This is a genomic window from Butyrivibrio sp. TB, assembly GCF_900110805.1.
GTDB lineage: Bacteria > Bacillota > Clostridia > Lachnospirales > Lachnospiraceae > Butyrivibrio > Butyrivibrio fibrisolvens_C.
In genome coordinates this window covers 1-109,727 of sequence record NZ_FOER01000017.1, presented here as the reverse complement: position 1 = coordinate 109,727, position 109,727 = coordinate 1, and the positions used below count along the sequence as shown (strand labels likewise).

The following is a 109,727-nucleotide window of genomic DNA, read 5'->3' as shown; positions in this document are numbered from 1 at the left end:
CGCAATAACGCGCATATATTCATTTTAGTTAGATCAAGATAGTGGCTCAATGACACCGGTAGAGCGGCTCACACCAAAACGGAATGGTGGCTCATCTTCACCGGACAGGCGGCTCAAATAGCCCCAGATTATTCATATCGTTTGCTAAACCTATCACCATACCTATTACACCACCGATGGTATTAGTAAGAATATCATAGAATTCGTAGACACCTGCACGCAGAAATATTGTTCAGCGTCAGCATGTTCTTCAGGACAAAGTCGATGCCTATTTTTAGTGGGTAAAACTCAAGTACAGTCAGGTTACCCATAATAGTACCATCGGTAAAGCTCTGGCTTACAGCATAAATCAGGAAGAATATCTTCGCAAATTTCTGACCGATGGAAGAATCCCTATGGACAATAACTACGCAGAACAGGCTATCCGCCCCTTCACCATCGCCAGAAAGAATTTTGTGCTAATGGAATCTGATAACGGAGCAAAAGCAAGTGCCATGATATTCAGCATTGCTGAAACAGCTAAAGTTAATGCCATAAACACCTACGAATACTTCAACCTCTTACTATCAGAGATTCCAAAACATCAGGATAATAATAAAGATACTAAGTACCTAGATGCCCTTCTTCCCTGGTCAAAAAATGTCCAAGACAAATGCCCAAGCAGATTTAAAAAGTCTTAAATTTCCAATGTGCATATATATGTATCCAAATCCCTACAGCAATGCGGGGATTTTTGATATCAGGCACTCATGGATGAGGACTTACCCATATTCAAAGGATAAAGATGTGTACTGGGGTCTCCAGCAAGTATAATGCCTTTAGTATTATTCAAATTCTTTCTTATAATTTTACTTAAGACATTTTTTTCTTAAATATGTATAACCTATTCTCTATATAATTTTCCCAAATTATTTTTTAGCAATTTTTTATAAAATACTATAGTAATACTAATATATAATACCGAATAAAATAATGCAGCGCATAAACCGCTATTAAATGCAAAATTACTAAAATAAAATAGACCTGTAATTAACAATATATAAATAAAATTCCTTTTCCATTTTATTTTATATTCTTTTATAAATATATACTGCAAAGCTAGATACCAAATAAACAATGTAACAATAGATGCTCCAGAAATCGCCTCAGGGATTCTCCATATATAATATGCAATAACATTAAGAAAAGCAGATAATCCAAGTATGATCAACGATATAAAGCAATAAATATGATTCTTATTTAGTACTTTATAATAATTAAATATAATAACAGAAATGCAGCAAGTTATAGCAATACTAGGGAAAATAATTCTTAAATACATTAATGAATTTATATATTCTGGTAATAATTTTTTTATAAAGATCATAAGTGGATAATATCCAATATGTGCAGCAAAAACAGAAATTGCAATCATTGCAATATTATCAGACATTGAATACATAATTCTTTCACCTGCGACTTTTGATTTTCTTTTTAAATTAGGGAACAATACAACAGAAACAGCATTAATAACGGTAGTTACCATAGATAATAATCTATATGCAAAAGCATAAATCCCATATTCATCTGCATTAAAAAGAATAGAAACAAATTGTCTATCAAGACTAAATACAAGATTAGCAATTTCATATGCTAAAGTAAGTGTTATCCCTGCTTTAAAATATACAAATATTCTAGTGCTATCAAACTTATAACACGTTCCAAAAGTAATATCGCTATATGTCCACATATACCATATTAAAAGGGCTATATCTATAATTAAAATGCATAATAAATATAATTCTGCTGATATATAGCTTATGTTACCTGTAAAATAAAGTGAAGCTAGCACACATGTTACAATTATCTTTAAGCTTGATTGAATTATTTTTCTAGATGACCACTCTTTAAAACGCATAGTGCTTTGGGATATATACTGATAATATGATGTCATATTAGTAGTAAAGGTTTCTATCCCAAGAGAGATACCTATAAAACGATAAATACCCTTAAAAATAATAAATGAAAATATGATGAAAACAGATGATAAAAATAATTCAAGTAACGCAAAACTTCTTGTATTAGACCGAAATAAAAGTTTATCTAGTTCATCAAATTTTTCACCAGCATGTCTAAGTAATACTCCATCTACAAAACCAAAATGTAATAAAGCAACATAAGTCAAGTATAATGTGTATATTTGATAGTATCCATAATTAGTAACACCCATTATTTTAGGTACTACTAATCCTGTTAAAATACTACTGATAAGTACAAAAACGTTTCCTATAACAACACAGGACAAATCTTTAGCAAATTTATTAGACATAAAACTCCATAAAACAGAATAATAATTATTTTTTTCCTACCAAATTAGTTCAATAAAAACTATTATGTTACTTAAATAATTTGATATTACCTTTTTGTATATTATTACTATTAAAGTAGTTAATTGTAAGATATACAATTATCCAAAAAAACGTTCTACCTGCTCCAAGAAAATGATTAAAAATCATATCTGTAAATAAATAGATCATTAACAATAAAGAGAAAAATGATCTCCTTGTAATCTTGAAATTGCAATAAGTAAAAAATACAGAACCTATAAAGGTACATTCTATATATATACGCAAAATATCATTATGAAGATTCCTGCTTATATCATTATTCATAACATTAGATAAATAAACTGTAGTAGTTCCCAATCCATATTGAATATCATTATTGAGACAAAGCTTAATTCTATCAATCCTGCCTAAAGTCAATTCATTTAGACTTATATTGGTAACTTTATAAATCAATTCTAACATCTGGTCAGAGACAAGAACTGAAATAAGCACAGGACACATTACAAATATAGTAGAAATTACAAGTATGGTTTTATTACTCGGCCGACCTGTGTATAACATATTAGGCTTAATAATATTAACCAATACAAATAACAAACAAAATAACAAAGCTAACCGCTTAAGTGAAATAAATGTCATGAAAACAGATAATAACATTTTTACCTTTTCATCTTTATATGAATAGAAAGCAGTAAAAACCACACCGTAAAAAGCCAAATCACTTTCAAGTGGAGAATACGACGAAATAAAATCAATCTGTTGTAACATTTTCAACGAAAACAATGACACTAGTTCAGATAAAAATACTATATACTGTATTATAAACGCTATATCAACATACTTATTAACACTTGTTTTTGAACAATTTAATAATAAGAATACAAATAAAATTGGAACAACTAAAAAAACAATTTCTAATATGCTATATGAGAAAAAACCATTTCTCATTTGTTGTAACAAAGTAATAAAACTTAAAACAGCTATATATATAGCTATATACTGTGTTTCTGTTTTAAAAAGAATCCTATGATGATTCTTTCTAAAGTAAATCAATATAAGCCAAAGAATTGCAGCAACAATAATTATATACTTTAGCTTTACAGATTCAATTAACAGAGAAACTCTTCCAAATATTTTATTACTGTCAGTTACTCTCTCTGATAATATAAATGACAAATAAACTAAAATAAATAATAACTTTTCAGAAAAATAACGAGGCATACAATTACCATTTACCCTTTTGTTATAAAATACTAATTACATGATTTTTTCTAATTTCAATTTATAAAAACAATACTGACAATCCATTTCTTATTTCTTAAACTTCTTGAATAGCTTGTTAATCATTGAAGATAGTTTTAACTTAACGAGTATTTCTTTTATCATTTCTATACAATAATCTAAGAATGATATAGGAAAATATTCAAAAACTGTATTCTCCAAACCCATTTCATTAATCTTTTTATAAAAGTCTTTTCTCGTTTCTGGCATTTTAACAGAATTAGTAGCCATACTACCATCTACATTAATTGCCTCATCCAAACTTGTATCGTATATTTCTAAGAGTTCTGAACAATTCTTTAATAATTGTACTCCCTTCTCACTTTGCAAAATCACATTAGTATAGCCCTTATCATCATCCACTATTTCACTTGAAAGCTCTTCTGCATGCCAACAATCATATACTGTCAAATCACTACAACGATCTATAGTCTTAAATTTACAGTTATAACATGAATATCTGTCAGCAACATTCTTAAAAAAGCACTTTAACATCATATTTGTTCTCGCGCTGGCAAATATCTTTATACCATCATCAAATTTACATTCCATAGATGCCATATGATACCCGAAATGCTTACTCCTAAAATTAGCTTTAATTATTTTATGTTTCTTTCCATTACAATATTCTAAATACTTTCGCCAAAGTAATGGAGATGGTACACCATGACATACAAGATCAACGATTATAACATTACTTCGAAAATCTCCTAAGAAATTAGATAATCCAGCTGCTTGACAAGGTGTTCCACAAAACATTACAATTTTCCCATCCTTGACGTCTTGTTTAACGTTTTTAAAAACACCAGTAATATCACTTTGAACATACTTTGATCCAGATATCCTTTTTAAGTCTTCTTTTTTATCAATTCGTATGTGACAAACATTCAAATCATCATCATATACAGCAGAATATACAACACCAAACTTGTTTAAAATATATTCCGCAAAAGTAGTAACAGCACCACCTGAAGCACACTCTGCCAGAATATTACTATTCTTGCTACGTACAATTAAAGCCTTACGTTTATTCATTTCAATTGAAGGAGGATTTATTATAGGACATGTTTTCTTGCATAATCCGCAATTAATACATTTTTTATCATCTATATATGGATATTTAAAGCCTTCTTCATTTTCTTTGAGAACAATACAATTTCGGGGACAAATGCTTTCACACGCAGAACATCCTGTACAGTCTTCTATATCACAAATAATATTCATCTAAAATCCTTTTTCCAACTATTTTATTTAATACATATAATTAGAATAAAAATATACATATCTTCTATATATTATCTTTAACCGCTATTATCTTTGGGATTAATGCTTCCATACAAAGCAAGCATATATTTTTGAAATCCATGAATAATCCATATCTCAAAATACATTTAAAACAATTAATCCTAATATTAACTATTTCATTATTATATTTTTCAATTGATTTATTCTTTTTTTTCATACTATAATATTTTCTTATTATTCTTGCTCCAATTATATTTTTCCTAATCTCTGATAGTCTAATAATTCTACTTGAGACATTGTTTTCTTTCAACAAAATAGTTGCTTTTCCAGATAATATATAACTATCAAAAGAATGATTATCAAATTTTTTAATATGCACTGCTGATGTGGATCTTAATAAATAATTATATTTTTCTGAAGGAATATAATATAAATAATTAGCATCAATTATGCATTTTAAACAGTAATAAAAATCCTCTCCTAATGTCTTACCAACATCGAAGCGATGTTTTTTGGCAATATCAGCTCTTATAATTTTATCCCAAGGAGACCAAAACAAATACCTTTTTTGTGGATGAATATATGAAAACAATAATTCATCTCCCAAAAGTACTTTTTCTTTTGTAGGAATATCATGTGATGCTAGATGTTTTACCACTTCTCCTGACTCAGTTATCGATCTAACCCCACAACAAATTATATCTACACCTTTGTGGCAAATCTTACTCATTAATGTTTCGTAAAAATCGCTATCCAAATAGTCATCACTGTCTACAAAACCTATCCATTCACCATTTGCCATGTTTAATCCTTTATTTCTTGCAGCAGCAACTCCTAAGTTTTCTTGAGATACAAGTACAATTCTTTTGTCTTTCATTGCATATTTCTTGCATATTTCGAAACTACAGTCTGTCGAACCATCATTTATTATTATTAATTCAAATTGAGTATATGTTTGATTAATAATACTTTCTATACATCTTCCTACATATTTTTCTACGTTGTAGACTGGGACAATTATACTTAATAATTTCTTCATAACAATTCCATTATTATTAGATAGTTTTACTAGCAATATGATTCAATTTATTATTTTAAAGCCTCTTTAATAAAATCGTTGGTCTCTTTTCGCAATTCTAATAATTTTAAATCAACTTTTACATAATCAATATCATCATCTATTTGGCTAGAAATTGGATTTCCACAATATCTCCTACTTTCTAAATCAAGTATAGAAAACAAACTATCTATTCTAGAATTTCTAGTTTGCTTATCATCATTTCTTGTTCTATTAAAAGTAATAAACTTTTTATGATTTAAAATTGAAAAAACTGTTCCATGAAATGAATCTGTACATACATATTCAGCATTTCTTATCAAATTCAAAAAATCTGTGGGATCAACGTCATATAATTGTCTATCGCCAAAATCCAGATCTCTCTTATTAAAGCAATCCATAAATGGACATGTAACAATTACTAAATGCTTTTTCTTAGCGAATTTTTCTACTTCATCGCGATAGTTATCATTCTCACCTAAAAAATATGCAAAAATATAGGGTTCGTCTATCGTTTTTTTTCTTCTAAAAAAAACATTCCAACTTTCTGAGTCATACATCAATGTCGGGTCTAATGCAACCAAAGCATTTCTTCCTATTAGTTCTTTTATTATTCTTCTTCCATTCAGTTCTCTTGTACTCAAGAATTCAATCCTATCAAGATATTTTGCAGTAGTCTTTCTTTGATAAAATGGAATATCTTTAACTCCAAAACTTGTAGCTAATGATATTTTACGTACATTATCAGAAACAAATAGAAGATTATAAAACTTGCTCTTAATGCCTGCGGGTGTCCACAGCTGATCACTTCCCACCATAATTGCGTCATACTTTTTTGATGCATTTTGTATATTTTTATAACCTCTATAAAATGGCGAATACGGTCCGATATTACTAATTCTATAATCATTAATCCTTTTTATTCTATGGTTGCATTTTTTTTCAATATCCGAATACTTCTTTAAAAGTAATTTTTTCTTAACTGCACCCACTTTACCCTTTACGAAATACGGATTAAAAACCCTTGTAAGATTTTGAAAATAGAATAATATAGTTTTCTTATCGTATCTAATTATTTCATAGTCCCAATGATGATCTTTTATTAATTGTTGTGTAGCAAAGATCTGCAACATACTCCCATAATTATTACAATCATATCTTACACATAAACCAAGTTTTTTCATTTTGATCCTCTATTTTATAATATATTTGTAAAAAGTATGCTCCTTGTCTAATTCTGACTTAGCAAATTTGTAGCTAAGCTTATGAAAAGGAGTCTGTTCTTCAATTGCATTCATAATCGAAGCATCATAATTATCAAAAAGTCGTAACAATAATTCGTGCGGAGTTGCATTGTCTCTAGGAACAATCTTCCCCCAATCCTCTGAATAATACTCTAGTGCTATAGACATAAAATCGTGCAGAAGAAAATAATCAATCATATAATTATGAGTTTTCCAATACTCATAACACAGATATCTCGTCATCATGAGAATTCTATTATTTGTCTTGGCGCTTATCAACCAGCTTGACATATATTTACTGTGTCCATCTCTTCCTGGTTTCAAACACTGGAAAAAAAACAGATCCGAATTAAAAAAATAATCCGGAATATCATCTTCTTTTGAAGTACATAGTACTGTTGCATCAATCCATGTACCACCATACTTTATTAGTAGTTCAAGCCTTAATAAATCCGTCATATGTGTATTGGTTATAACACCTTTTTTCCATTTATCAATAATTATTTGCGGAAATCTCACATAATCCATCATATTTTCAGATGTTATTACTATAACCTCTTTGTTATATAAATTCCTTTTTACAGAATCAATACATGTTCTGACAACTTGAGGTGCATTTTCCAATCCTTGAAACCAGCATATCCATACTTTATTACTAATTCTATGATCAGAATCATCACTGATTTTTCCAGCATAAATTTCTAGCTTTTTTCTGTATTTTTTCTTAAGATTTTCTTTTGTTTTGAAATCAGCTGCCAATCGAAGTATTTCTAATGCTGTACGACTTTTGCCTAATAATATAAATTCAGCAAAAGCCGTAAATAAAGCTCCACTTTTATAGTATTTATGCAGCAGATCAAATCCACCTTGTTTTGTAAAAATGCTTTTAATATCCATATTCACCTATCATAATTCATTTCGATTCAACTATTTTACCGTTATCTGTCCATTTTCGAGTTATCCACTCAGCACCATCACGAACATTATATTGATACTTACTATCTTTTAATATAATTCTTGGCTTCTCAAGTACTATTGTAGAGTTATCTGGTACATCGCAAAATACAACACAATTTGCACCAATACGAAATATTACCTATTTTAATTTTCCCGAATATCTTGGCTCCAGGCCCAATATAAACATTATCGCCAATAGTCGGTGATCCACCATTACTTGCTCCTATTGTTACCTGTTGAGATATAAACACGTTATGTCCAATGATAGCGTCAGAACTCATAATAATACCCATAATTCCATGTCCCAAGATTGGAGGTGTAAGAAAATTATCATGATCAGACCAGTTATGGGTAATACTAGCTCCAAATTTCATATTAGTTTTTTATATATCGATTATATATAATCTTCTTTAACTTACTTACCTTTGGATTGAATAATGCATGACGCCGTGTCCAATATTTATTATAATTATAGTCACCGCGTATCAACTCTTTTATAGAATCCTTATTCATACTTCTTCTCCGATAAATTACCAAGTATCGTAATAATGATAATATTTTTTTATAGCCCAAAATCAAATCCATTATTTCTTATTTGATCATGAATTTCATTAATCCTTGTTTCCTTTACAGGAGTCATAAAATTACTCCCATATGAAGATGTTAATAATTCTGTATAATACTTTGTAACTCTTAAATTAGTTGACTCAAATGGAATATCAATAAATTCATTCATCCACTTAGTAGGCATAACAATCTTTCTTCCGACAAATTGGTCATTTGTTCTAATTTGAAAATTGTTTTGTCCTTTAAATCCTTTTTTAGACAATAAAATATACCAAGACTGCTTCCAACTATTCTTAAATAGTTTACCGAAATAATAAATACAATAAAAAATTATCTGCTTTATTTTAGAATAATTATCTGTATTACTGTATTTAATACTATTTTTATCTCTTAACATAATATCAAGCACTGTAAGCAAGAGAATTTTCACCTTTTGTAGTATTTTATTGCCAGTAATGTAATCACATACAAATATGTCTATCCATACATCAGCGTTGTTATTATCGCAAAATTGACTCTTTATTGTTCCTCTAATATAATACTGTGAATTATTGCGCTTTAAACAACTTTTAAGTTTCTCGAACTCTTCTCTGGTCATTGAGATATCCGCGTCATCATCCCATGGAATAAATCCTTTTTCTCGTATTGCACCTAATAGTGTTCCACCATGCAATGTATACTCAATATTATTCTGTTTACATAATCTATCAAAGTCTGATAATAACTGTAGTAATCGCGAATGTATAACTGTTATATCCATCTTATCTCCAATTTAATCATTATCATCTTTAAGCGCTCTTTATTGAACTAAGACTTACTTCATTATTTGTGTAGGTCGCAATTGCACCTTCAACTGCAGTAAATACTTCTTCATACTTGTCACTGATAAACTTCCAACTATAAGCATCTAAAATTCTTTTTTTCGCTTTTCTTCCAAGTAAAGCTATTTCTTCTTGAGTAAGTTTATCGGCTTCGTTAAATAACATAGAAAGATTCCCTTCTTCTTTAGTCCAATAAAGAGCTCCATTTTCTGCGCATTCTCTGTTAAAGCCAACATCAAACAAAAGATTCAAATCAGTTGATCCTAGCGCTTCCAACAAGCTTGGGTTTGTACCTCCAACAGAATGTCCATGTATATATCCATAAGCATTTTCACGTATTTTTTTCAGAAGTTCCTGATTGTATACAGTCCCAACAAATTTAATTCTTGGATCCTGTCTGAAATGAAGTCTTTCGTCTAGTTCATTTAAAAACGAATCATTTTGAGTAGTAATAATAGCAAGGTCTTTCTTACTATCACTCATCATAAATTCACGAATAATAGTCTCAAAATTATTCTCAGGCACAAACCTTCCGACAATTAGATAATATTCCTTTTTTCTTAAATCATGTTCGTCGTACCAATTTATAATTTCCTGCGATTCATCGCTTAAGCTACTCGATTTTGTCTCCGCCCCATAAGCTATATAAGTTGTAAGTGGATTATATTTTTTATATGTTTCCTGAATATATTTTTCGATATTTATAGAATCACAAATAATGAGATCTGCATGTTTTATCATCAGTTTTTCTGATATCTTCCAATATTCTCGAACCGGTTTACTCCACTTAGCTCTCATCCATTCATGTCCATCAGGATTGACGAAAACTTTACCACCAAGCTTATGAATCTCTGATACATAATGGGCAAAAAATGGCCCAATACGACAAGCAAGAACATATACAATTGCGTTTTTTATTTCATGTCTTCTAATATGCTTTACGCAATAATCTAAAGCCATACAGTCATAATAAATGGCCTGCGCGGCTCCAACTTCCGGAACATGAATCTTAAAACAGTCAGCATTATGATATTTAAATCGATCTGGCATAGACCTGAGTTCTGGTGATACCCCATCACCATTAGCTTTACATGCCACATGATATTGTATATTTCTGTTATTCTGATGATACTCTGTTAATTTATCAAGAAAAGTTTCATATCCGCCATAAGATCCCGGTAAACCTTTGCTTCCTATAACATATACATGTTGCATATCACATTCTCCTTAGTTTCTAGGAATTTTTTAGTAACATATATTATTAATATTACTTAATCATTCCCATACCCATATTCTTTGCCGTACTTATAATACCCATAACTATTTTTGCTCTTATCTACCTTATTAAGAGCAACTCCAAGTACCTTACAGCCTGAAGCTTCGAACTTCTCAATAGCCTTCTGTACAGATTTATAGTTCACTTTACCGGCCTCTACGATGAATACAGCGCCATCTGTATGTGGTGCTATGATTGCTGCATCTATTACGGTTCCAACGGGCGGAGTATCGATTATAACCATGTCATAATCTTTTCTAAGATCATCTAGTAGTTTTCCAAGTTTTTCTGTTGACAGAAGCTCTGTAGGAGCCTTTGTTGCAGGTCCTGTAGGTACTATGTACATATTCTCGAAGCCTTCTGCAGTATTATGATAGATGATGTCATCTACTTCACACTGTCCAGACAGATAATGAGTCAGACCGTATTTCATTTTACCAGATACAATCTTCATCTTAAGGATTGACTTTCGAAGGTCGGTATCTACAAGCACTACTTTCTTACCAAGCTCTGCAAATGACTTTGCAGCTTCGATGGTGATGGTACTCTTTCCTTCATTGGTCATAGTACTTGTGAAGAGAACTGATTTAATGCCATCTCCTGCAAATGCTATACTGGTTCTAAGATTCTTAACTTCTTCTGTCATTCCAAAGGGTAGGTTCTTGGTTTCTAATTCAATATCTATCATGGCGACTCCGATTTTCTGCCTATTTTAGGCCGACTTTAATTAAACACTAGCCATTTATTCATCAAAAAAGCCTAGTGCATACATTCTTTAGATGGTCGAGTCCCGAACTGTAATAGTTCTTTAGGACTCGACCATCTAAAATTAGGTAATGATCAGTTATTAGTTCTTTTTCTCTTTTCTAATGGAGATAAATGTTCCAGATACGCATGCTACTGCGATCACTGCGAAGATTACTACGAACAGGATCTGGTTATCACCTGTTCTTGGTGATGTCTTGCTTCCAGTTCCTTTATTAGATGTATTAGCAGCTGCGCTAAGAGATGTCTTCTCTGCTACAATTGCTACTGGTGAAAGGCTTGTAAATTCACCTACTACATATCCGTTACCTACTTCTGAAGCAACTTCTTCCCATGCACCGATTGCTGTATTGTAGTGCATTACATGAATCTTAGTCTCAGTTGTAATTCCGGGTACTGTAAATGTGATATATACAGGGTTCTCAGCGCTAACCACTGTTCCTTCAGGTACTGTAACATCTACAGATACAAGAACTTCAAGATCTGCAGCTGTAACTGTTTTTACTTCTTCGTTATTACCATTTGTATTATTAGCCTTATTTGCAGCTTCTATAACTGTATTAATAGCTTCTGCAAGAATTGTCTTATCTTCAATATCAGCAAGAACCTTAGCATCTGTAATTTCTTTAGTTGCAACTTCAACAGAATTCTGCTTCCTATCAGCTCCGAGTACTGCAGCTTCACCTGCATCTTCTCTTGATCTTGTAGCACCGAGAACTTCTGCTGTATCTGTTCTACTTGCTGCAAGTGCGCTCATGCTTCCAAGTGCCAATGTCAATGTTGCTACTACCATTGCTGCTGTTGTTAAAATCCTCTTTTTCATCACTCATCCCTCATCTTTTCTTAAAATATTTTTAATTCTATGAAGAGTTAGTTCTCTACATAGAAGAGTTGTATTATCAATTTGGTGAGTTCTTCATTGTCTACATAGAACTCATCATGAAGCACTCCTTCGACATTGTCACCGGGGAGCATATAGACTGTATCAGCTACAGCGTATTTTGCGAAGCAGTCTGCAATATCAGCACTCATATCTTCATAGAGATAGTCGCTTGCAGCTTCTTCCATAACGTTTATTACTCCGGTTCCTTTCTGTCTTGCAGTCTGAGACAGTGCCAGCATGAACTGGGTCTGTCTGGACATTCGGTCCATGTTACTGCCTCTTGTCTCCACGTCTCTTGTGTGGACGAAGTCGAATGCCTCTTTACCATTTAAAGTAATAACTGCACCTTCGGTATACATGGGATCAAGATCAGTCTCATCTGACTGGAGCTTCAATGTCACGCCGCCTATTGCATCAACAGATGGCTCGATACCATCCATTGTGAGAGATACCACGTTATTGATACGGGTTCTCATAAGCAGGTCGGCTACTTTCTGCTTGGTCAGGTTGCAGGCTTCTCTGGCTGAGCGTCCATAAGAATACTGCATCGTGATCTGCTCTTGTCCTGTGTAGAGGAATTCTCCATCGTTATTATATATATCAACGCCTACCATGGTATCTCTGTTGATCTCAAGGGGAGTTATAAGCTCCTTGTCCTTATCGATTATGAACAGAATCATGGTATCGGAACGTCCGCCTTCATCGATTCCGGCTCCCTGCCTGGTCTGGTCAGAATCATCTATACCCAGGAACAGAACTGTCTCGATCGATGTATTTGGTTTGTACTTAACTCCGTTATAAGTTATGGTTCCATCGAAGTTATCGATTATGGCCGTAGTCACTGTTGATGATGCTACCTTATTCGGATCGTTTATTGATGATCCGTTTGCAGCTGCGTCCATAGTGCTCTGTGCTTCTGCGCTTCTTCGTACTGTCTTTTCATCTGCACGTATCGCACTTTTATATCCATAGGTGCCTGCTCCGAGTACTATTACTACTGCAGCTATCATCAATATGAGTAATGTCTTTCGTTCCTCGCGGCCAAATCTTTTATGTTTTCTATGTCTATGCTTATGACTCATATCAACCTCATGTTGCAACTTTTCATCCCTGTTATTACGAGAAAAGCTTATTAGTTGAAAAAATGCTTTTTACATCACTTTATAAGATCAGTTACTATCTATATTTCTTCCATCTACTTGTGTCATCACCGCTACTACCAAAAAGCGGTTATCTCTAAGCTTCCTGTCGCAAGTTGACAGTGTTACGATCTTACTGTCCGATGTTACATCCATGTCTTCATAATATATGCTGCGATCTTCTACAATGTCTGTTTGAAGAGACTCTAAAAAAGCATTCCTGTCTTCTTCGTAATCATCATCGTAATAATATGGTATATGTGCATCACTGTACATAACCGCAGCAAAAACTGTATAAGTATATGTATGGTCTTTGGTATAAATATAAATAGTCCTGTGATCCTTGAAGAAATCTTCATCTTCATAGTCATGAAGGGCTCCGAACATAGAACCGTCATTCATATTGTGACCATATATAACTGTGTTGAACTCAATGAACTTATTGCTGTCGCATAGTTCTGTATATGGGCATCCGTATTCTGAGTAGATTCCATCTGCCCCGTGGTTTAGATAATATGAATCATCTGTTGGATGCTGGGCTATTGGATAGTCAACCTTGGTATCCGGTATTGATATCCATGCGTATATGTCTTCGTTAGAAGCCTGAAGACTTTCAAAATCTATTGGGGAGCTAAACGATGCTGAAGTGCCTGAACCTGATGTCGTGTCGTCTGTTACCGATACATTTGATGTATCTGCTGTCTTATCTGAAGTATTGTCTGTATCAGAAGCTGTATCGCCTATATGAGCTGATTCCTGAACGCCTTGTACTAGCTGCTCATTGTGAATCTTATCCGATATCCTGTATCCCAGCACTGCTGATATTATTCCAAAGAGTATTATTAATAGTATACATGCTATGAGTTTTTTCTTACTCATGATTAACCTCATGTCGCGAGTGAAACGAGTGACTAATGGTTCAAATTGATGGAGCTCGCGTCATCAATTTGGGTTTGAAAGTGGAACACTTTCAAACTTTAAGCTTCCTCTTCTTATTAATAATTCCCTTATCCTTTGCAATTGATTCTTCAAGTGGGAAGGAAGCAAATGTTCCAAGTCCTAAATACTTCCTAACGTCATCTTCGTCCTTGATGGTATTATCAGAATAGTATCTGACAAGTACGAAGCCTGCTGCAAGGAGAAGACCTGCCATGAAGCCCAACGCTGTGTTCTTCTTGGTAGATGGCTTACTTGGAAGCTTAGCCGGTACAGCATCTTCTACTGATGAAGGCTTATCTGTATCTATAACCTGCGCAACTCTGTCTGCAAGTACGTCTGCGATCTCATTGGCTATGTCTGCTGCAAGTTCAGGATCGGGATTCTCAACAGTGATCTTGATGATACGTGAATCCTTAGGATTCTCTATATCTACTATATGTAGTAGATCTTCATAAGTAGTATCAAGCCCCAGGTTCATGATAACCTTCTCAAGAACCGGTCTGCTGGTACCAAGGATCTCAAAATCGACTGTAAGCTGTGATCCAAGCTGAAGGTCTGCCGCTGTTGTTATACTTGTTGTTTTTGAGAAAATGTAGATCATCGAAGATGATGTATATATCGGCGTCATAAAATTAATAGTATAAGCAAATGCTGCCGTAGCGCCGATGATCGCACATAATGCGATTGCAATGATGTTTTTCTTTAAGACAAAGAAGAGCTCAGCGAAATCAATTTCATCATCTTCTTCAAGCTGAATAAAATCCGTGTTATTCATATCTCACCATCCCTATTTACTTATAAATCATCATATCCACAGCCCCCTCATTGGCTATGAACTGACAGTGCCAAAAGCCCGCACTAAGCCCGCGCAATGAACCTACCCACTTTCATTGCCCGACAAATTACGTATTACTATTTATACATTCGTGTGACTTAGTATGATTTATACCGAAGAAGATTATATATGATTAACTATCACTTAAACAATCATATTTTTATTTATTTTTTATCATTTTTTATTAATTTTGCCACTTCTATCATAATTTATAGTTTTTTATCTAAATATCACATATTTGCTGGTGTTAATTGGATTCATTTTCCCTATAACCAGCTATAGTTTTTATGTTTTAAATGATTTTCTAGTGATTTTATTGTGATTATCTAGATGATCATAAATGATCATTTTGAAGTAATATTTTGTGGGGATATGATAAAGGGAGAAACTTTTTATAATTGCATATTTATAAATACCTTTATACAAGGCTTATATGGAAACTCTCACTTTTATTACGTAATTATGTGATTGTGTTTCTTCTATTAAGCTATTACATTAAGGCTCTTGAATAATTGCAGCAATATTATATAATCATTGTGTTGTAAAAAGATTTGTTCAAAGAAGAACAGCGGATTCACGTCCTGCTGTTCTTCTTTTATTAAAATCGAGTTATAGTATTACATTAGTTACTCGCTATGCTCGCGACATGAGGTTAAAAAATGGTTCAGACATCCAAACACAACAATTCAGCTCCAACAGGTAAGGAGCTAAGGCTTGCAATTATTCATATCCTGATTTCAGCTCTGTGCTTTGCTTTCATGACTTTCTTTGTAAGGATTTCGGGAGACCTTCCCACCATGGAGAAAGCCTTTTTCCGTAACTTTGTTGCTCTTTTTATAGCTGTATATGCTCTTGTCAAAAAAAGAACGGGTTTCAGAGTAGTTGAGAAGGCAAAAGCCTCTATGTTTCTAAGATGCCTTTTTGGAACAACAGGTCTTATAGCTAATTTCTGGGCTATAGATCATCTGGGAATAGCAGATGCCAATATGCTCAATAAACTTTCACCGTTTTTTGCCATCATCATGTCTTATTTTATAATGAAAGAGATTCCCAATAAGATTGACTGGCTGTGTGTTATTCTCGCTTTTTCCGGGGCTTTATTCATAATAAAACCAGGGCTTGGATTTGCATCTCTACCTGCTTTAGTAGGATTATACGGCGGCTTTGGCGCAGGCACTGCATATGCATATGTTCATAAGATGGGTAAGCTCGGACAGCCGGGGCCTACTATCGTCTTCTACTTCTCACTGTTCTCATGCCTTCTTGCTCTTCCATTCATGATAGCGCAGTGGAAGCCTCTGACTTTATGGCAGCTTGGATGCCTTATTATGGCAGGAATATCAGCCGCTATAGCTCAGTTCAATATAACTGCCGCATATCAGCTTGCACCTGCCAAGTCAATTTCTGTATTCGATTATACTCAGGTAATATTTGCAGCAATACTTGGATTCTTGTTCCTAAGTGAGATCCCTGATATTTTCAGTTTCATTGGATATGCTGTAATTATATTTGCCGCTATATTCAAATGGGAATATGGCAGAAGAACATCTGAACAATAAATAAAATGAATTTATGGCCCGCTAAACATGAACAATGTAGCACGTAGTGCGGATTTACGAATGTTTGAGTGTTGTGAGATTTTCGAAGAAATGGAACAATCCGGTTGTCATATGGTTTCAAAAGGAACTTTTGACACCTACCTCATAATATAAAGGCCACCGTGGCCCTGTTACGTATGAGTTACTTTCTTCCTTTATGGATCACGCCTTCACCAAATCTTTTTTCTATATCTTTAGTCATCTGGCGAAGTTTCCTCTGCTTCTCGGCTCTATCTGCATCAGTCGTATTATTTGTACTTCCTTGCCCTGCAAGATCGAACAGACTCATCTGTCTGTATTCTCCCTTATCAAGGTCAGATGCTCCAACGCCAACAAGTCTGATACTAAAGCCCTGAGCGAATATGCCATTTTCACCAAGAACAAGTTCATCCATGAGTCTTAGAGACGTTTTTAATAAAACTTCCCGGTCATTGGTAGAATCTCCAAGTCCCACCTGTTTTGATCGCCTCTGGAAGGAATCTGTTTTAATACTGACAGATACTGTCGATGCGAATACGCCGTCTCTTTGAAGACGCCTTGATACGCTCTCTGAGAGCCACTTAAGGATACCAGGCATTTCTTTTTCATAATTGGAAAAATTAATATCAGATCTCGTCGTTGTCTCATTAGAATAGCTCTTGGCATCCTCTTCATAAGGATTTATATGGCTACTTCCATATCCATTACAACTTCTATAAATGTATTCTCCTTGCTTTATACCAAGTAAGTCTTTAAGCAGTCCTTGATCCGTCTTCGCAACATCCCCTATGGTCTTCATCCCAAGTTCAGAGAGCCTTGCAGATGTCTGCTTGCCGCATCCATACAGATCGCCTATAGGAAGCGGCCACATCTTGGTTTGAACCTCATCTGGAAAAAGAGTATGGATCTTGTCAGGCTTTTCAAAATCAGAAGCCATCTTGGCCAGAAGCTTATTACAAGATATGCCTACATTGACTGTAAATCCTTGCGTATCCCGGATCTCATCTTTGATCCTTCCTGCAATGATAAGTGCAAATTGTCTGTAACTTTCTTCTGTATCGGCGTCTATATCACCGGCAGAATTGTACATCTGGCTTACCTGGTCTGTCATATCAATGAAAGCTTCATCTATGGAGACCTGCTCTATAATTGGCGAGTATGTTTTTAGTATTCTTATAAACTTACCTGAGTATTCGCGATAGGTCTTAAAGTCACTGTGTACCATCACAAGATTTGGGCATTTCTGCATAGCTTTGACTACAGGTTCACCTGTTACTATTCCGTACTTTTTGGCAGGTATAGACTTGGCCGTAATGATACCATGCCTGCTTTCTACATCGCCGCCCACTGCTGAAGGGATTGTCCTTAGGTCTATGGCATCAGGATCGTCTTTTAACAATTTTACAGCGCTCCAGGACAGGAACGCACTATTAACATCTACATGAAATATTATTTTTGAATTATCCATAGTAATAATCTCCCCATATATGATAACATGGCATAAGGGTTATTTGTTTATTAAATATATAGGAGAAATCACTATGGGACGCATTAAATGGTACTATGCACTTATAATTTTGGCAGCGCTTTTTGCAGCAGGATTATTACTTTCATTACTTAATAGTTTATTTTGAATTGCTCTATCTCCCGCTTGAACCATGCAATATAACTAAGAAAAAATGTTTGATAAAATAAAAAACAAGCTGACCCGTGGTATATATCCAACCTTTGGTCAGCTTGTTTTTTGGCTATTCTTGTATCCCTGATCATACTTTTAATATCAAGGCTATCAAAAATAAGCTCTATATAAGCAGTGGAGTGTATATGGAATGAACGCTACAATTCCTATCAGGCTTGATACAAACAGTGTAATAGGAAAAAATACAACCAGCAGCACTTTAACATTCTCGGATCTTCTGTTAAACCATGGAAGCACGAATACAGCAGCCGTGTATATGATAAGAAAAGATAATCCAAACATAAGAGAGCTAACTACATATCCGTTACTATGTCTAAAGTTCATATTCGACACAAGCACTGAAATATCCCATCTTTCGGCTACACAGTAGATCATGCCAACAGTCATTCCTATAACAAAAGCTCTCATCTGATAATAGAACTTATTCCAATATTCATCTTTGATATATGTGCTTGTCTGATTCATCTTACGCTCCTTCTCATAACTTAATAATATGTATAATTGTTTTCTGATTTTTAAAGACTTTTAGGGATGTGTCTTGAACAAGTGCTATATTATCACCTCAAAATCTCTTTGTGTCATTTTTCCGACGAAATGCACATTTTATTAGACGAACGGTAAATGCTGCAGACTTCCTACTTGGTCGGGGTGCATGTCCGAGAAAACCTCGCCAAGACAGGCGGAATATAAATCTTTAACACGTTTTTAATTGTTTTATAAAATTCATGAGCTTGATAGATGGAGATTTTTATTCTGCCAGGGGTCCACCTGTCTGAGCGAAGCGAGTTTGGACCCCAGAATAAAAAGCTCCAGATATCATGCCATGAATTATAAAACAATTAACAACGTGGCAAAGATTTATATTCCGCCTGCCTTGGCGAGGTTTTCTCGAACATGACCCCGACCATGTGTTTTGAGTTAATAAGTTGTAGAAGTATTGTTATTTCTCTTATATAATGGATACGGTGTTTGTTAAATACTAAGAATACAAATAAACCACTTAAGCTTGCCACTTTGAGATCTCTGTACCGTCCAAGTGGTAATTTCACGAAAAGACTAGCTAGAAAGGAGTAATATTTTGAAACTTGCAGTTATATTCCCGGGGATTGGTTATACAAACCAAAAGCCTTTACTATACTATAGCCAGAAGCTTGCCAAGACTCATGGCTTTGATGTTATAGCACTTGATTATACAGATTTCCCTTCTAATGTCAGAGGGGATGAAGATAAAATGAAGGAATGCTTCGATATAGCCTGGAAGCAGACCTGTGAGCAGCTTTCTAAAGTTGATTTTGATAAGTACACAGGAGAGGATGACTGTATATTCTTCTTCTCTAAGAGTATAGGTACCATCATGGCTGCAAAATATGCTCTTGAGAATAACATACTTGCAGGTCAGATCTACTATACTCCTCTCAAAGAAACCTTTGATTACGTTCAGGATGGTTATGGTCTCGCCTTCCATGGAACCAAAGATCCATGGGCAGATAATGAAACGATTGAAAATCTATGTGCTCAAAAGCACATAGAGCTTGTAGAAATACCTGAAGTTAATCATTCACTTGAGATGACTGATTCAGTCGTTGATGATATAGATTTTGTTGCAGATGTTATTGAAACTGTTGAAAGTTATGTATCTGATTATGAATGATATATCGTCACACTACGTTTTCTATTATGTATAGCGTTTGTTTTGCTACGTTTGTTGTATTCAACTAAATCACAATGTTTCCGGCCGCTTATTTATCTAAAATGTGGCCGGATTTTTTATGCTTTCTTATTGGCATTGCGTCGTTATATAATCACATCTGCTATTCTATTTGGCGGTTTTTTATTTTTAAATCCCTTTTCCTTGATTTCTATTCTGAATCGCACTATGTTTGTGCCATTTAAAAAATCAGCTGCTTGCATTGCTGTAAGCAGCTGATTTCAAGGCTTTCATCACAATCCTATGTTATTGGCTATAACAATTGCTATGATTCAGATTTTTAAGAGTTTTCCGCCAAATATTCTTTTTGCAAGGTTATAAGCTCTTTCATAGACGCTATGACTTTCAATCAGTACTCCGCTATCATCAAATACATATATATTCCACCATAGCTCAATGCATCCTTTGACCATGACTCCGTTATCTCCAAAGTAGTACTGCTTGCCGTCTATATTCTGCCAGTATCTGACCATAAGGCCATCATCTCCGAAGTAGTATGTATTACCATTAGCTGTTATAAATTCATTGGTAACCATAATACCGTCGCTGCCAAAATAATATGTATTCCAGATCCATCTTGTAACAAAGCCTGTAGCCATATGACCATGATCATCAAAGAAGTATGTAGCTATGCTTCCGTCATCTTTTGTAATATTAACAAAGGCATCTTTTACAATGCGTCCATCTTCTCCGGCATAGTATGTAACTCCTGATACTTCAAAGAATCCGTCATCTTCCATTACATAGTTTTCATCAAAGTAATAGGTATTCCAGATCCACTGTGTCATAAAGCCTTTGACTGCATGTCCATTGCCATCAAAGTAGTAGGTCTTATCAGAAACTGTAATAAAGCTGCTATATGCCATTACTCCGCTATCAAAGAAGAAATACAGCTGACCATCAATCATATGAAGGCCTGTAAGGTATGTTCCGTCTGAAAGCTGATAATAAACGTTCCACCACTTTCTTACAAATCGTCCACCAAGTTCCTCAGAAGTCTCATTTTCAATTGGTTTATTTTCACCAGCTTCTTTTACACCATTTTCTTCTTCCCTGGTTACTTCTACACTGGCAGATGCTTCTCCTTCTACATTAGCTCCTGTATCAGTCATGGCGGTATCTGAAAGAACCAGGAATCCGTTCATATTGATAGTTCCGTCTTCATTACGTGTTATACCACTGATAAGGTCTGTAGCATTAGAAGTCATAGATGATCCGATAGCTGCATCAGCGTCAACAGATTCAAACCATGTATCATCAACAAGTGTGCCTTCCGTATTGGTTGATACTCCGTTTATCATATAATAGTTCGATGTACCATATACTAATGTTTCATCTTGCGTGCCTTTTAGCTTGAGCTGATCATCTTGAACGCCATCATTTCTGTATGAGATAACTCCATTTGCTTTAAATGCTGTATTCGCAGCATCATTGGTATAGAATGCAACATTGTATGATCCGTTATTAAAAGATGTACTGTTTGTAACCTGTATATCAGGACAGCTGTTAGAATCGATACCTTTTGCCTTATTGCAGAATGCAACGCTGTTTATAAGTTTGTGACCTCCTGTGATAGAAGATCCTCCCATCTTAAATCCGTTACCATTACCTGCATCTACAAGGTTACCTTCTTCATCAAGTACATATCCGTTCATGTAAGCTACGCTGTTTTGGATAGTTACAGTTCCGATTGCACCTGTTTCAACTTTGGCAAAAAGATCCCAGCCATCATCTGCATTATATGCAGCAATACATCCATCAAAGACATTGCCATCTCCAACTGTAAGCTTAGCTGCAAATCCGTCCGCATCTTCATATCCTGCATCAGCATTAAGGAATGATGTACAGTTAAGAATGGTATTGTATGAAGGCCAGTCTTCATATGTATCTGTACTCTTATAACGACTTACCTGAATTCCTGTATTACCGTTCTTATAAGCATGGATATCGTCAAGTGTATTATGAGAACCTGATAACTGAAGTCCTTTCTGCGCATTCTGTGATCTGGTTACATCAAATCCCTGGAAGTACCAGTAGTCGCCTGCAAGTATCATACCTGCGCAAGTGCCTCCAAAGTCAAATACAGGTCTTTGAGAAGCTTTAGGATCAGCAATCATATATATGAACTTATCTTCTGTTCCGCTTATGCCTCTTTCTACAACTATTGTACTTGTAAGATTGTAGGTGCCTCCTGATAAAAGAATCTTATCTCCCGGTTCTACAACCTTGACTGCTGTATAGATATCCATCGGTTCTTCTTTTGATCCTATGGCATCTGCACTTCCATCAGGGCTAACATAATAAACGTATCTGCTTCCTTTGTCATAGTTGACCGAGATGGTAAATGTTACGGTATCGTATGATGTTAATACTTCATAAGTATCGAATCTAAAATCCGAATCAGGTATAAATGTTCCAATGTAAGTATTAGAGCCATCCTTTAAGGTAACATTTGTTTTTATTTTAGCATTTGCAGTAACGTCTGTTTCTTCAAGAACTACATTTCCATCTTCGTCTGCAATAGAAAGCTTTCCATCAGCATTGCCATAATATACAAGTTCATATGAAGCCTTATTAGCAAAATCTGCTGATTCAAATCCAGCTACAAGATCTGTATATGTAAGAGGGTGATCTTCTTTGGCATCATCATCTGAAGGTGCAACTGTAGTAAGATTTGCATTAGTAACCTTGATAGTTGCATTTCTAGCAGCAAAGAAACCTACATATATATGATCTGAATCTATCATTGTAAGGTTATCGCCTTCATCAGGATGATAGAAGAGCTGTGATCCTATTACATTGCCTTGAAGGTCAGAGTATGTTAATACATAACCTGTGTTATTCCTTCTGATGGACATATGGAACGTTGTTGTAAGATTTGCTACATCTGTCATTCCGGATGTATTGGTATAATTGCCGCACATATTATAAGTGCCTGCTTCAAGCCCCTGATCAGCAGCGCTTGTTTCAAGTGTGTACATGGTACTTGAGAACGCGCTTACATCTCCGCCTTTTATTGTCTCAAGGTTATCAGCTGTAACACCTTTCTTTTCCTGAGCTCCTACACCTATTTTCATAGTATATGCATTACCATTGTCCCCTGTATATGAAACCTTGGTTACAGCAAGCATATAAGAGTTATTCCAGAATGTTGATGTATCGCCGTTTACACCGACAGCATCAGCTGCCATAATACCAAAACCTTCCTGTCCATTGGAAAGCTTCCAGCTGTCCACTGTGATATCAGCTTCTAATGTAAAGTTCTCACTATCTGCATCTATTGTCGTATAGTAGAAAGCAAGGCCGTCTGTTGAAGCAGGTACGAGCTTACCTTTACCATTGGTTGATGCTACTGTGATAGTTCCATCAGCAGCAACGCTTGCAGTATTATAGTCTGTAGAAACTGAAGATCCATATGTGGAGAATTCCCATGAATGCTCTGTTTCTTCTGATTTATTTTTTCTAAAAGCATCAAGTGTTATCTTGGTACCATCTGTAAGATAAGGGCTTGTAAGAACGCTGTCAGAAGTGGTCCAAGATGTCCATGATGGAATTCTGTCTGCAGAATACGAAACACCACAAGCTTCTATTGTTTCATACTCATACATCATTCCTTCTCCGCCAAGTGAGTTAAGCCATCCTGCCGGCTGGATAAGGGATTCACTGTTATATGTAGATGCAAGTGCACTGTCACATGCATCAATTGTAGTGTTATAGAATACTACTTCACTGCTTCCTGCCTGCCATGGTCTTCCAAAGTATCCGGGTTTACTTGTAGTATAGCTATAATACCTTTCGTCAACATCAACGCCGGCTTCTACACTTGTAATATGGCACTCATACATCAGATATCCTCTGCCTGAAGTCTGCTGGGCAGCTGTTATATAGCCGACATCATTTTTATCATCAGTTGTATTAAACACAAGATCGCACTGATAAAAGATTGCTGTCATACCGCCATATATATAGTCTACAGCGCCGTATATACTACAGTTATTGAACTCTGCGTATGTATTCTTGCCACCATATAGAGTATCCTGACGTCCTACAACCTTACAATTTGTAAGCACTATATCAGAAAGACTATTACCAAGTGCAAGAGCTGCAGCTCTTTCTACATACGCTTTCTGCTGTACTACAGTACTTCCCTGTTCCAGAGTATCTCTGCTTCCATCAGATCCTTCCTTAGCTCCTTCCTGTGCTACGATAGTATCTGCAGCAGCAAGCTCTGATACATACTGGTTGAATGAGTTTTCAAATATGATTCCGTCTGCTTCAAATCCATCAGCATTAACATACACTGTAGCATTCCACATTGTTGCTGTTCCAGAACCAGGATTAGTTACAGTAGGATATCCATTTTCTTGGTTAACTTTAAGTACTTCTTCGTTATATCTATAATCCTTGTCCATGGAATAATAAGTATATCCATGGCCATAATAAGATGTGATCCTGACTGCATTGTCAGTAATAGATACTCCGGAATCTGCAAGTTCTATACTTGCATTATCACCACTGGAGTTGATAAGTGATACATTATCAACATCTATTACAAGCATCTCCTGATAATCACCTGGATCTATCTCTATAGTCACTCTCTGAGTGCTTGCATCTCTGTCCATGTTTCGAACAGCATCCAGAGCTTCATTGATAGTCTTATAGTCTTTATCAGTACCGACTGTTATCTTTTCCGAATAGGCTATCGCATTATTATCAGAGACTTTATTCATTACAATCTCTTTTGTTGTATCTTCGCTTGCAACCTTTAGATCAGAAGTAAGCGACATCTCATATCCTGTAAGCGTAGCTTCTATGTGATACTGACCATCGCGAAGAGCTATATTACCGTCGATTACATCCTGACCTGTAAAGCTATATATGTAATTGCCCAGTTCTCCTGTTATAGGAGTTTTCAGTATAGTAAATGTAAGCTTAAGATCTTCAAGCTCTTCCTGAGACGGTCCTGTCACAATAACATCTACAAGATGCATATCCTTAGCTTTAAATACTATATCCATCTCACCGTCTTCATCTGCAGTTATAGATGTCGTTACAAGTTCATAATCGTCAACACCCTGTGCTTCAAGATCGTAAATCTGCCCCTTTTCAAGTTCAAGCGTAAACTCATTGGTGTCAGCTGTTTTGGCAAGAACCGGTGTATATGGTCTGTCTTTGTCATGATTTGTAATTATAAGTTCCAGGTTCAGAGCATCTTCTACAGACAGATTCATAAACTGACCGGTTAATGTAATTATATCTACTTTTGTAACAGCAAGATCGACTGTTATTTTATCATCAGATACATTATCTATTGATATTACTCCATCTGTTAACTTTGTAGAGTCTATTACATAACCATTTGCTCCTTTAAGCTCTACTGAGTAGTCATACATCTTATTAAGTACAATGCTATATGAATATGAGCCATCCTTGCATTCTACATCTGTTGTCATAGATGTAAGTTCATCACCTGAAGGTGTCTTCTGTGTAAAAACAAGTGTTGCCGTGTCAACGTCGAAAGATGCCGGCACATCAATATCGCCTGTTACTGTAACATCCCCTGCATGTTCTACATATACTCTTGCCACAACAAGTTTCTCATCCAAGCACCAAAGAAAATAATCGCCGTCTGCACTTGCATAGAATACAAGCTCTTCAAGACCGGCAGCTTTTGTATAGCTTGCTGTCTGAAGTGGGTCTTCTTCTATATCCTGTCCCCAGGCGTATGTTGCAGCATTGCTATTAGAACCGGCAAGTACATAAACTATATCTCCTTTTTTTAGAGATGATATTTTAAGACCTGTAGCATTTGTACTACTGCTATTAGAATAGATATATCCTCGATATGTGTTTCCTTCTGCATCTGTCTTACTCTTGTCATCATATCTTGAGATATTCTCATTGGTAGATCTTAATCTATTGTTAGTTTTGGCACTGTAAAAAGATAATCCGGTACCGGTATCAAAGCTTCCAAGCGTAACTCCTGTAGAGCCTTCTGTAACAGATTCATCATAGAAGCCATTAATTATATCTTCAGTTAGCAGATTGTTATAAGTTATCACTTCTGTATCTTCAAGATAATCCCCTGCAAAGTCCCATACGTCATATTCGTGCTGATAGCCGTCATTGGAATCTGACGGCTTACCTTGACCAAGATACTCTACTTCATTTTTAATGTCCTGCTCATCATCTGAACTAGCACTATCTGTAATAGATTCAGCTTCTTCAACATCAGATTTCTCAACGTCATCCGAATCTTCACTATTTGTATCTTCTGCATCGCTTATATCAGAAGCATTATTTATATCATCACTTGTCATGTCTTCATCATTTTGGCTAGAATCAGTAACTTCCACAGCACACTGTGCTATGTATCCGCCATCTTTGGTTGTTACTGTTATAGTTGCATTCCCTTTTGCTATGCCCGTTACTTCCCCATCATCAACACTTGCTATAGCTTCATCAGATGATGACCATTCAAGATCACTATTAGTAGCTTCGGCAGGATATACTGTTGCTGACAACGATGCCTTTTGCCCCACTTCAATTTCAAGACTATCCTTGTCAAGCGCTACGGACGAAACTGCTACTGCCTGATATGATTCCTCTGCATGTGAAGCAAAAGATGCACCAGGCAATAAAGCAGTAGTTGCCATAGTGGTCACTAATGGTATGACCATTACAGCAGCAAGAAATCTTGCTTTACTGATTTTCTTCATAATCAACCTCCCATATTAAATTGTTATTTGGATTGTAAACGTTTACAAAGAACTTGTAAGACTATTATTAGCATATTTTAGTTATTATTTACAGCTTTTTGAGAGCAATTTATTATTTTCTGTAACTTCTTACAAACTGATCGACTATTATTTGTCAATTTTTCTCTAATTTTACTTTCATACAGCTGTGAAACTGTTTACAATTGTATCTTTTTTCTATAACACCATATCAGATATATCAGATGTTATGATTCCGGGTATTTATCAGAATGTAATCTTGCCGGAGTGACGAAGCGTAAAATATAAAAAAACGTAATAATAACTATGCAGCCATATGAATTTAGTATAAAATGAACTTTGTTCCAAAATTAATTTTCATGTCTAATGTTTAAATATCATAGTATATATTTTTTTATATACTTTATTTTATACTGATAATGTATATAATTTAAAATTGTGACCCAGATTACAATTAATCGGGCTTATATATAATTAGTTTTTATAACTAACGAAGGGATATAAAATGTTCTTCAAAAGAAAGAAAAAGACACTTGTCCTCTATTATTCACAGAGTATGGGCAATACTAAAAAGATTGCAGAAAAAATCGCAGAAGCAAAATCATATGATATCGAGCCTATTCTAACTATCAAGAAGTATACAGGTTCATATGACGATATTATGACACAGGGCAAAGAGGAAGTTGAAAATGGATACAGACCTGAACTTCAGCCTCTATCACACGACCTTTCTAAATATGACAGAATAATAATAGGTTCTCCTACATGGTGGTATACAATATCTCCTGCAGTTTCTGCTTTCCTTGAAAATAACAGTCTTGCAAGCAAGACTGTTATCCCATTTGTTACTTTTGGAGGCTATGAAGGACATTCGCTTTCAGATTTAGAAAAGGCCTGCGGTTCAGCTAAGATTATAAATCCTAAGTCTATTCAATTCGACGCTGAGAATCTTAACAAGATGGTTATTTCTGATAAAGAACTTGATGCCTGGATTCAGTCCTTATAAATCTCATACATTTTTGATAAAACAATATCAGACATTTGTATCAAACCGATCAGATTATTTTTTCTTACTAAAAAAACCGGAACCACATATAGCGATTCCGGTTTTTATTCGCTTGAACACACGATCTAATTTCATTAGATCTATTCCCATATACTATATTAAAACAATATATTAGGGATATGATTATTTAGCTACAGCTTCTAATGTCTTTTTTTCTTCAGCTTTTTTGGAAGTAGTAGCTTTCTTTGCTGTTTCAGCCTTAGGAGCAGCTGCCTTTTTGGTAGTTGTTTTCTTTGCTGCTGTTTTCTTTGCTGCAGGCTTCTTCGCTGTAGTCTTTTTAGCTACAGTTTTCTTAGGCGCTTCTTCCTTTGCCTTGAGCTGTTCAAAAGCATACAGGATCTTATCAAGATCTCCCCAAACCTTTGCAGTCTCATCATTATAAGCGTCCTTAAGACTAACTTTCTTGGATGACAAGCTAATAGCTACATCTGCACTTGTAGTAACAACTGCATCTCTGTCATAATACTCAAAAGGTTCAACATCTACATTACTGTCTGCAATCTCTACATAGAAAGCGCCTTCAGCTTCACCTTCGATATTGAACTGAACTGCTACATGCTCTTTAATGTTGCTGGCATCTAGCGCACCATAATTCTTCTTTACCTCTTTTACCAATTCTTCATAAGTCATTTTCTCATAACTCCTTTTTTACTTGGTTGTAGATATTCTGAATTTCTTAGTTCGCATTACATGTACCATTATCTCATATTTCGAATAATTTTCAATACTTTACCGCATTAAAATGCAGCAAAAAATAGCATCAGATGGCTTTTCCAACAAACTGACTCATATAAAGGTCATAATAGAAGCCTTTTCTTTCCATCAGCTCTTTGTGATTTCCCATCTCTACAACGTTACCGCTCTTCATAACAAGAATAATGTCTGCATTTCTGATAGTACTAAGTCTATGAGCGACAACAAAGCTGGTCCTGCCTTCCATCATCGCATTGAAAGCTTCCTGTATCTTCATTTCAGTTCTGGTATCAATTGATGATGTAGCTTCATCTAATATCATCATAGAAGGCTTCCCCATCATAACCCTGGCAATACATAGAAGCTGTCTCTGTCCATGTGAGAATTCTTCGCCATTTTCTGAAATAATAGTATCGTACTTTTTAGGAAGTTTCTGGATAAAAGAATCTATATGGCATACTTTAGCAATTTTTCTCATATCTTCATCTGATATATCAGGATTTCCCATAGTTATATTTTCTCTTATTGTACCTGACTTAAGCCATGTTTCCTGAAGGACCATTCCGTATCCATTTCGAAGTGCTCCTCTCTTAATATCCCTTATATCAGTTCCGTCGACAAGAATAGCACCTTTACTAATATCATAGAATCTCATCAATAGATTTATAAGTGTTGTCTTGCCGCACCCTGTTGGGCCGACTATAGCTACGTTTTGTCCCGGTTTTACTTCAAGATTGAAATCTTCTATCAGTTTCTGACCTTCTACATAAGAAAAGCTGACCCCTTCTATCTTAACTTCACCATCAAAGTGATCTCTTGCTATAGCATCTTCTGAATCAGGTGTCTGACTCTTTTCTTCGATAAAACTGAATATGCTGGCAGCACAGGCAATTGCATTCTGAAGTTCAGTGATAACACCTGATATCTCATTAAATGGTTTAGTATACTGATTTGAATATGACAAAAAAGCTGTAAGCTGACCAACACTCATACGTCCGGATACAACGCTAAGAGCGCCAAAGACTCCTACTCCTGTATATACAAGACTGTTTATAAATCTGGTTGATGGATTAGTAATTGAAGAATAAAAGGTTGCTTTAAGCGATTTATCTCTAAGCTTTTCATTTATCACATCAAATTTTTCTATAACTTTTTCTTTTTGATCGAAAGCTTTGATCACTCGCTGTCCTTCTATCATTTCATTGATGTATCCGGTCTGCTCTCCGCGTATAATCGACTGTTCTTTGAACATCGTAAAAGTTTTCTTTGAAATAAAACCGGCAACTACAAATGATAAAGGCGTTATGGCAACTACAACTATTGTAATATAAACATTTACAGTCAGCATAAATAACAAAGTTCCGATAATGGTTACTATGCCTGTAAAGAACTGCGTAAATCCCATCAAAAGCCCATCTGCAAACTGAGCAGCATCATTTATGATCTTACTTTCTATTTCTCCATATGCATGTGAGTCAAGATATGAAAGAGGCATCTCCTGAATCTTATGAAATGCATCATTTCTAATATCTCTTACTACATTATAGGTCATCTTGTTATTGCACAGATTGATAATCCACTGGCCGATGCTGGTGATAATAACAAATATCATAATCTTTGTTATTATAAACATAACTCCGCCAAAATCCACCTTTGAAGGTCCAAACATATAATCTACCGCCTGTCCGGTAAGCTTGGGTATATATAATGTAAACAATACTGTTACAAAAGATAATATCAAAGAAATATACAGATATATTCTGTATTTTTTTATGTAATTAAATACCTTTATCAAAACTTCTTTTTGACCGGTCTTTTTACTTGTTTTACTCATTTACAATGCCTCCGTTAAAGCTTCTTCTTTGGGGAATTGTGAATAGTATATCTCCTGATATACTTCATTATTATCTATAAGCTCTTTATGAGTTCCAATTCCTGCAATCCGTCCTTCATCCAAGACGATTATCATATCTGCATTTTGAACCGAAGCAGCTCTTTGAGAGACTATAAATGTTGTCATATTGGCAGAATTCTGTGAAATAGCCATGCGAAGCTTAGCATCTGTCGCAAAGTCAAGCGCAGAAGCGCTATCATCCATTATCAATATGTCAGGCTTTTTCAAAAGTGCACGGGCAATTGTAAGTCTTTGCTTCTGACCGCCTGAAAGATTACGTCCGCTTTGTTCTACCATGTAGCCGGTCTTACCTATCTTCTCTTCTACAAACTCTCTTGCCTGTGATATATCAAGAGCAATATTTATATCTTCAGGTGATGCATCTTCATCACCCCATTTTAGATTATCAGATATGCTACCTTTAAATAGCTCTGCCTTTTGAAGGACTACACCTATGTGAGACCTAAGATCCTGAATGCTTAAATCTCTTACATCCTTGCCAAATATCCTTACATGTCCTTGTTGAACATCATAAAATCTTGGTATAAGACTTATAAGCGAGGTTTTACCGCTTCCTGTTCCTCCGATTATTCCGACAGTCTGTCCCTTCTTGACCTTAAAGCTTATATTATCGAGAACATTCTCACCATCTTCTTCATATAAGAATGAAACATTATCAAACTCAACCGCAATATCTTCTGACGATACATCCAGCTTTTGATCTCCATCTATCATATTAGGCTTTGTATCTAGTACTGATGCGATTCGATTACCGCAAGCAATTGCTTTAGTTATCTGAATTATAAGATTCGCAAGTTTGATAAGTTCTACAAGTATCTGAGACATATAGTTAAGAAGTGCTATAACTTGTCCCTGGGTTAGTATACCTATATTGATACGAACAGCTCCTGTATAAATCAAGATAACGGTTGCTATGTTTATCATCAGGTAAGTAAGCGGGTTCATAACTCCGGAGATTGCTCCAACATACTGCTGAGCATGATTTAAAACTGCATTTCTATCCCTAAAAATGTCTTCTTCACTTTTTTCCCTATTAAAGGCCCTTATAACTCTAACACCGGTAAGATTCTCTCTCGTACTTGTCATTACACTGTCCAGCTTGTTCTGAACCGCTTTGTATAAAGGAAGTGTCCATATTAGTATGATAAAAACTACTACTGATAAAAGAGGAATTGTAACTACAAAAATTAAGGCTGATTTAACATCTACAGTAAATGCCATGATCATGGCACCAAATACTACAAACGGTGATCTCATAAACAGCCTTAAGAACATATTGACACCGCTTTGAACATCATTGATATCACTTGTCATTCTATTTATCAATGTATCAGTTCCAAACAGATCTATCTGCGAAAATGAAAAATCCTGAATATGTTCGAACAGTGCATGTCGTAGCTTAGCTGAAAAGCCTGTTGCAGCTCTGGCAGCAAAATACTGCGCCGTGATCGCAGCGCAAAGTCCGACAACACCAAGGAGTACAAGAACAGCACTCATCTTAATAATATGTGATCTGTCAGCTTCTTTAATTCCAACATCTATAATGGAAGCCATAACAAGAGGAACCAGTAATTCAAATGAAGCCTCCAGCATTTTAAAAACAGGAGCAAGTATAGACTCCTTTTTATAATCTTTAAGATATTTGAGTATTGATTTCATATAAACCTTCCTGCTTGAAAGTGTTAGTAATTAAATTTATGGCCGCATCTATTCTAACATAATATAAAATAGATTCAAAATTTTGCCAAAATGGGGTTAAGTTATTCCGGGGTATAACCGATAGATAAGTAAGATAACTATACCTTTAGATATTAATTAATATATACCTTATGTAAAAGCAAGGATTGCTTTGTAATACAGCAAAGGAGGGCAAATTTATGAGTAATATGAATATAGGCAGTATCGCCAGTTCAAGTATGCTGAATTATCGTCAGCAGTCTGCACTTAGTACAAAGTCAGCTACAGCCAATGCTCTTTTTGGTTCACTAAATATAGATGAGTCAAATATCGCAGCAAGCATCTCCTTATCCGATTATGGTCAGATAAAAAACGGAAGTTATGGTAAACTACTGACTTCCTATTATAAAAAGATTGACTCAGAGACTAAAGTTTCATCCACCAAGACCGATACTACAGATGAAGCTTCAAAAACAAAAAAGACATCATACGAAAATAACTCTTCCAATGTTTTAGAATCTGTTCTGTCCACCTACAAGCCGGACGGAACTGCAAACAAGGACAATACAGGTTCTAATCTTGACACAACTGTTTAAGTCAAATGTTAATTTCTCTTGTCGGATCCATACAAGAGAAAGAGCGCTTGCTAAAAGTGTATGTCAATCACTTTTACGCAGCTCATAACATACAGACAGCCCATGCGAACAATATCGCAGCTAGGCTGTCTTTTTAATTTTCTTTTTATGAAATCCTCTGAGGCAGAGCCGATGCGGCCCGTTTATAATACATTTTCGTATCTTGAAGGTGTTATAATTCAGGGCAATATATCTGGATCTTTATATTCTAGGGTCCAAACTCGCTTCGCTCAGACAGGTGGACCCTAAGAAGAATATAAAGATCCAGATATATTGCTCCTGAATTTAATAACACCTTCAAAAGATACGAAAATGTATTATAAACGGGCCGTATCGGCTCTGCCTCAGAGGATGGCGTATGTTTGGCAAGTGCGAAGTCTTAGTAATTTATTTATGATATATACCGAAATACATATATGATGATCAATAATCAATATCGTAAATCCTTATTGATTTAAATGCCGCTCATCTGATAGAATTATGAATTGCTTTTCTTGTGTACTTATATGAATCTAAAAAACTTATCTTCATGGAGGTTATTATGAATCTAAATCTATCAATCTTTGATATCATCGGTTATGTTGGATCACTACTCGTTGTAATATCAATGCTCATGACTTCTGTAATGAAGCTTAGGATCATCAACACTGCCGGAAGCGTACTTGCAGTAATCTATGCTATAGCAATACATGCCTACCCTACTCTTGTTATGAACCTTGCTCTTATCATTATCAATGTCATCAATATGAGAAAGCTAAGCAATAACAGTCCGGAATATAGAATGGTGAAAGCTCCCGGCAATGATGCTATTCTTGGAGATCTTGTTGCAAGATACCTTGATGACATCAAAAAGTATTTCCCGGGATACAGAGATCTTACAGCTGAAGATACTGCATTTATAGTATTTAATTCAGATGTACCTGTTGGAATAACTGTAGGAACTATAAATAACAATTGTTTTGATATTATGATAGACTATACAGTCCCAGCGTATAGAGACTGCTCAGTTGGTAAATTCATCTTTTCTCATCTTAAATCCTTTGGCCTTACCAAAGCTCAGATGATCAACCCGTCAAACGAGCATCTTAATTATCTTAATAAGGTTGGCTTCTCAACAGATGGTAACAAGTTTATCAAAATGCTGTGATCATACTATTTTGCCCCTGCAATTTGCAGGGGCTTTATTATTGCAGGTAAATACCTAAAACACATCTTATATTATGGCTTTTAACCCTTACGTCATATTATTTATATTTGAACTTGGAATACTTGATCCTCTGACTTCCATACAGACTGTCATAGCCGGAAATCGCGTAGCTGATGGCAGTCACTATCATATAATAAAATGCTCCTTCATACCCAAATAGTTTAAACGCGATAAGTAGTGATGCTATAGGACAGTTAGTTACGCTGCAAAATAGAGCCAGCATACCAAGAGCTACTGCAAGCTGGTTTGGAAATCCTACTATGCTTGCATACAGCCTTCCAAAAGTGGCACCTATATACAGAGTCGGAACAATCTCTCCTCCTTTAAAACCTGATCCTAACGTTATTGCAGTAAAAATCATTTTTATCAGAAAAGCAATGTAAGGTGATTCACCATCAAAAGCCATTTCTATAACATCTATTCCTGCTCCATTATAATATCCGCCTTTAAATACATAGGATAATCCTATTATTATCAGGCCGCCGCATATAACTCTTATATACGAATTTTTTATTATTTTATAAAAAGCTTTTCTTGTATATCTGATGCTAAGACAGAACATTATCCCTATAAAAGCACCGATTATTGCAATGAATACACTCTTTATTGCAAGCTGCGCTGTAAGCTCCGGAACTATTTTGACAAAAAATACATCAGCACCTACTCCGAAATATCTGGCAACATAAAGTGCAACCAAAGAAGCTGCTACACTTGGCACAAGAGCTGCATAATGCATAGCACCAACGCTTGACAACTCTATAGAAAAGACAGCTGCAGCTATGGGTGTTCCAAATAAAGATGAAAATGCTGCCGCCATTCCAGACATTGTCATTATCTTTTTGTCATCATCACACAGCTTTATAACTTTACCGATGTTATATCCGAGGCTTCCGCCAAACTGAAGTGCTGCGCCTTCTCTTCCTGCTGATCCTCCACATAGATGGGTAAGAAATGTAGCTATTATGATTAGAGGCGTTTTAAAAATGGGGATTGATTCATTGGCCGTGATGGCCTTGATAATAAGATCTGTACCTGTATCATTATGATCATCAAAAAAATGATACAGATATACAATTAATATACCTGCCAGCGGTAGCAGTAGAAGTACATATGGATTATTATGACGATATATATTTGCAAAAGTGAGTAAGTGGGCGAATATTGCGCCCACAAACCCAACTATAATACCTACTATCAGTCCAAGGATAATCCACTTTGCAAGAAGCAGCAAACTGATTCCTGTCTTACGAAGGCTACTATCACTTTCTTTGATATCAGGTATAATTTGCACAGAAACCTCCTTTGAGCTTAGATAGCTCCGAGTGCCTGTTCCAAATCCTCTATAATATCATCAACATTCTCGATTCCAACTGATAATCTTACAAGATCCGGTGATACACCGCCTGCAAGGAGTTCTTCATCTGTCATCTGGCGATGTGTTGAAGATGCCGGGTGAAGCACACAGGTATGTGCATCTGCTACATGTGTTGCGATCATGGCAACTTTGAGATGCTTCATAAATTCTTCGGCAGCTTTGCGTCCGCCCTTAACCCCGAAAGATATAACTCCGCAAGTTCCTTTGGGCATATATTTCTTTGCTCTTTCATAATATTTGTTGCCTGGAAGTCCTGGATAATTAACCCATTCAACTTTATCGCTATCCTGAAGGAACTGCGCTACCTTCATAGCATTGGATACATGTCTCTCCATACGTACTGCAAGAGACTCAAGTCCAAGATTAAGCATATAGCAGTTCATAGGAGAAGGGATAGAACCAAGATCTCTCATGAGCTGCGCTGTACACTTGGTAATGAATGCACCTTCTTTGCCAAACTTCTCTGCATATGTAATTCCATGATATGATTCATCCGGTGTACAAAGTCCCGGGAACTTATCTGCGTGAGCCATCCAGTCAAAGTTACCTGAATCAACGATAACTCCGCCTACTGTAGCATCATGTCCATCCATGTATTTGGTAGTAGAATGGGTAACTATATCTGCTCCCCATTCAAAAGGGCGACAGTTTATAGGTGTTGCAAATGTATTATCTATAATAAGCGGAACACCGTGTGCATGAGCTGCCTTAGCAAAACGCTCGATATCGAATACTATAAGTGCCGGATTAGCTATAGTTTCTCCAAATACTGCTTTTGTATTAGGCTTAAAAGCTTTCTCAAGCTCTTCATCTGAACAGTCAGGATCAACGAAAGTAAAATCGATACCCATACGGCGCATTGTAACATTAAACAGATTAAAGCTTCCGCCGTAGATTGTTGATGATGCTATAACATGATCTCCATTGCCGGCAAGATTAAATACTGAGAAAAAAGTTGCTGCCTGTCCGGAAGATGTAAGCATTGCTGCTGTTCCTCCTTCAAGTGCTGCGATCTTAGCTGCAACATAGTCGTTCGTTGGATTCTGAAGTCTTGTATAAAAATATCCACTTGCTTCAAGATCAAACAGCTTACCCATGTCTTCGCTTGTGTCATACTTAAATGTTGTTGACTGAACTATTGGCATCAGACGAGACTCACCATTTTTAGGTTCATAGCCTGCCTGAATACATTTTGTCTCCGCTCTCACTAAACTTTCCTCTTTTCTATATTTTATTTTATTATTTATTCAAATTTCCACAGGTGAGGTTTGAATTTTATTATCATAATATGATGTTTGCTAAATCAAAGTTCTTAAATATATATAGCATCATTACTTAAACATGTCCATAATTTTTTTATCGCATCACCTTGATAAAGTAATTACTTTATTGTATTTATCATCCTAAAGAAGGATAATAGTATAAAGGGAGGGAATTTCTATGGGACATGTTCATACTAAATATAGCAACAAGTCAAAGAGCTTTTCTTTTAACAGTTTTTCTCACTTTATAAATACCCTATTTGAACGCAAAAAGTATATTTACAGAAAAAGAGATAAAAATACCTACCGGAAAATAAAATCCATATTAAAAGCTGAAGGATTTAGGCAGGTATCATCAGGCCATTATCTTCAGGAAGAAATAATTCCCGGAGGATGTGCTTCCCAGCTTGATCCTAGAAATTTCGGGCCTAATGGCAGGATTGACAGAGACATTTATTATATAAAAGTCCCTGTTTCTTCTTATGATAACGCATGTAATGTTATATTACGTCACGGCATCAAAGCTGAAGTGCTCTCTGAAAAAGAGCTTATGACTTCTGCCCCTGATAAGGCAAGAACTAAGCTTTCCGAGCTTAATAATGAGCTTTGACTTCCCGCTTTGTGAATTCTAATCTGTCAAAGTGGGAAGTATATCATAGACTCTTTCTTTGAAGCAGCCTTCTTAGAAGATCTCCTACAGCATCAGGGAGCTGCCGCATATTTATTATTCTTTCGTAGTCATCTCCATAGATAATACTTACATTATCAAGGTGCAGGCTTGCGCCAAAAAATACTGCGCCTATATTTATTCCATGCTTTTTTAAACTCTGCACCGCTTTCCTTGCATCATCTACTGCCGCAAGTCCCTCGTATTCCTTAACCCTTAATCCCGCACCTGCATTTTTGATAGGCATAGAATCATTAGGACTTGCGTCTGTAAGTACGAAGAGAAACCTTTCTGTTTCTTGCTCTTCTTCATCCATGTATAAATGATCCAGCATTTTAAAACACAGTCCGTCGCGGTTCCAACCTGCTGCGACATAATTAAAGGCTCCATGACTATGCATATCTTTATAGTTTTTTAGATTCTCAAGAACAGTATATCCGCATATTGATCTGAAAGCTTTAATGCTCACAGGAATATGCGCCTTTACAAAGCTCTCAGCGATCATATATGCTTCACATGCTATGCTCTCCTGAAAGTTCATTCTGGACTGGGATGCATCCAATAATATATCAACTGTAATTTTATAATCCTTCTCATCGCCTTCATTTAAGAAGACTCTTGTATCTTTCATCAGCGAAAGTCTATAGGCCTTACTGCTTTCAAGTATTCCGCTTTTGGACTCCTGCGGAAGGCATCTAAGATAAGATTCAAATATTGTATTTATCTGCGCAGAAAGGTTCCTTATGCTTTCCTGTATCTGATAAGTCCTACTGTTATAAAAGGCTATATTTTTATTTATCTGATCATTAAACGTTTCAATACTCTTAAAAGCCTTGGCATCTTTTATAGTCTTATTTTTATTGATACCATTCGTTATCCATACATGGCAGTTTTCATCACTATTCGTGCATATATCCTTTTCTAATACCTTCATTTCTTCGTCAGTATATATGCAGCTTCCAAAACAGCTTTCTATATAATCTCTATTTTTTTGTAACGTTTCTATATTGTTTATAAAATGGTCTTCATGAGATAGTGTCACAGAGCCTTCTTTATTTCCGCTTCCGCTACCACTTCTAACAAATAAGGTCTCTGTTTCTTTATTCTTTTTATATAGTATACTTTGAAGTCTTCTTGCTATAGACAAATTCACATTATTTTTTCTTTCTTTGGTGACTTTGTCTGTATCAAATCTAAAATATTCTTTTAATATACTTCTAAGTGCTTGTATAAGGCCTTCTGTATCAAGATCTTTATTTAATAGAAGTGCTTTTGAAAGTTTCTTTTCTCTATCTGATAGTAAGACGACTTTTTTGCCAAGTACGTATGCCCATCTGGCTTCTTCCTGATTATATACAGGAATACTCTGCATCTCCATTTGCTGCCTTGAGTAATTCTGCACTGTCTCGTAGAATTCTTTAGCTCTCTTTATTCTAAGTGCAGATAATACCGGCCTACTTACTTTTTCCTTTTCAAATATACAATTTTCTATTGCAAGCCACATGTAGGAATCAAATTCCTGAGCTTTTTTCAAATAACTATAGTTATCAAAAAAAGCTTCTATTTGGCTAATGTCAAACCACTTCACTGTTAACCCTATGATCATATTGAAATACTGATCAGGCTTACCATTAGAATAAAAGGCCAAAAAGGGCGGTTCAAAATCGTACCGCCCGGCTGCATTCCATACTATATTCAGAGCTCTTTTTGAATTGCCCTCGTAATGTTTTTTTATCATGCGAATATGACCTTCCTGTCAAGATCAGCAGGTATCCTTGCATCAACAACGTCCTGAACAAGCTTTCTTTCATAAGAGTCAAAAGTCTTGTTGACTATACACATACTTATGGCAGGACCTGATTTTATCCCTTTTCTCATAAGTGAGATTGCATCCAGAAGTCCTCTAAGATCAAGTGCCCTTTCTGTTATCTGCGCACTTTCAGCTTTTTTCTCAATCTCTTTGTAGAGGTATGTAAATTGGTCACATATATCTTTTCTTATGTCAGGAAATTCTCTCATGATAAGTCGTTTTAAGTCATCATCACTTATTACCGGCATATCTATGACCGCAAATCTCGAACACAGTGCTTCATTTAGGTCTCTTGTCCCGGCATAGCCGTAGTTCATGGTAGCTATAAATCTTGTTGCATCATCAAGACTTGTCCTCTCATATCCGGGAACATCCAAGACCCGCCTAAAATCAAGTACGCTATGAAGTACTGCAAGAGCTTCATTTCTTGCCATATTGATCTCATCAAGTACTCCGAAACCTCCATTTAAAGCACATTTTAGTATCGGCCCTTGTCTGAAGACAACCTTTTCTCCGTCATATGTGTCTGTTCCAATAAGCCATGATGCATCAACATTTATATGAAAAGATACATCCCATATCGGCCTTTCAAATACAGCCGCAAGGTTCTGTGCAAGGACGTTTTTGCCGGTCGCTTTAGGTCCGGCAAGAAGGATGTTCTCACCTGCAAGTATGCTGCATAGTGCCTTTTCCCAGGTATCCTTGCCATAATATAAATATTTAGGATCAGGAATCCTCGACTTATATACATCTTTTGATCTATGAGTCTCATTAAAAAGCTCAATATCTTTGATGATCTCTTGTGATATTCCTTCTTCTTTCAAAAAATCAGTCCATTTTGTCATATTCAAACTATGCCTCATGATGCAATAATTCAAGTTCTCTATATTTTGCTATCCATTGATATCTATTGTTATCATTAAGCCGGTTATATATCCTGCATTTATTTATATTCACTTACAAGGAACATTGGCTTAACCTGGGTTACTTCATCATATTCTTCCTGTGATACGGTTACGGAGGCGTTTAATGCCTTAAGATCTTTCTTGACTCCCTCCAAAGCTTCATTGATGCTTGTTGCCTTGCCCTGCTTTATAAGTCTTATCATTCTGTCTATTACGACTGGATGAGCATACCTTGCAGGAACCGGAAAATCAGGACTTTTTGCTATATAATTTCTAAGCTCTATTACCGCATTTTCCCACTCCTCTTCGATTCTTTCTCTTTTATTGGAACCTATTGGAAGTAGATTACCTGTCAATGAAAAAAGGAAAAATGCAAAGCCAAACAAGAGCATATACTTACCATAAGTTGCTCCCTTAAGTACAAAAAAAATTCCAAGCAATACTGTAAGTATAGATATTATAAAAATGCTAATACCTAAAAATCTCGAAGACTTTGGAACCATCTGCTGTACTCTCATCTTACCTGCTGCGCGAGACAGCCTTTGAGTCATGACAGGTTTTTGTTCAAGATACTCTTTCGCATTCTCAAGCTTTTGTATCGCTTTTTTGCTTTCATTTGAAAGATTCTTGACATAGTTTTTTTCTAGCATGGCTTTAGCTTCTTTAAGCTTTTTTTCTGCAGTTTTGCTATATACAGGAATCTGTGGATGCTCCTGTTTTATATAAGCAAGCGCCCTGTCTACATCTTCTTCATGCTTAAACAGGCACTGCTTTTCTTTTCCGTTTTTCATTAGTACAACAAGATATGATAAGGATGCAAAGGCTCCTTTACCCGAAAAGCCTCCCTTACTCATGGCTACTCTTTTAAATACTCTGTCAACCTCATCCCATGGAAGGTACCACATCCTGTCAATATAAAAACTGTTAAGATATATGGCTTTTTGGCCAAAACCTGCCGGACCTATTTTTTTACAGCTTTTCTTGTCGTTTTTTAATTCTTCTTTATCAATACTGTAGCTGTTATCAAGAGCAAATGCCAAAACCATATATATCCCCTCCCCTATCAGGTTTGGGCTGGCCTAAAAAGACCAGCCCAATAATAGACTTATTTTATTTATGCTGTTCTACGTCCATTTTTTTGTGTGCTATTGTTACCTCTTTTCGAAGCTGCACGAAGAAAAAGTCCAAGGAACAGTGCTGCTATGATTATGCCTGCAGGATATGCAACACTTGTATTATTCTTAAGTGCAGGAATAAGTCCCAGACACTCAGGAGCCATAACAAAATATGTTGCAGAAACTGCGCTCATGAAAGTCGCCGGAGCTGCTGCTATCCAGTAGTTCTTATGTTCTTTGACAAGGTACATTGCTGCTGACCAGAGAACTATCATAGCCAATGTCTGGTTGGTCCAGCTGAAATATCTCCAGATAACCTGATAGCTAAGGAATCCTAATGTATTTCCAAATCCAAGAAATGCTCCTACACCTAGTATAGGTACTGTAAGTATCAGTCTGTTCTTAAATGATCCCTGATCAAAATTCATCCAGTCCGCAAGTGCATATCTTGCTGAACGGAATGCTGTATCTCCTGATGTGATAGGACATATAACTACACCTATCATTGCAAGGATAACACCCACATTGCCCATCGTCTTAACACTTACATCGTAGATAGCAACTGACTGTCCACCCTGAAGGATCTCTGCAAGTCCTGTTGACAGTCCACCGGTTGCTTCATAAACTGCACAACCTGCAGCTGCCCATACCAATGCGATGCAGCCTTCTGCAACCATGGCACCGTAGAATACGAAATGTCCCTGTCTCTCACTCTTAAGACATCTTGCCATAAGAGGAGACTGTGTCGAATGAAAACCTGAAATCGCTCCGCAGGCAACTGTTATGAACATAAAGCTCCAAACAGGAGTTGCTGACGGATGCATGTTAGAAAAATGACCAAAGATCTCCGGAATATGATATCCATGTACAGGGATACCGATTATAACGCCAACTGCCATTGCAATCAGACATATTCCGAATATTGGATAGATTCGTCCTATGATTTTATCAATTGAAATAAAAGTTGCGATAAAGTAATATACAAGAATTATTCCAAGCCAGACTGTAGTCTGAGCAAATACTCCTGATACACCTTTTTCAGTAAGCAGCTTTACAAGAAGTCCGGCAGGACCTACTGCAAAAACAGTTCCAACCATTACAAGAAGTACTACAGAGAACACTCTTAAAATTGTCTTCATAACCGGTCCAAGATATGTTCCGGTTACTTCTGCGATAGAATCTCCATTGTTGCGTTCTGAAAGCATTCCTGAAAAATAATCATGAACTGCTCCTGCAAAAATCGTACCAAATGTGATCCACAGAAAAACAATTGGTCCCCACAATGCGCCCTGTAACGCGCCAAAAATGGGACCTAGTCCGGCAATGTTGAGAAGCTGAACTAAAAAAAGCTTCCACTGAGGCATTACAACATAGTCAACGCCGTCATTAATCGCAACTGCCGGCGTCTCGCGGTCATCCGGGCCGAAGATATTGTCAACAAATTTACCATAAGTGAAATATCCTGCGATCATTATTACCAGACATAGCAAAAAGCTTATCATGTTTCCTCCGTTTCTGCTGCATCTATGGCTTTTACGAAATATCCTTTACCATCCTCACCTCCCTGCGGATATATTATTAATATACTTTTCCTAGGACTATTTTGCCTTGCCATAAGAACAGCCCCCTTTTTATCAACCGGCACAATGCCCTGCTTAATGTAAGCAGGGCATAACCGGAATAGTTCTATAATGAGGCAATCAGAGCAAATCCTGGAATCCCTTTCTATATAGATGACGAGGAATACCGTCAACCATAATAGGGCTAACATCACCTTGAATAAGCGGCCTTACATATGTGATAAATTCATTGGTTACATATGTTCCGTCTTTTGTTATCCAGTTTCGTGGAACAAGCCTTTCATCATTAGCAATCTTGTGAACGTCCTTGACCTCAGTTCCTGCCTGATAAGGATCATCAGAAAGTCTCTTGATGACAACCATCTTGCCTGTGTCGCCCTCATCAGCAGCCTTCATAGCTGCGCCGCCTACTTCATAAGCTTCAAGGATATCAACACGAGATGCACAGTGGCTTGCCGCACGCTGAAGAGTTGACAGCTCAATAGCACGTGTCTTACAACCAATCTCTGCTGAAAGAACGCTGCACAGATATCTTGCAGTACCTGTAAGCTGCTTATGACCAAATGCATCTACATATTCCGGATCATTGTCCATCTCACAGATGTACTTGCCATCAGCAGTATGTATACCTTCAGAAACAGCAACTACAACAGAAGCTTTTTTCTTAAGAAGCTCTTTACACTTATCAATAAATGCCTGAATATCAAATGGAAGTTCAGGAAGATAGATAGCATCAGGTCCATCACAATCTTCACTCTTAGAAAGTGCCGCTGCACCTGTAAGCCAGCCCGCATTACGGCCCATGATCTCTACGACCATAACCTGACCATGTGCAGTTTCAAGGCTCCATCCATCACGGATGATCTCTTTGACAGAAGTTCCGATATATTTGGCTGCAGAACCGTATCCTGGTGTATGGTCTGTAAGAGCCAGATCGTTATCAATGGTCTTAGGGCATCCAACGAAGCGAATGTCAGATCCAAATACGATCGCATAATCGGAAAGCTTTTTGATAGTATCCATTGAGTCGTTGCCGCCAATATATATGAAGCAATCGATCTCAAGCTTTTCGAGGATATCAAAAATCTTCTCATAGACTTCTTTATTCTCATTGATTCCGGGGAGTTTGTATCTGCAGGAACCAAGGTATGCAGAAGGTGTTCTCTTTAAGAGTTCCGCATCAAGTCCTGACTGAATGTGCTCTGACAGATCTACGTATCTGCCCTCAAGGAGCCCCTGTACGCCATGAAGCATACCATAGACTTTGTTGTAGCCCCTGTCCTTGGCCGTCCTGTAGACACCCGCAAGAGATGAATTAATTGCAGCGGTGGGTCCTCCTGACTGACCAACAATAACATTACGCTTTTTGTTGTTTGCCATTTCTTCCTCCATCCTGCCTGGCTGCAGCTGTCAAATATCCTGATTGGATTGGGAAAAAATACAATAGATCCCCGTAAGACGTATACCTCCCAAAACTGAAACTGCACCAGCACCCTTTTTATAGTATAAAACTATTATACTATAAATCGATAATTGTGAAACAGTATTTTACGCTTTCTTTCTACAAAATATCGTTATTTTGTTTTTAGCCTCATGTCACGAGCGGGGCAATTGACATGATGTTAAAATTGGCGGAGCTCGCGGCACCAATTGGGATTTGAAAGTGGAACACTTTCAAATATGAACATTTGTATATACCAAAAATAAAGGCTATCCGATCTGCGGATAGCCTCCAAATACTTATTTTCCAAATATGCTCATAACCTGTGACATAGAATTGGCAGAATCCTTCAGGTCTCCTATTGCTTCATTAAGGCCTTCATAATCAATCTCAGACAGAGCTGTTATAGATTCGTTTAATGTCTTGGAATTCTCTTCCACAAGCTGGTTCATATTGCTTGCAGCTTCCGAAGCACTTTCTGTCATCTGGTCTATTCCATCAAGCGTTGTCTCTGCTCTTTGAATAGTATCTGTCACACTATCAATTGCACCATTCGCCTTATCGACTGTTGTATTGACCTGCTCCATAAGATTGAATGCTTTGGGAACCAGGATGAGAACAACGATTATAACTGTGACCACAAAAACCATAATAAGTGCTGCAGTTATCTTAGCTATCTTAACCTGCTTTTTTTGAAGATCACATATAGCACTCAAGATCTCAGTTTCAGACAAAGTAGTTTCTTTTTCATTCTCCATAACCCTTCTCCCTCCGTTTTGAAAAATTTACATTGTCTCACCCAGCTTAACATAAGTAAAGCCCGTCTTTTTACAGAAATCCTGCAAGGCAGTGCCAAATACTTTCATATAAGCATCTTCTTTGAACTGAACCTCTCCTGAAAGGAAGATGATCACACTTCCGCTCTTAATATCCCATTCAATATCTGTTTTGGGTTCAAGAGCAAAAAGTTCTTTAAAAGAAATACCATAGTTTTGCCTGCAATAATCCTCTCTGTTTTGAAGATCCTTGCATTCATCTATTATAGCCGATTTTATGTTGTTAAGAGTATCACATTCATTGAGCAATATGAATTCTACAACGTTAAGAGCTGTAATCTCATATCCTCCCAGCCTCATATCTTTGATGATAGCATCAAAATCAGCCTCTGTAGTTGCAAATGGATCTATCTTGGAATCGCCATAACCAAATACCGCATCATATAACTCTTTGTTCATGTCAACCTCCGTTTTATAACCCAGAACAAAAAACATATTAAATCAGCATGCATTTTGTATATCGGCATATACCATTTGAAAATTCAGAGAGATATTTTAAAATAACTTGCTATTTTTTTACCTTTATCAGCCTATTGAAATAACTTTGTAATCCTTATCTTCTACTGCCTTTTTAAGTACTTCATCAGCTACGTCGCTTGTAAGTTCTACAACTGCTGTTCCCTTTTTGTGAGAAACATTTGCAATCTCAACGCCTTCGATAGCCTCAAGTGTCTTTTTTACTGTTGCTTCGCAGTGTTCACACATCATTCCTTCGATATTCATAGTTTTTGTCATAATTTCTTTCTCCTTTTTTGTTTTTAAAATATTACCATTATCATCCAGTTGCACTTTATTTCTAAGTGCTTTATCCCCGGATGGATCATGTATTTTAAGAAGATTAAGTCTAAGAGCATTCATGCATACCGTAAAACTTGATATGCTCATAGCAGCTGCTCCAAACATAGGACTCATGCTAAGCCCCCATCTTGAATATGCTCCGGCTGCAAGAGGGATCAGCAGTATATTATAGATAAATGCCCAGAACAGATTCTCGTGTATATCTGTAAGTGTGTGTCTTGAAAGTCTGATAGAAGCTGCAACGTCTCTAAGTCCTGACTTCATAAGAACAACGTCGGCTGCATCAATTGCTACATCTGTGCCTGCTCCTATCGCTATTCCTATATCTGCTCTTGTTAATGCCGGAGCATCATTTATTCCATCTCCAACCATTGCAACTTTTCCTTTGGTCATAAGCTCTTTGATCACAGCTTCTTTACCATCAGGAAGTACTTCGGAGATGACTTCGCTTACTCCTGCCTGCTTTCCGATTACTCTAGCTACCTTGTCATTGTCTCCTGTTACCATGACAACATGGATTCCCATATTTTTGAGTTCTTCTACCGCCTTATAAGAATCCACTTTTATCACATCACTTACGCCGATGATTCCAAGAGCCTTTTCTTTATGGGCAAAAAATATAGGTGTCTTACCTTTTTCGGAAAGCATTTCTGCTTTTTTATGTAAGCTTTCCGGTATATAAGCCTTCTCTTTAACAAATTTAAGATTGCCACTGTATATCAAGTCGTTATCTAAAATTGCTTTTAAGCCTTTGCCGGGGATCTCGACAAAATCTGTTACTTCAGATTTTTGGATCTTATCCTCTCCATATTCACATATAGCTCTGGCAAGAGGATGATCACTCAGACTTTCTATAGAACATGCTGCCCTAAGAAGTTCATCTTCTGTAACATCATCTGCCATTATCATATCTGTGACTTTGGGCTTTCCTTCTGTTATAGTTCCTGTCTTATCAAGCGCTACGATCTGAACTCGTCCAGTACTTTCTAATGCTGCGGATGTCTTGAATAATATTCCGTTCTTTGCTCCAACACCATTACCAACCATGATAGCTACAGGCGTTGCAAGACCAAGAGCACAAGGACAGCTAACTACAAGAACTGCTATCGCTCTTGTAACAGCAGTTGCAATCGGGGCTCCAAGAAGAAGCCATATCATAAATACTATAGCTGACACAATCAAAACAGCTGGTACGAATATACCTGAGACTTTATCTGCAATTCTTGCTATCGGCGCTTTCTGCGAAGCTGCATCCGAAACCATCTGAATGATCTGACCAAGTGTAGTTTCTTGTCCAACACGGGTAGCTCTACATGTGATAAAACCTGACTGATTTATAGTAGCAGCTGATACTGTATCTCCTTCAAACTTATCAACCGGTATTGATTCACCTGTAAGCGCTGCTTCATTGACTGATCCGGTTCCTGATACAATAACACCATCTACCGGAATCGATTCTCCGGGCCGCACCACAAAGGTATCCCCGATTGTAACTTCATCAATATCGATTGTTATCTCTTTTCCGTCTCTAATTACGTTAGCTTTCTTTGGCGCAAGTCTTATCAGACTTTTAAGTGCATCTGTCGTTCGACCTTTGGATATGGCTTCAAGAAGCTTACCGACTGTTATCAGAGATAGTATCATCGCTGCTGACTCAAAATACAGCTCGTTCATCATGATATCCAAAGAGTCCATCATAGCATCCATATCATCAGCCATCTCCATCATGACGTTGCTCATTCTGATAAGTGTCACAAAGCTATATGCAAAAGATATCCCAGAGCCCATAGCAACAAGCGTGTCCATATTTGGCGCCCTATGAATCAGCGATTTAAAACCGCTTATAAAAAATTTCTGATTGACTACCATTATTGCGCCAGACAATAACATCTCTATTATGCCTATTGTTACCATGTTATCAGCTATAAACTTTGGCGCAGGCCACTCCCACATTGATACGCCCATGCTGAAATACATCAGTATCAAAAGAAGTATAACTGATACGATAAGTCTTTTTTTGAGTAAAGGAGTCTCTCTATCAATAAGGGCTTCCTCCTTTTGGCTTATGCTATTAGTTTTAGAATTTGCGTCTGATGCCTCATTCATAGGTTTTGCACCATATCCGGCATCTTCTACAGCTTTTATTATCGCATGGCTGTCTGCAGTTCCTGTTATGCTCATAGAATTAGTAAGCAACGATACGTTACAAGACTCTACACCTTCAACACTATTTACAGCTTTCTCTACATGAGCCTGGCATGCAGCACATGTCATACCTGTGACAATGTATTTATCCATCTTTCTCTTCTTTTCTTTAATCTTTTTATCTTTCTTTGTCAGTTTTTCTTAGACTATGTCTTTTTTTAGTCTATGTCTTTTACTTTCTTAGCTTATGTCTTTTACTTTCTTAGCTTATATCTTTTTCTTTCTTAACTTATGTCTTTTTCTTTCTTAACTTATGTCTTTTTTCTTTGTTCATGTCTGATCAGATCATCTTTTGTAACAGATCTATAAGCTCCACAAGCTTCTCATCTGAGCCTTTCATGACATCGTCCTTAACACAAGTCTTGACATGATTGGCCAAAAGAACTTTGGAAAAAGAATTCAGAGAGCTTCTTGCAGCCTGCACCTGCGTTAGAACATCCACGCAATATGCATCATTTTCTATCATGCCTCTGATTCCTCGTATCTGTCCTTCTATTCGGCTGAGCCTGTTTATCAGGTCTTTGTATTCTTTCTGCGCTCTTTCTTTGGACTTGCCTGACATACAGCAGCTCTTAACAGAAGCGGCTTCTGTTTCGATGATCTTCTCCTGTTCGTCAGATAAACCTTCACAATGAGGGCATCTCTTACCTTCCATATCTTCACCTTCTTAATAATCTTACTCGGCTTCCCTTTGTGGGAGATTTCTTTGTATCAAAGCATACCCCTATGGGGTATATACTATGCCAAAATAATATACCCCATAGGGGTATATGTCAAGCTGCTTTTGTCTATGCTTTGTATTTGGCTTTTTCTTTGCTTTGATCTTTACTTTGATCTTTGCTTTGATCTTTACTTTGATCTTTGCTTTGATTTTTACTTCGATCTTTACTTCGGGCTTTATCTTATCTAATCGGATATTATTTTTTCTTCCTGCTTTTTAAAATATTATCCAGATAATCCGTTTTATTAACTACTGAGTTTCTTTTGTTATTAATTTTTACCCCATCATCTGCTATATGCTTTGCTGATCCAATGCTTGATATCATTTCATAAAAATCATCATCGCTATAATCTTCATAGTTTCTGACATTATCATATATGTCACTATCAAAACTTTCGTCAGCTGTTTTATTTATAGTAATTGCTTCTTTTTTATTAAAAGCATCATTTGCTTTTTCTTTTCCTGATTCTTCATATACTTTTGGTATAGTCCTTAGATAATCATCATATTCTTCTGTGTAGATATATTTTCCAAGCTTTAACAGATGATAATATCTAAGCAGCATTAGCCGTATGTAATCAGGGCATCTGTTTCTTCCGCTTTTCCATGCTTCAATAGACTTTTCTGGTATGCAGAAGGAGTCCCTTAACTTGCTGTTGGTCGTTCCTGCTTCTTTCATTATTTCATCAAATCGCATATTGTATGCATTATATATGTTTTCAAGTACCACATATACTTCTTTCATACTTAAACCGCTTTTTTTCTCAAGATATGAAGGATTAAAGTACTTGCTATCATATGCCATGTTACATAATTCTCTGTAGGATCCTGCTTTTGATGCCGCATCCCATATAGCAGCAAAAGATCTGTTTGATAATATCTTTTTTCTATGTTTCACGGATTGTCACCTCGAACATGTTAATTTATTTTTGCCCTATTGTACAGGGGATATTTATATTACTTTTCTTTATTATAGCAACATTTTATCTATTTTAAAATATTATTATTTTAGCATTGAGATTCAAAATGTTTCACGAAAAATAAAAGCTCTATGCCATCAATCTGGCATAGAGCTTTTTATACATATTTGAATATTTACATCATTATGATATATGTCTTTTGATCAAAATAACTACTTTGTTATTATTCTACTGCATTAATGATATCCATTACTGCCTTGCTTATCTCTTTATTAGCCTCAAGCGCTTTTTCTCTGCTTGTCTGCTTTGTATAGAAGTAGAATTTGATCTTCGGTTCTGTTCCTGAAGGTCTTATAGAGAACCAGGTATCTGAATCCTTAAGTTCCGGATCATTTTCTTTAAGGAAGTATCTAAGAGCATTGGTTCCGGGAATCTTATTCTCAGGATGTCTTATATCTTCTGAACCATCCTTATAATCTATGATTTTGACCACTTCTCTGCCGGCAATTTCTTTTGGCGGATTGCTACGGATGTAGTCCATCATACGTCCGATTCTCTCAGCTCCTTCAATTCCTTCAAGAACCATATTGGGTTCATACTCATCATAGAAACCATACTTCTCATACAAAGAAGTAAGTACCTGCCACAAGGTCTTTCCCTGCTTTCTGTAATAAGCTGCAGCTTCTGCAACAAGCATTCCGGCACTGATACCATCCTTATCCCTGATATCAATACATGCAGCATAACCAACAGATTCCTCATATCCAAACAGATACTGGTACTTATTCTCTTCAAGGAAAGGTATCCTTCCGCAGATATTCTTGAATCCTGTGAGTGATTCAAACATCTCAACGCCATATGACTCTGCCATCTTGGTTGTCATTGTTGATGTAACTATAGACTTAACCATAGCGCCGTTATTAGGAAGTGTTCCTGCATCCTTATGTCCTTCAAGAATATAATTTACAAGAAGATATCCTGTCTGGTTACCGTTAAGTGGAATATACTCGCCACTGTCAGTTAATATCTCGATAGCAAATCTGTCGGAGTCAGGGTCAGTAGCCATAAGAAGCTCTGCACCGATTTTTTTACCAAGTTCTTCTGACATTTTGAATGCTGCAGGGGCTTCAGGATTAGGGTATCCAACTGTTGTAAAGTTAGGATCAGGATCCTTCTGCTCCTGTACTATCTGCCAATTTGTAAATCCTCTGTCTTTAAGCATCTGTGTAAATGGTATACTTCCTGCTCCGTTTAAAGGAGTATATACAAGAGGTATGGACAGATCCAACTCATCACCACTATGAATTGACAGAGCTTCAATTTTATCAAGATATTCTCTATCATATTCAGGTCCCAGAACTGTAATGATGCCGCTCTTAACTGCTTCATCAAAATCACCTTTTTGAACACCATCAAAATAGTCAACCTTGAGGATACATTCTGTCATTCCATCAGCTATCTCCTGGCCTACCTGACATCCATCTTCCCAATATGCCTTGTATCCGTTGTACTCTCTAGGATTGTGAGAAGCTGTTATGTTGATTCCAGAGATAGTTCCAAGTCTTCTAACCAGATAAGCAAGCTCCGGTGTAGGGCGAAGATCAGGGAATACATATGTCTTGATTCCATTAGCAGCAAGAATAGCTGCTGTATATTTTGAAAACTCTTTGGAAAAATGACGTGGATCATGTGCGATTACAACACCTCTGTCCATAGCATCTTTGCCAAATCCCTTAATATAATCAGCAATACCCTGAGTTGCTCTACCAACTGTGTAGAAATTCATTCTATTAGTTCCTACACCAATCTTTCCTCTAAGTCCTGCTGTTCCAAATGACAATTCTTTATAAAAGCGATCTTCTATATCAGCATCAGCTGCCTTATCTGTCTCACTCTTTTTTGCAAGCTCATCAAGTTCTGCAAAGAGTGGATCATTCTTTGGCAGTTTGTCCAACCATTCAGCGCATTTTTCTTTATAATTCATGTTTTATCTCCTTTCACATGATATTCATCTTATCTATTATCGCACATCATATGGTCATTTGTCACTTTGGTCCCCTAAAATGATAGCTTTAAGAGCAAAAGACGTATTTGAATAATTGTAACTTACATTATTATAAGTCTATAATTGATATGTATTTATTTTGTTTTGGAGGTTAATGTTTGTGGGTAAAAAAAGATTATCTAATTCTGTTTTGATTCAGCTTGGTATTATTATATTCTCAACATTATTTATTATAGCATGTCTATTATCAACTTCTTTTGCTGACTGGTATACCAATAACATATTTCCTGTCTGGATCAATACATATGGATTTTTTACAAGTCTTTTTCCATTCTCTTTTGGTGAGAAGCTCATCTATTTAGGCCTTGTTCTTGTCCTGATATTGTTAGTAGTCCTTATTTATCTGCTAATATCATTTCTTCTTTTTAGACTTAAGAATATAAAAAGAAGCAGCTCTCATGAAAATAATAAGTTGAAGAAATATAAAGCTCCTGTTTTTATCAAAAGATATCTAAGAATATTCTCGTGGATCTTAACTATAGTATATCTGATCATGAATCTTAATTGCTTTTGTTTGTACCAATGTACCCAGATCCCATGCAGTAGCAGTTATACACTTGAAGAACTGACTGCACTTAGAGATCACATTGTTAATAAGCTCAACGAATACTCTTTGATATTTGAAAGAGATGATCTTGGCAATATCATCTATGATGGTGACATGAAGTATGAAGCACGAGTGTCTATGCAGAATCTATCGGATCTTTATCCTAGAATGAGTGGATTTCAGGTTACTCCTAAGACTCTGGATAGTTCTGTATTTATGAGCCAGCAATACATGCAAGGTTACTATTTTCCTTTTTCAATGGAAGCCAATATCAATGGGCTTATGTCTATAGGCAATAAGCCATTTACAATGTGTCACGAACTTGCTCATACTCGTGGATATATTTTTGAAGATGAAGCCAATCTTATAGGCTTTCTGGCATGCATCAATTCTGATGACGTTTTCTTTCAATACAGCGGTTATCTTAGTATGCTCAATTATGTTAATAACACTTTCTATAGATCTGTTGATATAGACACTTATAACTCGCATGTCAAAGTCAGTGATCTTGTATGGTATGATGATCAGTTTCTTACTAAAGAAGCATGGGAATATGTTAATTCACATTCTATATTGCCTACCGAAACTGTAAAAAAAGCTGCAGATACTTTTGTTGATACAACACTTAAAGTTAACGGCGTCAAAGAAGGAATGCTAAGCTATAATCATGTTGTTGACTTATTACTCACCCATTACGATTATACCAATGATTAAACTTATGACTTTGTATATTTTTTTATAAATGTAATATTGCCGGAGAGATGACTTAACTTATCATCTCTCCTTCTTTTGCAAGAAAATCTGCAAAAAGTCTTCTGGTGTTTTGAATTGTCTCCTGGCATAAGCCCGGAAGTTCACTGCCCCACTCTTTGGTAACTGCATCGATTGCTCTATCCATTCTTGCTCTCAATTTTTTTATTCTTTCAGGGTCTTTCTGCGACATTGTTTTTGCAAAATCAAAAAGTCTTTCTGAAGTGTGTTTAGAGCCCCAATAACCATCTTCCGAAACATCAGCTCGTGCCTTATTCTTGGATTCATTGCCTACAGCCAGATCCCCACTTGAAAGAAGCTTCCAGACACTTGCTGCATTATTTCTCCTATAAGCTTCTAATTGCCCATTAAATGAATCTTTAGAAATTTGTTCATACTGTTCTTCTATTTTCAGAAGAAGTTCTTTTTGTTTATAATCGCTTGCAGGATCGTCTTGAACTATATTCGGTTGTGAGTATGTTACTTTTCGTGGAATGTAAATTGAGCCTTCGTATATTGCTGCAGGGCCTATATAATTACCATCACTTCTATCATTAGTTAACCCGCGATCAGCTTCAGTAGTAGTTGTTGTATTCCCGTTTAATACATTACCATCTCTTTTATTTCTGTCCTGGCGTGATGACAGACTTTGATACAAATCATATCCCCTATCTGTATATGAAGTCATATAAAGACCTCCCTCTTTTTGATAAGCATGTCCTCAATTGTTTATAGCATCACTCGCCATATAAAGGCATTTAAGATTATAGATATTCAATTATGTCAAAGTGGAAAATATAGAACTTTTTATAATAATAGCATAATTTGCAAAAAGTGTCTTGATACAATTATCAGTTCAAGCTTCGCACTTGCTAAATGCAGGGGCCACCGTGGCCCTTATATCAATTTTTTTATTATTTACTTTACTGACTTCGCACTTGCCAAACATACGCCATCCTCTGAAGCAGAGCCGATACAGACCATTTATAATACATTTTCGTATCTTGAAGGTGTTATAAATTCAAGGACATAGAAATACATCCATGTATTTCTATACATGTCTAGTTACATCCTGTAACCGGGCATGATTTCTGGATCTTTATATTCTAGGGTCCAAACTCGCTTCGCTCAGACAGGTGGACCCTAAGAAGAATATAAAGATTCAGATATCATGCTCCTGAATTTTATAACACCTTCAAAAGATACGAAAATGTATTATAAACGGTCCGTATCGGCTCTGCCTCAAAGGGTGGCGTATGTTTGGCAAGTTCAAAGTTTTAGTTACTTTACAATATAATTAAAACTTCCGACTTGTACGAGCTGACATCCATCACGTTGGAAGGTTCAGTATAAAATCATTTCATTTTGCATTGTATATTTTATATCTTATGTTTGATTGTTACTGATTGTATTAGTATTATGCACTTATGATATTAAATTTCAAAGTTACTGTGAATTCCTTAAAACGATTTTTTCTTTCATGTTTAATGAAATATGAAGGGCCACCGTGGCCCTTCTGTCTATCCTATTAAATCATCGAGTGTATTATATTTATTGGGCTTCTTATTTTGTATCTTATACTTGATTTTTACAGATTGTATTGTATCTTTATCATATTAATACTAAAAACTACTTTGAAATTAACTAAAACTGATGCTTCTATAATATTTTATAAAATGTGAAGGGTCACCGTGGTCCTTCTACCTATTCTTTTTTATTATTAACTCATATTTTTTGGCATCGTACTTTGGATCTTATATTTTATTACTACTAATCGTATTAGTATTATGTTTTTACGACAATAAAATTCAGATTCTTTTTTATTTCTCAAAAAATTTTCTATTATATTTTCACTGACTTCGTACATGAACAGGTTTTTATCTTCAAAGCTTTTACAGGAGCAGGCAGCATATAAATCTTTTTCATACTTTTAATCGTTTTATTATATTCATGAGCGTTATAGATAGGATTTTTCATTCTGCAAGAGATCTTTATGTCTATGCACAACAAAATTAAGTCCTCGGAACAAAAAGCTCCAGATATCATGCCATAAATTATATGGTTATCAACAATGTGTAGATGATTTATATACTGCCTGCCCTCTGCAAAGACTTTTGGGATTCCGCCTGTTGAAGTGGAAAGTTTGTGATATTTAATAAAACAGACACAAGGGCCACCGTGGCCCTTAAAATATCATCACTATATATATCACATCCAGTATTGCAAAAAGAATTACTGGAGCAAGTGGGAATTTTGAGTTTTTTTGCTTATATTCCTATCAAAATACCAAAACAAAACAAAAAACGCCAGCAAAAAATCATTATTTTCACAAAAAGTCTAACTAATTTTTATATTTATAGTTTTATCGCATTTTTTTATGCTATAATTTGAAAGAATAAATTTAATATATGGGAGAAGAAAATGCGAACAATATCTTTTTATTCTAATAAGGGTGGGGCTACAAGGACTACCAGTGTGTTCAATATTTCAGCGGTTCTCGCGAAAAATTATGGCGCAAAAGTATTAGTTATTGATACTGACCCCCAGGCTAACCTGACAATGAGATATATGTCATATAAAACTCTCGAAAATGGCGGAAGTTATGCCTGGATAGATGGAATCAGTACTATAGAAGATTGTTTCCTGGCACCACAGAGAATGAGAAAAGCTGTAGTCGAAGATGCCATTCAAAAATGTATGTTCCCAACAAAAAACGGCGAAGAGCCTTCATATCACAATATAGACATTATCTGTACAAGAAATAAGGATATGTCAGAGACTACATTATCTAACGTAGAGCAGACTATTAGTACAGGATCCATAAGTAAAGATGTACTTAGCAAAGTCCTTAATGAAGTTGGAGATTATGATTACGTTCTTATAGACATGGATTCATCAATTGGACCTCTTAATCAGATGTCTCTTGAATCAAGTGATTATGTTGTAACTCCTGTACACGTTGATCCTAATAGCAAGGATGGTATTCCATCATTTAGCACATTTTTCTCAGAGAGAAAGAGCGTAAATAATCACCTTGAGCATCTTGGCTTCTACAGCGTTCGTGTTAATGGTAATGACTCTTATGCAAAAGAACTTACAGCTGAGCTTGAAGGCCTTCTTGGAAGTAATCTTTTCGATACATATACCAAGGAAGCATCTCAAGCAAACTGGTCATTGGATAACGGAATCCCACTTTGCTGGTATGAGCCCGGATGCCAGATTGCCAAAAACTATGTAGCATTAACTAAAGAAATACTATACAGAATCGAACAGAAAGAGGAGAACTAATGCCTAGACAGTCAATGCACGTTAATAGCAATGTAATAGCAGCTAAATATCAGCAGAAAGATTCTCAGAGTCTGGATATAGCACTTGATAAGCTTGTTGAAAACAAAGAAAACGAAGAGTTATTCGGTGGAGTAGATGAAGAATCCATTCAGAACCTGGCCAATGGTATAAAAAAGGATGGTTTTCGCGGAGTTATAAATGTATGGGACAAACGTGACGGAACATATGAAATATATTCAGGCCACAGAAGAGTTCGCGCCCTTAAGAAGATTGGCTATAACAAGCTTGTACCTTGCGCAGTAAGTCCTTATCCTGAGAAGGAAACAGATAGGCAGCGACTTCTACTTGCTTTTAATATACATTCACGTGGAAGTATATATGCTGCTGCAAGTGGAAAAAGTATATATATCACAAGGCAGATTAATCTTTTAAAAAGTATACTTAAAAAAGAGGGATTTACCGGTAATGTTCTTAATGAGATCGCCAGTGAATTTGGAACATCCGTTACTACAGTTAAAAGGTATATGCGTCTAAACGACTGTACTGATGCTGTAATAAATGCTGAATCAGAAGGTCTTATTCCTCTTTCAATTGCATCCACTATGAGTACTTTGTCAGAATCTGTTCAGAACAAGACTATAGATATGATCAAAGAAGCTGTAGCAAACGGAAGAGAATTTTCCAGAAACGAGCTTACAGAATATATCAAAAATATAAAGAATGACAGTACTGATGAAAACCTTGAAAATATGCGCAATGAGCTTTTAGGTGAAATTGCCTTTGTTAATCTTTTTGGTGATCAGAATAATGAGCAGGAAGTAGAAGAGGATAGTATTGAAGTAAAGCCTGCTAAAAAGACTGCCTCTCCCAAAAACAAGATAGCAAAATCTTATTACGACAAATACGAAGCTTCCTTCACCAAGTTTGAGAAAAACATCTCAAAGATAACAGATGAAAATGAAAGACTTGCATTAAAAGAACATCTGACAAGAATTATTAAAATGTTAAAATAAAACATAAGAATATACAATAAAAAAGATCACTGGACAAAATGTTCTGTGATCTTTTTTTATTATTCAAATTTCGCACTTACTAAACTTTACGTAAGCATTTTAAATCTAAAATTCTAAAATGCTTACGTAAGTTTTGTATGTGAAAAGTTTCAGATAATAATATGCAAAGAAAAATGATTGAAGTAGTATCCATATTTATGCTGTCTTTTAGCATTTTATATACCAACGCTCTATATCGGCTCTATATGCCTGCATAACCGTCTGAACATGTTTATCGATAAAATAGTTATTAAGCTATTACAAAGCCTGTCTGAGAGGCAAATAGAGGGTGTGTATTTTCAAATAGTGTATTTACTTAATTTCGTTAATTTGCACGCAATTCATCTTCTAACAATTCATAATCATAAGTGTTTTGTTCAAAGTCAGAATACGTATTATTTTTCCTTTTAGGAGTAGCTGTATATCCATTTTTTATTGCAGATATCATCCATCCTACAAGGTTTTCAATCTCGGACTGTTTGCAGGCAAGTTCGTATGCATCTTTGATCTTGCTGATATCATTATCTGCAGCCTGAAGGATAGATTTAATCTCCTTAGTCTTAAGATTTTCAGAGATGATCATCCTAACTTTATCTATAAGATCATCGATATCAAGTTCTTCTGCTTCAACAATGTATGGATCACCCAAATCGTCCATAAAAACATCGGAAGATTCGGTTTTAATGCCAGCATTTGAGTTCTTATAGCTCTTAGAATCTGTGATTATAAAAGTGACACCTACAACTTTGCCGCCACGGCCTGCTTTGTCAGCTTCAAAATCTACGTGTAGATCAGTCTTTTCATTTATTTCTTCAGTAGCCTTTTCAAGAACACGTCTTCTAAAATCACTCCAGGATTTGAAAATCTGTTCCGGTGAACTGGCAACTGCTTTCTCATAATCAGGATTTTTTCCCTGAAGAACTCTTTTTACTTTATCAAGTTCGGCATTGACTACGCCCATTTCAAGTTTTAGCTCTGCAAGTCCGATTGATGTCTCGTATTTGAAAAGATTCTCCTGCCTGTATGTATTTTTTTTGCCAAGAGTAATAGCATCTCTATCCTGTTGCCACTTAATCTCCTGGAGCTCATCCTTCAAAAGTTCATAAAGACGAAGAGAGTATGAGGACTTAAAAGAAAGCATTGTTGAAAGCTTTAGAACAGTAAACTTATCTTTAATGTCAATAATATTATCTTTAAGTGCAGGGTTAAAAATAATCCTGAAAATACCATCTTTACTGGTAGCTCTGGTAACGACAGATATATAATCAAATGTACGATTCTTTTTATTGCTGGTACCAATAGTACGACCTGTCATAGATTTAGCAGCATCATCAAGCTTATCATAAAAGCTACCATAGCTTTTACTGATATTCATCTTACGCTTAAGATCAGAAACAGCGATCTCGTAAACAAGACCTTCACTTTCTTCATGAATATCATCAGCATTAGCAAGAGCGATAGACAGGATCTTATTTTCAAGAATAGAAGATTTGTATTTAGAAGTTATAAGGAAATTACTTTTCTTATAGTTATCACCTTTTTTTACGATACTGTTCGGCATAATACCCCCTCATAATCTTTCCGACACCCATTTTGTCAGAATAAAACCCTATATGTCAGACTTACCAACAATGATTATAACACCCATTTTGTCAGAATAACACCCCAAATGTCAGAAAAAAATTAGTTTAACCCCAAACGTCCACAACTTAAATCCATTATTGCTACAAGTAAAACCCAAATCAGCCATAAAAAGGCTGTAAATCTCATACCCTTTTTGTCCATGAATTAATCTCTATTCGTCCATATCTAAAACCCTAATAGTCAGATATAGCACCCGTTTTGTCCACTATAAAGCATAAGAAATCCAGTAATTACGCTGTTTAGAGCTGTTATTAATTAATAAAATAACTTGTTGTTATAAACAAAAAAATAAATAAACAACAACCTTGATGATGACCCAAATAGTCCAGAAGTTCTTTAAACCTAGTAATAATCAAGGTTCTAGCTTTTATTATTGGACACCCTAATTGTCCATTAAATAAATTCTTTATAGAACTTCTGACATTTCGGGGGTATGATATTACCCTTAATGTCAGAAGTTATCTATATAAAACATATTATAAAGGTTTAACAATACTTTATTATGTACAAAAAATGTAAAGTTTATAATTAAAGCATTAAGAGGTAGTATAGCTGCAATTATGCAGGATCAGTATTTTATAGATAACTATTATTTATATGTTCAAAACATCTTTAAAGCCTCTAAAAGTGGCTATTTTCGGATAGAAGACCATATTGATAAGGCACTATAAAGTAAATTATCTTAAAAGTTATGTGAAAGATATGGACAAAAAGGGTACACCCAAAAAGTCCATTAAATAAAACACCCTTTTTGTCCATAAGTTTGATGAAATAGTGATTTATACTGGATAAAAAAGGTTTATATGCACACCCTAAATGTCCAGAAGTAGATTAAAAGCAGGATAAATCTTTAGAAAATAAGGATCTATTTATATATTTTTATAAATGCAACACCCAAAAAGTCCATAATAAAGACACCCTTTTTGTCCATAAGTAAATATAGAATGCAGTATTTATGCGGGTTTGAAAATAGCTAAAAACAAGAACCCTAAATGTCCATAAGTTTATTTTATGGACATTTAGGGTATAGACCAAATGGGTCAAAAATATGATAACATAACTTTTTTAATGGACAAAAAGGGTAGAAATAAATAGGAACCTGAGTTATTGACCCGAAAAGTCGATAGTAATCATCAGTCTCTTTGCTTTTTAGTGGCTATCTTCATTTCATACATCCTATTATCAGCCAGTTTATATACGGAAGACTGGCTACTGTCTTTTAATTCTTTACTTCTTGCGATTCCATATGATGTATCTATTTCGAACGGGAAATCCTTGGATCTGGATTCTTCAAGGGATATAAGCCTTGTAATGCATAATGGAATATGCTCAAAATATGTATCATCTAAAAGAACCATGTATTCATCTCCGCCAAAGCGGTAAATATTTCCTATTTCACCAAATACTTCATTTAATATCTCACCAAATGTTACAAGGAGCTTATCTCCGAGATCATGGCCTAAAGTGTCATTAACCTTTTTTAATCCATTCATATCAAAAGATATTATAATGTAATCCTTATTGTTTTTTTCATAATCGAGGATATCATTGTCAGCCTTGGCTCTGTTACCAAGCCGTGTCAGAGCATCAGTATAGGCGAGCTTTTCAAAAGTTCTTTTTTCAAATTCAATAGACATGGTCTTATAGATCTGCAGATCGTAACCAATTATTAGTGTTATCAGGAAAAAGAATGTTCCATAAGGAATAAGAGAACCAACATCATAAGATAAATCTACAAATATATATTTCATAATGATATGTCTTATCATATCAAGTATGGAGGTAATGATTATGATAGAGCTGCCTATAGAAAATATCTTCTTGTTATTATCATTGGAACTATTGTTTGGTTTAAGCGCTAAGATTATGATGAAGGGTATTATGGGCATACATACAAAGTAAAAGATATAGAGGCTTCTTGACAGGTGCACTATATTGGTAAAATGAAGGATCGCAGCAACGATATTAAAAATTCCCATACTTATAACGCAATATAAATAATATAGTCTCAGAGGCTTATTCATAGAAGCATAAAAGGAAGTAATATACAAAAGGAAAGCAAAAGGCGCAAAGAATAAGGTCATATATTCGATAATACTGTTGACAGCAAAATCCGGCTGGAGAACCTGATTGGTCTTTGAAGAAGTTAGCGCCCACAAGCCGATGGAGACAGATAACAGACCAACAGAAATAAGAACATTCAATCTTCTTGCATAAATAGAAATGCTAATTCCTACTAAAATAAGAAGAAGACCGAATGTAAATAAAAAAACAGAGACGAAAAACCTGGCAATCTGTTGTTTGATAAAAAGGGAGTATACGTCATTGGTATCAATGATCTGGATATTATTGAGCCTTGTAAATGCTCCGTCTTCGGATGGTCGTATTACAATGAGGATATTCTCACCTGAGCAGTTTGTAGGCAGAGTTATAAAATGAAGACCGCTGCCAACCATCAAACCTTTGTTGTATAGTTCTGATCCGTAAGAATATACAAGCTTATTAGAAATATAAACATCAATAGTGCTAAGATCAAGTGGCATACTGATGGTGGAGAATTTTGGGATACCGGCTGGTATTGTATTTTTTAAGCTTATATTAGTCTTATAGGCGGAACACTCGAAGCTGTAATCGTTAAGGTCGGCAAGTTCAGGGACATTGTGGTCGACAGTAACAGTCCAGCCTTTGGTAAAAATCAGTGCATCTTTAGTGAAAAAACGTAAACTAAAATTATCTATAAACAGTCCAACAATAGTAATAAGGAGTGTTGTAAAGATAAAAAGGATATAAAGTTTGTGGCTAGAAAAAAAATCGGTCTGTTTACGGTTCATTATATTGCCTCATAAGGACGAATACTGTAATTAAGATCCAAGAATGAATAAAACTAAAAAGCGTTAAAAAACTCCATCAGATATATCGGAAAAAACATTAATAATATATAGAAAGATGACGAAAAAAAGAACATGTATGATATACTAATAGAGCACAGTTGATTCTTAATGAGGAGATATGTGTTTATATGGAAGTTAAAGATAAGATCTTTTCTGAAAACAATATGTATAAGCGTCTTAAAAAGGCGGCAAAAACAGAGCATCTTGAAAATCTGGATTTGGCTCTTGAATATTCTATAAAGAAGCATCGCGGGGAAATGAGAAAGGCGAATAAGTTCAATAAAAAGGCGCAGATTCCTTATATCATCCATCCTCTGATGATGGCTTGTCAGGCTCATGCTCTTGGAATAAAAGATGATAAGGTGCTGGCCGTAACAATGCTTCATGATATATGTGAAGACTGTAATGTAGATCCGTCAGAGCTTCCATTTCCTCAGGAAATAAGAGATTGTGTTGATACGCTCACAAAGCGTAAAGGCCAGTCCAAGGAAGAGTATTTTGCCGGAATAGCAAAAGATAGCACTGCAGCTATAGTTAAAGCCTTAGACAGGGTTAATAATGTGTCTACGATGTCCAGTTCTTTTTCAAGACAGAAGGTCATTGAATATATAGAAGAAACAGAAGAATACGTCTATCCGCTTCTTGATGTCATCAAATACGAGTATCATGATTATAATGATGCGGTATTTATCTTGAAGTATCATTTAAAATCCCTAATAGAATCCATAAAATGCTTTATACTCCAGGACGAACTGGAAGATGATTGATTTAAAAATTTGCACTTGCAAAAATATAACACCCTATAAGTCAGCATGATACACCCTGATTGTCCACAAGTTAATGAATGAAATGCTTGTAAAGCTTTAGTATGTAAAGTACAAAGCTTGTTTTACTAAAATATAAAAAAGTATTGAAATGATAAGGTATAGAAGAAAAAGGTACATAATAATCAGTAAAATAGGCCACATGAACTATAAAAATCACTGAATATGAGGATTTGAGAGAAAAAAATTCAAAAAAGTTAGAAAATAACGCATTTTTATGTTGTAAATTACGTAGAATAGCGGTAAAATAACTTTGTTGGCAAGTCCAACTAAGTACAGTTCATACAATAAAATCCAAAAGTGGAGGAAAACAAAATGAACAAGAGTGAATTAGTTGATGCAATTGCAAAGGAAACTGGTCTTTCTAAGAAGGACTCCGACGCAGCAGTAAAGGCTTTCGTTGACACAGTAACAAAGGCTCTGAAGAAGAAGGACAAGGTTCAGCTTGTTGGCTTCGGAACATTTGAGACAGTTAAGAGAGCAGCTAGAAACGGTAAGAATCCTCAGACTGGCGCTACAATCAAGATTCCTGCTTCTGTAGCTCCTAAGTTCAAGGCTGGTAAGGCTCTTAAGGATGCCGTTAACAAGAAATAATTTTTGATAGAAAACACCACCGGTTAGCCGGTGGTGTTTTTTTAATAAAGCTTTTATGCGAAGATTATTATACTGCCTGCCCCTGTAAAGACTTTGGGAATGTCGACTTGTTCAATTGGGAAGGTTTAACGAATTAGGAATCAAGTTCGTTAAGCGCATTGAGCGCATCTTGAAGTGATTCTCTGATCTTGATCCAGTCACTACGATGCATAGGATCTGAAGACTGGTTCATTACTGATTGAGCTATAAGCTGATCTAAATGTTTTCTGAATTCTTCTTTTTGCATGGTAACCTCCCTGAATGGTATTTTTATTGAAATAATAACATACTAATGATATGACGTAAGGGTCAAAAGTCATTTCGATTCGAGCTTGCTCGAAATCGAATATGAATTTATGACCCGCAAAACATGAGCAAAGTAGCACGTAGTGCGGATTTGCGAATGTTTTAGGATTGTGAGAGTTTCGTAGAAACGGAACAATCCGTTAGTCATAAGGTGTCAAAAGGAACTTTTGACACCTACCTCATGATATAAGGGATGCGTCAAAAGTTCTTTTGCCCCTTATGTCATAATCTAAAAAATATGTTTAATTAAGATAATCAGTTAACTATATTTTATAACAAACAAACGGAATAATAAACAGAATATGGATAAAAAAGGACAGGATAAGACAGATACTCATTAAGATAACGTTAGTCATGCAGGGGGTGTAAAAAAACTTGGATCTACACGGTGTAGGACAATCTATGTGCATAAAGATAATGACCTTTGAATGGTATTAGAAAAGCATATTGAGAATTTTTTTTACAAAAATAAAAAATAGATATAAAGTTTTCTGATATGGTTGCCGATAACATCTTTGCACACGCTCCCCTTAAGTCTTTTATAAATAAATAAGATTTTAGTTTAGGGAATAGGCAATAACAAAATGCGTGTGGGGGAATTTTGTTAACAGCTATGTATCTAGGGATTTAAATTCCGGAAAAGGAGGCACGTATGCAGGCAACCGCAAATCAGTTAAAAGACGCTATCATGATCCATAAGAAGCTTGGCGTATCGCTTCCAAGGAAGATGACTGTTGACGCTTATGGAAAGTGGCTCAGAGCATATACACCCATGTATGTCAAGGAAAAGAGCATAGGAGATATCAGAGATCTGATCAAGGGCATCAATCATTGAGTCTTATCCTGAATACTATTTTATTGCGATATAAGTAGCTGTATATAAAAGATATAGTAGCCTATATAGATAACAGATAATAATAAGTCCTTCAGAACATATGAGATGATCATAAGTTCCGGAGGACTTTTTTGTGCCTGAAAGCTAATTTACTGATAATATATAAACGTGATAAAATTTACATGAAGGCTTGTTCTAGTGGCCTATCACTTTTAAGGGATATTATTGGTTATATGAAGACTGACATGGGTGATAAGAAGATAAGAAGTGTAAGACTTACGGATTTTGTTGTGAAGATGATAGCTTTTAACGCTATCATTTTGGGCGGGCTTATCCTTGCAGTTAGCTATTTGTTTTTTTATCGTCAGATCACAGAGGTATACGATGATGTGGCAAGAGCTATCACGGGAGAAGCGGCTACCCAGCTTGACAACGAGCTTATAAAGAGGTTTGTTGATGAATGCGATAGTATCTTAAGTAGCGTAGATGACCCGCTTAATGCTTACAACAATGACCTTGATTCATATCTTAATCACTACAAGGCGGTTCCTGAAGAAGAAGATTACATCAAGATGCAGAGGTTCCTGGAAGATTTAAGAAAAGGGACTGAAGCTACTGAGATTGACTTTGTTATAATGTATCCTGAAAGGGAATACGGAATTTATGTCATGGATGCCAGAGATGTGGCGGCTATTCCTTGCGGTGAGATGTTTGAGGTCTCTTCCAAGAATTTTGACAAAAAGACCAAACTGTTTAAAGGCTTTTATTCCCGTTCGAAATATTTTGGTATACTTCGAACAGATGGGGTGCTTATATATGCTGACAAGTCTGCCGGGGTGTACGCATATCTTACGGCAGATATTCCGACAAGTAAGATTAATGACAGGTTCATAAGCTTTATCATAAGTAGCACCCTTGCAGCCATTATTCTGGCTATAGTTGTATGTTTACTAATAGCATATTTTATCAAAAAAAATATGGTAAAGCCCATAATGCATATATCTGATCTTGCAGAAAAGTACGCAGAAGGCTATGAAGAAAGATCTCTAAAGCATGAAGATAATGTAAAGCTTGTGTTTGGGGATATACCATGTTCCAGGATTACAGAAGCCAATGATCTGCTATCGTCAATGCAGAAGATGGAGCAAGAAATAAACAGCTATATTAAAAATCTTGATACAGTAACAAGAGAGCAGGAAAGGATAAGGATAGAGCTGGATACTGCTTCTGCTATACAGGCAGCGATGCTTCCGGATGCTACAGATCCTTTCCCAGGCAGAGATGAATTCGAGATATTTGCATCAGCCAAAGCGGCTAAGGAAGTTGGCGGTGATTTCTATGATTTCTTCCTTATAGATGAAGATCACTTGGGACTTGTGATCGCGGATGTATCAGGTAAGGGAGTCCCTGCAGCCCTATTCATGATGGCATGTAAGATAATAATCAAGAACCTTGCCATAGCGGGCCTTAGCCCTTCTAAGACCCTTATGAAGGCCAACGAACAGATATGTTCCAATAATAAAGAAGGAATGTTCGTAACAGTATGGTTTGGAATACTCTCGATTAAAGAAAAAAAGTTAGTAGCTTCAAGCGCAGGTCATGAATACCCCTTCATTAAAAAAGGTGACAGATTCGATATATTCAAGGATCCGCATGGAATAATTCTGGGAGGAATGGAAGGCGTCAAGTATAAGGATTATGAGATAGAGCTTGAAAAAGGCGATACGATCCTTGTATATACAGACGGAGTTGTAGAAGCAACTGATAAAGATAAGAAAATGTTTGGAAGCAAAAGACTTCTTGAATCATTGAACAAAGAGCCGAACCTAGATCCGAAAGCTCTGATCGGACATGTTATAGAAGATGTAAATGCCTTTGTCGGTGATGAAAAGCAATTTGATGATCTGACTATGATGTGTATAAGGATTGATTAGATAATTCATACTGCACCGTCCAAGTGGGAAGTTTTGTTAGATAAAATATAAGCCGCCCGAAGCTATAATAAACTACGGGCGGCTTATATTTTAAGGATGGATCATATTATATACACGGATATATCATGCTGCATTATCTTTTTTAGCTTTATTCTTTCTCTGAGCCATAAGCGTTGTAAAGGCTGTCTTTGCAAGTACCAGTGAAAGAACTACAAGAAGAACTGCGATAGTAGCCTGGATTATAGCCCAAACATCCTGTGTCTGTGAAAATGCATTTATCTTAGCGATGATAGTCTGAACAAGAGATACGATAGTTACAACAAGCATGAATACCATAGGTACAAAGAACATCTTGTTGTTCTTGCCAACCTGTCCAAGCCATGTGCATACTGCGATAAGTCCAAGTGCTGCAAGAAGCTGGTTAGCTGCTCCAAAAAGTGGCCAGATCTTGGTATATCCTGTAAGACCAAGTGCTACGCCAAGTACTACTGTGATAGCTGTTGCAACGATAGGATTACCAACGATACGACCTACACCCTTGGCATCCTTGTAGCTCTGTCCGTTTTCAAGTACGAATTCCTGAAGCATATATCTTGCAAGTCTTGTTGCTGTATCAAGTGATGTAAGGCAGAATACAGAAACTGCAAGGATGAGCATCTGATACATAACATTCTGTGCGCCCTCACCTGCAAAAGATCCGATCATAGCTGAAAGACCGCCTGCAAATACCTGTGTAGGAGATGCATATGTACCATCTGATGCAGACACCCATACAAAACCTATTGCGCAAAGAGAGATAACTGCTACAACACATTCAATAAGCATAGAACCGAAAGCTACAGGCCTTGCATCTTTTTCATTATCAAGCTGCTTGGCTGTTGTTCCTGAAGAAACAAGTGAATGGAATCCTGAAATAGCACCGCAGGCGATTGTAACAAAAAGTGCAGGGAACATAGTACCTGTAGTAAATACGCCTGTTCCTTTAAGGGCGGCATCGCCAAATGCAGGAACTGAGAAATTACCATTACCTGTAACCACTGCGCCGATTACTGCGACAACACCTGCAGCTATCATGAAGTAGAGAAGGAATGAGCTAAGGTAATCTCTTGGCTGAAGAAGGATCCATACAGGTGTTACAGAAGCAACAAGGATATAAGCTCCGATAACGATCATCCATGTGTTGTAGGACAGTGCGATAGGATGGAACTTAAGACCTATAGCAACTATAGCTACTATTCCAAGTACACCAAAAACTGATGCGATACCGATTGGTGCATTTTTTCTATAAACGAAGAATCCAAATACAATTGCAAGAGCGATGAAAAGGAATGAAATCATTGCAGTAGATTCATTAGCTGCAAGAGTTGCACCTTCTACAGCTGCTCCGGCTGCTGTTGTTGTACCAAAAGTACTTGCTACGATAGAAGCAAATGCTGCTACTACTAAAAGAAGTGTAAGATATCCAAATGTAAGGAAAAGCCTTTTGGACTTCTTGCCCATAGAGTTGTCGATGATCTCGCCGATAGACTGACCCTTGTTTCGAAGGGATGCAAACAAAGCTCCGAAATCATGAACCCCGCCAAAGAAAATACCTCCGATGAGTACCCATAAAAGAACAGGAACCCAGCCAAATACTGCGGCCTGAATAGGTCCGTTGATAGGACCTGCTCCTGCTATAGAAGAAAAGTGATGTCCCATAAGAACCGGGGTTTTGGCAGGAACATAATCCATACCATCCTCAAGTTCGTGAGCAGGAGTCTTCCTCTTAGGATCAACGCCCCACTGCTTAGCAAGCCATCCGCCGTAGAATACATATCCACATGCAAGAATAGCTATGCTGACAATTAATAATACTGCTGCATTCATAATACTATCTCCTCCTTATGATTTTGATTGAATTGGTATCAGGAAGAAATCATAGACTAACCTGATACTGTATATAAACCAGTCTGCAGTAAGAGTGGTTTAATGAGCTGTTTTTGTTTATGATCTGTTATGGCCTATCCGGCTATAAGACCATCTTTATGCAAAAAAGATATGTAGGCCTTAGGAAGCCTTTTTTTCAAGGAATCTAAAAACGTCTTCAAACATTTTCCTTAGTCTTCGTCCACTGTAATTGGTATATACTTCTTTGGAATCAAGACATGCACATAAAAAACCGCCTTCGCTATGGCCCCTGAAATTAAAAAGATAACCTTTATCAAAACGAAACTTTTTTATATTTTTGATAGTCTCTTTGTCTGGAGTGTTTTTAGATATCACAACTATTGTCAGGTATGAGATCATATGATCTTTTTCAGGATATTTCCGGCCTTTTCTTACAAGTTCAGGCTCCATATGATCCTCCATTACTTTATGAAGATGATCTATGTATTCTGTGGTAAGAGTATCTGTCTGACAGAAAAGGACATGCTCATAAGCCCGAATGGACCAGAGATTAGCCTCTTTTTTAAGAACGTATTTTTCTCCTAATGAAAAAAAGTATCCGTATGCCGGATACTTTTCGCCGTAAATGGAATAATCTCTGTAAAGATCAAAAGAACTTGAATATCTTCTTAAGACCTCGTCGAGATATGCATTTGTTCCCATATATGCTCCCTTGCACCCTAACGATTTATAAATAAGAAATATTATGCTTTTAAGAATCTGTTATCCCAAAATATATAATATTTGTGCTATTTCTTTGATTAAATATAATATAGACTTTAGCACTTTGAAGGGCTGGAGTTAATATGGTGAATTTATGCTTTTTTAATAATTGACATTAATTTTGTAATGGGTTTGTTGGCAGAAAATGCTTTAGATATAATATTTTAAGGCTCATTAATTGCTGCATGTTAATTTAGTCATTTATAACAATATTTTTGATAAGAAATTCTCTGCCTTTTAGAAGATCACTTCCGCTACTACGGCAGGAAGGGCACAGATATTCATTGCTTCTGTCTGGATGATATTCACAACTGCAGTTTCTGCATCTAACGAGTACCGGAAGATACTCTATTTGGAGCATAGAACCTTCAAGTATAGTTCCCTGGACAGCTTTAGGATAATAACGTTTTAGATATTCAGGAATAAGGCCTGTCATTTCGCCGACTTGTATAGAGACTGATTCTACAGATTTTGCATTATTGCTAGTAGCAGTATCTATCGCCATTTTGGCAAGGCGCATTATATAACTCATTTCATGCATGATAGTATTCTTTCCGGAGTATGAAAACTCCATATATTAATGAGGTAGGTGTCAAAAGTTCCTTTTGACACCTTATGACTAATAGATTGTCTGTTTCTTCGAAACTTTCACATCTACGTTCCACTTCGGTCGGCGCAAAGCAGACATCCCCCGGATGTCTTGCGCCCTAAAACATTAGTAAATTCGACTAAGTAAAAATAGCTAAAATAATCGAACTAACTTTAGCACATATCATAGAGATTTGCCATATATTTTGTGAAACTTTTAACTAGAATTGGAACGAGTTTCGATGTATATTATAATGTGGCTTATTTAAAGGCGTAGCTTATGAGACGATTTAGGCATTGGCTCAGCCGATATGTACTTATATTCTTGCGCTTTTTTTATGCAATCATAATATCAGGAGGAATTTACAAATATGTGGGAAATACCATTTCTTATTTGCTTTCCGCTTATTATCTCTGTTTTCATGTATTGTATCAGAATTAATAAGATAAGAAATGCAATTGCCTATGTAAGTGCCGTTATCATAATGATCACGGTAGGACTTCTTGTTGTTCAATGGGGGCTTTCTGGATTTGAACCGCAGGAATTTTATGTACATACCAGGGATGTTGACAAGCTGATATTTACTGCTGATCTGGTTCTCATGTGCGTAGCTACTTTTCTTAGTTTTAAGTACAAGCGTCCATGGATCAGTCTTATGTCAATAATTCCGACATTTGCAATCATATGGCTTGAGTTCTTCGGGCCGAAGTTTGATGTAGATGGAATCGCGCATATTCGCGTAGATCATCTATCAATCCTTATGTGTATAATCATCGGAATCATAGGTTCACTAATCATAATCTATGCTGTTGGATATATGCATGGTTATCAGCATTATCACACGAATATCCCGGACAGAAGATACTATTTCTTTATGATACTGTTTATCTTCTTGGGAGCTATGTTTGGATTTGTTTTATCACAAAGCCTTATGTGGATCGAAATGTTCTGGGAGACAACAAGTATATGTTCCTTCCTTCTTATTGGATATACGCAGGAAGAGGAAGCGATATTTAATTCTTTTAGAGCATTGTGGATCAACCTGTTAGGTGGATGTGCACTTACTGTTGGAATTATATATTTTGCTATTGAGGAGCATACTGTATCTCTTAAGGCTATGGTAGAGCTTGCGCAGGTACACGGAGATTCATATTCCAAGGCAGCGATCATAGGTGTTGCTCTTATTGCGTTTGCAGCTCTTACTAAAGCTGCTCAGCTTCCATTTTCAAAATGGCTTTTGGGAGCCATGGTTGCACCTACACCTTCATCTGCACTTCTTCACTCAGCAACAATGGTTAAAGCCGGAATTTATGTTCTTTTCCGTCTTGCTCCTGCGATGTCAGGAACACTGACAGGAACTATGATCTCATTTATTGGTGGTTTTACATTCCTTTCAGCATCAATAATGGCAATTGCGCAAAGTGACGGTAAGAAGGTTCTTGCCATGTCTACAATTTCTAACCTTGGTCTTATGGTTGCCTGCGCTGGTGTAGGAAGACCTGAGACTATATGGGCAGGATGCTTTCTTATGATATTCCATGCTATATCAAAGTCACTTCTGTTCCAGGATATAGGTGCTACAGAGAACTCTCTTCATAGCCGTGATGTAGAGAATATGCATGGTCTTTTATACAGACTTCCTGTACTTGCTGTTTTCATGTTCATAGGAATATGTGGTATGTTCCTTGCACCGTTTGGTATGCTAATCTCCAAATGGGCTGCTCTTAAGGCATCTGTAGATGAAAGAAATATCATGCTGGTATTCTTTATCTGCTTTGGTTCTGCTACAACATCTTTTTACTGGACCAAGTGGCTTGGTAAGCTTATAGCACATACAAACAAGCCTGTAGTAAGAGATATCACCAAGAAAAATGAGATGATCTCACTTACAATACATGCAATTCTTATGATAGCCCTTTGCGTGTTGTTCCCGCTTCTTTCATCAACATATGTGGATCCTCTTCTTGTTGAGATGTTCGGTGAATCCAAGCAGGTTATAGGCAACAATGTTCTTTATATACTTATTATATTAATATGCTTTTTCTTTGCAGTTCCTATTCTGGCATATATTCATGATAAGAAGCTTCGTGCAAATCAAAAGCTTTCTTATATGAATGGTATCAATACAGGCAAAAATGATGCATTTGTTGGTTCTATGGGAGCAGATAGAGAACTTGTTCTTTCTAATCTTTATTTTAAGAATGTATGCGGACAGCGTAAGCTTATGATACCGAGTATGGCTATTACAGCGGCAGTGCTTATCATTATGCTTAGTATGATAATTTCCCGTACACTCGGAGGTGCAATCTTATGACAAAAATAATACCTGTTCTTTGTTATATAATAGTGGCTCCGTTTATCGGTGCGATCCTTGAAGGATTTGACCGCAAGATCTCTGCTAGAATGCAAAGACGTGTGGGACCTCCAATAAGACAGCCTTTATTTGATGTGATCAAGCTTTTCAAAAAGCAGATAATCGTTGTAGACAGATCACAGTCATTTTTGATAATGTCATATCTTCTTCTTACTATAATGACTGGCTGTATGTTCTATGCTGGTGTTGATCTTCTTATGATCTTCTTCGTACTGTCGTCTGCTGCAGTATTTATATACTTTGCAGCTACAGTTACAGGATCTCCTATGAGTACTATGGGAGGTCTTCGCGAGCTTGTACAGGATATGGCATATGAGCCTGCTGTTCTCCTTGCAGCTGTAGGTTTTTATCTTACAACCGGATCTTTCGAGATTGATGAGATTATAAATCAGGATACTAGTGCAATTATTAAAATGCCGGGATTTTTTGTGGCTTTTGTATTTATTCTTACAATTAAGATGCGTAAGTCCCCTTTTGACAGCGCACAATCTCACCACCCGCATCAGGAACTGGTTAAGGGTCTTACTACAGAAATGGGTGCTAAGAATCTTGCCTACTTCCAGATCACAGAGTGGTATGAGACTATCCTTATGCTGTCTGTAGAAGCTCTGTTTATAATCAACAAGAATCCTATCAGCTATCTGGTAGCTGTAGTAGTAATACTTGCAACTTATTTTCTTGAGATCCTTATAGACAATTCGTCTGCACGTATGAAGTGGCAGGATATGTTGAAACTTAGCTGGTTTGTAACTCTTCTGGCCGGTGGCGTTAATCTGATGGTTCTGATGCTGATCGGCTGATGTAAGAAAGGACACATGAGATGAATATAAAAAGATCCCCTTGGCTCCTCCACTATGATGGATCGAGCTGTAATGGATGTGATATAGAAGTTCTGGCTTCGCTGACACCTGTATATGATGCGGAGAGACTTGGTGTTGTGAATACAGGTGATCCTATGCAGGCAGATATTTTCTTAATCACAGGAGGTATTAATGCGCAGAATGCACCTGTTGTTAAGCAGCTCTACGATCAGATGCCACGACCTAAGGTAGTCGTAGCAGTTGGTGTATGTGCATGTACAGGTGGTGTATTCAAAGATACATACAATATTCTGGGCGGCGCAGATACTGTTATTCCTGTAGATATATATGTTCCGGGATGTGCTGCAAGACCACAGTCTATTATAGACGGAATCATACAGGCTGTAGCCCTGTTCCAGAAGCGTTCCGATGAACATGATGAACTTGTTAAAAATCAGAAGGGAGCAAACATATGATCAATGTTATGAATCCAGAACAGATTCATGAGACTATCCCTGTAGATAAGCTCCTGTTCGAGGTTATGAAGAAAAAAGAGGCAGGTCTTCGTCTGTCACAGATATGTGTTGCTTATGTTAATGAAAAGTATGAGCTTAGCTATTCTTTTGCAGATGATGATACATATCAGTACTCAATACTTCGCGTAGTTATAGAAGTTTTTGAACAGGTACCAAGTATCTGTAAGATCTATCCATATGCTGTTTTCTATGAAAATGAGATGGCAGAGCTTTTTGACGTTAATATTGAGATGATCGATGTTAACTATCATGGTAAGTTCTATCGTATTGAGAAAGAAGCTCCCATGCTTCCTCCGGGCGCTCTAGAAAAGAAGGAAAAGGCTGAGGAAGATGAGAAAAAGCGTATAGAAGAAGAGAAAAAAGCTGCCATAGAAGCTGCCAGAAAGGCAGAAGAGGAGGCAAAAGCTGCCGAGGAAGCTAAACAAAGAGCAATAGCAGAGGCAAAAGCCAAGGCCCTTGCGGCCAAGGCTGCAGCTGCAAATGCTCCTGCCAATAATAATGAAGGAGGTCAGAAATAATGGGTAAGAAAAGTGTAGTTCCATTTGGCCCCCAGCATCCGGTACTTCCGGAGCCACTTCACCTTGATCTTGTTATCGAAGATGAAGTAGTTGAAGAGGCTATACCAAATATAGGATTTATTCACAGAGGTCTTGAAGGACTTGCTGAGAAAAAAGACTTTAATGAAATGATGTATATTGCAGAGCGTACCTGCGGTATCTGCTCATTTGGACATGGTCTTGGTTATGTTGAAGCAATAGAACATATCATGAATGTAGAAGTTCCGACAAGGGCCAAGTACCTTCGTACAATATGGGCAGAGCTTGGGAGACTTCATTCACATCTATTATGGCTTGGACTTGCTGCAGATGCATTTGGATTTGAGTCACTTTTCTATGAAGCGTGGAGAATCCGTGAGAAGATCCTTGATATTCATGAGATGACATGTGGTGGAAGACTTATTTTCTCAGTTAATAAGGTCGGCGGCGTTCTTCGTGACATAAATGCTGATCAGCAGAAATTCATCCTTGATCAGATGAATGTTGTTGAAAAAGAAATTAAAAATATAGCAAAAGTATTCTTAAACGACTATTCGGTGCAGTCCAGGTCAAAGGGAGTAGGTGTTCTTACAACGCAAAAAGCACATGACCTTGGTGCAGTAGGACCGTTTGCAAGAGCATGCGGTATCAAGAATGATATCCGTCTTACAGGATATTGTGCATATGGTGATCTTGATTTTGAGCCTATCGTGTCCAATGATTGCGACTGCTATGCAAGACTTGAAGTTCGTATAAATGAGCTGTTTCAGAGTATTGATCTAATTCGTCAGGCTTTTGCCAAGATTCCTGAGGGAGAACTTGAAACAAAGGTTGTAGGATTCCCTAAGGGCGAATATTTCATGAGAATAGAGCAGCCAAGAGGAGAGGCAATATATTATGTCAAAGGTAATGGGACTAAGATTCTTGATCGTATGAGAATCCGCACCCCCACTTTTGCTAATATCGCACCTCTTTGTGAGATGCTTAAGGGCGCAGATTATTCTGATGTTGGCCCTCTTGTAGTAAGTATTGATCCATGTATCTCTTGTACAGAACGCTGATTGAAGGAGGATTTACATAATGAGTATTATGACTTTTAAAAAATCGATGCTTAGTAACCTCTTCAAAAAGCCGGTTACTACCAAGTATCCATTTGAGCCTGCGGCATATCCTGAAGGAAGCCGCGGACATATAGAAATTGAAATCGAGAAGTGTATATCATGTACACTGTGTGCGATTAACTGTCCTTCAGGTGCAATAAAGGTTGACAGAGTAGCACGTACATGGGAGATCAACAGATTTGACTGCATCCAGTGCGGATATTGTACTCAGAAGTGCCCTAAGAAATGTCTCCATATGGAAGCAGGTTATCAGACACCCGGACCTGAGAAAAATGTAGCACATTATGACAGACCACCGGAACCTGAAAAGCCGGTTGTAGCTACACAAGCTAATAATACAGCTAATACTGCAAAGTGAACAATTAGTCACTTTCTTTGCTCGTGACATAAGGTTAACAATGTGATTATACTACTGGGGAATGGCCTTGCCATTCCCCATGATTTTAATTGATATGGTTGAAAAAAAATGTGTACGTATCACAGTAAAGGGCCTTGTACAAGGAATAGGATTTAGGCCATTTATTGCAGAATGCGCAGAAGAACTTAATATAAGCGGTATAGTAAAAAACTGCGGTGGTATAGTTATCATTGTAGCAAGTGCTGATAATGATAGCTTAGATATGTTTACTAAAAGTATAGAGATAAATGCTCCGGCAGGTGCAGTTATTAGCAGCATAGTAACTGAAGATATGTCTGCAGCGGAGTTTGAAATAGAGTGCAAAGGTTATATAAGCGGTGATTGTTCATTCAGGATCGCTGATAGCGGGAGTCATATAGACACAGAAAGACTTCTTCCGCCGGATCTTGCTATATGTGATACATGTACTAAAGAGCTTCTGGATCCGGACAACAGGCGATACAGGTATCCATTTATAAGCTGCACTTCATGCGGCCCTAGATTTTCAATAATGCATACTGTTCCTTATGACAGAGATACTACAACAATGGATATATTTAGGATGTGCCCGGATTGTTCTTATGAGTATACACAAAAGGGAAATATTAGAAGGCATGCACAGACTATATCTTGTCATAGGTGCGGTCCTCAGCTTAAGTATGTTGAATATGATTTAGAAAGCAACATAGAATCTTATGATCATACTATTGGTAATGATTTATATTCGAATAGTATGTTTCATGATAAGCATAAAGGTATATCAGAGAGGTCTTTTAATTATAAAGAAATATATTCTAATGATAAAGCCATATATACAGCAATAGAAAGAATCAAAGAAGGTAAGATTGGTGCAGTTCTTGATATCGGCGGATTTCATTTTACTTTTTCACCTTTTTTAAAGGAACCGGTTAAGAAGCTTAGGATATGGAAGAACCGTGAAGCTAAGCCATTTGCAGTAATGTTCCCGGATATTGATTCTATCAAAAAATACTGCAAAGTATCGCCAAAAGAAGAAGAACTTTTAAAATCTAATCCAAGGCCGATCGTTCTTCTTAATAAAAGTAAGGTGTGTGATGGGATTTCTGAATTTGCTGACGAAGTCCTGGCAGGAAGCGACAGAGTAGGAGCAATGCTTCCTTGTAGTCCTCTTCAGATTCTTTTACTACAAGAGACAGGGCCTCTTGTAATGACAAGCGGTAACAGGGGCGGTGAGCCAATAGTCACTGATCCTGATATCATGAAGTCATATCTTGGAACTGGTGGACCTGATTTTATGCTGACTCATGAAAGGAAGATATTAACACCTCTTGATGACTCTATATATCAGGTCAATTCAGGCGTAGTCCAGATCATCAGGCGTGCAAGAGGGCTTGTGCCATGGCCGGTGGATCTTCCTTTTGAACTGCGACAAGAGACTTTTGCTGCTGGAGGAGATCTTAAGTCTGTATTTGCGCTGGGGAAGGGTGATAAAGCATATCTGTCAGCACATTTTGGAGATCTGGATGATTATGAAGCAGCTGCTTCATATGATCATGCAATTGGTCATATGGAAGCTTTGCTGGATATAAAGCCCACAATGTATGTTTGTGACAAGCATCCTGCATATATATCTTCAAAAAAAGCTGTTAAGTTATCTGGTGACAAAGATAGAATAAGATATTACCAGCATCACTTGTCACATGTTATGGCTGTTGCAGCTGAGCATGATATGACCGGAAGATTTGTGGGAATAGCATTTGATGGCACCGGATATGGAGAAGACAATAGCATATGGGGAAGCGAATTCTGGTGGTGTGATATCACTAAGGATTCTGGCAGCGATCATAGGCGGAATGTAAAAATCAGACATTCAGGAAGCCTGCTTCCAGTAAAGATGATAGGCGGCGATGATGGTTCAAGAGATGCTCTCAAATCTTTATATTGTTATCTTTATGAAGCAAAGTTAAGAGGATATATTGATTCTGGTATTATAGATGACTTAGCCAAACGTCTAGAAAGTGTATTTAAGGACCACCGTGCACCTGATATTAAATTGTTGGACGCAGCTCTAGACCATAATATTAATACTATAGAGTCAACTTCGATGGGACGTTTATTTGATGCGGTATGTGCTCTTCTTGGTGTATGCTGTTATAATAGCTACGAAGGCGAGTGTGCATCCAAACTTGAAATATGCGCTGCTGGTGCTAAGATGGCGACGCCTCTTTCTATTGATATTATAAAAAATGGTATATTCTACATGGATGGTGTCAGACTGATAGCTGATATATGTAATAAACTTCTTGAAGGAGAAGATATTATGGATCTTTCTCTTGGGTTTCATAAGTCGTTATCAAAGGCCGCTGTAGAAGTTGCAGAGAATATAGGAAGATTTTACGGCTATAAGAATAAAAATATAGCTATTGGTGGAGGCACATTTTTAAATAGGATACTTAATAAGGATTTACAGATGATATGCAATGATAAAGAGTATACATTGTATCAGAATTCGCTGGTACCGCCAGGCGATGGAGGACTGGCTTTGGGACAGCTGTATCTATCAGGATGCAAGCTGGAAATAAAGGATTAAAGGAGTGATCATATATGTGCGTAGCATTACCGGGAACAGTAATTGAGGTAAGAGATAAAGATGCGACTGTGGATTTTAATGGAAATACAGTTAATGCCCGTACAGGACTTGTTGATGTACAAAAAGGAGACAGGGTTCTGGTTCATGCGGGATGCATAATGCAGAAGGTATCTGAATCTGAAGCGGAAGAAATAGAGAGATTATTTAAGGAATTGGAAGCTATCTGATCATGGATTTAAACAAGATTATTGACTATCTGGGATCCTATGACGGACCTGAAATGAATATCATGGAAGTATGCGGAAGCCATACCGGTGCAATTGCAAAAAATGGGATACCGGGACTTCTTTCTCCTAATATACATCTGATATCAGGGCCAGGATGCCCTGTATGTGTTACACCATCTTCGTATGTGGACCGTTTATTGGAACTGGCTATGGAGCCGGGTACCTGTGTTGTAACATTTGGTGATCTTATCAGAGTTCCGGGATCTAGTAAGAGTCTGTCTGTTATCAAGGGACAGGGCGGGAGAGTTGCCATGGTATATAGTCCCATGGATATTGTCGCGATGGCCCAAAGTGAACCGGAGACCACTTTTATATTTGCAGCTGTTGGATTTGAAACGACTATGCCGGTTTATGCACTTCTAATGCAGACTCTTATTGAAGAGCATATAGATAATGTTAAACTGCTTACGGCTCTTAAGACTATGCCGGAAGTAATCACCTGGCTTTGTGATAAAGGAGCGCCTATTAACGGTTTTCTGGCACCTGGGCATGTATCTGTCGTAACAGGAATACACTGTTTTGAAAATATAGCATCTAAATACCAGATTCCTTTTGGCGTTGCAGGTTTTTCCGGCGAACAGATTCTAATAGCTTTGTATGGTATTGTTAATGCATATGGTCAGGGCAAAGTCATGAATTTCTATCCGTCAGTTGTTAAGGAAGAAGGGAATCTCAAGGCACAGGAACTTATTAATACTTTTTTTGAGAAAAAAGACGCTATCTGGCGCGGAATGGGGATTGTTGAGAATTCAGGAATGGTTCTAAAAAAAGAGTATATGAGATTTGATGCAGGAAGCTATGATCTTGTAAGTGATAAGAAGATCAACCCTGCGTGCAGCTGTGATAAGGTACTCATGGGTTTAAAGAAGCCATACGAATGCCCCCTTTATGGTAAGGTTTGTACTCCAATGACGCCACAGGGGGCCTGCATGGTATCTACAGAAGGTGGATGTTTTACTTACTATGCTAATAATAGACATGACTGAAAATTAGTAGTGCCTTATTGTATGTACCTTCCAAAATCTGCACTAGCTGTAGATTCTGTGAGACAATGATTCAGTAGTCAAATTTTTAAATAAAAAAAGAGGAAATGAAATGCAACAGGATGTGATCACAATGGTACATGGAAGCGGCGGAAGTGCCACTTCAGAACTTATAAATGAAATATTTGCCAGTGAATTTAGAAATGATACGCTTGACCAGATGGAAGATAGCGCGGTTGTGACTGGGGGTGGCAGGATTGCTATTACTACTGACAGCTTTGTCGTAACACCTCCTGAGTTTAAAGGCGGAGATATTGGCAGATTATGTATATGCGGAACTGTCAATGATCTTCTCATGAGAGGGGCAGCCCCTAAGTACATCACATGCGGATTTATTCTTGAAGAAGGAGTTAAGATCGACCTTCTAAAAAGGATTGTTCACTCTATGGCAGAGACAGCAAGAGAAGCAGGAGTACAGATTGTAGCAGGCGATACCAAGGTGGTCAATGGTGATGGAGAGTTTTATATTAATACTGCAGGAGTAGGAATTGTTTCTGACAATGTTGATATAAAGGCAGCTAACGCATGTGACGGAGATGTCATTATTGTATCCGGTACAATGGGGGATCATCATGCAGCTATACTTTCAGAGAGAATGGAAATTGACACCAACGTCACCAGTGATAATGCCCCACTGGTAGAGATGGTCAGGAATCTTTTGATAGAGAATATTAAAGTGCATACGCTACGAGATATTACCAGAGGCGGCCTTGGAACTGTTATGAAGGAGCTTGCAACTGCATCAGGCAAGACTTTCTATGTTAAGGATGAAGATATTCCTGTAAAGCAGGTTGTCAGGGACTTTTGTGGTCTTCTTGGACTTGATCCTATGTATATGGGCAATGAAGGTAAACTTATCGCTATTGTTGATAGAGAGGATGCAGATAGAGCTCTGGAAGTTATAAAAAACAGTAAATACGGTCAAGATGCTGCTATCATAGGTGAAGTAAAAGAAGACGCTCCCGGGCAAGTTATATTAAAAACAAAGATAGGCGGAAAGCGTTCTTTAGATATTCTACAAGGAGAAGGACTTCCAAGGATCTGCTAGTCATTGTCAAAAACTTTGGCGATGAAGATAAGTTCATCGACCAGTAATCTGGTTAAACGTGAATGAGACAGTACACTGGATAAGGTGATGGCGATAAAATTCATTTCTGAATTAGTTTTCGGGAATGAATTTTTTTATTGTAGTTTTACCGGATAACGATTTCTTCATGACATAATAACGTATTATAATAGATTATAAGACATAAGGACGTATGGGGGATATAACTGTGTACATAAGCAAGAAGAACCATGTTTTAACGGATGCTTTGATACAGACTGCGGCGGTTAATTTTGCAGAAGCTTTGGTAATGGGCGTTGTAAGGATTGTTCTTGGTAAGCTGATAATAGGGTCTCCTGATATGCTCAATAGAGATATAGCTGTCTCTGGTAATATTGTTGCAGGCATTAGGATTTTTCTTACATTTCTTGTATTTGCGAATGCTTATGGAAGGCTCAACAGAGCAAGGTCTGTTGTTTCTAAAGATGATTACCTGGAGATGGCCAAACTTCAAGAAGAGTTTAATCCGGGAGGAGTATCAACTTTATCATCATATTCAACATTCCAGCTTCTTCAGATATGGGCTTTTGTTCTTGTTGGAATGAGCCTGTTACAGGAGATGGGCGGTGCCATGTATCAGCGTTTTATCACTATGTTGTCCCTATCGGCATTAGATATGGCATCTGCTGATTTTATCGCTATTTATAACGTAACACATGGTTTTAAATATATGGGTATGACGATGGCGATAATAATTGCTATATTTGCTACAGGTATATTTATAAAGGATAGAAATCTTAAGGTAGTTGCGCTTGTTCTAATGGGAGCATTTGTTCTGGCATTTGCAGTAATGCAGATGAATACTATAACTCTTGCAGGCAGGACTATGGGGATAGTATGGACATCCGTTATATTCCATGCTCTGCAGACTGTAGGACTTTTGTCGATAGCTCTTTATCTGAGAAGTAAGTAAGTTTGTATGTTGCAGTATATATAAAAAGCCTTGGCTACCGTAGCCAAGGCTTTTTATCGATAATTATCAGTCTCTCTGGAACAAATCTCTTGTATAAACCTTATCTTTAACATCATCAAGGCAGCTGTTATAGCGATTAGCGATGATAGAATGGCTTATCTTCTTGAATTTATCAAGATCGTTGACAACCTCACTACCAAAGAATGTTGATCCATCTTCAAGAGTTGGTTCGTAGATCACAACCTTAGCGCCTTTTGCCTTGATTCTCTTCATGATTCCCTGAATAGATGACTGGCGGAAGTTGTCAGAATTAGACTTCATTGTAAGTCTATATACACCAACTACTACTTCATGTTCTTTTGATTTTGAGAATGACTCAGAGTTACCATAAGCTCCAGCGATATCGAGAACTCTGTCTGCGATGAAGTCTTTTCTTGTGCGGTTTGATTCTACGATAGCTTCTATAAGGTTTTCAGGAACGTCCTGATAGTTTGCAAGAAGCTGCTTGGTATCCTTAGGGAGGCAATATCCACCATAGCCAAAGGATGGATTGTTATAATGAGTTCCGATACGAGGATCAAGGCATACGCCGCTTATTATCTGTTTTGTATTGAGATCCTTGGATTCAGCATAGGTATCAAGCTCGTTGAAATAAGATACTCTAAGTGCAAGATATGTATTAGCAAAAAGTTTTACAGCTTCTGCTTCTGTAAAGCCCATGAACAATGTATCGATATTCTTTTTAATAGCGCCTTCCTGAAGGAGTGCTGCAAATTCGTGGGCTGCCTTATCAAGAGATGCGTTATTAGAATCTGTACTTACGATAATACGTGAAGGATAGAGATTATCGTACAAAGCTTTGGATTCACGAAGGAACTCAGGGCTGAATATGATCTTATCTGTGTTGTATTTCTTTCTGACAGACACTGTGTAACCAACAGGAATGGTGGATTTGATCACCATTACAGCATTAGGATTTACGCTCATTACAAGTTCGATTACAGACTCAACAGCTGACGTGTCAAAATAGTTCTTCTTTGCATCATAGTTGGTTGGTGCTGCGATTATGACAAAATCAGCATCCTTGTAAGCTGCAGCGCCATCTGTTGTAGCTGTAAGATCAAGCTCTTTTTCTGCAAGATATTTCTCGATATAATCGTCCTGGATAGGGGATTTCTTGTTGTTGAGCATCTCGACTTTCTCAGGAATGATATCTACAGCTGTTACGTGGTTGTGCTGAGCCAGAAGAGTGGCAAGTGAAAGGCCTACATATCCAGTTCCTGCAACTGCGATATTCTTGGGAGATGCTTTTGGAAGAGAGTTTGTGTCATCTGTTTCTTCGAAAAGATCTGTAATATCGAATTTGAGTGTTTCAGAAAGTGCTTCAAGCTGAGGTATAGAAGGCATATATTCACCGGATTCAAGGTGACTTAGCATTGTGCGGTTGATTCCTGTGGCTTCTGAAAGCTGTGCCTGAGTCATGTTAAGTGACTTGCGGTTTGTAATGATTGTGTTTGCCAGTGTTTCTTGGGATATTTTCTTCATAATTATTTCACATCTTTCTGCGAGTGTTTTATTGTTTGATATTGGCAGAGCTCGCTACTCCAATTCGGGGAGCTGATAAGTGTTACTGACTTATTCAAAGATAAGTCATATGATTTAAAATATACATTAGCTCCACTAAACTTGTTCAATAGTTTTGATAATAAATTGGAAAATTCTTGTGATTTTTATCAGATGTTATCATAAATAACAATTGCTGATACAAATTACATAATTTACAATAACATTATCTGATAAAAAGTGCAATTATAATTTTAAAAATACAATAAATGTTATCTGTAATAACATATTACAGCCAGATATTATTTTTAGCTTGTTTACAAATTGGAACTTATTAGCCGCATATTTTGCTTGTGACAAGAGGTTGAATTTGAAAATACTTACTTAAAGCTAAATTGATATTACGAGTTCAATTAATTTTGAACTACTGGCAAATTGTTTTTCTTATGACGTTAAGTTAAGTTTGAAAGTGTTCCACTTTCAAACCCAAATTGGTGTCGCGAGCTCCACCAATTTGAACCATTAGTCACTCGCTTTGCTCGCGACATGAGGTTAAAAATGACCAAAAGAAAGTGGGCAAATATGCTAACTGCTCTAAGCAGTGATAAATGCTGAAGATATAACTGCTTTTCGTGCATTATACTTAAGAAAATTGCAATAACGTACATACTCAAACTAAAAAATCAAGAGGTTTTTGTGCTATATTAATATTTTAAAATTGTCTAATATGTATATTTTTAATAAATGCTTTTTTTGGTAAAATAAGACTGTTAGTAAAATTCGTGGTAATACCCGCAGAAAGGGTGTGTGCGTATTGAACGAGTCGTATAACAAGAAGTATTTATATGGTAACACCTTATTTAATGTTATTCTCTGTAATGAGGATGATGAGAAGCTGTTAGCTTTTTTTGAAAGAAATGTCAAAAAGGAAATTAGCACAAAAGAAGAAATGTACAGATGGTTGATATCTCATGATATTTATTTTTTTGTACGTTATATCAGAAAAGACAGATTTGTTATCAGCCATTTACTTAGCTTGCATGATTTTAAGAGAAATAAAAAAATATATCCTCCGTCGAACAAAGCTCTTGCTAAATATGAAAGTGATGATGAGCTTATTCAGGAATTGGTGCTTGCATTTAGTTCGGATGGATATCATATTGTTGAGATGTAGTGTTTGGGAGACACTATGTATTTAAAGAGGGGATTTATTTTATTGGGAATTTTTTTTAATCATAATAATTTTGATTTTGTATAACCGGCAGATTTTCTCTGCCGGTTATTTTTTTGGTCAATTGGCTTTCAACATTGTAAGATTTCTTGACCATAATAATAGATTTGTATATATTAGATAAGGTTTTTTGTAACATGGAAATATTGTGGGCAATAACCATTTAGCTCACAGGGGAAGGAAAAGCATGGAAGAAAAAGTTTTAGAGTTGTACGGGAATGAAACTTATGCCGTAAATGAAGCTATTGACCGTATAGTTGTTGGCATCTATGAGATGAAGCGTGAATATAAGGCAAGTTCATTTCTTTTTACAGGTATTGGAAGCGGAGTAGGTACTACTACTGTAGCACTTGGAATAGCTATAGCTTTATCAGAAGCTGGCTGGAAGACTCTTTTCGTAGATTGTGATTTTAGAAAAGGAAATGAGTTCAAAAGAATAAGCGCTCCTGCAGGTATGGATCTTGCAACATATCTTACTGAAGATAATGTAAAGGAATCAGATATTATTTGTAATACTACATATGAGAATCTGAGCTACATTGCATCAGGTGAAAGATATAATACACCCGTAAGACTTCTTTGCAGTGAGAAAATGGAAGCTCTTTGCGATGATTTCAAGTCATCTTATGATTTTGTCATATATGATCTCCCATCTATAAGTATTGTAAATGATGCAAAAGTTCTTATACCTTCTGTAGACAGATATGTTCTTGTTGGCGGTATCAATATATCTACTAAGAAGCAGATATTTGATGCAAAGCTGGCTTTAGTTGATTATGCCAATAAGAATGGCGGAATAATTGCCAATAGAATGGATAAATATCAGTATAGAAAGAATGTTAAGGATTATAACTACTTTGAGGAGAAGAATCTTAGAAAGACAGTAAGACGTAGAAGAAAATTCAAGTCTACTCCTAAGAATTTCAATCTTACTCAGAATGATATAGATCTTCTTACTCAGAACAAAAATGGAACAAAGGAAGGTGAAAACAGATAATGAAGGCAATTGATTTAAAAAAGACTGTAATTACTTTCCTGACAGCTGTTGTGATCTTGGTGGTTTCATTTGCAGTAGCAGGTGTAAATGCTAAGGCAATAGAACCAGAGCCGCTTGATAATGCTACATTAGTGATAACTTCATATAGCATAGACGGAGAAGAGTATGTTACTCCCGGAGAAGTTTTTACTTTAAATATCACAGTTAAGAATACTAGTTATACTCAGCGAGTAGGTAATGCATCCGTTGAATTTTCTCAGCCTGAAGATCTTATCTATGTTGAATATGGTAAGACAGGAGTTGGATACCTTGGATATTTTAAAGAAAATGAAGAGAAGCATATATCTATAAGACTTATAGCATCAGAAGCTATAAATGCTACAGAAGTTCTTGCATATCTTAAACTTACATACGCAGATGCTTTTAATACACACAATGAGAGTATTAACCAGGTTATGATCCCTGTATCAGACAGTGGTATCGTCGTTGTTGATAATTATGATGCTACAACACAGGCTACAACAGGTTCCGGTAACAGAATCGGTGTAACATACCATAACTCCGGTAACACATCTATTGGTGATATAGTACTTCATATGTCAGGAAGTACTATTGTTCCTCAGTATCAGGAACTTGGTGCACTTACAAGTAATGCTGTAGAAACAGCCGATGTGTACCTTATCTTCACAGTTGCAGGTACTCAAAGTGTTGATTTCTATTTTACATACGTAGATTCAGATGGAATAGAGCATCAGACAGCAACACAGACGTATACATTCAATGTATCAGCGCCGCAGGCCAATGAAATTGAGAATGTATCTGTCACAGATATTTATAGGATCAATCAGATAGGTAGTATTATTTTGTGTGTTGTAGCATTACTTATTTCAGGAATTCTTGTATTTATCTACAGAGCAAAGAGTAACAGTAGTAAAAGAGTATAAGATCGAACTTAAGTAGCAGTTTTGTTATAAAAACCGCTACATTGTATGAGGTTTAATATGAATATAAATGAAGATATAAGGTTTGAAGACTTTATCATTAGTTTTAAAACTGTATGGAGTAAGAAGGTAGTCTGCATTGCCGGCGCTCTTTTAATGTTTGCAATAGGTATTATCCTTACATGGAATGCTGATGTTAGTAACTATTATTCATCAACTGTAAGTATATATAGTAACAGTTATGGCAATGTTGAAGAGTCATATAGCGTTACAGAGGTAATGAACAGTTATGCAGATGTAGTAAAGAGCTCTAAGGTGTGTGAAAGAGCTGCATCATCCCTTCCTCAGTATGGATTTAGTGCTGCAGAGATAGCAGATCTTCTTGAGGTATCGGCTTCTGATAAGGTTGCTATTACGATAGAAGCATCTTATATTGACCCTATCGTTGCAGAAGATGTGGCAAATGCCGTTGCAGAATCATTCGTTATAGAGATGAGAAATATTACTGGTTCTAATGCAGTTCAGATTCTTGACTCTGCCAGCAATTCAAAAAGAACTTACAATGGTTTTGTAAATCTGTGGAAAAAGCGTGCAATCTTTTTTGCCGCAGGATTTGTTCTTGTAGCAGGAGTAATATTTGTAAGAGAACTTTTCTCAAATAAGGCAAGACTTGCAGAGCAGTTCGCTGTTGATGAAAATGACTTTATCCTTGGAATAATACCTGAGGCTGATTCTAAAAATGGTAAATAATAAGATTAACCTTTCAGTCATCATCCCTGCATATAATGCAGAGAGGTATATACCGGAATGCCTTGATAGTATTATAAAAAATGGCTGTGATGATATTGAAGTGCTTGTGATCGATGACGGGAGTACAGACAATTCCAAAGATGTAATCGAAGAATATGTCCGTAAGGACAATAGGATACAATATATCTATCAGAATAACAGTGGTGTATCTGCCGCTAGAAATATTGGACTTGATAACGCAAAAGGCAGATATATCATGTTCCTTGATGCTGATGACTTTGTAGATAATAAAGTCTTTGATGAACTTTTAGAGGATATCTTGGAGGAAATGGCGGATTTTACGGCATATTCCAAGAAAATCTTATATCCAAATGGAAGGATCAAAGATATATTTTTTGACATTAAAGAAGATAGATGCTCTGATAAGCGCTTTATATACGAACTTATGTATGCATCATCTTCTTTTAATGAGTGCTGGGGCAAAATTTATAAAAAAGAAATAATAGATAAGTATGGCCTTAGGTTCCCGGCGGGAATAAAAATAGGAGAAGATCTTTTGTTTGTCTATTCTTATTTTGAAAAATGCAATAGTTTTGAGCTTGTTAACAGTTGTCTTTTAATGTACAGACAGCATGAAGAAAGTGCTATGAGAAAAAGTCTGACTGATGACAGGATAAAGATTACAGATATGCTTTATAACTGTGGGCAGGATTATTTAAATAAGATAAATGATTCTGAACTTAGTTACAAAGCAGATATATATTATTTTAGAGTTCTGACGAATCTTTGCAGAGAGTTTGCCTCATCAAATAGTAGAAATGAAAGTATAAGGAGAATCTATACTTCGGAAGTTTCAAATAAAATTATGAAGAAGCTTAAACTGAAGATGATTCCTACATATAAAGTGCATGAGTATCTTCTTATGAAGTATAAGATGGTAAGTTTGTCAGCTTTTTATTATGGATTAAAGGCAAGGGCATAGTAGTAAATTTAAGTTTTGATATATATTTTCAAAACGCGGTCTCTTTTTGAGACATGAGGTTATTTATGGGTTCCGTATCACTGGTTGAAAGAAATTTAAAGAACAGACAAAACTTCATACAGATGTTATATACATGTGCTCTTTTGATTCTTGCTTTTAAGAATATAACAGACTCTTCGGTAATAATCAGAAAAACTGATTTATTAGATAATATCATTATCATAATATTTACCGGTATCATAGGAGTAAAGATCATAACTCAGAGATACACATATCCGAAGTTTATTTTTTCAATTGCTTTGTTTTGTTTGTGTGTATATACATGTATTAAATGTTATTACTTTTATCTTTACTTTACAGCGCTTCTCTTTATAGGAATACAGGATGTTGATCTTGAGAAGGCGCTTAATATAGTTTGGAAATTTAAAGCTTTCCTGATAGGTATTCACGTACTTGCCTATACTAAGGATTTTCTTTCAAATCCTTATAGTGTGCCATATTCCTATAGAAATGGCGTACAGCGAATGACTTTTTATCAGGGACACGCTAATACATTTTCAATGTATGTATGCTGGATTTCTATGGAGTATCTGTATTCCAACTACAAGAAATTAAATCCAATCAAGCTGGTATTACTATGGCTTATTAATTATTTCTTCTATCTTTTTTGTGACTCTAATACAGCGCTGACCATAGTTACGATAGCTTGTATTTTGATCTATATTTCTTTGATAAAGAGAGATTTTATCAAATATTATGAGTTACTCGTAAAATTCTTTTCGAAATATTTATATGGTTTTTTATCGATTTTCTTTGTAACTATCATAATCGGATTTGTAAACGGACTATTTACAAGCATGTTTGATACTCTCAATGAGCTGTTTACAGGAAGATTATTGTATGGTGCTGTAGCATATGATCTAAAAGGCCTTTCTATATTTGGAAAAAATGTAACATTTGATCCAAAACTTTACTGGAATGGATATTGGATCGATGGAATGATCTTTGATAATTGCTATATCTGGATGATGGTTAGTTATGGAATAGCATACCTTGTTCTGATATCACTTGCAGCAATAGCTTTTAATTCTAGGATGGATACTAGAGACAGGATATTTATTATTCTTTATTCACTTTATACAATCATGGAAGCATATGTTATGAATGCAGCTATTTGCTTTCCACTACTTATTTTGGGAATGTATTTTACCGGGAAAAGGGAGCCGGCAATATCGGCAGGTATGAAAAGAATTCTTTTAAAGGGAAGAGTTGTTAATGAAAGCTAAAGTTAGTGTGATAATTCCTGCTTATAATATCAGGAATTATATAGAAAAAAGCTTAAACAGTGTACTTGAGCAGGATTATAACAAAGAAAATCTGGAAATAATAGTTGTTGATGATGGATCTACAGATGGAACAGCAGAAGTTCTGGACAGATACGCAGAATGCAATAGCAACATTAAAGTAATACATAAGCCAAATGGCGGTGTTTCAGCAGCAAGAAATGATGGTATCAAGGCTTCTACCGGAGAATATATCTTTTTTTTCGATGGAGATGATTTTCAGGAAAAATATACCTGTAAGGAGCTTGTAGATATCATTCAGAATCAGAACGCTGATGCAGTGATTTATGGCTATTACAGATATGAAGACGGCAAGGTATATGAAACTTCTCTTCCAAGATTTTCAAAAGATATATATGAAGGTGAAGAAGTAATAAAAGATGTAATGCCTGCTTTTATCGGATTATCTAATGAAGATGTTAATAATTGGATCAAGGGAGTTCCGGATTCATTGTATGTAGAGAATCCGGCGCTTTGGAGGATTCTTTGTAAGAGAAGCATTATCATAGATAATAACCTTAAATTCGATGAAACTCTTAAAGTTGGCGAAGATACTTGTTTTATTTCTGAGTACCTTAGCTGCTGCAATAAAGTGTACGTACAGCAGAAGTGTTATTATTATCTGGTTACGCGCGAAACATCTGCAATATACAGATATGAGCGAGAGCCTTTCTCTAAACTTGAAGGTAAGAAAAAGTTAAATGATGCAAGGCAGAGGCTTGTAGAAAGAGTAAAAAAGCGTACAGGTGTTGATATAACCTATACATTTGCAGGAACTATTGTAATGTCCGCAGTTGAGATGGCATTTCAGCTTTCCGGCAAGAATGCAAAGGCAAGCAGGAAGAAGCGCTATGAAGGATACAAAAGTTTTGTAGAAGATCCAAGAGTACTTAAACTGATCAATGATTTTAGTATAGAGAACGGATCATTAGTTAAGCGGATACCGTTTATTTTTTTGAAAAAGAGATGGTTTCGACTTTTGTTTTTGGCGACTACGATGTTACATATGATCGGATATCAGTTTAAGAGATAATGGACTAAATCATATAATGACTTTTGACCCTTACGTCATAATATTGGTTGTTAATGAAAAAAGCAGTGGGAAGTTTGAAAATGAAAATAGCATTTTTAAATCTGTGCCATACAGATCCGGAACTTGTTGCAAGGTGCGCTCGAAGGCTTTGCAAAGATCCGGATTTTGATATGTATGTGCATGTAGATGCAAAACAAGATATAGAGCCATTTAAAGAAGCATTGAAGGGGATACGCGGTGTTTACTTTACGCCTAAGCGTCATAAAGTGTACTGGGGCGGATATAATGCCATTCATGCAAGCTTTGAACTTCTTAGAAGTGCTTTAAATAGTGGTGTTCATTATGACTATTATGTCATGATGCAGAACCTTGATTATCCTATAAAAAGTAATGATAAGATCAAAAAGTTTTTTGTAGATAACAAGGGCAAAGAATTTATACGGGGATGTCCTATTGCAGGGACAAGCGATTGGGAGTTTTCAAGAAAATACAGACTTTTCTATATGAAGGATAATCCATATGGAAAAGCATCCAATACTAATCCAATAAAACTATTAATAACAATAGCTCAGATGATCATGAGCATTACAACAATAAGCTGTAACGGCACTATTCATGAAAAAGGTCAAAGGTTTGATCTTTATTATGGCTGTGCCCAGTGGGCTGTTACGGATGAATGTGCCAGATATTTAGACAATTTTGAGAAAACGCATCCAAAATTTAACCGTAAAATGAAAATAATGCAGTTTCCTGATGAAGAATATTTTCATACTGTTGTACATAATTCGAAATTTAAAACAAGTTGTTTTAAGTATGATGAACCTATTGCAAGGTGGCTTGTAAACTGGAGAAATCTTACATACTTTGAATTTCCAAAAGAAGTCAGTGTGATGACGATGAAAGATTACCAGAAGCTGCTTAGTGTACCGGACCTTTTTTGCAGAAAGGTAAGAAGTGATATATCCAAAGACCTGTTAGATGAGCTAGATAAAGAAAACTTATAAGAACTGGAGACATGATGACAATAAAAAATGAACCGCTGATAAGTGTAATAGTTCCAATCTATCATGTAGAACAATATCTTCGTAGATGTATTGACAGCATTATCGGTCAAACATATAAAAATCTGGAAATAATACTTGTAGATGATGGCTCTGATGATGGATGTCCTGACATCTGCGATGAATATGCCAGGAAAGACAACAGGATAGTTGTTATCCATAAGGAAAATGGCGGTCTTTCAGATGCTAGAAATAAAGGTATAGAGATTGCAAAGGGCGATTATATAGCATTCGTTGATTCCGATGATTATATTCATAAAGATATGTATAAGATCCTTATGGATGAGATATTAAGATCAAGTTCAGATATAAGCATATGTACATATAAATACGTATATGACAATAAGCCTGATGAACCGGATATCTCCTATAATGACGACTATCCGGTTGAGGTAATGGATGGCAGACAATCACAGCACCGCTATTATAGTGGTGATATTATGCTTGAATTGACTGTTGCATGGAATAAGCTTTATAAAAAAGATTTATTTGACGGAATACGCTATCCTAAGGGGAAAATATTTGAAGATGAATATACTACATATAAGGTTTTGTATAAAAGCAAAAAGATAAGCTTTGTCAATGTTCCTTTATATTATTACCTTCAAAGAAGCGATAGCATTATTGGCGAAATGAATGGACAAAGAGATTCAAAAGTTGTAGAGGCATATTTGCAGCGTATTGGCTTTTATAGATCTAACAACGAAGAAGCTTTGTGGTGTAAAGGGATAGTACATTGCCTTCACATGATGAGTTATTTTAAATCTATTACTTATAAAGCGGATAATGATAGAGATGCAATTTGTATATATAGAAATGATTTTCTAAAAGAAATCAGCTTTTATGATTCTGCCTTGAAGGCTCTTACTGCTAGAGAAAAATTTGAGATCACTTTATATAAGATAAGTAAGCATATGTATTATAAGGTTTGGAAGTTAATGAAGAGGAAGTAATGCAATGAGCAAGGAACTGGTAAGTATTATCGTGCCAATCTATAATGCTTCAAAATACCTGCATAAAACGATTGAATGTATAATTAAACAGTCATATCAAAACATAGAGATCATCTTGTTAAATGACGGCTCGACAGATGATAGTCTTGATATATGCAATTCATATAAGGAAAAGGATAGCAGGATAATTGTTGTAGATAAGGCTAATTCCGGACAGAGTGATACACGTAATAAGGGAATAGAGCTGGCTACAGGTACATATTTATATTTTGCAGATAGCGATGATGTTTTGGATCTAAAGCTTATTGAAACTGCTGTCCATGGAATACAAGAAGATAACGATTTATATATATTCAATTATTATCATACATACGAAAAAGCAGATGGTAGCATAGTTAATAGAAAAGAAAGAGAGTTCCAAGAAGGGTACTACGAAATAGATTCTGATGCAGCAAGACTTAAATTTGTTACAAATATTTTTCTTAACTATGGTTGCGGATTTGAAGTATGGAACAGATTATATAAGACAGAAATTATCAAAAAAAATTGTATTAAGTTTCCGGTATTTAGTCCTGTAATTGGTGAAGACGCATGCTTTAATCTCTTTTACCTTATGAATATACGATGTTTAAAAGTCACTAATGAAAGACTTTATTATTATTTGTACAGGCTAGATTCTTCTATGGGAGCTGACAGAGGTATAGTTAGAACAAATCAATATAACATAATAAGCAGACATTTATTCGATTATCTAAATACTCTTAATTATCGGTATATGATGAAAAACTATTGTTTGATACATATAAAGCTTTTATATCATGAACTTATGAATGTATCAGCTAAGGATCTGAAAACAGAGCTTAATAAAATAGAGGATTTTGATTTCAATCATAAACGATTAACAGAAGCCAAAGGAAAATTACATACATTTATATATATTCTTGGACTTGTAAAAGGCATGAAATACTATTTACTATCAAGATATTATAATTGCATAAAACAAAAATAATACATGGAAGAAAAAGATAAGGACATTATGGTTTCAGTAATTATAACAACATATAAAAGACCACCGGAAGCGGTTGAAAAAGCAGTTCAAAGTATACTTGGTCAGACATATCAGGATTTTGAAATACTAATAGTAGATGATAATGAAAATAATAGTCAAGAAAGCAAATTAATTGAAAATGCTTTTGATGGAAGGGCCAGGATCTGTTACATCAAACAGGATGGAAACAAGGGAGCGTGTGCAGCAAGAAATCTTGGGATTAAAAACGCTAGGGGCGAATATATTGCATTTTTGGACGATGATGATATATGGGAACCGGAAAAGCTTGAATTACAGCTCGATAGATTAAAAAATGCTCCTGAAAACGTAGCGATGGTTTATTGTCTTGGTGATGTAGTGGATATATCTACAGATCCACCGACTATAAGCGAGTATTACACCACCGGATTGTATAAAGATGAAATATCATTCCATGATCAGCTTAAATATGACTATATAGGAAGTACATCGCAAGGGCTTATCAAAAAAAGTGCATTGGTCAGTCTTGGAGGATTCGATGAGAGTCTTCCGGCAAGACAAGATTATGAGATGTGGCTTAGGATTAGTAAAAATTATAAGATCTATGGAGTACAAAAAGTACTATTTCACTATATTCAACATGGGATGGAACAGATAACAAAAAGTCCTAAAAAGGCATGGACTGGATATAAAATTGTATATAAAAAATATTACGATGATTATAGAAAAGATCCGGATGCTCATGTAGGAATGCTACAAAGGATGATAGAAACCGTAAAGGATTATAATTATTTTTTGTATCAATATTATAGAATAAAAAAACATATTATCAAAAGGTTTATTAAGTGATGCGTAGTGAAAATGTTATAAAAAACAGTATATGGACAACTATTAATACTGTAATTACTATTCTTATCGGATTTGTATCAAGGACGGTCTTTATTTATATTTTGAATTCGGAATATCTTGGTATAGATGGGTTGTTCTCTAATATATTATCTTTATTATCTTTGTCCGAGCTCGGATTTGGTTCAGCGGTAACGTTTAATTTATATAAGCCGCTTAGAGAAAAAGATGAAAAAAAGATTGCTGCGATAATGAATTTCTATAAATGGGTTTATAGAATAGTGGCTCTTTTTATTTCAGGAGTAGGGATATGTCTTGTACCTTTTTTACAATATATAATAAAAGATACTACTTTTAATCTTGATTATATTAGATTTATATATATTTTGTTTCTTGTTAAGACGTCTATGACATATCTTTTTTCGTATAACTATACACTTGCTGCGGCGGATCAGAGAGGATATATCACTGGTTCTATTAACATGATTAGTAATATTGTCACCCCGATAGCCAAGATTATTTTTTTAGCGATAACAAGAAATTTTATAGCATATATCGTAGTTGAGATTGTTTTGATAATTATTTTTAATATTATTAAAACTGTATATGTCAAGAAACAGTATCCTGTTCTTAAGGATACTAAGACCCTCCTTGATAAAAAGGAAACTCGAAAGATATTAAATGATGTTAAAAACATTTTTTTAGGAAAAGTATCGACAACTGTTCTTACATCGACAGACAATTTGATTATCTCGTCTTTTGTAAACGTTATTTCTGTAGGATTTATGAGTAATTATAATACTTTGATTAATTATATTACAACGTTTATATCAGGATCACTATATTCAGCTCAAGCAAGTGTGGGAGATGCAATTGCGGCGGAAGGTAAAGAGTATGTATACAGTATTCTTAGAAAACTAACACTTATTACTCTTTTTGTGGCTTCATTTGCTACTACAGCGCTATTCTGTTTGTCTAGTGATTTTATTAAAATAGTTTGGTCTCGAAATGAAGATATGACATTACCTGTTATTACAGTTTTTGTAGTTATGTTTAATGCTTTTTTTCAGTTTATAAAGTCGCCATTATGGATAACGCTTACAAGTGCAGGCCTTTTTGAGAAAGATAAATATATATCATTTATAGGAATGACAATGAATATAATAGTTTCCTTGATTCTTGTTCAGTATTGCGGACTTGTAGGCGTTATACTTGGAACTATTATTTCTCAGTCGATACAGATGCTATTAAAGGCAAAACTCTTATTTAATGATTATTTTTATTGTAGCTGTAGAAAATACCTAATATTGATAATAGAATGCTTTTTACTGTTTGTTTTTGAAGAATTATTAACATATTTTATATGTTTAATGATTCCTGTGTCTAATATTTACTTATTATTTATTTGTAAGATTTTTGTTTGTGTATTTATTCCTAATTTTATTACTTTTGTCATTTTTAATAAAACAGAGGAATATATATATTTCAAAAATATTATTCTAAAAACAATAAAAATGGTATATAACTTTTTTGTTGCATGATTAAAGGTTAGTAAATATAAAAAATATATAAATTCCAAAACTAAGTTTAACTCAGATACTTAAATAAGCAAGGATAAGGATTTGACTGTATGTGTAAAAAGGTATATGTAATAGTTCCTGCATATAACGCGGACAAATATGTAGATAGTTGTCTGAAAAGTATTTTGAATCAGACATATATCAATTTTACAGTAATAGTAATTGATGATGCATCCACCGATGATACCTTAAATATCATTAATCATTATGTAAAAAAGGATAAGAGAATTGTTTGCATTCATTCAGATATTAACAAGGGTGTTGCAAGCGCAAGAAATCTTGGACTTGATTATGTGCAGAAGCACAATTTTGACGGATTTATTTGCTTTGTAGATGTTGATGATTTTATTCATCCAGCTTATTTACAAGTACTTGTAGATAAGCAGAAAAAAAGTAATGCTGATATCGTATGGTGTCAACCATATAACACTGAAAAAAGATATCCAGATATAACATTTGGATCTTTAGATATAGAAGATTCAAAAGATGGTTATTATTCTGGCAAAGAATTGCTATTACAAGAAAAGTATCGGATCATGTATAGCATGGTATGGGGAAAATTGTTTAGCTCAAGATTGTGGAATAATGTTAGATTTCCAGAAGAACTTAGATATTATGAAGATGGAGCAACAACGTTTAAAGCTATTTATAATGCTAACTTGGTGTTAATGACGGATTTGAAGATGTATTATTATTACTACTCTCCAAATTCATCTACAAGAAGTGGTTCTAGTGTGGAGAAATGCGAATGTGGCATAGCAACTGCGATAGAAAAGATAGATTTTTATAAAAAGCATTTTGAAGAAGAGTTATTATCAATGGCATATGTTGGATATGCCAATACACTTTTGAAAAATATAAGAGAAAGTAATGCTATTGGTAATAATGAATATATGAATAAAATGAAAAAAACATATAAGCAAGTGTACTTAAAAGCTATAAAGTGTAACACTATTGGAATTGATCAAAAGTGTAAATTTATAGTATATAGGTTTTTTCCTAGCATACAAAAGTATTATATAAAGATTAAACTGGCAATAATGAACAGATAGTATACTTTTTAAATATGACAGTTAATAATACTAGGGGAATATATGACATTTGATAATAAACTTATAAGTATAATTGTAGCTGTATATAATGTTGAACAGTATTTGGCTGAATGTATTGATAGCATACTTGCTCAAACATATACAAATTATGAACTGATACTTGTTGATGATGGATCAACTGATAGAAGTGGTGAAATGTGCGATGAGTACTCAAAAAAAGATTCAAGAATTATTGTTATTCATCAGAAAAATGGTGGTATATCAAATGTGAGAAATAATGGTATCAGGAAATCAAAGGGAGAATATATATGTTTTATTGATGCTGATGATTTTGTCTCACCTATGTATTTGCAAAGTTTGTATGAAACTGCGATACAAAATGATGCTAATATAGTTGCTTGTGAATTCTATAATTTTATAGATTATGATAGTATATCTGAAGAATTAAAAAAATGTAGTTGTGAAACTAAATTAATAACAGAAAAAGATATGGAAGATGAAGATTTTTCAGCAAAAAATACAGTAAAGCTTGTCGTTCCATCTAATAAGCTTTATAAAAGGTGGCTTTTTGATAAAATTCAATATCCAGAAGGTAAGATTCATGAAGATGCATATATATATCACAGATTGTTACATGAAGTAAAAAAAATTGTATTTTTATCAGATGTATTATATTTTTATAGAATTCGAAAAGGATCAATTACGCATAAAAAGTTCAATGTAAAAGAATTGGAGGATTCTATGGGTGCAGTAATTGACAGAATCGATTTTTACCATGGCCTTGGCAAACAAAGGCTTACGGACATTGCAATAGATGGATATCTGTATTTCCTGTGGAGAAATATAGATCTAATGAAAAAGGATGGCGTTAAAAACTACAAAGAGATGATCAAACCATATATCAGGATTTTCAGGGATAAGATTAGGTATTTAAAGGTATCAAAGGATTATCCTTTTAAGAAGCTATTAAGGATGTATTATATAGCTTACCTAAAAACAGATTATTAAAAACAGGAAAGAAAAAGGGGACATGGAAAAAGGAATAAATGCAAAGATCAGCATAATCGTTCCAGTATATAAAACCCAGGATTATATAGATAGATGCATAAAAAGCATCATAGGGCAAAGCTACCCTGATTTTGAGCTCATTCTTGTAGATGATGGTTCGCCTGATAAGGCAGGCATTATTTGCGATGAATATGCCGAAAAGGATAATAGGATCAAAGTTATCCATCAGAAGAATTCAGGACAGTCGGTTGCAAGGAATAATGCACTTAAAGTAGCGACAGGAGATTATTATTGTTTTATAGATTCGGATGATTATGTTGCTGATAACCTTCTTGAAAGATTATATAGCCTTATAACTGAGAAAGATGCCGATATATCGCTGGTAAGTTATCAGACCTTTACGGGCGAAAGAGCCGAAGCAGATTCAAAGATATCGCCTGATATCGTTACGTATAGTAATACCAATATGATCAAAAATATACATATGGTAAAAGATGAGCTATATGTTGTCATGTGGGGAAAGCTTTTTAAAAAAGAGCTTTTTGAAGGAATACAGTTTCCAGAAGGAAGGATCTGTGAAGATCTGCATGTGTTGTACAGAATATATGACAGAGCTAAAACTTCAGTATTTTGCGATGAGAAGCTTTATTATTACTATAGAGGCAATGTCTCAAGCTCTACTTATAGTATAAATAAAAAGTTCTATGATGATGTGTTCTGGGTTTTGGAACAGGAGATAGAATATATTGATAATAGGCACCCAGAGCTTAGCAGCTATCCAAGGCGAACATATATGTACTGGATAGTTGATCTATGCAAAAAAACAGGTGGACTTATCTTGTTTGGAAAAATGAGAAGCCTATATCTAAGATATAGACAACTATACAAAGAAAGTCGAAGTATGAAAAAAGAGAAGTTCTTCACTTTTTTTTATCACATGCCAAGTATATATGTGGCACTCAAAAAGTGATAATTGTGTATGTTTACTTCAAAAAAGGTGATTGTAGTAAATATTGGGATCATCCAGTGATAAGAGGATGATATGGTTGTTTTTAATAACAACTTAAATTATTAGTTGGGAGAGCATAAAAAAGGTTTGGTTATGGAACTTGTTAGCGTGATAATTCCTGTTTATAATCAAGAAAAATATTTAAATAAATGCATAGATACTATTTTGGCGGGGACTTATGAAAATGTGGAATGCATTATTGTTGATGACGGATCAACAGATAATAGCCCTGCTATGTGTGATGAATACAAAAAGGACGATCGCGTTCAAGTTATTCATAAACAAAACGGCGGACTAACTAGTGCCAGAAAAGCCGGCTTTGACGTATCAAGGGGACAATATATCACATTTATTGACAGTGACGATTATGTATCGAAGGATTATGTAGAAAAGCTCTATAAAGCCCTTACAGATACAGGTGCTGATATGAGTATCTGCGGACATTATAGAGATGAAGATGGTAAGATCATAGTTAATACATATCCAATTCCTGATAGAATAATTGATGGTAATATTACAAATGATTATATTCTTCCCATTATAGGGAAAATCTATGCTTCGGGATATGAGAACTTCCCGGGATATGTATGGGGCAAGCTATACAAAAGAGAATGTATAACAGATAAATGTTTTGTCTCTGAAAGAGAAGTATATACAGAGGATGATATCTTCCAGATGTATGTATGTGAAAACGTTAATAAAATTGTCTTTATTAAGGATAAACTGGTATATTACAGAGATAATGTAAAGTCTCTTACAAGAAGATACAGAAATGGGATGTGGGATATGCTTAAAAAGCGTCACCAGATGGTTGAAGAGTACTTTAAAACTCATAATATAAAAGATAATGACCGCCTTATTGCGTCAGCATTTTATGCAATTTATGTATCTGTTACAAATTCTTATCTACATGGAAATGTAACAGAATGCGTTAAAGAGCTAAGAGCGATCCGTAAAGATCCTTTTGCTGTAAAGACATTAAGAGAGATAAGGACAAAGCTTTTACGGCCAAGGCAGAAAATGTTCTATATGTTGTTCAAACTAAGATGCTATCATTTGGTTTATCATTTTAGAAATACAATGTTTTAAAAATATATCGTAATAAATGGTAGTTTTAGTTTTTTAGCTTTTGAGTCCTAATATAATAGTTTAGTAATGAGGTTAAATATGAGTAGGATCAAAACAGATTTTTTAGCAAAAGGAATATCTATGCTGGTGATGATAGCAGTATCATGCTCTATTCTTGCCTGTGGAAGAAATGTTAACAATCTGACTGCAGACACTGAAAATGCTGAAACAGATAAGGTTGTTACCACTACTCAGGATCCCAGCATCGTATATGCCAGTGAAGATATGTCTGTAGAAGAATTATACAAGGATATGGGCAATGGCATGAGCCTTGGTAATGATCTGGATGTATGTGACTGGGACGCGATAGGTTCTAATAAGGCTATTGGTTATCAGGTTGCGGCAATATATACTACAAGTCCCTACAGTACATGGAATGCATCATCATATCAGTATTTTTCATATGACGGATCACTTCATTTTGTATGGAATATTGAATCTCTTAATTCAGAGAAAAACACTATCTGTGATAGCTTTGCAATTCAGATTGTATCTCATGAAAGTAATGCTCAGAACAAAGCGTTTACATGTAGCATAACAAATGCAACTTTTACAACTGCAACAGGCGTCAAATATACTATGAGTAGTCTTATAGGTACTCATCAACTTACTATTAAAAATGATGTTACACAGTATCTGTATCAGTCTATGTCGACTTTCGATGGTGTCAAGACTACAGGAGATGTAATTGGAGGTAAGATTGAGATAGACCTTAAGCTTGAAGATTTTTATTATGATGTTAGTTCAGAGATATCCAAGCTTGAGACTTACTGGGGTAATCCTGTAGCTACAGAAGATATGATCAAAGCAATCAGCGACAGAGGATTTAAGACTATAAGAATTCCTGTAACTTATTTTAATCATATGTCTGATGAGGGAACTATAGATCCCGCCTTTCTTGACAGGGTAGAAGAAGTAGTTGACTGGGCTTTAAAGTACGATATGTATGTCATAATGAGTATTCAGCATGATACAGGTAATGACGGATGGATCAAAGCTTCTGAGTCTAATTATAAGACTAATAAGACCAAAGTTGAGTATATGATAAGACAGATAGCAGATAGGTTTAAAGACAAAGACAACCATCTGATTCTAGAAGGCTTTAATGAGATGGTCAATGATAAGTGCCAGTGGGATGACTATATTCCTGACAAAGATCTTAGCGTTATGAACAGATGGAACCAGCTCTTTGTTGATACTGTAAGGTCTACAGAAGGTAATAATAAGGACAGGTATCTACTTGTTAATACATATGCGGCTATGTCAACCAAGAAGGTTCTTGATGCATTTGTGCTTCCTTCTGATACAGCGACTAACAAGATACTTGTAGGACTTCACTGTTATTTTAACAAGGACAATATGGATCAGAACTTTGCAGTAATGACAGAGTTTACCCAAAAGTATAATGTCATAATCGGAGAATGGGCTTTCTGGATTTCTAAAGAAGGTGATAACAGGATAGAAGGAGCCAGCAGATATATGGAATATGTGAAGGCTTTAGGAATCCCTGCCATATGGTGGGATAACGGACATATCAATGAGATGGCAATCTTTGATAGAAAAACGTTATCATGGCCCAATGCAGAACTCGTTGATTTGATAATTAAGGGTGAATAATAAGATCAAAGCAATACAAATAGTATATATAGGGTTGGATGATTTTAAATGAAGCTAATCAATATTAAATATTTGTCAGACAGAAAAAATGAAATCATTAAAATAACATTATTGATATTATGCTATTTTGGACTCTGTGTTTTTTTGAATTTTGCGACAGATACGTATGTAGTATTTGATGCAGGTTTTAAAGGCGCTGGAAAAGATATGTTACTTAGGAATGGTCGCCCTATTATTGGACTATTTTATTATTTGTTTGATATCTTAAAGATATCTAATGAGAATGTATACAGAGTATCAGCTGTACTTTCATTGATATTCTTAGAGTTAGCTATTTTTATTTACTCAAATCAATTGATAAAGTATATAGAAAATGAGAATATAAGAATTCTTATCAGTTTTGTGAGCGTAGCTAATTTATATATTATAGAGTATTTTATGTTCATTGAGAAATTTGGGTTTATGTTGGCGATATTATTGAATGTAATAGCAGCATGTAAGATGAATGAATTCTTTAGAGAAAGAAAAAAACTTTCTTATATTCAGGCTATAGTATGTTCTATATTATCAGCGTTAACATACCAAGGTGTTATGGCATTATATATTATTCTTTGTATGCCGCTTGTTTTTGTTTATGCAAAATTTATTAAAACATATATTACCAATTTGTTGTTGCTAATTGTTCCATATTTTGTTTCTGCAGCAATGACAGTTTTGCTGTTTTTATTTACTGGAAGTAAAAGAACATCCTTGAATGAAGGTTATTTAGCTAATATAAAACATACAGTATCAGCATTTCTCCATTTTTTATACGATACATTTGGATTGATGCCCAAATTTTTTGTGGGAGTAGTTTTTTTACTACTATTAGCGATTGTTTTGTTACTAGCTATGAAATGCGATGATAAAGTATTGAGATTATTGCATTTGATGATTATGGTTATAATAGCAGTCATATTTCCTCTTGCAACACTTTTACAAGGATCAGGATGGAATGCAATGAGAGTTGTATATCCATTGGCAAGCATGATTGGAATGTTATTACTTGAGCTTGCTATTAATTACAATAATGAAATTAATAGGATATCTAGTATTAAAATTATCATAAATGCATTGCTTATAATTTTTTTTGCTTTTCAATATATATCATTTAACAAAATATATATAGATAAAAATAAAAATGATATGGCAGACATGGTAAGAGCACAGTTTATAGGTAACGAGATTAGAGAGTATGAATCAACTACGGGTAATAAGATTGAAAAAATAGCCTTTTACTATGATTCTTCACCATCATACCCTTGTTATTCAGGGTTATATTACAATAGAGATATGGTAGTGAGCTTATTCTATACTCATTGGAGCGATGTTTTGGGTATAAATTATTATTTACAAGAAGAATACAGAAAAGCTGAGCCAAGTGAAAAATATAATAGATACTTTAGTGAATTTGATTGGGATAGTATTTCTTCAGAACAGTTAGTATTTGAAAAGAATACGCTTCATATATGTAATTATTAATTATATAAATATTAGGTTTGGTAAGAATGATGTTTAATTTCTTACCATTAATTATCTCGTGGCTAAATAATATTATAAATATTAAACAATTATAATTGTTAATTATAATATGTGGTGATGGAACGAGATTCTGATATATAGATAGCCATTTAATATATGATAAAAATCATTATATGTTATAAATGAAGAGAAAGATATAACAAGGGATAGAGGAGACTATCCCAAGGAGTAATGAAAAAAGTTTAAAGTTATAAGCGGGGAGATTTTTGTGAAAAGAATAGGTATTATCACTCTTGTAGACAGAAATATAGGAAATAGATTGCAAAATTATGCACTACAGGAGTTTTTCAAGAAAAAAGGTTTTGAACCACAAACTATAGGATGGAGAAAATTTGATAGAAAAAAAATCGTTATTAAATCTATTTTGAAGAAGTACTATCTGGCATTGCTTAAAAAGAAATCATACAACTATACATGGGACATCTTTGATTTAAACATAGACTGGTCAGATGTTATTATTCCATATGATGCAAAAGAAGTAGATGAGAATGTCAGAACTAAATTTGATTATTTTGTTGTTGGCAGTGATCAAGTTTGGAATCCTAACTTTTATTATTATGTGCCAAGAGCATTTCTTCGATATGCAGATGACAAGCAGAAAATAGCTTTTGCTGCAAGTTTTGGGGTGTCTGAAATGCCCGCAGATTATGAAGAGGAATATGCAAGCGCTTTAGGCAAATTTAAGTGTATTTCTGTAAGAGAAGATGCTGGTAGGGAGATAGTAAAAAAACTTACAAATAAAGATGCAGAGGTTTTACTTGATCCTACAATGCTTATATCTGTAGATGAATGGAAGAAAGTAGCTAAAAAAAGTAAATATAAACCAAAAGATAGATATGTAGTCAAGTATTTTCTAGGTGATAATTCTAAAGAATATGATGACTTTATCAAGGCTAAAGCGGATGAGCTTGGCGCTAAGATTATAGATATACTACATTCAGATGATACCTGGATAATTGGGCCGGCAGAGTTTGTATACTTATACGAACATGCTGAAGCTGCTTTTGTTGATTCATTTCATGGAAGTGTTTTTTCTATTTTGTTCAATAAGCCTTTCTTAGTTTTTGACAGGATAGGGACAAGTGGAACGGGTAATATGAATTCCAGAATAGAGACACTATTAAATACATTTGGATTAGAGGAGCATAGGGTTACAGATTTAGTGTCTGCGAATAGAGTTGATATGACTTTTGATAATAATAAAGTTCAGGAAGTACTATTCAAAAAAAGAGAAGAAGCAAATAAATTTGTAGAAAGAGCATTTGGGAAATAATAATGATGTCAAACTATCCAATATGTCTTGCAGCATATAGTCTAAATGAAGATAGAATCAAATCATCTTCGGGAGGAATATTTGCAGAAATTGCTAAGATAGTTCTTGATAGAGCAGGTGTTGTATTTGGAGCTGCTATTAATACAGAAGGAAAAGTATTTCATAAGTATATAACCAAGGAAGAAGAATTACAGGATCTCTTAGGAAGTAAGTATGTTCAGAGTGATTTAGGAAACTCGTTTTCAAATGTAAAGAGTTTTTTAAAAGATAATAGGCTGGTTTTATTTTGCGGAACCCCCTGTCAAACTGAGGGATTGCTAAGTTTTTTAGGAAATAAACCGGATAATCTTATTCTTATTGATTTTATATGCCATGGTGTACCAAGCTTTAAGGTATTTCATAATTACTTACAAGAAATATCTCAAAATAGAGAAGTTGAAAAGATCTTTTTCAGAGACAAAGAAAATGGATGGCTTGATTATTCGTTTAGGGTTGAATATAAAAACGGAGAAGTTTATAAGTGTATTTACAATCGTAGTAATTACATGCATGGTTTTATCTATGATTTGTATCTAAGACCATCTTGCTATAGTTGTTCGTTCAAGGGGATTGATCGAAACACAGATATTACTATGGGCGACTTTTGGGGAATCAAGGAAGAGGAACCTGAATTCTATGACAAAGATGGCGTTTCTGTATTAATATTACATAATGAAAAGTCAAAACAGTTAATAGATTTAGTCCAAAATAAGATTAAGTTTATAGTTATACAGGTGGATGAGATTGTAAAGCATAATTCTTCGATTATCAAGGCCTCAGATAAAAGCATTATGCATGATCTTTTCTTTTTTGAGATGAAAAAGGGAGTTTCACACGTAGTTGAAGGAATAAAGAATCCAAATATCGTACAAAAAGTAAGAAATAAGCTATATAGAGGAGTATATAAAAAAATTGTAGCCCCAAGGTCTCTCAAAAGGATTAATAAAGCATCTGCCCAAAAAGGATCAATTCCAGTTATTTATATAAATAAGGAAGAATGTTGTGGATGTAGTGCATGTTTAAGTGCATGTCCTAAAAATGCTATATCAATGAGAGAAGATAAAGAGGGATTCCTATATCCGAAAATTGATAAAAGTAAGTGTATTGGTTGCAAGAATTGTATAAGAGTATGCCCTAACAAGAATCTCGAAAAAAATAGACAGGTATGACTACATATCATAGTATAATAATGCTGAATTATAGTAAGGTATTGTTTTTGAGACGAATTGTTGAATTAAAATAATGTAGCTCAAACTCAGCTGCTTAAAAATGAATATGATTAAGAATATACGATATAGTGTAAAATGATTTATAGACATAATAAAATAGGCATTTACAATAGGAGATCATTATGCAAGCTATAATAATGACTGCTTATAGAGATTTTAAACATCTTAAGGGGTTATTAGAATTATATTCCACAAAATTTCAATGCTATGTACATATAGATAAGAGGGCTTCTTTTGCTGATACAAAGCATATAGAAGAGCTAAATAGGATCAAAAATGTTACGGCGATTTCTGATTATGAGATCAAATGGGGAAGCTATTGTCATCTTTTAGCACTAAATAAGCTTCTTGGAATGGCGCTCGAAGATCCATTAAATTCAAGATTTCATTTTATTAGCGATACAGATATTCCTATTAAATCATATCAAAATTTCGAGTCTTTTTTTGATCAAAATGATAAGAATTATATAGAGGTTACGGATATCACTAAGATGCCAGTAATGCAGAAAAGATATAAGATTTTTCATTTTCAACATATATTCGATAGAAAAAGTTCTAGAAAAAGTATTATTTTATTGGATAAAATAATCAGGAACCTACAATATATTTTTCATGTAAACAGAAGAACTAAGTATTCTTATAAAGGTCTTGTATGGGGCTCGATTACAAGAGAAGCGGCTTTGATCTGTCAGGATTACCTAACTAAATCAAGGATATGTAATTTAAAATATTGTGAGAATTCAGAAGAATTCTGGTTGTCAAATGCAATATTAGAGAGCAAATTAAAAGAAACAGTAAATACAAATAATTTAAGATTCGCAGTATGGGATGCCCAAAATGTGAATGGACCTAGGGAGCTAAATAAAAGCGATCTTGAACAAATTGAGAAAAGTGATGCTTTTTTTGCCAGAAAGGTTTTGAGTAGTAGTAATGAACTTTATCAGATTTTTGTTGATAGATTTCTGATGTCGAAATAAAAAGACTATTTAGGAGAATGACGTGAAGAAGAAAATTGGAATTATAGTGGCAGGTGTAATAATAATAAGTATAGCTTTTATAGCTATACTAATAGCATATATTGGTTTTCCAAGACAGGAAGTTGTTGCAGAAACAGTACAGGCTTTGGTAAATACAAGAAATACTGATACAGTAGATAATACAAGTGATTCTGTAAGAAATGGCAGCACTAACGCCACACAGACAGCTAAGACAGATAATACGACAAAAGTATCTGAAACAAGACAATTCGTAGAAAAAATGGGAGTAGGAATTAACATAGGTAATTCTTTAGATGTATGCGACTGGAGCAAGAAATTTACAATTGCATCAGATGCAGATAGTTATGAAACAACCTGGGGCAATGTACCGATTACAGAAGGTCTTATCAAGATGATAGCTGAGGAAGGCTATGGAACTATCAGAATCCCTGTAACATATATGAATCATATAGATGCAGAAGGTAATGTTGACCCTAACTGGCTGAGGAGAGTATCTGAAGTAGCCGATATGGTAATAGATCACGATCTGTACTGCATTATAGATATCCATCATGATACCGGCAATGATGGCTGGATCAAGGCTTCTAATAGAAACTATAATGATAATCATGAGCGTGTTGCTAATATGATCGTGCAGATTGCTACTTATTTCAAGGACTATGATGATCATCTGATTCTTGAAGGATTTAATGAGATGGTTGATGATCAAAACAGGTGGGGAGATGTTCCAACTGAGTCTTTGAAGGTATTTAATAGCTGGAATCAGATATTTGTTGATCTTGTAAGGAGTACCGGCTCTAATAATGCAACAAGATTCCTCTTGGTCAATACATATGCTGCCTCCTGTGATGATAGGAATATTGAATATTTTGAACTGCCCCAAGATACAGTGGAAGACAGAATTTTGGTCGGTGTTCATGGATATATAGGCTATGATAAGCTTGATAGCGGATTTGAATCCATAAAGAAACTATACGATAGAGGGTATGCAATAGTTATAAGTGAGTTTGGCTCATCAGGGCAGAGTAAGGTTGACAGAGCTGCTTATACTTCCGATTATGCAAAAAAGGCTGCAGAAATAGGAGCATGCCCTATTTTATGGGATGACGGATCTAATGCAAAAAAAGCATCTGATATTAAAAACTTTGCGATAATGGATAGGAAGAACCTCAAGTGGTATTTCCCTGAAATAGCAGATGCACTAAAAGATGGAAACCAATAACGGAAACGTGTTCTAACACGCTAGTTTACTACAATCTTTCATTGACGGAGTATATTATTTATGCTAGAATTACACCGTTTTTGGAGGATTGTTTTTATTTGGAGTATGATATGTCTGTAATATTTGGGGCGATTGGTTTTGGGGATTAATAACTTCTTACAGGGTGCTTGGAATTCTAAAGAAACCCTTTTCCACTTGTGTGACAGACTATTCCGGATCTTTATACCAATAAAGATGATTGCTGCGGATGTAGTGCATGTTTAAATATATGTCCGAAAAATGCATATATATGTCTAGCAGCTTTTTGAGTTAAGTAGTGGAGATTTTATGATTGATCTTAAATCATTTATATTTGATAATAAAGAAAAAAATATCACAATAAAATCATATATTTATTCTTTTTATTTTCGTTTTTTAATAAAAAAGACACCTATGACCAGAGTGTATAAAAAGCTTGGAAAAAAGGATGTAGAATCACCGGTTGAGGAGACAATTGAGAATCAGAGACTTGCAAGATTATATGCATTTCACGTTAATAGGATAACAGAACATCTTCCATGGGAAGAAAAATGTTTTGTAAGAGCTCTCACATTAAAAAAATTACTCTCTGAAAAGAAAATCTCATGCACAATTTATCTTGGTGTAAAAAAAGAAGAGAATGGTATGTCTGCTCATGCATGGTTAAGAAGCGGACTTTTGTATATCTCCGGTGGGACAGGAAAAGGGTACACAATAGTTGGAAGATATGGAACAGTTTATTGCGATGATTAAATAAAGAAATAAAGCGAAAAACATTGACGCTATACAGATAACACAAGTACAATATAAAGAGGATATACCAAAAGTAAACCTGCTGAAAGGTAGGGACACAAAGCCATAGGGTCTAAAACTATTAAAAGTATGATAGCCTGGCTGCAAGGTAATATTTGTCGGGCATTACTTTTTTAAGTAATGCTTTTTTTGTTGCTAATAACCTATATTCCTTATGAAGGAGGGCATCAATGAAAAAGACGGTAACGGATCATAAGAGGATTATGAAAAAGAATGTTGTTAGTATAGTTTTATCCATAATTAGTATATTACTAATTGTTATTAAATCCAGTACATCAGTTTATGCGGTAGCTGATACTGCAAAAGTTGAAGTAAGAGAAGTAATGAAAGAGATGATATTAACTGCTGATGAAACAAAGCATGATATTTTAAAATATCAAATGACATATAGGGAAGTTGCCGATATATGGGATGAACTTGAAAATGGAGAGTGCTATGATGCGTTAAAGTGTCATGATTTATGTGTATTGCAGACCACTAGATCAGGTGATTATGTAAGTGAAATATACTTGTATATGTGTTGATTTACACTTAAAATTGACCCGGATTTAATACTTAAAGCTGACCCACCTAGTGATGAGCCATATGAGGTATAAATCCATTTCGATTATACACTGTACCTTGAAAATTTAATACTTAGAATTGACCCACCTCTTAGATGTTATATAGAATTCTTTCCGTATGTGATCACATATGGAAGGAGGAAAAGAGGTGAAAGATTTGAAAGACTGGGTAGCTGTACATCAAGTTTATAAGCAGACCAAGTCCAAAAGAGCTACAGCTTCTCTTCTCGGGATATCAAGGAACACCGTCAAGCGTCTCTTGGAAAAGACTGAGCCTCCGGTATATAGCCGGAAAAG

General features: G+C 35.6%; 91 protein-coding genes, 1 pseudogene and 1 riboswitch. Of the genes and pseudogenes, 51 read left to right on the top strand and 41 right to left on the bottom strand.

Annotation, left to right across the window (positions count from 1 at the left end; genetic code table 11):
* Positions 1–290 precede the first annotated feature (290 nt).
* Positions 291–473, top strand: a pseudogene (locus tag BMX21_RS19865) (IS66 family transposase); the annotation flags it as partial.
* The gene (locus BMX21_RS19860; RefSeq protein ID WP_330369504.1) at positions 462–680 is read left to right on the top strand and encodes a transposase domain-containing protein; all 219 of its coding nucleotides are present in this window, start codon (positions 462–464) and stop codon (positions 678–680) included. The pseudogene BMX21_RS19865 and the gene BMX21_RS19860, both read left to right, overlap by 12 nt.
* Before the next feature lie 203 nt (positions 681–883).
* Here BMX21_RS19860 and BMX21_RS12290 read toward each other — a convergent pair whose 3' ends face one another.
* From BMX21_RS12290 to BMX21_RS12225, 13 genes are all read right to left on the bottom strand, one after another.
* Entirely contained in the window at positions 884–2,308 is a 1,425-nt protein-coding gene (locus BMX21_RS12290) for a lipopolysaccharide biosynthesis protein (protein WP_027216461.1), read from the bottom strand.
* Between the two features lie 67 nt (positions 2,309–2,375).
* Positions 2,376–3,548, bottom strand: coding sequence for a hypothetical protein (locus tag BMX21_RS12285; RefSeq protein WP_092044804.1), 1,173 nt, complete (start codon positions 3,546–3,548; stop codon positions 2,376–2,378).
* 90 nt (positions 3,549–3,638) lie between these two features.
* Positions 3,639–4,832: a Coenzyme F420 hydrogenase/dehydrogenase, beta subunit C-terminal domain gene (locus tag BMX21_RS12280; protein WP_051212841.1), complete on the bottom strand. Its 1,194-nt coding sequence runs from the start codon at positions 4,830–4,832 to the stop codon at positions 3,639–3,641.
* A gap of 64 nt (positions 4,833–4,896) precedes the next feature.
* Positions 4,897–5,892 carry a glycosyltransferase family 2 protein gene (locus BMX21_RS12275; RefSeq protein WP_143057254.1) on the bottom strand — a complete coding sequence of 332 codons (996 nt, stop codon included), beginning with the start codon at positions 5,890–5,892 and terminating at the stop codon, positions 4,897–4,899.
* A 50-nt stretch (positions 5,893–5,942) separates the two neighbouring features.
* A complete protein-coding gene (locus tag BMX21_RS12270; RefSeq protein ID WP_092044801.1) occupies positions 5,943–7,094 on the bottom strand; it encodes a polysaccharide pyruvyl transferase family protein in 1,152 nt (383 codons plus the stop codon).
* 9 nt (positions 7,095–7,103) lie between these two features.
* Complete coding sequence (locus BMX21_RS12265) at positions 7,104–8,051, bottom strand: capsular polysaccharide synthesis protein (RefSeq protein WP_092044798.1); 948 nt, start codon at positions 8,049–8,051, stop codon at positions 7,104–7,106.
* A 622-nt stretch (positions 8,052–8,673) separates the two neighbouring features.
* Complete coding sequence (locus BMX21_RS12255; RefSeq protein ID WP_092044793.1) at positions 8,674–9,438, bottom strand: LicD family protein; 765 nt, start codon at positions 9,436–9,438, stop codon at positions 8,674–8,676.
* 28 nt (positions 9,439–9,466) lie between these two features.
* On the bottom strand, positions 9,467–10,714 hold the full coding sequence (gene cps2T, locus BMX21_RS12250; protein ID WP_092044790.1) for a beta 1-4 rhamnosyltransferase Cps2T: 1,248 nt from the start codon (positions 10,712–10,714) through the stop codon (positions 9,467–9,469).
* Between the two features lie 56 nt (positions 10,715–10,770).
* Complete coding sequence (locus BMX21_RS12245) at positions 10,771–11,463, bottom strand: CpsD/CapB family tyrosine-protein kinase (protein ID WP_092044787.1); 693 nt, start codon at positions 11,461–11,463, stop codon at positions 10,771–10,773.
* 159 nt (positions 11,464–11,622) lie between these two features.
* Positions 11,623–12,363 carry a hypothetical protein gene (locus BMX21_RS12240; protein WP_092044784.1) on the bottom strand — a complete coding sequence of 247 codons (741 nt, stop codon included), beginning with the start codon at positions 12,361–12,363 and terminating at the stop codon, positions 11,623–11,625.
* 47 nt (positions 12,364–12,410) lie between these two features.
* Positions 12,411–13,505, bottom strand: coding sequence for an LCP family protein (locus BMX21_RS12235; protein ID WP_092044781.1), 1,095 nt, complete (start codon positions 13,503–13,505; stop codon positions 12,411–12,413).
* Positions 13,506–13,592: 87 nt separating this feature from the next.
* Entirely contained in the window at positions 13,593–14,441 is an 849-nt protein-coding gene (locus BMX21_RS12230; protein ID WP_022755943.1) for a class B sortase, read from the bottom strand.
* Between the two features lie 91 nt (positions 14,442–14,532).
* On the bottom strand, positions 14,533–15,276 hold the full coding sequence (locus BMX21_RS12225; RefSeq protein WP_022754898.1) for a YveK family protein: 744 nt from the start codon (positions 15,274–15,276) through the stop codon (positions 14,533–14,535).
* Positions 15,277–15,995: 719 nt separating this feature from the next.
* Between BMX21_RS12225 and BMX21_RS12220 the strand changes: the two genes are divergently transcribed.
* On the top strand, positions 15,996–16,895 hold the full coding sequence (locus BMX21_RS12220) for a DMT family transporter (RefSeq protein ID WP_092044778.1): 900 nt from the start codon (positions 15,996–15,998) through the stop codon (positions 16,893–16,895).
* A gap of 181 nt (positions 16,896–17,076) precedes the next feature.
* Here BMX21_RS12220 and BMX21_RS12215 read toward each other — a convergent pair whose 3' ends face one another.
* Both BMX21_RS12215 and BMX21_RS12210 read right to left on the bottom strand, forming a co-directional pair.
* Positions 17,077–18,381 carry a Y-family DNA polymerase gene (locus BMX21_RS12215; RefSeq protein ID WP_092044776.1) on the bottom strand — a complete coding sequence of 435 codons (1,305 nt, stop codon included), beginning with the start codon at positions 18,379–18,381 and terminating at the stop codon, positions 17,077–17,079.
* 321 nt (positions 18,382–18,702) lie between these two features.
* Positions 18,703–19,077 (bottom strand): hypothetical protein, encoded by a 375-nt coding sequence (locus tag BMX21_RS12210; protein ID WP_074757153.1) that lies wholly within the window; start codon positions 19,075–19,077, stop codon positions 18,703–18,705.
* 613 nt (positions 19,078–19,690) lie between these two features.
* Between BMX21_RS12210 and BMX21_RS12205 the strand changes: the two genes are divergently transcribed.
* The gene (locus BMX21_RS12205; protein ID WP_022754893.1) at positions 19,691–20,263 is read left to right on the top strand and encodes an alpha/beta fold hydrolase; all 573 of its coding nucleotides are present in this window, start codon (positions 19,691–19,693) and stop codon (positions 20,261–20,263) included.
* A gap of 329 nt (positions 20,264–20,592) precedes the next feature.
* Here the strand turns inward: BMX21_RS12205 and BMX21_RS12200 are convergent, their stop codons facing one another.
* Positions 20,593–27,039, bottom strand: a complete 6,447-nt coding sequence (locus BMX21_RS12200) for a pectinesterase family protein (RefSeq protein ID WP_092044773.1) — start codon at positions 27,037–27,039, stop codon at positions 20,593–20,595.
* 523 nt (positions 27,040–27,562) lie between these two features.
* On the opposite strand from BMX21_RS12200, the gene BMX21_RS12195 reads away from it, so the two are divergent.
* Positions 27,563–28,063 carry a flavodoxin gene (locus BMX21_RS12195; protein WP_092044770.1) on the top strand — a complete coding sequence of 167 codons (501 nt, stop codon included), beginning with the start codon at positions 27,563–27,565 and terminating at the stop codon, positions 28,061–28,063.
* A 183-nt stretch (positions 28,064–28,246) separates the two neighbouring features.
* Here the strand turns inward: BMX21_RS12195 and BMX21_RS19400 are convergent, their stop codons facing one another.
* From BMX21_RS19400 to BMX21_RS12180, 3 genes are all read right to left on the bottom strand, one after another.
* Entirely contained in the window at positions 28,247–28,753 is a 507-nt protein-coding gene (locus BMX21_RS19400; protein ID WP_080655994.1) for a hypothetical protein, read from the bottom strand.
* A gap of 130 nt (positions 28,754–28,883) precedes the next feature.
* Positions 28,884–30,650, bottom strand: coding sequence for an ABC transporter ATP-binding protein (locus tag BMX21_RS12185; protein WP_092044767.1), 1,767 nt, complete (start codon positions 30,648–30,650; stop codon positions 28,884–28,886).
* Positions 30,651–32,390, bottom strand: a complete 1,740-nt coding sequence (locus tag BMX21_RS12180; protein ID WP_092044764.1) for an ABC transporter ATP-binding protein — start codon at positions 32,388–32,390, stop codon at positions 30,651–30,653.
* A gap of 218 nt (positions 32,391–32,608) precedes the next feature.
* On the opposite strand from BMX21_RS12180, the gene BMX21_RS12175 reads away from it, so the two are divergent.
* The gene (locus BMX21_RS12175) at positions 32,609–33,004 is read left to right on the top strand and encodes a hypothetical protein (protein ID WP_092044762.1); all 396 of its coding nucleotides are present in this window, start codon (positions 32,609–32,611) and stop codon (positions 33,002–33,004) included.
* A gap of 580 nt (positions 33,005–33,584) precedes the next feature.
* Entirely contained in the window at positions 33,585–34,190 is a 606-nt protein-coding gene (locus BMX21_RS12170; protein WP_177174032.1) for a YgjV family protein, read from the top strand.
* Positions 34,191–34,287: 97 nt separating this feature from the next.
* Here the strand turns inward: BMX21_RS12170 and BMX21_RS12165 are convergent, their stop codons facing one another.
* The gene (locus BMX21_RS12165) at positions 34,288–35,541 is read right to left on the bottom strand and encodes a chloride channel protein (RefSeq protein ID WP_092044756.1); all 1,254 of its coding nucleotides are present in this window, start codon (positions 35,539–35,541) and stop codon (positions 34,288–34,290) included.
* 17 nt (positions 35,542–35,558) lie between these two features.
* Positions 35,559–36,833 carry an O-acetylhomoserine aminocarboxypropyltransferase/cysteine synthase family protein gene (locus tag BMX21_RS12160; protein WP_022754885.1) on the bottom strand — a complete coding sequence of 425 codons (1,275 nt, stop codon included), beginning with the start codon at positions 36,831–36,833 and terminating at the stop codon, positions 35,559–35,561.
* A 232-nt stretch (positions 36,834–37,065) separates the two neighbouring features.
* On the opposite strand from BMX21_RS12160, the gene BMX21_RS12155 reads away from it, so the two are divergent.
* Positions 37,066–37,497: a hypothetical protein gene (locus BMX21_RS12155; protein ID WP_092044753.1), complete on the top strand. Its 432-nt coding sequence runs from the start codon at positions 37,066–37,068 to the stop codon at positions 37,495–37,497.
* A 43-nt stretch (positions 37,498–37,540) separates the two neighbouring features.
* On the opposite strand, the gene BMX21_RS12150 is transcribed toward BMX21_RS12155, so the two are convergent.
* From BMX21_RS12150 to BMX21_RS12095, 12 genes are all read right to left on the bottom strand, one after another.
* Positions 37,541–39,292 (bottom strand): hypothetical protein, encoded by a 1,752-nt coding sequence (locus tag BMX21_RS12150; protein ID WP_092044751.1) that lies wholly within the window; start codon positions 39,290–39,292, stop codon positions 37,541–37,543.
* Positions 39,289–40,209, bottom strand: coding sequence for an AAA family ATPase (locus BMX21_RS12145; RefSeq protein WP_022757601.1), 921 nt, complete (start codon positions 40,207–40,209; stop codon positions 39,289–39,291). Before BMX21_RS12145 ends, BMX21_RS12150 begins: the two co-directional genes overlap by 4 nt.
* Positions 40,210–40,307: 98 nt before the next feature.
* On the bottom strand, positions 40,308–41,315 hold the full coding sequence (locus BMX21_RS12140; RefSeq protein ID WP_092044748.1) for a hypothetical protein: 1,008 nt from the start codon (positions 41,313–41,315) through the stop codon (positions 40,308–40,310).
* A 68-nt stretch (positions 41,316–41,383) separates the two neighbouring features.
* Positions 41,384–42,886 carry a carbon starvation CstA family protein gene (locus BMX21_RS12135; protein ID WP_092044745.1) on the bottom strand — a complete coding sequence of 501 codons (1,503 nt, stop codon included), beginning with the start codon at positions 42,884–42,886 and terminating at the stop codon, positions 41,384–41,386.
* The gene (locus BMX21_RS19395; protein WP_177174031.1) at positions 42,883–43,029 is read right to left on the bottom strand and encodes a hypothetical protein; all 147 of its coding nucleotides are present in this window, start codon (positions 43,027–43,029) and stop codon (positions 42,883–42,885) included. Before BMX21_RS19395 ends, BMX21_RS12135 begins: the two co-directional genes overlap by 4 nt.
* 55 nt (positions 43,030–43,084) lie before the next feature.
* On the bottom strand, positions 43,085–44,344 hold the full coding sequence (locus BMX21_RS12130; protein WP_027203874.1) for a 6-phosphofructokinase: 1,260 nt from the start codon (positions 44,342–44,344) through the stop codon (positions 43,085–43,087).
* A gap of 360 nt (positions 44,345–44,704) precedes the next feature.
* Positions 44,705–45,163, bottom strand: a complete 459-nt coding sequence (locus BMX21_RS12125) for a hypothetical protein (RefSeq protein WP_092044742.1) — start codon at positions 45,161–45,163, stop codon at positions 44,705–44,707.
* Positions 45,164–45,190: 27 nt separating this feature from the next.
* Positions 45,191–45,640 (bottom strand): hypothetical protein, encoded by a 450-nt coding sequence (locus BMX21_RS12120; RefSeq protein ID WP_022754877.1) that lies wholly within the window; start codon positions 45,638–45,640, stop codon positions 45,191–45,193.
* A gap of 126 nt (positions 45,641–45,766) precedes the next feature.
* Entirely contained in the window at positions 45,767–48,337 is a 2,571-nt protein-coding gene (locus BMX21_RS12115; protein WP_092044739.1) for a heavy metal translocating P-type ATPase, read from the bottom strand.
* A gap of 187 nt (positions 48,338–48,524) precedes the next feature.
* Positions 48,525–48,806 (bottom strand): metal-sensing transcriptional repressor, encoded by a 282-nt coding sequence (locus BMX21_RS12110; protein WP_034453947.1) that lies wholly within the window; start codon positions 48,804–48,806, stop codon positions 48,525–48,527.
* 355 nt (positions 48,807–49,161) lie between these two features.
* Positions 49,162–49,863, bottom strand: a complete 702-nt coding sequence (locus BMX21_RS12100; RefSeq protein ID WP_092044734.1) for a hypothetical protein — start codon at positions 49,861–49,863, stop codon at positions 49,162–49,164.
* A 245-nt stretch (positions 49,864–50,108) separates the two neighbouring features.
* Positions 50,109–51,869 carry a phospho-sugar mutase gene (locus tag BMX21_RS12095; protein ID WP_092044730.1) on the bottom strand — a complete coding sequence of 587 codons (1,761 nt, stop codon included), beginning with the start codon at positions 51,867–51,869 and terminating at the stop codon, positions 50,109–50,111.
* A gap of 181 nt (positions 51,870–52,050) precedes the next feature.
* Here BMX21_RS12095 and BMX21_RS12090 point away from each other — a divergent pair, with 181 nt between their 5' ends.
* Positions 52,051–53,211 carry a DUF3810 domain-containing protein gene (locus tag BMX21_RS12090; protein ID WP_177174030.1) on the top strand — a complete coding sequence of 387 codons (1,161 nt, stop codon included), beginning with the start codon at positions 52,051–52,053 and terminating at the stop codon, positions 53,209–53,211.
* 52 nt (positions 53,212–53,263) lie between these two features.
* Here BMX21_RS12090 and BMX21_RS12085 read toward each other — a convergent pair whose 3' ends face one another.
* Positions 53,264–53,935 (bottom strand): hypothetical protein, encoded by a 672-nt coding sequence (locus tag BMX21_RS12085; protein WP_092044725.1) that lies wholly within the window; start codon positions 53,933–53,935, stop codon positions 53,264–53,266.
* Positions 53,936–55,668: 1,733 nt separating this feature from the next.
* On the opposite strand from BMX21_RS12085, the gene BMX21_RS12075 reads away from it, so the two are divergent.
* Both BMX21_RS12075 and BMX21_RS12070 read left to right on the top strand, forming a co-directional pair.
* Entirely contained in the window at positions 55,669–56,535 is an 867-nt protein-coding gene (locus BMX21_RS12075) for a ParA family protein (protein WP_022756088.1), read from the top strand.
* Positions 56,535–57,548 carry a ParB/RepB/Spo0J family partition protein gene (locus tag BMX21_RS12070; RefSeq protein ID WP_092044719.1) on the top strand — a complete coding sequence of 338 codons (1,014 nt, stop codon included), beginning with the start codon at positions 56,535–56,537 and terminating at the stop codon, positions 57,546–57,548. The genes BMX21_RS12075 and BMX21_RS12070 overlap by 1 nt, the downstream gene beginning before the upstream one ends.
* Positions 57,549–57,912: 364 nt before the next feature.
* On the opposite strand, the gene BMX21_RS12065 is transcribed toward BMX21_RS12070, so the two are convergent.
* Together BMX21_RS12065 and BMX21_RS12060 are read right to left on the bottom strand one after the other, a co-directional pair.
* Positions 57,913–59,148: a replication initiation protein gene (locus tag BMX21_RS12065; protein WP_022756086.1), complete on the bottom strand. Its 1,236-nt coding sequence runs from the start codon at positions 59,146–59,148 to the stop codon at positions 57,913–57,915.
* A 1,216-nt stretch (positions 59,149–60,364) separates the two neighbouring features.
* The gene (locus tag BMX21_RS12060) at positions 60,365–62,062 is read right to left on the bottom strand and encodes a sensor domain-containing diguanylate cyclase (RefSeq protein ID WP_092044716.1); all 1,698 of its coding nucleotides are present in this window, start codon (positions 62,060–62,062) and stop codon (positions 60,365–60,367) included.
* A gap of 188 nt (positions 62,063–62,250) precedes the next feature.
* On the opposite strand from BMX21_RS12060, the gene BMX21_RS12055 reads away from it, so the two are divergent.
* Entirely contained in the window at positions 62,251–62,889 is a 639-nt protein-coding gene (locus tag BMX21_RS12055; RefSeq protein ID WP_092044713.1) for a bifunctional (p)ppGpp synthetase/guanosine-3',5'-bis(diphosphate) 3'-pyrophosphohydrolase, read from the top strand.
* Positions 62,890–63,246: 357 nt separating this feature from the next.
* The gene (locus BMX21_RS12050; RefSeq protein WP_278246678.1) at positions 63,247–63,540 is read left to right on the top strand and encodes an HU family DNA-binding protein; all 294 of its coding nucleotides are present in this window, start codon (positions 63,247–63,249) and stop codon (positions 63,538–63,540) included.
* A 133-nt stretch (positions 63,541–63,673) separates the two neighbouring features.
* Here the strand turns inward: BMX21_RS12050 and BMX21_RS19390 are convergent, their stop codons facing one another.
* A complete protein-coding gene (locus BMX21_RS19390; protein ID WP_177174029.1) occupies positions 63,674–63,826 on the bottom strand; it encodes a hypothetical protein in 153 nt (50 codons plus the stop codon).
* 711 nt (positions 63,827–64,537) lie between these two features.
* On the opposite strand from BMX21_RS19390, the gene BMX21_RS12045 reads away from it, so the two are divergent.
* Positions 64,538–64,720: a hypothetical protein gene (locus BMX21_RS12045; protein ID WP_022755626.1), complete on the top strand. Its 183-nt coding sequence runs from the start codon at positions 64,538–64,540 to the stop codon at positions 64,718–64,720.
* Positions 64,721–64,953: 233 nt separating this feature from the next.
* The gene (locus tag BMX21_RS12040; protein ID WP_177174028.1) at positions 64,954–66,654 is read left to right on the top strand and encodes a SpoIIE family protein phosphatase; all 1,701 of its coding nucleotides are present in this window, start codon (positions 64,954–64,956) and stop codon (positions 66,652–66,654) included.
* Positions 66,655–66,777: 123 nt separating this feature from the next.
* Here the strand turns inward: BMX21_RS12040 and BMX21_RS12035 are convergent, their stop codons facing one another.
* From BMX21_RS12035 to BMX21_RS12025, 3 genes are all read right to left on the bottom strand, one after another.
* Positions 66,778–68,520: a carbon starvation CstA family protein gene (locus tag BMX21_RS12035; protein ID WP_092044707.1), complete on the bottom strand. Its 1,743-nt coding sequence runs from the start codon at positions 68,518–68,520 to the stop codon at positions 66,778–66,780.
* A gap of 180 nt (positions 68,521–68,700) precedes the next feature.
* Positions 68,701–69,243, bottom strand: coding sequence for a DUF8052 family protein (locus tag BMX21_RS12030; protein WP_022755629.1), 543 nt, complete (start codon positions 69,241–69,243; stop codon positions 68,701–68,703).
* 253 nt (positions 69,244–69,496) lie between these two features.
* Positions 69,497–69,844, bottom strand: coding sequence for a hydrogenase maturation nickel metallochaperone HypA/HybF (locus tag BMX21_RS12025; RefSeq protein WP_027217613.1), 348 nt, complete (start codon positions 69,842–69,844; stop codon positions 69,497–69,499).
* Between the two features lie 418 nt (positions 69,845–70,262).
* On the opposite strand from BMX21_RS12025, the gene BMX21_RS12020 reads away from it, so the two are divergent.
* From BMX21_RS12020 to BMX21_RS11970, 11 genes are all read left to right on the top strand, one after another.
* Positions 70,263–72,206, top strand: coding sequence for an NADH-quinone oxidoreductase subunit 5 family protein (locus BMX21_RS12020; RefSeq protein ID WP_022755631.1), 1,944 nt, complete (start codon positions 70,263–70,265; stop codon positions 72,204–72,206).
* Positions 72,203–73,066 (top strand): respiratory chain complex I subunit 1 family protein, encoded by an 864-nt coding sequence (locus BMX21_RS12015; RefSeq protein ID WP_092044704.1) that lies wholly within the window; start codon positions 72,203–72,205, stop codon positions 73,064–73,066. Before BMX21_RS12020 ends, BMX21_RS12015 begins: the two co-directional genes overlap by 4 nt.
* A gap of 20 nt (positions 73,067–73,086) precedes the next feature.
* Positions 73,087–73,542, top strand: coding sequence for an NADH-quinone oxidoreductase subunit B family protein (locus tag BMX21_RS12010; protein ID WP_027206262.1), 456 nt, complete (start codon positions 73,087–73,089; stop codon positions 73,540–73,542).
* Entirely contained in the window at positions 73,539–74,120 is a 582-nt protein-coding gene (locus BMX21_RS12005) for an NADH-quinone oxidoreductase subunit C (RefSeq protein ID WP_092044701.1), read from the top strand. Before BMX21_RS12010 ends, BMX21_RS12005 begins: the two co-directional genes overlap by 4 nt.
* Complete coding sequence (locus tag BMX21_RS12000; protein ID WP_092044698.1) at positions 74,120–75,199, top strand: hydrogenase large subunit; 1,080 nt, start codon at positions 74,120–74,122, stop codon at positions 75,197–75,199. The genes BMX21_RS12005 and BMX21_RS12000 overlap by 1 nt, the downstream gene beginning before the upstream one ends.
* A 19-nt stretch (positions 75,200–75,218) precedes the next feature.
* The gene (locus BMX21_RS11995) at positions 75,219–75,617 is read left to right on the top strand and encodes a 4Fe-4S dicluster domain-containing protein (RefSeq protein WP_022755636.1); all 399 of its coding nucleotides are present in this window, start codon (positions 75,219–75,221) and stop codon (positions 75,615–75,617) included.
* Between the two features lie 94 nt (positions 75,618–75,711).
* A complete protein-coding gene (locus BMX21_RS11990; RefSeq protein WP_177174027.1) occupies positions 75,712–78,225 on the top strand; it encodes a carbamoyltransferase HypF in 2,514 nt (837 codons plus the stop codon).
* Positions 78,226–78,239: 14 nt separating this feature from the next.
* Positions 78,240–78,452 carry a HypC/HybG/HupF family hydrogenase formation chaperone gene (locus BMX21_RS11985; RefSeq protein ID WP_022755638.1) on the top strand — a complete coding sequence of 71 codons (213 nt, stop codon included), beginning with the start codon at positions 78,240–78,242 and terminating at the stop codon, positions 78,450–78,452.
* 2 nt (positions 78,453–78,454) lie between these two features.
* Positions 78,455–79,498, top strand: a complete 1,044-nt coding sequence (gene hypD, locus BMX21_RS11980; protein ID WP_092044692.1) for a hydrogenase formation protein HypD — start codon at positions 78,455–78,457, stop codon at positions 79,496–79,498.
* Between the two features lie 109 nt (positions 79,499–79,607).
* Entirely contained in the window at positions 79,608–80,603 is a 996-nt protein-coding gene (gene hypE / locus BMX21_RS11975) for a hydrogenase expression/formation protein HypE (RefSeq protein ID WP_092044689.1), read from the top strand.
* 211 nt (positions 80,604–80,814) lie between these two features.
* A complete protein-coding gene (locus BMX21_RS11970) occupies positions 80,815–81,573 on the top strand; it encodes a hypothetical protein (protein WP_092044686.1) in 759 nt (252 codons plus the stop codon).
* 66 nt (positions 81,574–81,639) lie between these two features.
* Here BMX21_RS11970 and BMX21_RS11965 read toward each other — a convergent pair whose 3' ends face one another.
* The gene (locus BMX21_RS11965) at positions 81,640–83,118 is read right to left on the bottom strand and encodes a nucleotide sugar dehydrogenase (RefSeq protein WP_092044683.1); all 1,479 of its coding nucleotides are present in this window, start codon (positions 83,116–83,118) and stop codon (positions 81,640–81,642) included.
* Between the two features lie 832 nt (positions 83,119–83,950).
* Between BMX21_RS11965 and BMX21_RS11960 the strand changes: the two genes are divergently transcribed.
* The 25 genes from BMX21_RS11960 (at position 83,951) to BMX21_RS11840 (ending at position 109,391) form a co-directional block, all read left to right on the top strand.
* Positions 83,951–84,310, top strand: a complete 360-nt coding sequence (locus tag BMX21_RS11960; protein ID WP_092044681.1) for a hypothetical protein — start codon at positions 83,951–83,953, stop codon at positions 84,308–84,310.
* A 244-nt stretch (positions 84,311–84,554) separates the two neighbouring features.
* Positions 84,555–85,364 carry a CpsD/CapB family tyrosine-protein kinase gene (locus BMX21_RS11955; RefSeq protein WP_092044678.1) on the top strand — a complete coding sequence of 270 codons (810 nt, stop codon included), beginning with the start codon at positions 84,555–84,557 and terminating at the stop codon, positions 85,362–85,364.
* On the top strand, positions 85,364–86,308 hold the full coding sequence (locus BMX21_RS11950; RefSeq protein WP_092044676.1) for a COG1361 family protein: 945 nt from the start codon (positions 85,364–85,366) through the stop codon (positions 86,306–86,308). Before BMX21_RS11955 ends, BMX21_RS11950 begins: the two co-directional genes overlap by 1 nt.
* A 57-nt stretch (positions 86,309–86,365) precedes the next feature.
* On the top strand, positions 86,366–87,055 hold the full coding sequence (locus BMX21_RS11945; RefSeq protein WP_092044673.1) for a YveK family protein: 690 nt from the start codon (positions 86,366–86,368) through the stop codon (positions 87,053–87,055).
* Positions 87,045–88,037, top strand: coding sequence for a glycosyltransferase family 2 protein (locus tag BMX21_RS11940; RefSeq protein ID WP_092044671.1), 993 nt, complete (start codon positions 87,045–87,047; stop codon positions 88,035–88,037). The genes BMX21_RS11945 and BMX21_RS11940 overlap by 11 nt, the downstream gene beginning before the upstream one ends.
* Positions 88,038–88,102: 65 nt before the next feature.
* Positions 88,103–89,323, top strand: coding sequence for a hypothetical protein (locus BMX21_RS11935; protein ID WP_092044669.1), 1,221 nt, complete (start codon positions 88,103–88,105; stop codon positions 89,321–89,323).
* The gene (locus BMX21_RS11930) at positions 89,313–90,413 is read left to right on the top strand and encodes a glycosyltransferase family 2 protein (RefSeq protein WP_092044667.1); all 1,101 of its coding nucleotides are present in this window, start codon (positions 89,313–89,315) and stop codon (positions 90,411–90,413) included. The genes BMX21_RS11935 and BMX21_RS11930 overlap by 11 nt, the downstream gene beginning before the upstream one ends.
* An 80-nt stretch (positions 90,414–90,493) precedes the next feature.
* A complete protein-coding gene (locus BMX21_RS11925) occupies positions 90,494–91,417 on the top strand; it encodes a beta-1,6-N-acetylglucosaminyltransferase (RefSeq protein ID WP_177174026.1) in 924 nt (307 codons plus the stop codon).
* Between the two features lie 11 nt (positions 91,418–91,428).
* Positions 91,429–92,427, top strand: coding sequence for a glycosyltransferase family 2 protein (locus BMX21_RS11920; protein WP_092044662.1), 999 nt, complete (start codon positions 91,429–91,431; stop codon positions 92,425–92,427).
* 4 nt (positions 92,428–92,431) lie between these two features.
* Positions 92,432–93,436 carry a glycosyltransferase family 2 protein gene (locus BMX21_RS11915; protein WP_092044659.1) on the top strand — a complete coding sequence of 335 codons (1,005 nt, stop codon included), beginning with the start codon at positions 92,432–92,434 and terminating at the stop codon, positions 93,434–93,436.
* Positions 93,437–93,463: 27 nt separating this feature from the next.
* Complete coding sequence (locus BMX21_RS11910) at positions 93,464–94,303, top strand: glycosyltransferase family 2 protein (protein WP_143057255.1); 840 nt, start codon at positions 93,464–93,466, stop codon at positions 94,301–94,303.
* Complete coding sequence (locus tag BMX21_RS11905) at positions 94,300–95,841, top strand: lipopolysaccharide biosynthesis protein (RefSeq protein ID WP_143057251.1); 1,542 nt, start codon at positions 94,300–94,302, stop codon at positions 95,839–95,841. The genes BMX21_RS11910 and BMX21_RS11905 overlap by 4 nt, the downstream gene beginning before the upstream one ends.
* An 89-nt stretch (positions 95,842–95,930) precedes the next feature.
* The gene (locus BMX21_RS11900) at positions 95,931–96,932 is read left to right on the top strand and encodes a glycosyltransferase family 2 protein (RefSeq protein WP_092044651.1); all 1,002 of its coding nucleotides are present in this window, start codon (positions 95,931–95,933) and stop codon (positions 96,930–96,932) included.
* A 42-nt stretch (positions 96,933–96,974) separates the two neighbouring features.
* Positions 96,975–97,940 (top strand): glycosyltransferase family 2 protein, encoded by a 966-nt coding sequence (locus tag BMX21_RS11895; RefSeq protein ID WP_092044648.1) that lies wholly within the window; start codon positions 96,975–96,977, stop codon positions 97,938–97,940.
* Between the two features lie 22 nt (positions 97,941–97,962).
* Entirely contained in the window at positions 97,963–98,910 is a 948-nt protein-coding gene (locus BMX21_RS11890; RefSeq protein ID WP_092044645.1) for a glycosyltransferase family 2 protein, read from the top strand.
* A gap of 132 nt (positions 98,911–99,042) precedes the next feature.
* Positions 99,043–100,038 carry a glycosyltransferase family 2 protein gene (locus BMX21_RS11885; RefSeq protein ID WP_092044643.1) on the top strand — a complete coding sequence of 332 codons (996 nt, stop codon included), beginning with the start codon at positions 99,043–99,045 and terminating at the stop codon, positions 100,036–100,038.
* A 78-nt stretch (positions 100,039–100,116) separates the two neighbouring features.
* Positions 100,117–101,694: a glycoside hydrolase family 5 protein gene (locus BMX21_RS11880; protein WP_177174025.1), complete on the top strand. Its 1,578-nt coding sequence runs from the start codon at positions 100,117–100,119 to the stop codon at positions 101,692–101,694.
* Positions 101,695–101,742: 48 nt separating this feature from the next.
* Entirely contained in the window at positions 101,743–103,215 is a 1,473-nt protein-coding gene (locus BMX21_RS11875; RefSeq protein WP_092044639.1) for a glucosyltransferase domain-containing protein, read from the top strand.
* A gap of 268 nt (positions 103,216–103,483) precedes the next feature.
* Positions 103,484–104,548 (top strand): polysaccharide pyruvyl transferase family protein, encoded by a 1,065-nt coding sequence (locus BMX21_RS11870; RefSeq protein ID WP_177174024.1) that lies wholly within the window; start codon positions 103,484–103,486, stop codon positions 104,546–104,548.
* 2 nt (positions 104,549–104,550) lie between these two features.
* Positions 104,551–105,756: a Coenzyme F420 hydrogenase/dehydrogenase, beta subunit C-terminal domain gene (locus tag BMX21_RS11865; RefSeq protein WP_092044634.1), complete on the top strand. Its 1,206-nt coding sequence runs from the start codon at positions 104,551–104,553 to the stop codon at positions 105,754–105,756.
* Between the two features lie 182 nt (positions 105,757–105,938).
* Positions 105,939–106,793 (top strand): beta-1,6-N-acetylglucosaminyltransferase, encoded by an 855-nt coding sequence (locus BMX21_RS11860; protein WP_092044631.1) that lies wholly within the window; start codon positions 105,939–105,941, stop codon positions 106,791–106,793.
* 22 nt (positions 106,794–106,815) lie between these two features.
* Positions 106,816–108,036, top strand: a complete 1,221-nt coding sequence (locus BMX21_RS11855; RefSeq protein ID WP_092044629.1) for a glycoside hydrolase family 5 protein — start codon at positions 106,816–106,818, stop codon at positions 108,034–108,036.
* 209 nt (positions 108,037–108,245) lie between these two features.
* Positions 108,246–108,344 (top strand): 4Fe-4S binding protein, encoded by a 99-nt coding sequence (locus BMX21_RS20205; RefSeq protein ID WP_092044807.1) that lies wholly within the window; start codon positions 108,246–108,248, stop codon positions 108,342–108,344.
* A 19-nt stretch (positions 108,345–108,363) separates the two neighbouring features.
* The gene (locus BMX21_RS11845) at positions 108,364–108,807 is read left to right on the top strand and encodes a lasso peptide biosynthesis B2 protein (protein ID WP_092044627.1); all 444 of its coding nucleotides are present in this window, start codon (positions 108,364–108,366) and stop codon (positions 108,805–108,807) included.
* A gap of 62 nt (positions 108,808–108,869) precedes the next feature.
* A riboswitch (cyclic di-GMP riboswitch) is annotated at positions 108,870–108,956 on the top strand.
* Between the two features lie 81 nt (positions 108,957–109,037).
* Positions 109,038–109,391, top strand: coding sequence for a hypothetical protein (locus tag BMX21_RS11840; RefSeq protein WP_092044625.1), 354 nt, complete (start codon positions 109,038–109,040; stop codon positions 109,389–109,391).
* Positions 109,392–109,727 lie beyond the last annotated feature (336 nt).

Bases quoted from the DNA above. Each gene is read 5' to 3' on its own strand.
- BMX21_RS12290 (WP_027216461.1), bottom strand. From the start codon at position 2,308: ATGTCTAATAAATTTGCTAAAGATTTGTCCTGTGTTGTTATAGGAAAC.
- BMX21_RS12040 (WP_177174028.1), top strand. From the start codon at position 64,954: ATGAAGACTGACATGGGTGATAAGAAGATAAGAAGTGTAAGACTTACG.
- BMX21_RS11920 (WP_092044662.1), top strand. From the start codon at position 91,429: ATGATGACAATAAAAAATGAACCGCTGATAAGTGTAATAGTTCCAATC.
- BMX21_RS12240 (WP_092044784.1), bottom strand. From the start codon at position 12,363: ATGAAAAAGAGGATTTTAACAACAGCAGCAATGGTAGTAGCAACATTG.
- BMX21_RS11965 (WP_092044683.1), bottom strand. From the start codon at position 83,118: ATGAAGAAAATATCCCAAGAAACACTGGCAAACACAATCATTACAAAC.
- BMX21_RS12170 (WP_177174032.1), top strand. From the start codon at position 33,585: ATGAATCTAAATCTATCAATCTTTGATATCATCGGTTATGTTGGATCA.
- BMX21_RS11985 (WP_022755638.1), top strand. From the start codon at position 78,240: ATGTGCGTAGCATTACCGGGAACAGTAATTGAGGTAAGAGATAAAGAT.
- BMX21_RS19400 (WP_080655994.1), bottom strand. From the start codon at position 28,753: ATGACTTATGAAGAATTGGTAAAAGAGGTAAAGAAGAATTATGGTGCG.
- BMX21_RS12130 (WP_027203874.1), bottom strand. From the start codon at position 44,344: ATGGCAAACAACAAAAAGCGTAATGTTATTGTTGGTCAGTCAGGAGGA.
- BMX21_RS11930 (WP_092044667.1), top strand. From the start codon at position 89,313: ATGAAAGCTAAAGTTAGTGTGATAATTCCTGCTTATAATATCAGGAAT.
- BMX21_RS12085 (WP_092044725.1), bottom strand. From the start codon at position 53,935: ATGACTTCATATACAGATAGGGGATATGATTTGTATCAAAGTCTGTCA.
- BMX21_RS11880 (WP_177174025.1), top strand. From the start codon at position 100,117: ATGAGTAGGATCAAAACAGATTTTTTAGCAAAAGGAATATCTATGCTG.
- BMX21_RS11940 (WP_092044671.1), top strand. From the start codon at position 87,045: ATGGTAAATAATAAGATTAACCTTTCAGTCATCATCCCTGCATATAAT.
- BMX21_RS12270 (WP_092044801.1), bottom strand. From the start codon at position 7,094: ATGAAAAAACTTGGTTTATGTGTAAGATATGATTGTAATAATTATGGG.
- BMX21_RS11935 (WP_092044669.1), top strand. From the start codon at position 88,103: ATGGGTTCCGTATCACTGGTTGAAAGAAATTTAAAGAACAGACAAAAC.
- BMX21_RS12150 (WP_092044751.1), bottom strand. From the start codon at position 39,292: ATGATAAAAAAACATTACGAGGGCAATTCAAAAAGAGCTCTGAATATA.
- BMX21_RS12275 (WP_143057254.1), bottom strand. From the start codon at position 5,892: ATGAAGAAATTATTAAGTATAATTGTCCCAGTCTACAACGTAGAAAAA.
- BMX21_RS11890 (WP_092044645.1), top strand. From the start codon at position 97,963: ATGGAAAAAGGAATAAATGCAAAGATCAGCATAATCGTTCCAGTATAT.
- BMX21_RS12000 (WP_092044698.1), top strand. From the start codon at position 74,120: ATGGGTAAGAAAAGTGTAGTTCCATTTGGCCCCCAGCATCCGGTACTT.
- BMX21_RS12200 (WP_092044773.1), bottom strand. From the start codon at position 27,039: ATGAAGAAAATCAGTAAAGCAAGATTTCTTGCTGCTGTAATGGTCATA.
- BMX21_RS12075 (WP_022756088.1), top strand. From the start codon at position 55,669: ATGCGAACAATATCTTTTTATTCTAATAAGGGTGGGGCTACAAGGACT.
- BMX21_RS19390 (WP_177174029.1), bottom strand. From the start codon at position 63,826: ATGCAAAAAGAAGAATTCAGAAAACATTTAGATCAGCTTATAGCTCAA.
- BMX21_RS12070 (WP_092044719.1), top strand. From the start codon at position 56,535: ATGCCTAGACAGTCAATGCACGTTAATAGCAATGTAATAGCAGCTAAA.
- BMX21_RS12020 (WP_022755631.1), top strand. From the start codon at position 70,263: ATGTGGGAAATACCATTTCTTATTTGCTTTCCGCTTATTATCTCTGTT.
- BMX21_RS12280 (WP_051212841.1), bottom strand. From the start codon at position 4,832: ATGAATATTATTTGTGATATAGAAGACTGTACAGGATGTTCTGCGTGT.
- BMX21_RS12135 (WP_092044745.1), bottom strand. From the start codon at position 42,886: ATGATAAGCTTTTTGCTATGTCTGGTAATAATGATCGCAGGATATTTC.
- BMX21_RS12035 (WP_092044707.1), bottom strand. From the start codon at position 68,520: ATGAATGCAGCAGTATTATTAATTGTCAGCATAGCTATTCTTGCATGT.
- BMX21_RS12055 (WP_092044713.1), top strand. From the start codon at position 62,251: ATGGAAGTTAAAGATAAGATCTTTTCTGAAAACAATATGTATAAGCGT.
- BMX21_RS12115 (WP_092044739.1), bottom strand. From the start codon at position 48,337: ATGGATAAATACATTGTCACAGGTATGACATGTGCTGCATGCCAGGCT.
- BMX21_RS11945 (WP_092044673.1), top strand. From the start codon at position 86,366: ATGAATATAAATGAAGATATAAGGTTTGAAGACTTTATCATTAGTTTT.
- BMX21_RS12285 (WP_092044804.1), bottom strand. From the start codon at position 3,548: ATGCCTCGTTATTTTTCTGAAAAGTTATTATTTATTTTAGTTTATTTG.
- hypE (WP_092044689.1), top strand. From the start codon at position 79,608: ATGCAACAGGATGTGATCACAATGGTACATGGAAGCGGCGGAAGTGCC.
- BMX21_RS11950 (WP_092044676.1), top strand. From the start codon at position 85,364: ATGAAGGCAATTGATTTAAAAAAGACTGTAATTACTTTCCTGACAGCT.
- BMX21_RS12010 (WP_027206262.1), top strand. From the start codon at position 73,087: ATGAATATAAAAAGATCCCCTTGGCTCCTCCACTATGATGGATCGAGC.
- BMX21_RS11875 (WP_092044639.1), top strand. From the start codon at position 101,743: ATGAAGCTAATCAATATTAAATATTTGTCAGACAGAAAAAATGAAATC.
- BMX21_RS11910 (WP_143057255.1), top strand. From the start codon at position 93,464: ATGGTTTCAGTAATTATAACAACATATAAAAGACCACCGGAAGCGGTT.
- BMX21_RS12095 (WP_092044730.1), bottom strand. From the start codon at position 51,869: ATGAATTATAAAGAAAAATGCGCTGAATGGTTGGACAAACTGCCAAAG.
- BMX21_RS12215 (WP_092044776.1), bottom strand. From the start codon at position 18,381: ATGGATAATTCAAAAATAATATTTCATGTAGATGTTAATAGTGCGTTC.
- BMX21_RS12180 (WP_092044764.1), bottom strand. From the start codon at position 32,390: ATGAAATCAATACTCAAATATCTTAAAGATTATAAAAAGGAGTCTATA.
- BMX21_RS12125 (WP_092044742.1), bottom strand. From the start codon at position 45,163: ATGGAGAATGAAAAAGAAACTACTTTGTCTGAAACTGAGATCTTGAGT.
- BMX21_RS11955 (WP_092044678.1), top strand. From the start codon at position 84,555: ATGGAAGAAAAAGTTTTAGAGTTGTACGGGAATGAAACTTATGCCGTA.
- BMX21_RS12265 (WP_092044798.1), bottom strand. From the start codon at position 8,051: ATGGATATTAAAAGCATTTTTACAAAACAAGGTGGATTTGATCTGCTG.
- BMX21_RS12030 (WP_022755629.1), bottom strand. From the start codon at position 69,243: ATGGGAACAAATGCATATCTCGACGAGGTCTTAAGAAGATATTCAAGT.
- BMX21_RS11990 (WP_177174027.1), top strand. From the start codon at position 75,712: ATGGTTGAAAAAAAATGTGTACGTATCACAGTAAAGGGCCTTGTACAA.
- BMX21_RS12235 (WP_092044781.1), bottom strand. From the start codon at position 13,505: ATGAGTCATAAGCATAGACATAGAAAACATAAAAGATTTGGCCGCGAG.
- BMX21_RS12195 (WP_092044770.1), top strand. From the start codon at position 27,563: ATGTTCTTCAAAAGAAAGAAAAAGACACTTGTCCTCTATTATTCACAG.
- BMX21_RS12185 (WP_092044767.1), bottom strand. From the start codon at position 30,650: ATGAGTAAAACAAGTAAAAAGACCGGTCAAAAAGAAGTTTTGATAAAG.
- BMX21_RS11865 (WP_092044634.1), top strand. From the start codon at position 104,551: ATGATGTCAAACTATCCAATATGTCTTGCAGCATATAGTCTAAATGAA.
- BMX21_RS12145 (WP_022757601.1), bottom strand. From the start codon at position 40,209: ATGACAAAATGGACTGATTTTTTGAAAGAAGAAGGAATATCACAAGAG.
- BMX21_RS12045 (WP_022755626.1), top strand. From the start codon at position 64,538: ATGCAGGCAACCGCAAATCAGTTAAAAGACGCTATCATGATCCATAAG.
- BMX21_RS12065 (WP_022756086.1), bottom strand. From the start codon at position 59,148: ATGCCGAACAGTATCGTAAAAAAAGGTGATAACTATAAGAAAAGTAAT.
- BMX21_RS12230 (WP_022755943.1), bottom strand. From the start codon at position 14,441: ATGAGTAAGAAAAAACTCATAGCATGTATACTATTAATAATACTCTTT.
- BMX21_RS12025 (WP_027217613.1), bottom strand. From the start codon at position 69,844: ATGCATGAAATGAGTTATATAATGCGCCTTGCCAAAATGGCGATAGAT.
- BMX21_RS12110 (WP_034453947.1), bottom strand. From the start codon at position 48,806: ATGTCAGGCAAGTCCAAAGAAAGAGCGCAGAAAGAATACAAAGACCTG.
- BMX21_RS11995 (WP_022755636.1), top strand. From the start codon at position 75,219: ATGAGTATTATGACTTTTAAAAAATCGATGCTTAGTAACCTCTTCAAA.
- BMX21_RS12015 (WP_092044704.1), top strand. From the start codon at position 72,203: ATGACAAAAATAATACCTGTTCTTTGTTATATAATAGTGGCTCCGTTT.
- BMX21_RS11840 (WP_092044625.1), top strand. From the start codon at position 109,038: ATGAAAAAGACGGTAACGGATCATAAGAGGATTATGAAAAAGAATGTT.
- BMX21_RS12005 (WP_092044701.1), top strand. From the start codon at position 73,539: ATGATCAATGTTATGAATCCAGAACAGATTCATGAGACTATCCCTGTA.
- BMX21_RS11845 (WP_092044627.1), top strand. From the start codon at position 108,364: ATGATTGATCTTAAATCATTTATATTTGATAATAAAGAAAAAAATATC.
- BMX21_RS12210 (WP_074757153.1), bottom strand. From the start codon at position 19,077: ATGAATCAGACAAGCACATATATCAAAGATGAATATTGGAATAAGTTC.
- BMX21_RS12120 (WP_022754877.1), bottom strand. From the start codon at position 45,640: ATGAACAAAGAGTTATATGATGCGGTATTTGGTTATGGCGATTCCAAG.
- BMX21_RS12255 (WP_092044793.1), bottom strand. From the start codon at position 9,438: ATGGATATAACAGTTATACATTCGCGATTACTACAGTTATTATCAGAC.
- BMX21_RS11925 (WP_177174026.1), top strand. From the start codon at position 90,494: ATGAAAATAGCATTTTTAAATCTGTGCCATACAGATCCGGAACTTGTT.
- BMX21_RS12060 (WP_092044716.1), bottom strand. From the start codon at position 62,062: ATGAACCGTAAACAGACCGATTTTTTTTCTAGCCACAAACTTTATATC.
- hypD (WP_092044692.1), top strand. From the start codon at position 78,455: ATGGATTTAAACAAGATTATTGACTATCTGGGATCCTATGACGGACCT.
- BMX21_RS11885 (WP_092044643.1), top strand. From the start codon at position 99,043: ATGGAACTTGTTAGCGTGATAATTCCTGTTTATAATCAAGAAAAATAT.
- BMX21_RS12155 (WP_092044753.1), top strand. From the start codon at position 37,066: ATGGGACATGTTCATACTAAATATAGCAACAAGTCAAAGAGCTTTTCT.
- BMX21_RS12245 (WP_092044787.1), bottom strand. From the start codon at position 11,463: ATGATAGATATTGAATTAGAAACCAAGAACCTACCCTTTGGAATGACA.
- BMX21_RS11970 (WP_092044686.1), top strand. From the start codon at position 80,815: ATGGGGGATATAACTGTGTACATAAGCAAGAAGAACCATGTTTTAACG.
- BMX21_RS11915 (WP_092044659.1), top strand. From the start codon at position 92,432: ATGAGCAAGGAACTGGTAAGTATTATCGTGCCAATCTATAATGCTTCA.
- cps2T (WP_092044790.1), bottom strand. From the start codon at position 10,714: ATGCAACATGTATATGTTATAGGAAGCAAAGGTTTACCGGGATCTTAT.
- BMX21_RS12220 (WP_092044778.1), top strand. From the start codon at position 15,996: ATGGTTCAGACATCCAAACACAACAATTCAGCTCCAACAGGTAAGGAG.
- BMX21_RS12225 (WP_022754898.1), bottom strand. From the start codon at position 15,276: ATGAATAACACGGATTTTATTCAGCTTGAAGAAGATGATGAAATTGAT.
- BMX21_RS12140 (WP_092044748.1), bottom strand. From the start codon at position 41,315: ATGGTTTTGGCATTTGCTCTTGATAACAGCTACAGTATTGATAAAGAA.
- BMX21_RS19860 (WP_330369504.1), top strand. From the start codon at position 462: ATGGAATCTGATAACGGAGCAAAAGCAAGTGCCATGATATTCAGCATT.
- BMX21_RS12175 (WP_092044762.1), top strand. From the start codon at position 32,609: ATGAGTAATATGAATATAGGCAGTATCGCCAGTTCAAGTATGCTGAAT.
- BMX21_RS11860 (WP_092044631.1), top strand. From the start codon at position 105,939: ATGCAAGCTATAATAATGACTGCTTATAGAGATTTTAAACATCTTAAG.
- BMX21_RS11900 (WP_092044651.1), top strand. From the start codon at position 95,931: ATGTGTAAAAAGGTATATGTAATAGTTCCTGCATATAACGCGGACAAA.
- BMX21_RS11895 (WP_092044648.1), top strand. From the start codon at position 96,975: ATGACATTTGATAATAAACTTATAAGTATAATTGTAGCTGTATATAAT.